The following is a 111054-nucleotide window of genomic DNA, read 5'->3' as shown; positions in this document are numbered from 1 at the left end:
TGGTGCTCGGCACGACGTTGATCGGCACCGGACCGATGGTGGCCGAACGCCTGCGCGTCTGGCGTGACGCCGGGGTCGACACCGTCCGGCTGTACCCGGCGGGTGAGACGGTCGCCGACCGGCTCACCACCCTGGGTCGCGCGCTGGACCTGGTCCGCGCTCTGGGCTGAATGCCCGCGCCGGTTGAGGTGACCGGCCGAGCGTGGCCGCCCGCGCCTGCTCCAAGCGGGTAGAACTTGTTTCACTTTTGCCCTCCGTCCGGAGAACATGACCTCGCTCGATCGCCCACGCGAGGAGGATTCATGGGTCCGGACTTCCGCTTGTCCCGGCGTCAGGTGCTGCGCGGCACCGGGATCGCGCTCGCGTCGGGCCTGCCGTTCGCCGGGACTGCGTCGGCCGACGCCGCGGTGATCGGCGAGTACGACGTCGTCGTGGTCGGCGCGGGCGCGGCGGGGATGACCGCCGCGCTGACGGCGGCAGGCCGCGGGCTCAGCTGCGTCGTGCTGGAGAAGGCCGCGAAATTCGGCGGTTCGGCGGCCCGCTCGGGGGCGGGGATCTGGATTCCGTGCAACCCGGTGCTGGCCGAGGCCGGCGTCCGCGACACCCCGGAACAGGCCGCACGGTACTTGGCCGCCGTGGTCGGCCCGTCGATCCCCGCCTCGCGGCAGCGGTCGTTCCTCGCCAACGGCCCGGCGATGCTGTCGTTCGTGATGGCCAACAGCCCGCTGCGGTTCCGGTGGATGGAGGGCTACAGCGACTACTACCCGGAACTGCCGGGCGGGATGCCGGACGGCCGCTCGATCGAACCCGCCCAGCTCGACGGGAACGTCCTCGGCGCCGAGCTGGCCAACCTGAACCCGCCCTATCTGGCCACGCCCACGGGAATGGTCGTCTTCAGCGCCGACTACAAATGGCTCGCGCTGGCCGCGGTCCACCCGAAGGGCGCGGCGGTGGCCGCCGCCTGCCTCGCCCGCGGCACGGCCGCCGCGCTCGCCGGGCAGAAACCGCTCACCATGGGGCAGTCGCTGGCCGCCGGGCTGCGGGCCGGGCTCCAGCGCGCCGGTGTCCCGGTCTGGCTGAACACACCCTTGACCGATCTCGTCATCGACAACGGGAAGGTCACCGGCGTGACCGTCGCGGCGGGCGTGGTGAAAGCGCGGCGGGGCGTCATCGTCGGCTCCGGCGGGTTCGAGCACAACGCCGCCATGCGGGCGGAGTACCAGCGTCAGCCAATTGGTACACAATGGACGGTCGGGGCCCGGTCGAACACCGGGGACGGGATCCTGGCGGGCAAACGCGCCGGGGCGGCGCTGGACCTGATGGACGACGCCTGGTGGGGTCCGGCGATCCCGCTGCCCGGCGAGCCGTACTTCTGCCTCGCCGAGCGGACCCTGCCCGGCGGGCTGATGGTGGACGGGGCGGGAAAGCGGTTTGTCAACGAGGCGGCGCCCTACAGCGATGTCGTGCACACGATGTACGACCGGAACCCGTCGTCGCCCACCATTCCGGCCTGGCTGGTCGTCGATCAGCACTACCGCAACCGGTACCTCTTCCGCGACGTCGCGCCGCTGCTGCCGCTTCCCGACGAGTGGTACGCGGCGGGCGCGGTCAAGAAGGCGTGGACCGTGGAGGCGCTCGGGACCGCGATCGGCGTTCCGGCACAGGCGTTGCGCGCCACCGTCAACCGGTTCAACGGCCAGGCACTGTCCGGTGTGGACGGTGACTTCCGGCGCGGCGCGAGTGCCTACGACCATTACTACACCGACCCGTACGTCCTGCCGAACTCGTGCCTCGCCCCGCTCTGGGAGCCGCCGTTCTACGCGTTCAAGATCGTCCCCGGCGACCTCGGCACCAAGGGCGGTATGCGCACCGACGCGCGGGCACGGGTCCTGAGGGCCGACGGCTCGGTCATCGACGGCCTGTACGCCGCCGGGAACGCCAGCGCGGCGGTGATGGGCGGGAGCTACGCGGGCGCGGGATCGACCATCGGCCCGGCGATGACCTTCGGGTACGTGGCGGCGAACGACCTCGCGGACCATCCCGTGAGCTGAGGGAAGGCGGCAAGATGTCGTGAGTGGCACGTGGCTGAGTGTGGAGGATTTGGGACGTTGAACGTCCTGAATCCTCCACACTCGACCCCGGCGCCCGCGCGACGTGCTCAGCCGAGTGAAGGGATGAACGTCGGCAGCCGCCGGACCTTCGTGTCCTGTTCGAAGGCGTAGGCGATGGCCAGCAGCGACGGTTCGCTGAACCGCCCGCCCATGATCGACAGTCCCAGCGGCAACGGTCCGGCGTACGCCATCGGCACGGTCATGTTGGCGTAGCCCGACACCGCCGCCGGTCCGGACGAGTCGATGAGCAGCGCGCCGTCGCCGACACCGAGTTGCGTCTTCCACGCGGCGTTGTTGGTCGGCGCCACGATCGCGTCCAGTTTGTTCCCGCGCAGCGTCTCGTCGAGACCCCGCCGGGCGGCGCTCGTCGCCGCTTCCCGCATCGCGCGGTACGCCGGATCGTTCAGATCACCGGTGGTCGCCTGCGACCGGTCCCACAGATTCTGCGTCCAGTAAGGCATTTCGACCGCCGCGTGGTCCAGGTTGTACTGGATCAGCCCGGCCAGATCGGCGGGATGCCTGCCGCCGGTGGACGCGAGGTAGGCGTTCAGATCGTGTTTGAACTCGGTCCTGATCGCGGGGAACTCGTTGGCCGCGATGACGTCCAGGTACGGGATCGTGATCTCCACCGTGGTCGCGCCGAGCCTGCGCAGCTTGCCCAGTGCTTCCTCGAACGCCGCCTTCGTCGTGTCGTCGGGGGTGTAGACCTCACGCCAGACGCCGATCCGCTTGCCGAGCAAGGCGTTGGGGCGCAGGAACTTCGTGTAGTCGTCGAGGGACTGCCGGGCGGCGTCGACGGTGATCGGGTCACGGCGGTCGGCCCCGTTGAGGGCCGCGAGCAGGATCGCGGCGTCGACGACGTTGCGTGCCATCGGGCCGGCGGTGTCCTGCTGTTTCGACACCGGCACGATCCCGCTGCGGCTGACCAGCCCGAGGCTCGGCTTGACGCCCACGATGCCGTTGGCGCCGGACGGGCAGCTGATCGAACCGTCCGTTTCGGTCCCGACGGCGACGGTCGCCAGATGCGCCGCGACGGCGACCCCCGGACCGGACGACGAACCGCACGGGTTGCGGTCGAGGACGTAGGGGTTGGCGGTCTGGCCCGCGAGCGGGCTCCAGCCGTTCGACGAACTGGTGGACCGGTAGCTCGACCACTCCGACAGGTTGGCCTTGCCGAGGATGACCGCCCCGGCCTCCCGCAGGTTTTCGACCACGCCTGCGTCACGGTACGGGCGGGATTGCCGCAGCGCGGTCGAGCCCGCCGTGGTCGGCTGCCGGTCCGCGGTGTCGATGTTGTCCTTGAGCAGCACCGGAATGCCGTCCATCGGTCCCTTCGAGCGGTGCCGGTGCCGCCGCGCGTCGCTGTCCGAGGCCAGCCGCAACGCGTCCGGGTTCGTGGTGAGCACCGCGTGCAGCGTCGGGTTCAGTTTGCGGATCCGCTGCAGGTAAAAGGTGGTCAGTTCGACCGAGGACAGCCTCCCGGAGCGCATCGCCCGTTGCAGATCGGGGATAGTCGCCCGCTCCAGGTCGATCCCGGCCACGACCGGGCGGCCGGAAAGGTCCGCGGCCTGCGCCGGGACGGCCGTGGTGGCGGACGCGACGAAAACCATGACGAGAAACGCGGACACGGTCGCGCCGCGGCTGGTCAAGGAATGTCTTTTCAAGGAATTCCCTCCTTGGTCGAAAGAATTCCTGAACCGTACGGGCGCCGCTTCTTTCCGGAAACGCTGAATGGCATGGAAGAAACGGTGATTGACTTGCCGGGACAGTGGTTGCCCGGTAGGCGACCGGTCACCGGAACGGCATGACAGGGCCGACTTCGGCACGCGGAGCTGTCGGGCACGGACACAGGGTGAGGCAATTCCGGTGATTTCCGTGGGAAATATTCCGTCCGATTTCGCCGGTGTGCCGGTTTTCGGGTTGGTCGGGGATTGTTCGGGTTTCGTCGATCATCCCGCGCGGTTCGGCGGTGAATGCCCGGCGAGCGCGGCGCTGAAGGAACGCGCGGTGCTCGCCAATCCGGTGACCGCCGAAACCGGGTCGCGACGGACGGGCAGGACGGCGGCGAGGGCCGCGCCGACCCGGCCGTCCGGTGTCCTGATGCCGACGGCGGCGCAGCCGAGTCCCGCCGTGATGGTCTCCGACTCGGCCGCGTACCCGGCCGCGCGGATCTCCAGCGCGTCGGTGTCCGGTTCGGCGAGCGCGGGGTGATGGGCGGCGAGCATCCGTCCGGCGGCGGTCCCCGGCGGCAGCGGGCTGCCCGGCCACACGGGGACGTCGTCGGACGGCAGCACGGCCCCCGCCGCGACCAGCGCGCGACCTTCCCTCGGGACCACGAGCACCAGGCTCGCGCGCATCCGCGCCGAAAGCACCGGCAGCCACTCCTTGGCCAGGTCCCGTAGTTCGGGCTGCCAGAACCGGCCGAGCCGGAACACCCGCGAGCCGATCCGGTAGCCGCGGCCCGCCCGCTCGACCGCGCCGAGGTCGGCCAGCTGGTCGAGGAGCCGGTGCACGGTGGTCTTCGGGAGCCCGGTGGCCCGCACGAGCTGGGTCAGCCCGGCCTGCCCGCCGTGCTCGTCGAGTGCGTCGAGCAACATGAACGCGCCGTCGAGCACGCCGCGTCCGCCGAGGGGTTCCCGCATCGCCGCCCTTTCCCGAAGTCAGGCCACACCGGAGAAGTAAAGTGCGCCTCCGGCCGCGCGGGATACGAACTTTCGGGCAGCCGATGGGGCGGGGTTCCGCTGAACGGCCCATCCGCCGACGTGACCGACACCGCGCCGGAAACCACCGTGCCGGGTCCGGTGTCCCGGCGCGTTCCTGGCATGCTGGCAAGGTTCGCGCGAACACCACAGCTCCAGGGGGACGTCGATAATGGAGGAGATCCGCCGCCTCGCCGACCGGTTCGATCTCATCGAGCCCGTCGGCGGTGGCTCCATGGGCACCGTGTGGCGGGCGCGCGACGACAACCTGGAGCGCACGGTCGCGGTCAAGGAACTCCTGCTGCCCCACGGGCAAGGGGAGCAGAAGGCCGACGAGGCCAAGAACCGCGCGCTGCGCGAGGCCAGGATCGCCGCGCGGCTGGTGCATCCGCACGCCATCACCGTCTTCGGCGTGATCGACGAGCAGGACCGCCCGTGGATCATCATGGAGTACCTGCCCTCGACCAGCCTCGCGGACAAGCTGCGTGAAGGGCCGATGGAGGTCGAGGACGTCATCCGCCTCGCCATCCAGCTGTGCTCGGCGCTGGCGGCCGCGCACCGGGCGGGGATCGTCCACCGCGACATCAAGCCGGGCAACGTCCTGCTCGGCGACGACGACACCGTCAAGATCACCGACTTCGGGATCTCACGGGCGATGGGCGACGTCCAGCTCACCGCGACCGGCGAGATCTCCGGGACGCCTGCCTTCCTGGCGCCCGAGGTGGCCCGCGGTGAGGACGCCACCTCCGCTTCCGACGTGTTTTCGCTGGGTGCGACGCTGTACACCGCGCTCGAAGGCGGCACGCCGTATGGCACGGCGGAGAACCCCATCGCGCTGCTGTACCGCGCGTCGAGCGGGGAGATCACCCCGCCGGTCAAGTCGGGGATCCTGACGCCGCTGCTGAACCGTCTCCTCGACGTCCGGCCGGACAGCAGGCCGACGATGACCGAGACCGAGCGGGAGCTGCGCGCGCTGGCGGCCGGGGAGCCGACGACGCTCGTCGCCGAGGAACCGCCGCCGAAGGCGCGCAAGGGGATGCTGATCGGCGTGCTCGTCGTGTTCCTCGTGCTCGCGGCGGCGGCCGCCGCGACCGTGGTCGTGGTGCTCAACCGAGGTGAGGACACCCCGTCCGGCACGGCGCCACCACCGGCTTCGCAGTCGCAGAGCGTCGCCCCGACGTCATCGGAATCGGTCGCTCCGCCGCCTCCGTCCCCTTCGGCGCCGCCATCGTCGTCACCGCCGCCTTCGACCCCGTCGTCCTCGCCGGCGCCGCCTCCGGCACAGACGCCAGGGCAGGCTCTCGCGGCGTACTACACGCTCATCCCCGGCAATCTCCAGGCCGGGTTCGCGGGGCTCAGCGACAACTTCAAGCGCAAAAGGGAACAGAGCTTCGAGCGGTATTCGAGCTATTGGAAGTCGTACCGCTCGGTGACCGTGTCGGACGTGTCCGAATCCGGCAACACCGTGTCGGCGAAGCTCACCTACGTGCTGACGTCCGGTGAGGTCAGGTCGGGGAGGGAGACCTTCGTCCTGGTGCAGCAGGACGGTCGCTACCTCATCGACTCCCAGCGGGCAGGTTGAGCTTTCCGGCGAGGCGCTGAAGCCAGGCCTCGACCTCGTCGGGGGAGCGGTCCGGGAGACCGAAGATCGTTTCGGTGACCCCGGCGGCTTCCAGTTTGGCCAGGTTCTCCGGATCCGGGCGGACGCCGAGCGCCGAGATCTCCGGCTCGCCGGCGCGGCCTTCTTCGTGCCAGATCTCGCGCAGCCGCCGGGCTTTGTCTTCGACGTCCGTGTCGCCTGGCGTGGTGAGCCAGCCGTCGGCCGACTTCGCGATCCAGCGGAAGGTCTTCTCCGTCCCGCCCGCGCCGACGATCACCGGGATGTGCGCTTGAGCCGGTTTCGGCCACGCCCAGCTCGCGCCGAACGAGACGAACTCGCCCGCGTACGAGGCTTCGTCGTCGCTCCAGAGCGCGCGCATCGCTTCCAGGTACTCGCGCAGGACCGTGCGCCGTTTGCCGCCGGGGACGCCGTGATCGGCCAGCTCGTCGACGTTCCAGCCGAAGCCGACGCCGAGGGTGACCCGCCCGGCCGAGAGGTGATCGAGGCTGGCGATCGTCTTCGCCAGCGTGATCGGATCGCTCTCGACCGGGAGGGCCACCGCCGTCGCGAGCCGGATGCGCGTGGTCACCGAGGCCGCCGTGGCGAGCGCGACCCACGGGTCCAGCGTGCGCAGGTAGCGATCGTCGGGCAGTGACGAGTCGCCGGTGCGCGGATGCGGAGCCTCCCGTTTGACCGGGATGTGCGTGTGTTCGGGCACGTGGAAGGCGTCGAAGCCCGCGACCTCCGCCGCGCGTGCGGCGGCCGCCGGAGTGATGCCCCGGTCACTGGTGAACAGTACGATCCCGTGTCTCACAGCCGGTCACATTATTAGAACGTGTTTCAGTTTGCAACCGTGGCGTGCAGCTTGACCGGCAGCGCGTTCAGTCGCCACGTGCCGGGGTCCGGGATCCGCAGCGGACCGTCGGCGAGCGCCAGATCGGGGAATCGGCGCAGCAGGGCAGTGAGCGCGACCTCGGTCTGCACCCTGGCCAGCGAGGCGCCGAGGCAGAAATGCGGCCCGTGGGCGAACGCCAGATGCCAGGCGGGTCCCGCCGCGCGCCGGATGTCGAAGACGTCCGGGTCTCCGAAGGCCTTCGGATCCCGGTTCGCCGCGGCGATCGCGACGGTAACAGGTTCTCCTTCGGGGATCAGGACGTCGCCGATCTTCACGTCGGTCGTGGTGATGCGGGGGACGGTCAGCAGCTGCGGGCTGCACCAGCGCATCAGTTCCTCGACCGCGCCGGGCATGAGGGCCGGGTCTTCGCGGAGCGCGGCCAGCTGATCGGGGTGGGAGAGCAGGACCTCGACGGCGTTGGCGATGAGGTTGCCGGGCACCTGGCCGCCGAGAACGAGCTGCCAGACCAGGGAGACCAGCTCGGTTTCGCTGAGCCTGTCGCCGTCTTCGGCCTGGATCTGCAGCAACTGGGAGACGACGTCTTCGGCGGGATCGAGTTTCCGGGTCGCGATGGCGGCGAGCGAGCCCTCGACGATTTCCGGGACCGCCTTCGCCAGTCCGGGGCCGTCGCCTGCCGAGACCATGATGCCGTACTCGCGCCAGCGCGGGCGGTCGGCTTCGGGGATCCCGACCAGCGCGCAGATCACGTCGATCGGCAGCGGGCGGGCGAAGTCGGTGACCAGGTCGATCTCGCTTCGCCCGGCGAGGCCGTCGAGGAGGCCGTCCGCGAGCCGCTCGATCCCCGGCCGGAGCGCGGCGGCCTTGCGCGGGGTGAACGCGGGGGTCACGAGGCGCCGGAGCCGGTGATGTTCGGCGCCCTCGACCACCTGCATGGACCGCATGTACGGGCGGCAGTGCTCGGGGATGTCCATCGGCGGGTAGCTGGCCGGGCTCAGGGCGAAGCGCGGGTCGCTCAGCATCTTCCGCGCCTCGTCGTGGCGCAGGACCGCCCACAGCGCGAACCCCGGCGCGACGAGCTTGGCGATCGGGGAGCGCTCGCGGGCCGGGCTGTACGCGGTGAACGGGTCGCGCAGGACCTCGGGGTCGGTCAGGTCGATCTCGGGAACGTCGGACAAGGCAGCTCTCCCAGTTCGGATGTTCAAATCAGATGTTCTCATCATCTGAATGCTCAAGGTATCTTGATCCGGGTCCGAGAGCAATCGTGCTGGGTGGTGGGAGGCCGATGGTCCGGCTGAGCAGGGCGGAGACGCAGGAGCGCAATCGTGCGAAGGTGCTGGCCGCCGCGCGCGACGAGTTCGCGGATCAGGGCTTCCGTGACGCCAAGATCGACGTCATCGCCGAGCGGGCGGAGCTCACGCGCGGCGCGGTCTACTCGAACTTCCCCGGAAAACGCGCGCTGTACCTCGCCGTCCTGGCCGAACTGGCGGAACGGTCCGCCGGGGCGCCGCACGCCAGGCCGGGCGAGACGCTCCAGGCCGCGTTGGGCGCGCTGGCCAGGGCGCGAGTGGCGACGCTTCCCTTGGACGAGGGACAGGCGGGTCTCACGCGCGACCTGATGCCGGAAGTGCTCGCGGACGAACGGATCCGGCGCCCGTTCGCTCAGCTGGTGAAACTCAACGGGCTGCTGCTCGGGCTCGCGCTGGAGCGGCTCGACCCGCCGGAACGCCCGGCCGGAGCGCCGGTCCCGCGTCGTGTCCGGCTCGCGGAGACCGTGCTGACCACGTTGCACGGCGCCGGCCAGCTGGCGGCCGCCGCGCCGGGGCTCGTCGAGCCTTTCGACATCGTGAGCGCCTGTGAACGGCTGGCCGGCCTGGACCTCAACGACTGGTGGGCGCCGCCGGTGATCGCGCCCGCCGCGCAGCCCGCCGACCGCTCGTGGTCACCGCCCGAGGTCGTGGATCTCGTGCGCGCCAAGCCGTTCGTGCCCGCCGACGGCGTGGTCGTCGTGCTGGGCACCCATCGGCTGTCCGCCGCGGAGGAGGCCGTCCGGGCGTGGGGCCGCGAGGTCACCGTCGTCGTGGTGACCAGCGAGCCCGACGAGCTGGTCCCGCTGACCCGGCTGATCCTCGCGGAGGTCTGCGGTGGCCTGCGGCAGGCCTTCCCGGAGTCGTCCTGGCCGGGTACGCGTGTGGTGTGCGACGTGACCGGCACCCTGGCGGCGGCCGCGGGGGTGCTCGCGGTCAGCGACGAGACGGAAGCCGCGGTGCGGGTCGAGCGTGGGCGGATCGTCGCCACGGCAGACGGGCGCGGGGCGGGCCACGCCGTCTCGGTGACGAGCGAAGTATCCCGTGTGGACGGTCGTGGCTAGATGACGTCGGTGTGGCGGATCCGGTACACCTGCAGGCGAAGCCCGTAGTACTTCTCGGTTTCCCCGACCCAGACCATCCCGAGCCGTTTCGCGGTCGCGATGGCGCGCACGTTGTTCGGCCGCGCGACGGCGAAGAATTCGTCCGTGTCCTGTGTGAACGCCCAGCCGAGCAGGGCGCGGGCGGCTTCGGAGGCGTACCCCTCGCCCCAGGCGTCCGGATGCAGCTGCCAGCTGATCTCCAGGTCCTCTTCGTACGGTGGCAGCAGGTGGATGCCCAGCCCGCCGACGACCACGCCGTCCTCCTTGCGCTGCACCGCCCATCTTCCGCGCGGTGGCACGAGATTGGGCTGTGCCTGTTGCCAGGCCTGAAGAACCGATCGCATGGCCGCGGCGTCGGTCACCCGGTCCATCGCCGGGGTGAGCCAGCGGGTCACGTCGGCGGTTCCGTAGATCGCCAGCGCTGCTTCGGCGTCGTCCTCGGACCAGTCACGGACGATGAGCCTCTCGGTGGTCAAGTCCATAACAGAACGTTACGCGCATCGATGGGGTGATGGGGCGTCCCGATCATGACAACTCGGCAACCCGCGTACCTTGGCTTTCATGCGCGCCGATGCCCTGACGACCCCTGACCAGGCTTGCCCGATCGCCCCGGTGGTCGACCTCGTCTTCAGCCGCTGGACCACGCCGATCCTGTGGACGCTCAACGAGTTCGGCAGGCAGCGGTTCGTCGAACTCGAGCGGCGCATCGGCTCGATCACACCGAAGGTGCTCACCCAGCGGTTGCGGCAATTGGAACGCGACGGCCTCCTCACCCGGACCTATCACGCCGAGGTGCCGCCTCGGGTCGAATACGAGATCAGCGACCTGGGCCGGAGCCTGGCGCCGCTGTTCGCGACCCTCGCGGACTGGTCGGCGGAGAACCTGCAGAAGGTCGAGGAAGCCCGGTCGGCCTACGACTCCGGCTCTTGAGCGGGTAGGACAAACGCCGCGAGCGCCACGCTCGAGACGTTGAGCGTCTCGAGCGTGGCGCTCGCGACATAATCCGTAGCTCGCCGCTATCTTGACCGATCGGTCTAGATGTGGGTAGGCTCTAGACGTGTCACGGGTGAAGGAATTCGATGTCGACGCGGCCTGCGAGGCCGCGCTGGAACTGTTCTGGCGGCAGGGGTACGAGGCCACGTCGGTCAATGACCTCGTCGCCGGGCTCGGCATCGGCAAGGCGAGCCTCTACGCGACGTTCGGTACCAAGCATGAGCTGTACCTGACCGTCCTGAACCGCTACATCGCCCGCGGCGACGAGCGGTTCCTCGCGGACTTCGCCGCGCCGGGGCCCGCGCTCGCCGGGGTGCGGCGGCTCATCGACCGCTATCTCGCCGAAATACTCGACGAATCGGGACGCAAGGGCTGTTTCGTGGTCAATGCGGCCATGGAGATGATGCCGAGGGATCCCGACGTCGCACGGGTGGTCGAGCGCAGCTGGGACGCGCTCGAGATGGCCTTGCGGATGGCGTTGAGCCGGGCGAAGGCGCAGGGCGAACTCGTCGACGCCGTCGATCCGGAAGAGCTGGCGGGCTTCCTGCTCACCGTCCTGCAGGGGATGCGGGTGCTGGGCAAGGGGCCGGATCCCGCGGCGCGGGCCAAGGCGACGGCGAAGCAGGCCATCGCGGTCGTGGAAGCCGCTCGCAAGCACTGATACTAGAACGATCGGAACAGAAAGTTGGGTACTGTGGGGATTACGGGGAAGCGATTCAGCGGCAAGGTCGTCCTGGTCACCGGGGGAGGTTCCGGAATCGGCCGCGCCACGGCCGTCGCCTTCGCACGCGAGGGCGCGCAGGTCGTCGTTTCGGGCAGGGACGGCGAGAAACTGCGTCAGACGGTGAAGGAGATCGAGGCCGACGGCGGCATGGCGGACGCGGTGACCGCGGACGTGAGTGTCGGCGCCGAAGTCGAACGCCTCGTCACCGAGACCGTGCGGCGGCACGGGAAACTCGACATCGCGTTCAACAACGCCGGTGTCCTCGGCAGCCCCGCGCCGACGGCGGATCTCGCCGAAGACGGCTTCGACGCCGTCGTGCGGACGAACATCACCGGCGTCTGGCTGTCCATGAAGCACGAGATCGCGCAGATGCGGGCGGGCGGCGGGGGAGTCATCGTCAACATGTCGTCCAACATCGGCTCGCACATCCGCCTCCCCGGAATGGCCGCGTACGCCGCGTCGAAGGCCGCCGTGGACGTGCTGACCCGGACCGCGGCCCGCGACCACATCGCCGAGGGGATCCGGATCAACGCGGTCAGCCCCGGCGCCACCGACACCGACATGTCATTCCGGCCCGGCGAGACCGAGGCCGACCGTGCCGAACGGCTCGGCTCGGTCATCCCGCTCGGCCGGATCGGCGCGGTCGAGGAGATCGCCGCGGCGGTGCTGTGGCTCGCCTCCGACGAGTCCGCGTACGTCGTGGGACACGACATCGTCCTGGACGGTGGCGTCAGCGCCTAGCTGTCGCCGAGGATCCTGGTGATCCCGGCGACGACGTCCGGATGACCGAGCGGCAGCGGCGGCGGGATCCGGTTGAAGGGTTCGCCGGTGCTGTGGGGAAGCACGTCCACCGCGGTCCCGGCGGAGCGCACCCGCTCCGCCGGTGCGGAGGACTCGTCCGGTGTCGGGTCGACCAACAGGACGTGTGACGCGGCGCCGGGATGACGTTCGGCCAGCCGCAGCGCGTCTCCGGCCGCTTCTCCGGCGGCCACGACATCGATCGGCGGGCCGCCGGGTTCAGCGGCGCCGAGGACGTACTCGGCCTGACCGAGGGCACCGGTCACGGGCAGCCTGCACCAGATGACCTGACGCCGCGCCGCGAGCGGCCGCCACGTCGCCGGGAGTTCGCCGTGTTTGGCTTCGCCCGCGGGGTCGAGGACCAGAAGTGTCGCCCCGTCGTCACCGCCGTCGATGACGACAGCGGGGCCTTCGGCGCGGACGGGGTCGGGCTCGGCGGGCATGGTCGTCCTCCTCGCCGCTCACGCGTTTCCGGATCTGCTTGAACGTACACCGCTCGCGGCGTTCACGACGAAGACCTCTTTCGCAGGATGAGCCGGATCGTCACCAGCAAGGCGAGAACACCGGCGAAGATCGGAAGGGGATTCGCGCGGACGACTTCGGTGCCTTGACGGAATTTCTCCGCCGCGGGTTCGGAAACCTTGTCGGAGATCTTGGCGCCGACCTGGTCGACTTTGGCATCGAGGTTTTCGCTGACCCTTGTCTTGACGTCCATCTTCTTGCTCAGCGCGTCGAGAGTCTCCGTGAGTTCCTCGCGGGTCGCGTCGCGATCGGCGCGGGCTTCTTCCGCGTTCTTGGGGAAATCGGTCATGAGCGCACTCCTTGTTTGACGGTGTCGACATCCTCACGGACGCCTTCGATGGCCTCCTTCGGCACCGGCGGCGTCGCGCTCGCGACCTCCTTCTTGCCGACGATGGCCGAAAGACCGCCGATCAGCAACAGGGCCGCGCCGGTCACCACGGCCGCCAGCCACGCGGGCATGACCAGGGCCAGTGCCAGGACCACCGCGGCGATCAACGTCGCCAAGCCGAAAACCGCGAAGAGACCGGCCGCGCCGAACAGACCGGCGCCGAGTCCCATCCGTTTCCCTTTGCCCTGCAATTCGAACACGGCCAGCCGCATTTCGTCCCGCACCAGGCGTTTGACTTCGTCGCTCAGGTCGGAAAACAGTTCGCCGACCGACTTCTCCTCGATCACGGAGCACCTCCTCGGAGTGTTCTGCCCGCCGGGTACCCGACGGGCAGGACGATCAATCACGGTGAGTTTCGGGCCGTCCGGGGTCGGGTAGCCGGGGAGTGCCGGCTCGAAAGCACCCAACCGAGGAGGAGGATGCATGAGCACGATCACCGAAATGGTGGACGTCGAAGTCCCGGTGAAAACCGCGTACAACCAGTGGACTCAGTTCGAGACCTTCCCGAATTTCATGGAAGGTGTCGAGGAGATCCGCCAGATCGACGCGACCCACACCCACTGGGTGACCAAATTCGGTGGGGTGAGCCGGGAATTCGACGCGACCATCACCGAACAGCATCCCGACGAGCGCGTGGCGTGGACCTCGGATTCCGGTCCCGACCACGCGGGTGTCATCACCTTCCATCGGCTGGATGACAACAAGACCAGGGTCACGGCGCAGATGGAGATCGACCCGGAGGGTTTCGCCGAAAACGTCGCCGACAAACTCGGCGTGCTCGACCGCCGGATCAAGGGCGACATGAAGCGGTTCAAGGAGTTCATCGAGAGCCGCGGCCACGAGTCCGGCGCGTGGCGTGGTGACGTGGACCGCCCCGGCAGCTGACCCCATAACGAAGGGAGCGTTCCGGCATGACTACCAACGCATACGTGGCCTTCCTCGTCATCGGAGTGGCGCTGGTCATGCTCGACGGTCTGATCATCTACCAAAGTGGTAAGCGCTACCTGCGAGGTTCATACGGCGATCCGGCGGCCGGGGCATCCATGACCTGGCTCGTCACGGTGCTGTTCCACCTCGCGACGCTGGGTGTTTTGGCGTTGCTGTCGACCATCGACATCGGCGGCAGTGATCTGCCGGGTGTGGTGGGCAGGCTGGGTGTGCTGTTGCTGGTCCTGGCCATCGCCCACGCGATCACGCTCAGCGTGCTTTCGCGGATCCGCGGCGAGCAGGAGGCCGAAGCGGTCATCAACCGCCCCAGGCAGCGCGTCGAGCCCGAGCACCAGGGCACGACCGTGACCCCGGTGCCGGGTCAGGAAGGCCGCTACCCGGCCGCGAGCCCGTCGATCGAGCACCAGGCGCCTTACACGACGCCGTAGGACGGCCCGCGAGTGAAGGCCCCCTTTCGACGTTCGAGGGAAGGGGGCCTTCACGCTACTCCGAGAGCTTTCCCCGCAGCTGTTCCAAAGTCTGCGAGAGGAGCCGCGAAACGTGCATCTGCGAGATGCCGACGCGCTCCGCGATCTGGGTCTGGGTGTACCCGCCGAAGAACCGCATCACGAGGATCGTGCGCTCCCGTTTCGGGAGTTCCCGCAGCAGGGGTTGCAGCGCCTCGTGGTTCTCCACCAAAGCCATCTCGTGGTCCTCCGCGCCGATCGTGTCGGCGAGGGAAAGAGCCTCGGTGGCGTCGTCATGGACCGGCTTGTCGACCGACAACGTCTGGTACGCCTGGCCGGCGAGCAGTCCTTCGCGCACCTCGTTGACTTCGAGCCCGAGATACTCGGCGAGCTCGGTCGGGGTCGGTGCGCGGCCGAGCCGCTGGGCCAACGCGGCCGTGCCCTGGCTGAGCGAGACGTGGAGTTCCTTGAGCCGCCTGGGTACGCGGACCGACCAGCCGGTGTCCCGGAAGTGCCGCCGGACCTCGCCCATGATCGTGGGCACGGCGAACGAGAGGAAGTCGTGCCCGCGGCCGGGATCGAAGCGGTCGACCGCGTTGATCAAGCCGATCCGCGCCACCTGCACCAGATCTTCGCGGGGCTCGCCCCGGCCGGAGAACCTGGTGGCGATGTGCTCGGCGAGTGGCAGCAGTTCGGTGACCAGGCGGTCACGCAGCTCTTGGCGGCGCCGGGAGTCCCCCGGCAGGAGGGACATCTCTTCGAACAGGGGTTCACAGTGAGCGTAGCCGTCCGCTTGGCGTGTGAGGGTCTTGCGCTCGCCGCTCACCCGTCGCTCGTTCCCGAAGCCAGGACGAGGTCGATCGTCGTCGTGCTCCCCGGTTCGCCGGGAATCGGCTCGCACCGTGCCGTCACCGAGCCGGTCAAGGTCGTCAAGACGTGCCAGCCGAACGTGGTCTCGCTCGGCAGGAACGGTTTCGCCGTCCGCGTCGAGATCGACACGGCGATTCCCCCCGGTATCTCGTGGAAGACACAACAAAGAACGGCTCCCAGTTCGGCGGGCTGGACAAGTTGGGAGCAGGCTTCGTCGACGGCCATTTTCGCGTCGGAGATGGCGTCCAAGCCGAAATCCGCACGCGCCACCACACCGTGGGTGAGCGTGCGGACGAGAGGAATCTGTTCAGCCTCGGCGGGAAGGCGAAGCTCGACCCGGTCGAACAGATCGTCCGATTGAAGCCGGGTCTGCGGGGTCAGTCCACCCCGTCCATGTGTATCCATTGCGAAACCCATCCGTCCGTGGCCGTGAGGTATCCGCGGCGGGGATCCGCCGCGGGACGCGTGATCAACGGCCGAGGGCGCGCTGAAGCTCCTTTTTCGACATCTTCGACCTGCCCTTGACGTTGCGGTTCTTCGCTTCGCCGTAGAGCTGGTCCTTCGTCGGGCCGTTCGGGCCCTGACGGTTCCCGGACCGCTTGCCGCCCCGCCGCTGCGGCGACATGTCCTGCATGGACGTCCGGCTCGCTTCGCGTGACTCGCCCGCCTGCGCGCGGTTCTTGTTGACGGTGCGCGCGGCGATCTCCTCGGCCCGGTCTGTGCTCGCTCCCCGGTCCTTCGCGGAATCCTTGATGTGTTCGTACTGACGTTCTCGTTTGTCGGTCCAACTCTGCTGGGGCATCGAGGCTCCTCTCTTCCCCGGCCAAGTACCCCGTTCGAATCGCCGGATAAACGTCCGGTTGATCCATGGAGCAGGCGAGATTCGACACTGCCGGGGCCACCCGGCTTCCGGCCTCGCGCGGCTCAATCACTCGGATGGAGTAAGGCGCCTGTGTCTCTGCGCACCCGAACGGGGACACCTGTGTGCGCACCCGCGATCGCGGGTATCAGAGGGACACGCTGTTCTCTACCCAAGGGGGGATCATGAGAAACGAACTCGGATTGCACCCGGTGCCCGAGCTGCTGCCGGAGGGCCAGGACACCCCGGAGCAGGAAGCCCTGCGCCGGAAGGCGGCCCTCGTGGTGGCGTCACGGGCGACGAACGCCGAAGACTGCGCGACCCTGCTGGACATGCTCGGCCTGCACGACGGCGGACGCAGCTCCGAAGTCGCCTGAATCGCGCCCTAGGACCGGGACGGCGGCACGATGCCGTACTCGTGGATCTTCCGGTAGATCGTCGCGCGGGAGATCCCGAGCAGCTGGGCCGCCCGCACCTTGTTGCCGTCGGCGTCCTCGAGGCTCCGCACGATCGCGTCGCGCTCGATCACCGCGAACCGGTTGAGCGGGCGTCGCGCCACGGCACGGAACTCGGCGGGAAGGTCGCCGGGGACGATGGTCCCCACGCGGCGGCGTTGCGCGACCTCCCTCAGCACCCGGTGGAGCTGGCCCGCGTTGCCCGGCCATTCGGCCCGCATGAGCAGGTGCAACGCGGCGGCCGAGCAGGTGAGCCGCCCGCCGTAGCCGAGTTTGCTCAGGAACAGGGGGACGAGTTCGGCGAGGTCTTCGGTGTGCTGGCGCAGCGGCGGGACCCGGACGGTGCGCGGGAAGAACTTCAGCAGTTCCGCCAGTTCGGGCGCGGTCTCGGTGCCGGGTGCGAGGGTCAGCACCACCCACGGCCCGCCCTCGTGCCGCAATTCCCGCAGCAACCGGGCGAACGGCTCCGCGGCGGCGGCCGGAAGGCGGTGCGCGTGCCGGACGACGAGCGTCGCCGAGGGATGGGCGCGGAGTTCGCGCCGCAGTCCCGCCGCCCATTCCGCGTCCGCCGCGCCTGCGGCATCCACTGTGCACAGTCGTGCCGACGGGCTGCGCCGCAGGTGCATCCCCTTGGCCAGGATGTGCTTCCCCGTCCCCGGCGCCCCTTCGAGAACGACCCATTCCTTGCGGCTGAACCCGTTCTCCAGCTCGCGCCCGCATCGTGACCACAACGGCGCGGAGCCGACGACGCCGGGCAGGTACATCGGCAGCATCGGCGCGCTCCCGGAGCCGCTCTCGCCGGTTTCGACGAATTTGACCGACAACACCCCGCCCGCGATGTCGCCGTCCCGCCGTCCGGGGACGCGGCGGCAGAACACCTGGACCCGCTGACCGCTCGACAGCGAGAGCTCCGCCGTCGTCCCGCCCGAGCCCAGCGCTTCGGAGGCGAAGCCGAGCAGCACCGACTGGTCGGCGGGGTCGAGCAACTGCCGCGCCCGGTCGTTCATCATCACGATGTCCTCGTTGACCGCCAGCACGATCCCGGTCCAGCGGCGACAGGTCTGCAGATACGTCTGGAACAGCAGCATCTCGTGCAGGTCACAGTGCCGCAGCAACGCCTGCCGGACCTGCTCGGCCGTCGAGCGCGCCAGCGCCAGCAACAGCCCGCCCGCGTCCTTGTACCAGCAGGTGAGGTCGATCGCGCCGACCTTCTTGCCGGAGATCGGGTGGTGGATCGGGACGCCGGCGCAGGCCAGGTTCTCCAGGTGTTCCGCGTAGTGCTCGTGCCCGTACACCTGCGTCGCGCGGCCTTCCTCGAGCGCGGTGCCGATGCCGTTGGTGCCGACGGAGTGCTCTCCGTAGCTGAACCCCGGCACGAGTTCGACACTCTCGAGATGGCGGCGCAGTTCGCTGTCGCCGGTGCTCTGGGTGAGGACGACCCCGGCCGGGTCGGTGAGGATGAGGCTGATCGGCTGCCCCTCGAACTGCTCGCCGAGCTTGGCCAGCACCGGTCCGGCGCCGCGGATCAGCGGGATGTCGAGATTCTGGTCGCCGAGATACCGCGGGTCGACCCGGTCGGCCCGCACCAGCAGGTCCCGCGACCGGCGCCAGGACGCCAGGATCGGCTGCCGTACGCATCCCGGTCCGATCGGCTCCTCGGTGAGGAACCGGACCCTGGTCAGGGCGAGCTGCTCGTCGGCGGGGACCATGCCGTCCACCTGACCTCCCGCGAGTGCCGCGGCCCGCGCGGACGCGGGCACACCCGAGTGCCGCTTGCCCCCAGGGTAGAGGCGGTCGGCCGCCCGTGGTGTCTCACATTGAGACTCGCGCCGTGCGCGGCCTGCCCTCCAATGGTGGCGGGAGCCTCGGACAAGGAGCGATCCATGAGCCGCCAAAGTGTGGCGAAAGCCCACCAGAAGATCCAGGAGCTGTCCTGGGAACCGGCGTACCACACGCCGGTTTCGCACTACGGCACCGATTACACCTTCCGCAAGGCCAAGAAGAAGGACCCGCTCAAGCAGGTGCTGAGGTCCTACTTCCCGATGCAGGAGGAAAAAGACCACCGGGTGTACGGCGCCGAGGACGGTGCGATCCGCGGCAACATGTTCCGTCAGGTGCAGGAACGCTGGCTGGAGTGGCAGAAGTTGTTCCTGAGCATCATCCCGCTGCCCGAGATCTCCGCCGCGCGGGCGATGCCGCTGCTGTTCCGCACGGTGCCGAACCCGGAACTGCACAACGGCCAGGCGATCCAGATGATCGACGAGGTCCGGCATTCGACGATCCAGCAGAACCTCAAACGCCTGTACATGCAGAACTACATCGATCCGGCGGGCTTCAACTCGAGCCTGCGCAACTTCCAGAACGACTACTGCGGCACGATCGGCCGCCAGTTCGCCGAGGGGTTCATCACCGGGGACGCCATCACCGCGGCGAGCATCTATCTCACCATCGTGGCGGAGACGGCGTTCACCAACACGCTGTTCGTCGCGATGCCCGCCGAGGCCGCCGCCAACGGTGACTACCTGCTGCCGACGGTGTTCCATTCGGTGCAGTCCGACGAATCCCGCCACATCAGCAACGGCTACGCGACCCTGCTGATGGCGTTGTCCGACGAGAGCAACCACCAGCTGCTCGAACGCGACCTGCGGTACGCCTGGTGGAACAACCACGCCGTGGTCGACGCGGCGATCGGCACCTTCATCGAGTACGGCACCAAGGACCGCCGCAAGGACCGCGAGAGCTACGCGGAGATGTGGCGCCGCTGGATCTACGACGACTACTACCGCAGCTACCTCGTCCCGCTGGAGCGCTACGGCCTCGTCATCCCGCACGACCTCGTCGAAGAGGCGTGGAACCGGATCTGGACCAAGGGATACGTGCACGAGGTCGCGCAGTTCTTCGCCACCGGATGGCTCGCCAACTACTGGCGGATCGACCCGATGACGGACAAGGACTTCGAGTGGTTCGAGCACAAGTATCCGGGCTGGTACGACCGGTACGGCAAGTGGTGGGAGAACTACAACCGCCTCGCCACCCCGAACGGGCACCATCCGATCGTCGCCGAAGACGTCGACTACGTGTACCCGCACCGGTGCTGGACCTGCATGGTGCCGTGCCTCATCCGCGAGGACATGGTCACCGACAAGGTCGAGGGGCAATGGCGCACCTACTGCTCGGAAACCTGCCGCTGGACCGACGCCGAGGCGTTCCAGCCCACCTACCAGGGCCGCGGCACGCCGAACATGGGCAAGCTCGTCGGCGCCCGCGAATGGGAGACGCTGTACCACGGCTGGAACTGGGCTGACGTCGTCTCCGACATGGGCTTCGTCCGCGACGACGGCAGGACCATGGTCGCGCAGCCGCATCTGGACCTCGACCCGAAGAAGATGTGGACACTGGACCACCTCCGCCGGATGCCCGAGGTGCAGTCGCCGAACGTGCTGCTGAACCGGATGACCGACGCCGAACGCGCCGCGTTCCAGGCCGACTACAACCGCCAGGGCCCGGCCGGGCGGCCCGCTCCGCGCCCCTGAGACCACGTGGGGAGGGCGCACCCCTCAGCGACACAGCGCCCTCCCCACCTTCTCCCGCGGGACGAGGAGTCATGAGAAAGCACCGGGTGAGGTTCGAACCCGTCGGCATCGAGATCGACGTCAGCGAGGACCAGACGATCCTGCGCGCCGCCGCCGAACAGGGCGTCATGCTCATGCACGGCTGCAAGGAAGGCCAGTGCGCGTCCTGCAAATCCTTCATCCTCGACGGCGACGACGTCGAACACGACCGGTACTCGACCTTCGCCCTGCCCGACTACGAGAAGGAGGAGGGTTTCACCCTGCTGTGCCGGGCGCACGCCTACGAGGACCTCACGATCGAGCTCCTCAACTACGACGAGGAGATGATCCAGGCCGGGTTGCCGATCACCGACGCGGTCGTGGAGGTCGTGTCGAACGAGCACGTCACCCCTGATCTGCGGCAGCTGGTCGTGCGGCTCGTCGAACCGGAGACGCTGAAGTTCTTCCCCGGCCAGTACCTGGACTTCAAGGTCCCCGGCACGGACCAGACGCGGTCGTTCTCGATGGCCAACACCTCCGCGCGGGAAGGCCTGCTGGAGTTCGTCGTCAAGATCCACCCCGGCGGCCTGTTCTCGGAGTTCCTCGACAGCCGGGTGAAGGCGGGCGACCGGCTGGACGTCACCGGGCCGTTCGGGGTGTTCACGCTGCGGGACGCGCCCGGCGCCGAGGTCGTGTTCGTCGGCGGCGGGGCCGGGATGGCGCCCGTCCTGGCGTTGCTGCGGTCGATGGCGGAGCGCGGCATCGACCGCAAGGCCACCTTCTACTACGGCGCCCGGCGGCGGCACGACCTCTGCTTCGAAGCCGAACTGGCGGCGATCGCCGGAATCCTGAAGAACTTCCGTTATCTACCGGCGCTTTCCGAACCCGGCGACGAGGACTGGGACGGCGAGACCGGCTTCGTCACCGACGTCCTCAAGCGGGCCGGGCCCGATCTCCGCGGCGCCGACGCCTACGTCTGCGGTCCACCGCCGATGGTGGAGGCGGCCCTGGAGCTGCTGCCTTCCCTCGGAGTCGCGGAGAAGCGCGTCTTCTATGACAAGTTCACCACTACCGGTGAGGAGTGAACCCCATGACAGGCACTGAAGAACGCAGTGTGCCGAAGCCGGTCTTCACCGACGCCGAGGCCGGAGCCAAGGTGTTCCCGGATTCGGACGCGCGCCGTTTCACCTACTTCAACCCGGCCAGGCGCAAGCAGAGCCATTACGAGGATGTGACCGTCGAGGTCCAGCCGGATCCGCGGCACTACCTCTCCCAGGGCTGGCTGTACGCCTTCGCCGACGGCAAGGCAGGCTATCCGCTCGGCTGGACGGTGCTGAAGGCCTGGGGTTCGGACCGGCCGGAACCGGAACGCGGTCCCGGCTCGGGCGGCAAGGGCTACGACTGGCCGGCGCACGGCTGGCACGAGTTCCGTGATCCCAACGAGGAATGGGAACTGACCCTCTACCGCTACAACGCGAACGTCGTCCGGCAGCTGAACCAGAACGTCGACGCGGCGCGGCAGGCCAAGGCCTTCGAGCAGTGGAACCCCAACTGGGTGGACTTCGTGGCCAAGCACGTCGGCGCGTGGATGCATGTCGACCACGGCCTCGGGCTGTACCTGTTCGCCAACGCCAACCGCCGGGCGCCGACCAACATGCACAACAACGCGATCTCGGTGAACAGCATGCACCGCATCCGCGCCGCGCAGGACCTGGCCCTGTACAACCTCACGCTCACCGAGGAGATCGAGGGTTTCGACGGTTCGGCGCATCTGGAGACGTGGGATGCCGACCCGGCCTGGCAGGGCGTCCGTGAGACGGCCGAACAGCTCACCGGGATCTGGGACTGGTGCGAGGCGATCTTCGCCGCGAACGTGGTCTTCGAGCCGCTGGTCGGCGAACTGTTCCGCAGCAACCTCGTTCAGGAGGCCGCGCCGGCGAACGGCGACTTCGTCACGCCGACCCTCGTCGGCGCCGAAGAGTTCGACTACTCCGAACGCGATCTCCGGTACACGAAGCCGATGTTCGATCTGCTCGTCAACGACCGGCAGTACGCCGGGCACAACAAGGAGATCCTCCAGGGCTGGCTTCAGGACTGGGTTCCCCGGTGCGTCGCCGCCGCTCGCACGCTGCAGCCGTTGTGGTCGCAGCCCGACGCCAAGCCGACCCGGTTCGAAGACGGCCTCGACCGGGCGAAGAGCCGGTTCGCCGGCATCCTGTCCGATCTGGGTCTCAAAGCACCGAAGGAGCTGGGCCGATGACCGTGTTCAAGGCCGACAGCACCGCCTCCGGCATGTGCGGTTTCACGCTGATGAACAACCAGGTCGGCGTGATCATCGCCGGGGTCGCGGGACAGCTGGACAACGTCGCCACCACGCCGTTGCCGTCGATGATCCGCGTCGACGCCGTCGGCCGGATGGATCTCGTCTACGCCGACATCGACGAAGCCGCCGGTGAGGAGGAGGGCTGGTTCACCTCGGCGGAGTTCGAAGAGAGCATGTCCACCCACTACGGCCGGATGGTGCATCTCGACGATCGCACGATCATGTTCGCCAACCCCGAGGACGCGGCCGAGTACCTCGACTTCGACCTCAAGCCCATCCGCTGACGCCCGGCTGGAGGCGCCTCATGTACACAAAGGACGGAGAGCGGTACTTCATCGTCGATGGCCACACCCATTTCTGGGACGCCGGTCCGGAGAACTGGGTGGCGGGACAGGAGGAGTTCGCACGGGGCTGGATCGAATGCTTCCACGCCTACCACGGACTCGGCCCGGAAGAGACCCACTGGCCGATCGGCCGGTTCCGGAAGTATTCCGAAGAGCTGATGATACACGACCTGTTCGAGGCAGGGCACGTCGACAAGGCGATCTTCCAGCCGACGAATCTGCGGCAGTGGTACAAGAACGGGTTCAACACCACCGAGGCCGACGGCGCGATGGCCGAACGGCATCCGGGGCGGTTCCTCGTCAACACCACGTTCGACCCGCGCGAGGGCAGGGAGGGGCTGAAGGCGTTCGAGGAACGGGTCAAACGCTACGGCGCCAAGGGAGTCAAGCTCTACACGGCCGAGTGGCGAGGCGAGTCGCGAGGCTGGAGCCTGAAGGATCCGGAAGCGGCCCGGTACCTGGAGAAATGCGAAGAGCTGGGCGTCAGGAACATCCATGTCCACAAAGGACCGACGATCTGGCCGCTGGACAAGGACGCCTTCGACGTCTCCGACATCGACCACGTGGCGACGGACTTCCAGGGCCTGAACTTCATCGTCGAACACGTCGGCCTGCCGCGGATCGAGGACTTCTGCTTCATGGCGACGCAGGAGCGCAACGTCTACGCGGGGCTCGCGGTCGTCGTCGGCGCGTTGATGCACGCCCGGCCGAAGTTCTTCGCGAAGGTCATGGGCGAGCTGATGTTCTGGATCGGCGAGGACAAACTGATCTTCGGCGCCGACTACGCGATCTGGGAGCCGAAATGGCAGGTCGAGGGCTTCGTCGACTGGAACATGCCCGAGGACGACGAGCTTTCGGACTTCGCCCCGCTGACGGTCACGCAAAAGAAGAAGATCCTCGGCCTCAACGCCGCCCGGCTCTACGACATCGAGGTGCCGCCGGAACTGGGACTGGAGCCGGAGATCGAACCGGTCGGTGTGCGGCAGCCATGACCGTCATGGCGGCGGTCTGGTCCGCCCTGCGCACCGTGCGGGATCCGGAGCTGGACGAGCCGTTGCCGGACCTCGGTTTCGTGGCCCGGTGCGAGGTCGATCCGGCGGGCCGGGTGCGGGTGGAACTGCGGCTGCCCACGTACTTCTGCGCGCCCAACTTCGCGTTCCTCATGGTCGCCGACACCTACGACGCGGTGGCGGGGACGAGGGGAGTGACCGGGGTGGAAGTGGTCCTGCTCGACCATTTCGCCGCCGACGCCATCAATCACGGGGTGGCGGCGCGCGAAGGCTTCGAAGCGTCGTTCGACGGGGAGGCGGCCGGCGAACTGGACGGACTGCGGGCCGATTTCGTCCGCAAGGCCGTGCTCGCCGGAACCGACCGGGTATGCCGGGCGTTGCTCGCCAACGGTGCCGACGCCGCCCGGCTGCCCGGACTCACCCTGGGCGACGTCCCGGCGGGACCCGACCTCGACCGGTTGCGGCGCCGCCGGAGCGAACTGTGCCTGCCCGACGGCGACGAAGACGCCCTGCTGCTCGACCCGGTGACGGCACTGCCGATCACGCCGTCGGAGGCGAAGCGGCATCTCGCCTTCGCCCGGCTCACGAGGACCAGCATGGAGGCCAATTCCGGCGTGTGCCGCGGCATGCTGCGCGTGCGGTACCCGCAGGCCCGAGGTGAGGAGAACACGGGATGAAAGCGGTTCGCCTGCACGCCTATCATCGGCGGCCCGTCGTCGAGGAGGTCCCGGAACCCCGCGCCACCGGCCCGTTCGACGTGGTGGTGAAGATCGGCGGCGCCGGGGTGTGCCGCACCGATCTGCACATCATCGAGGAACAGTGGGCGGAGAAGTCCGGCGTCACCCTGCCTTACACGATCGGGCACGAGAACGCGGGCTGGGTGCACGAAGTCGGCTCCGCCGTGTCCAGTGTGGAGGTCGGCGACACCGTCATCCTGCATCCGACGCCGACCTGCGGGCTGTGCCGCGCCTGCCGCGCCGGTGACGACATGCACTGTTCTGACGGGACATTCCCCGGTATCACCACCGACGGCGGGATGGCGGAGTACCTGCTGACGTCGGCGAGGGCGTGTATCAAACTCGATCCGGAGACGCGGCCCGAGGACGTCGCCGCGCTGGCCGACGCCGGGATCACCGCCTACCACGCGGTCCGCAAGGCGGTCCCCTTGCTGCCGCCGGGCACGGTGTGCGTGGTGAACGGCGCCGGCGGGCTCGGGCACATCGGCATCCAGTCACTGCGCGCGCTGACCGCGACCACCGTCGTGGTGATCGATCGCAACCCCGAAGCCCTGGACCTGGCGGCGATGCTCGGCGCCGATCACACCGTCCTCGCCGACGGGAAGCACGTCGAAGCCGTACTGGACCTCACCGGCGGCGACGGCGCGGAGGTCGTCCTGGACTTCGTGGCCGAACAGGGCGCGCAGCAGGACACGTTCGCGATGACCCGCCGCGCCGGTTCGCAGTTCGTGATCGGCTACGGCGGCAAGCTCGAGATCCCGGCGATCGACCTGATCTCCACCGAACGCAACGTGATCGGCAACCTGGTCGGCACCTACAACGACCTCGCCGAACTGATGGTGCTGGCCCAGACCGGCCGGGTCACCCTGCACACCAGGAAGTACCCGCTGGACGCGGCGCTCGACGCCCTCGCCGATCTCGGCCACGGCCGGGTCCGCGGCCGCGCGATCCTCACCCCCTGAACCCGCCCCGATCGAGGAGCACGCACCATGGCCAAGGAACTGCGGTTCGGCTCGGACGCCCGCGACCTCCTCCTGGCGGGAGTCGACAAACTCGCCGAGGCGGTGAAGTCGACGTTGGGCCCCAAGGGGCGCAACGTGATCATCGAGAAGATCACCGGTTCGCCCGTGGTCACCAACGACGGCGTCACCATCGCGCGGGAGATCCACCTCAAGAACCAGTTCGAGAACATGGGCGCGCAACTGGTCAAGGAGGCGGCGATCAAGACCAACGACATGGTCGGCGACGGCACCACCACGGCGACCGTGCTCGCGCAGGCGATCATCCGCGAGGGGATGGCGGCGATCGGCCGCGGCGGGAATCCCGTCCTGGTCAAACGCGGCGTCGACCACGCCGTCGGCCTGGTCGTGCGGCAGCTGGAGAAACGGGCCCGTCCTGTGGTGTCCGAACAGGACTACGCGCGGGTCGCCGCCATCTCGGCCAATGACGACGACGCTGTCGGCGAGGTCATCGCGAAAGCCCTGCACGCCGTCGGCGCGGGCGGTGTGGTGACGGTCGAGGAGTCGCCGTCGATCGGGATGAACGTCGACTTCGTGGAGGGCTTCGAGTTCGACAACGGCTATCTCTCGCCGTACCTCGTGACCGATCCGGGACGGCTGGAAGCCGTGCTGGAGGATCCGTACCTCCTGATGTGCAGTGAGAAGATCACCCGTGTGCAGCAGCTGATGCCGTTGCTGGACAAGGTGATGCGGGCTCCGCGGCCGCTGGTCGTGATCGGGGAGACGGTCGAGGGGACCGCGCTGTCGATGCTGGTGCACAACCACGTCAACGGCACCTTCCAGGCCGTGGCGGTCCGCGCGCCCGGCTTCGGAGACCGGCGTCTGCACAAGCTGGAGGACCTCGCGGCGGTGGTCGGCGGCGCGGTGCTGTCCCGGCAGTCCGGATTCTCGATGGAGACGATGACGCTCGACCACCTCGGCCGGGCCAAGCAGGTCCGGGTCACGGAGGACAAGACGATCGTCGTGGGCGGCGCCGGTTCCGCGGCGGCGATCGAGTTCCGGGCCGGGCAGTTGCGGTCCGAGCTGGAGCGGGCACGGTTCGGGGTGGACGAGGAAGTGCTGACCGAACGGATCGGCGCGCTGACCGGGAAGGTCGCGGTGGTCCACGTCGGCGCGGCCACCCCGGCCGAACTCAAGGAACTCCAGCACCGGGTGGAGGATGCGCTGTCGGCGACCAGGGCCGCGATGGCCGAAGGCATCGTGGCGGGTGGTGGTGCGGCCCTGCTGCACGCGGAGAAGGCGCTGGAAGACCTCGGGCTGGACGGTGACCACGCGATCGGCGCCGAGATCGTGCGCAAGGCGCTGAGCGAACCGGCGTACCTCATCGCGTTCAACGCGGGCCATCCCGCGCACGAGATCGTCGCCAGGACCAGGGAACTGGGCGACGACGAGGGTTTCGACGCCCTTCACGACCGCTACGGGGACATGATCGAGCTGGGCGTCGTCGACCCGCTGCGGGTCTGCCGGTCGGCGGTCCAGAACGGTGCCTCGGTGGCGGGGCTGCTGCTGACGACGAACTCGCTGATCGCGGAGGAGCAGACGCCGTGGGGCGGGAGTCCCGCGCTGATGACCGAATTCGGGCCGCTGGACGGCGGGCTGCACCAGCCGTCGCCGGATTCCAGCACACCGCAGTCGCTGGGCATGGGGCCGTCGGTGGGTTGACTCACAGGTCGAGGCGCATCAGCCAGCGCGGTCGCCGGTCCGAACGCGCTTTGGTCTCCTCGATGAGCTCGAAACCCGCGGCGGCGAACAGCCCGACCGTCCCGACATGGGTCGCCGTGTGACCGGGCGTAGGAGATCGCCCCGTCCAGCAGCGCGTGCGCGCCACCCTGCCGGCGATGGCCCGCCTGGACGTCGCCGAACCGGTCTGCCGTCGCGGGGTGGATCCGGAATGCGGGCATAGGACGACACTAAAGCGGCATACACGACACGGCTACGTCGGTCATCGGAGCGCATTGGGGAAATCGCTCACCGCATTCGGTGCACGGCGTTGAATTTCGGGATTCACCCGGCCGTGGTCCAGTCGTTGTCGCGCCGGGTGGGGTCTGCCAGGATGCTCGTGACCCGACCAGAAGGAGCGTTTCCAGTGGCTTCCCGACTCAATCCTTACATCAGCTTCGCCGGCGACGCCCGGCAGGCCATGGAGTTCTACAAGTCGGTGTTCGGCGGAGAGCTGACGCTGAATACGTTCGGCGAGTCCGGTATGGCGGGTTCGCCGGTGGAGAACCAGATCATGCACAGTCAGCTCGATTCGCCGAGCGGCTACACGATCATGGCGTCGGACACGCCGCCGGGAATGGAGCACAAGCCGGGCACCAACCTGTCGGTCAGCCTCAGTGGTGACGACGGTGAGGAATTGCGCGGATACTGGGAGAAACTGTCCGCCGAGGGTGCTGTTTCGGTCCCGTTCGAAAAGCAGATGTGGGGCGATGAATTCGGTGCCTGCACGGACAAGTTCGGTATCTCCTGGATGGTGAACGTCGTCCAGTCCTAGGGTCTTCCGGCCCTGCCCGATCCGTGCCGAAGCTCCCGACTTCCGGGGACTTGGGGCTCCGATCGCGCCGAACCTGTGATGCCGCCGGTGAAACCGCCGTTCTCCTCTCGTGAGGATTCGGCGGTTTCACCGGGAGGCGAGAACATGAACAGAATGGTCGCGGTACTGCTGGCATCGGCGGGCGCCGCCGCGGTACTGGGTGGCTGCGGGACGACGACCGCCGGGACACCGGTCACCGTGGTGCGGGAGATCGTGCCGCCGTCGACGACCACCGCGATCGTCGCGCCGCCTGCCACCTCGGTGGTCGTGGCGGAGCCGCCGGTGACGGTCACGCGGGCACCTTCACTCACGTCGTGTCAGCGCCTTCTCGCCGAAGGATTCTCGTACACGTACGCGTACAGCGCCTGGGTGAACGCGGGGCGCCCGCTGAGCTGGGACGCCGACCGCGACGGGTATCCGTGCGAACAGTCCTACGGGAACCGGAACTAGGCCGGCGCGCTCAGTGGCCGATGACAGTAATGCGAGACACGAGTCGCCTTCCTTCGAAATCCGGGACGTTGGGCCTTCGCGGGCTCGAACGGGATGGTCTTGTGCGTGGCACTGGCTGGCCGGAAGTGTCGATCCGGGTCGAGTGCGCGCTCACCGAAGCGGGCGAAACCCTGTGTGAGCCGCTGCGCGCGAGGTGTAGCTCGGGGTGAGGGGTGTGTGGAAACAGGGACGTTCAACGTCCCTGTTTCCACACCTCTTCGTGACCGGACCGGTCACGCGGGGACTTTGCGGATTGTCACCCTGGTTCCGGTGACTTGCCGGTCTGTGGGCATGGTGAGGGGCCCGTCGCCGGTGTGGCCGGCGGGCTCCTCGGGGTCGTGCGGGGTTCAGGTGTGGTGGAGGGTGTTGCGCCGGGTTCTTCGGAGCGGGTCCAAGTATTGGGGCGGGATGAACTCCGGTAACCCATCGGGAGCCATCCGGACTTCCCAATCACCATGATGGATCAGCCGGTGATGGAATCCACACAGCAGCACCAGATTGCGGAGGTCGGTCGGTCCGCCGTCTGCCCAGTGATCAATATGGTGGGCATGGCAGTTCTTGGGTCTTCGATGACAACCGGGGAACGCGCAGCCTCCGTCGCGGATGTTCAGCGCCCGGCGTTGACCTGGTGTGACGAACCGTCTCAGCCGTCCTAGGTCGAGGGGTTCTCCGGCGGCGTTCAGCACGACGGGGAGCATGAGGCAGTCGCAGGCGGCCATGCGGGCGTCGCGGGCGGTCATGGTGCCGACGGAGTCCAGGCAGGCGGTCCCGAGACCGGTTTTGAGTTCGTCGAGTCCGATGGTGACGTGCACGAGGGTGCGGTAGCCGCTGGTGCCGGGCTGGTCCGGGCAGGCGATCGCGAGGTCGAGAAGTTCGGCCCAGGCGTCACCCTGGCGTTCGGGTTTGGTCCGCAGATCCGCCTGGCCGAACTCGTCCACCGGGCGCGGTGTCGCGTACGCCTCCAGCGCGGCCGCCGTCCGGGCCCCGAGCTCGTCATCCAGCAACCCGTTCAGCTTCCAGAAGCCGTCTTTGCGGCGTTCCAGGGTGACCTCGCGGCGAGGCTCGGCAGGTTCGGGATCCTTGGGCTCGTTGCCGTCGGGGTCGAGCCAGCCGAGCAGGTCCTGCTCGGCCTTCGCCAGCTGCCGAGGCCCGGCGTCACGAGCGAGGGTCGCGAGGATCTTCTCCGCACACTCCCGATCCTCGGCAGACGTATCCGCAGGGATTCTCCCCAGGATGTCCAGGATCTGCTGGATCCGCTCGTGCCCGACCAGCCCTTCCGCCGCCACAGCGGCAGTGGCGGGCGCGAACGCCGCAACCTCACTGCCATCCAACGCCCGCGTCGGGTTCAACGCGATCGCCTGATTCACCACCGACCGCGCCTCACCAAACGACAACCCCGCCACATCAGCAAACCACGTAATCGTCGACCCATAGCCGTACAGGTCTTTCGCGCCCCGAGACTCCACCTCCGCCAGATACCGCCCCAGGCCGGCGCAGGCGACCCGCATCACCTGCAAGAACTGCCGCACACCATGCGCAAGCTCCAGCTTGCCGGCACGCCACAACTCCTGCGGCAACTCGGGAAGAAAGGTCTCGGACACACCTTAATGATACCAGATATCTATCGAACAGGTGTTCGTACTTTTAAGTAGTCGTGAGAATGTGTAATTCCCACTTAAGGGTGAACGGTAGATCAATGAATGTCATCCCAGTTCGAGCAGTCGGCGGCCGATGATCGGTCGGGCCGTGACTCAGGAAGGCCACTCCCGGCCGTCGGGACGGCAACGCCATCCGCATACCACCCGTCACCCCGCCACGCATCTCGTTGATTGTTCTGTGTGAATCAAGGGTTCCGGTCAACCAATCCCCGAGATGTAGTAGCCCGCGACGAAGCGACGGGCTGGTGGGGAGAGGGAATGAGCTCAGCGGAGGGTGTTGTCCTGGTGATCGGCTGCGGGATGCGGCCGTACCGGGAGTACCTGTTGGCGTCGGCCGGGCACCGGCATCCCTTGTGGCTGTTCAACGGGGCCGAACCGACCTGGCAGGAGCGCTACATCACCGGCGCCACGGTGCTGGACCTGCAGGATCGTGACGCCGTACTGGCCGCGGCCCGCGCGGTGAACGCGAAGACGCCGGTGCTCGGCGTGGTGTCGTGGGACGAGGCGCTGATCGTCACCGCGGCGCACGTCGCGGACGAGCTCGGCCTGCCGGGTGCGGGGATCTCCGCGATCGAGGGGTGCCGGGACAAGTGGCTCAACCGGCGGACGCTCACCGCGGCCGGGGTCGCGCAGCCGGACTTCGGGTTCGTGCACGACGAGGAGCAGGCGGTCCGGGTGGCCGACCGGATCGGGTATCCGGTCGTGGTCAAGCCGCGCGGGGGCGGGGCCAGCATCGGCGTCAGTTTCGCGGAAGACGGCGAGGCGGTGCGGAAGGCGTTCCGGACCGCGGAGGACGCCAGCTTCGGTGGCTCTCCCGCCTACCAGGGCGGGGCGCTGGTCGAGGAGTACCTGACCGGACCCGAGATCAGTGTGGACGGTGCCGTCGTGGACGGTGAGTACACGCCGATGTTCGTGGCGCACAAGACGGTCGGCATGCACCCGTACTTCGAGGAACTCGGCCATCTGGTGAGCTCCGCGGACGAGCTGCTCGCGGACCCGGCGCTCCGCTCGACGCTGGCCCGCGCGCACAGCGCGATCGACTTCCGGTACGGCATCACCCACACCGAACTCAAGCTCACCGAGCGCGGACCGGTGATCGTGGAGATCAACGGCAGGCTCGGCGGGGATCTGATCCCGTTGCTCGCCCGGTTCGCGACCGGGATCGACCCTGGCGCGGCCGCGGTCGACGTCGCGCTCGGCCTGCATCCGCACATCCCGCACGAGGCCGAGCCGCGGTGGGTCGGGGTGCGGTTCGGTTATCCGAAGCAGGACTGTGTCGTCGAGTCCGTGTCCGTGCCGGGTTCCATGCGGGACAACGGGATTCTCACCGCCGACGCGCTCGTCGAGCCGGGGGCGCGGATGCGGCTGCCGCCGGCGGAGTTCATCTCGCGGCACGCGTACGTGATCTGCGCGGGCCGTGATCCCGACGACTGTGAGGTGGTGCTGGACAAGGCCATGGCCCAGGTCCGGCTGACCGCGCACCCCCTGCTGCCCTCGGTGGCCGCCGGTGGCTGACCGGGCACCGCAGAACACCTTCCAAGCACTCACAACGATGGCGGAGCAAACAAATGGCGAACCGTGATGTCGAGCTTCTCGCAGTCGGAGCAGGACCGTCCAACCTGGCACTCGCCGTGGCGCTCGAGGAGCTCGCGCCCGGCCTGGCCCGCGATTCGGTCCTGCTCGAACGCGACGAGGAGGTCTCCTGGCAGCGGGGCATGCTGCTGCCGGAGGCGCTGTCGCAGGTCTCGTTCCTCAAGGACCTGGTGACCCTGCGCAACCCGCGCAGCCGCTTCTCGTTCCTCAACTACCTGCACGCGACGAACCGGCTCAACGAGTTCGTGAACATGGGCAGCTTCGTCCCGTACCGGGTCGAGCTCGCCGACTATCTCAAGTGGACGGCCGATTCGCTTTCACTGGTGGATCTGCAGCGTGGCCGGGAATGCCTCGACATCACTCCCGTGTGGACGGACGGGACGCTGACCGGCTGGGACACCAGGGTCGCCGACGGCGAGACGATCCGCAGCCGGTACCTGGTGGTCGGCGCCGGCCGGGACGCGCGGATCCCCGACCTGCTCCGGACGGTGGATCAGGACCGCGTCATCCACAGTACTCAGTATCTGCCGAGGATCGCCAAGCTGCGCAAGGACCTTCCGTACCGTGTCGCGGTGATCGGCGCCGGGCAGAGCGCGGCGGAGCTGTTCGGCGCGGTGCAGCGGGACCTGCCCGAATGCAAGCCGACCATGGTGATGCGCTCGATCGGCCTGAACTACTACGAGAGCAGCAAGTTCAACAACGAGCTGTTCTTCCCGTCCCATGTGGACAAATTCTTCGACGCGCGACCGGAAGCGCGTGAGCAGATGCTCAAGGAGATGCACCACACCAACTACTCCGGGCTGGCGCCGGGCACGATGGACGCGCTCTACCGCTCGATCTACCTGGACCGTCTTTCCGGTCGTTCCCGGCTGAACATGGTCACGATGAGCGACATCACGGACGCCCGCGACGAGGGTGACGAGATCGTGCTGGAACTGACCGACCGGCGCACCGGCGAGACCCAGGAACTGCGCACCGATCTCGTCCTGCTCGGCACCGGTTTCTCCCCGGAGATGCCGAGGATGGTCCAGGAGATCGCCAAATCGATCGGACTCTCGGAGATCAAGGTGACCCGCGACTACCGGCTGGAGATCGACCAGCCCGCCACCGCGGCCGTGTACCTCCAGGGCGTCAACGAAGCGACGCACGGGATCGCGGACTCGTTGCTGAGCGTCCTCGCCCCGCGTGCCAACGACATCCTGCAGGACATCCTCGCCCATCGCGGCGAGACCCCCGAGGTGCCGCCGCAGCCGACGTCGGACGCCGACACCGCCGACACCGCCGACCCCGTTGTCGCCACCCGCTGATCCCCGAGCAGAAAGAGAACGTCATGGAGATCCGTCCGCTGGAGCGGGAAAAGATGGTCTTCGAGAACGGCGCCTACGGCCAGCGGCTGCTGCCGTGGGCGGCGCTGAACGCGCCGTTCGAGGGGGCATGGGTCACGGTGCCCGCGCACGGCGCGACGGGTGCGCACTCCCACCACGAGTACGAGCTCTTCATCGCCGTCAACGGTGAGGCGGTCGTGGAGTCCGGGGGAGAGCGCCGCGCCTTCCGGCCGGGTGACATCGAGTTCCACCGGCCCGGCACCGAGCACCGCATCCTCAACGACGGCGCCGAGGACTTCGAGATGTACGCGATCTGGTGGGACTCCGACATGACGGCGAAGTTCGCCGCCCGGCACGAGGAGCTGGCGTGACCATGGCAGACACGAGACCGGTGGTGATCATCGGCGGCCCCCCGACGTCCAACGGGGACCTGCACATCGGGCATATCGCCGGACCGTATCTCGGCGCCGACGTGCACCGGCGCTACCTGCGCGCGGCGGGCCGCGAGGGCGTGTTCGCCTCCTGCACCGACGACAGCCAGACCTATCTCGTCACCAGCGCGGCCAGGGTCGGGTCGACACCACCCGAGCTGGTGAAGCAGTCGACCGAGGACATCCAGCGCACGTTCAAGGCGATGGGTGTCGAGGTCGACGGGTTCTCGCCGACCGACGACGGGTACAGGGCGCTCGTCCATGACTACGTCAAACGCTTGTACGACAAGGGAAAGCTTCGGCTGCGCAAGGTGCGGCTGCCCTACAGCGAGAGCAAGGGCGAGTTCCTGGTCGAGGGGTTCGTCGGCGGCGGCTGCCCGACGTGTCTCGCCGACAGCCGCGGCGGGTTCTGCGAGGGCTGCGGGCATCCGATCGACTTCGACGCGCTCATCGAGCCCTATTCGGTGCTCGACCCGGCCGACGAGGTGACCTACCGCGAGACGGAGATCATGGTCTTCCCCGTCTCGGAGTACCGCGAACAGCTCCTCGCCTACTACGAGGAACGCGGCCCGTCGTGGCGGCCGCACGTGCTCGGCCTGATGCGGGAACTGCTGGCCGGGCCGTTGCCGGACTTCGCGATCACGTACCCGGTGAAATGGGGGCTGCCGGCGCCGTTCCTGCAGACGCCGGGGCAGCGGCTCAACGCGTGGGTCGAGGGGATGCCCGCCTCGATGTACTGCACCGAGTACGCGTTGCGGCGCAACGGAAAACCGAAGGCCGCCGACGACGACGCGTGGCTCGCGGAGAACGACGCGCGGGTCGTGGTGTTCATGGGGTTCGATCCGCTGTTCACCTGGGGCGTCGTCCACGTCGCCGAGCTGATGGCCCTCGAAGGCCGTTACGTCCTCCCGGACACCCTGCTCGTCAACGAGTTCTACGAGCTGGAGAACGAGAAGTTTTCCACCAGCAAGGGACACGTGGTCTGGGCCCGCGAACTCGCGGCCGAAGTGCCTCGCGACATCGCGCGGTTCCACCTCAATCTCACCGCCCCCGAGTTCGCCAGGACCAACTTCTCCCGCGCCGCGCTGGAGAAGGTCGCGGGGGAGCGGCTCGTCGCGCCCTGGAACGAACTCGCCGAGACCCTGGCCAAACTCACCGCCGAGGTCGGCGGGGAGAACGGCTCGCTCCCGGTGTCGGTCGAGGCCACGGAACGCGCGGCGGCGATGGTCTCCCGGTTCGCCCTGAACTACGAACTCGAGGATTTCAGCCTCAGCCGGGCCGCCGATCTGATCGTGCAGCACGTCGGGCGCCTGGGCGCGGCCACCGAACGCACCCTGAAAGGCAATCTCGACCAGGAGGTGCTCCGCGGCGCGCTGGGCGACCTCTTCCTCGAACTGCGGGCCTTGATCGGCTGCGCCTCGCCGATCCTGATCGACCTCGCCGCGCGTGCCGCCGAAGCGGGCGGGTTCGACCTTCGGATCGACGCGGCCGCCTTCGACGTCACGCACACCACGGCGTTCGCCGTGCCATCACTGGAATTCCCCCCGACGAGCGAGGTCTGAGACCCCATGTCACTCGACAGTTCCCTTCCCGCCGACGCGGTCCGGAGTTCCCGGCTCGCCGAACGCCTGCTGGTCCCGGCGGGCTTCGTCACCACGGCGGGCAACGCGTTCCAGATCACCGCCGCCGCGATCCTGGTCTTCCACGCCGAGCAGACCACCCTCGCCGTCGGCTGGCTGTTCATCGCGGTGTCGATCCCGCAGGTCGCGCTCGCGCTGCTGTTCGGCAAGCTGGTCGACAAGGTCGACAGGCGGATGCTGTGCGTCGCCGCGGACCTGGTCAGCGCGCTGACCGCGTTCGCCCTGCCGGTCTGGCTGTGGATCGGCGGCCCGGCGAACCTGGGGTCCTACATAGCGAACTTCATGCTCGCCTGCACCGCGGCGTTGTTCATGCCCGCGAGCAACGGCCTGATCAAGGAACGCATCCGCGACGAGCGGCTCGGGAAGTTCAACTCGCACTTCGAGATGGCGAGCAACGCAGGCATGCTGCTCGCGTCCTCGCTCGCGGGATTCCTGGTGATCTGGTTCGGCGCGACGCCGCTGTTCATCTTCAACTCGCTGACCTTCGTCGTCTCCGCCGTGCTCGTCTACGGGATCGGCCGCAAGCCCGCCAAGGCGCCGGTGGCCGTGGAGACCGCGACCGCCGACGCGTCGGCGCCGGTCGAAGCCCCGGTGCACCAGCCGATCAAACGGCTCGCGCTGCTGTACGCCAACGGGAACATCGGCCTGATGGTCGCCAACGTCATCCTGACCACGCTGATCCTGCAGACCTTCGGCCAGGGCGCGTGGATGATCGGCGTGGTCGACGCGCTGGCCGGGGTCGGCTTCATCGTCGGCGCCGCCGCGTACGGCAAGGTCAGCAAGCGGTTCAAGGGCATCCATCTGGCCGTGCTGGGCACGCTCGGGAACCTGATCTGCCTCGCGATCCAGCCGGTGCACTACATCGCGCTGATGGCGGCGATCCCGTTCGCCGGGTTCTGCTTCGCCCAGGGCCGGATCGCCGCCCGCACCCTGCTGATGCGGGCGAGCCCGGAGGACCGGGTCGGCCGGATCTTCGGCGGCACGCAGGCCGTCGGCCTCGGGCTCGGTGTCGGCGCGACGGTCGGATTGTCCGCGCTGGCCGACGCGACCACCGTGCCCTACGCGTTCTGGGGGCTGGCGATCCTGCAGGGCGCGATCGTGATCGGCACCTACTTCAGTCTGGCGAAACCGCTGTCGGCGCAGGAGAAGAAGCAGCCGGCCGAGGTTCTCGAGGCGACCGCCGCCTGAGCGCGGCCTGATTCGGAGGAAGCGAAAGTCATGACGGACAAGCCGATCAAGGGCGGCGTCGCGACCTGGGCCTGCCTGCCAGGGTTCCCGCCCGCGGTGATCTTCCCCTTCACCCCTGGCGAACGCTTCGGCGTGCGGAGCCTCTACGAGTTCCAGATGCTGATGTACCGGCCGCTGTACTGGCTGGGCCGCGACGGCGCGCCGGAGATCGACTGGGACCTCAGTGTCGGCGAAGAGCCGGTGTGGGACGAGACCGGCCGCACCTGCACGGTCCGGATCAAACCGTGGAAGTGGTCCAACGGCGAGACGCTCTGCGCGGACAACGTCATCTTCTGGATGAACATGCTGAAGGTGAAGGGGCCGAGGTTCGGTGCCTACTCCGAGGGCTACTTCCCGGACAACCTGGTGTCGTTCGCGAAGGTCGACGACGACAAGGTCAGCTTCACCTTCGACAAGGCGTACTCGAAGAACTGGGTACTGCTGAACCAGCTCACCATGATCACGCCGATGCCGAAGGCCTGGGACCGCACCGCGGACGGCCCGGCCGACGCGACACACGACATCGAGCAGGCCGAGGCGGTCTACGAATTCCTGATGGCGGAGAACGGCGACGTCGTCGAGGAGGACAACTCGCACCGCACCCGCTGGGCCGAAAGTCCGGTGTGGAGTGTCGTCAACGGACCGTGGCGGCTCAAGAGCTACACCGAGGAAGGTGTCGTCACCTTCGTCCCGAACGAGCACTACAGCGGACCCAACCCGCCGCATCTCGACGAGTTGCGCCAGGTCTCGACGACGTCGGACGAGCAGCAGTACGAACTGCTGCAATCCGGGGACGTCCAGGTCGGCTTCCTGCCGCCGGGGATGGGTGTCCAGCCGGACGGCGACCCGACCAAGGGCGGGCCGAACCCGCTCGGCGACGGCTTCCAGCTGGAACCGCAGATCCTGTTCAACATCAACTTCATGGCGGTCAACTTCAGCAACCCGACCGTCGCCGGGAACATGATCCGGCAGCCTTACGTCCGGCAGGCCCTCCAGAGCTGCTTCGACCAGGAGTACGGGGCCCGCGAGGTATACCAGGGCTACGGCTGGAGTCAGACCGGGTCGATCCCGGTGCTGCCCAAGAGTGACCTGGTCTCGCCGAAGATCGCCGAACGCGGCGGGTTCTGGCCGTTCGACCTGGAGAAGGCGCGGCAGTTACTCGCCGACAACGGCTGGGATGTCAGCGCTTCCCCCGCGGTGTGCGTGCGGCCCGAGGAAGCAGGCGAAGGCATCCCGGCAGGCACCGAGCTGAGTTTCTCCCTGCGCTATTGGGAAGGGCGGCCCTCGCTGGCGCGGCTCATGGCGCAGTTCCGGGACGACGCGGCCAAGGCCGGGATCGAGATCCGCCTGGAAGAGGTGATGGGATCGGTCCTGGTGGCCGAGGACGGCCCCGGTGAGAAGCGGATGTGGGAGCTGTCCTGCTGGGGCGGCGGCTGGGTCTACAACTACCCGACCGGCGAGAACCTCTTCCAGAGCGGCGCCGCGTGCAACTTCAGCAACTACCGGGACGCCAGGGCGGACGAGCTGATCGCGAAGACGGTCACCACCGACTGCCTCGAAGCGCTGTACGAGTACCAGGAGTACATCGCCGACCAGGCGCCGGTGATCTTCATGCCGACGTTCCCGCGACGGCTGTTCGAGGTCGCGGGCAACCTGCGCGGATTCTCGCCGATCAACCCGTACGGCCTGATCAACCCCGAGAACTGGTACTACATCGACGACACAGCGGAGGGCGAGGCATGACGCGGCCGGTGGTGCTGGTCGGCTTCGTGGCGGCCGCGCTGGGTTCGTCCATCAAGGACTTCCAGCCGGACGGGTCGGTCATCTTCGTCGAAGAGCCCGATGTCGTCCGCAAACGCAACGCACGGGAGACGGTGGCCGGTTCGGCGCTGGTGCGCGAACTGATCGAATGGGAGTTCCACCTCCCCGGCAAGGCGGACGAGTTCTACCACGTCCACCGCGACCTCGATCCGGCCGCGGTGGTGCCGCTGACCGAGTACGCGACCCCGTTCGCGGCCCGGCTCGCGGAACGCTACGGCCTGCCGGGCGCGGGGTTCGGCGCCGCGCAGATCCTGCGGGACAAGGCGGTGCTGCGCCTGGTCAGCCGGGCGGCGGGGATCGCGAACCCGGCGTCGGCGCGGGTCGAAAGCCCCGACGAGGTCCGCGAGTTCATGGCGCGGCATCCGGGGAAGACCGTCCTGAAGCCCGCGAACCGCCAGGCGTCGGTGGGGACGCAGGTGCTCACCGACGCGGCCGAGGCCGACCAGGCGTGGGCGAACTGTGTCGTGCAGGACGAGGGGATCTTCGTCCCGGACCGTGCGATGGAACTGAAAATGCTCGCCGAGAGCTTCGTCGATGGCGACGAGTACAGCGTCGAAATGCTGCTGCGGGACGGCGAGCCGTTGTTCGCCAACGTCACCGGCAAGCGGTTGTTCCCTGGGCCGCGCCCGGTGGAGCTCGCGCATATCGTCCCCGCCGGCATCCCGGACGAGCTCACCACGCTGCTGAACGAGGAGACGCGGCGGCTCACCGGCGCGGCCGGGTTCGGCACCGGGATCGTCCACTGTGAATGGATCGTCTCGGACGGGGTCCCGTACCTGGTCGAATGCGCAGGCCGGTTCGCCGGTGACGGCATCATCGAGCTGATCCAGCGCGCCTATCCGGTGGAGCTGAACCGCGCCTACTTCTCGGTGATGAAGGACGAGCCGGTCGTGGACGTGCTGCCGCGCGAGGCCGCGGGCGGGGCCGCGGTCCGGTTCGTGTCCATCGAGCCGGGTCTCATCGAAGACGTGCGCGGAGTGGAGAAGGCGTCGCAGGCCGAAGGGGTGTTCCTGTGCGACGTCGGCGTTTCGGCCGGTGACCGGTTCGACGGGCTGCGCAGTTCGTGGGACCGCGTCGGCGATCTGATGGTGACCGCGGGCAGCCCGGCGGAGGCGTTGCGCCTGGCCGAAGAGGCGGTCGCGCTGATCGAGATCGACGTGCGGCCGGACGGCGAGGAGAGGGAGAACGCCGCCCCATGAGCATCGAAGCCGTCCAGCCCGCACTCCCGGACGCCGGTCTCGACGTGATCGTCACCGGGCTCTCGTCCGACGCGCACACCTGGAACCTGGTGTACCTGGAGCTGTTGCTGGAGGAACTGGGCTGCCGGGTGAGGAATCTCGGCGCCTGCGTCCCGGACGCGACGATCGTGCGCGAGTGTGTGCTCCAGCGACCGGATCTGGTGGTGATCAGCAGCGTCAACGGGCACGGCTGCCGGGACGGCGTGCGCCTGATGGATGCCTTCCGCGCGCAGCAGGCGCTGGTCACGACACCGGTCGTGATCGGCGGGAAGCTCGACGTGGTGGGCGGCAGCAACGCCGCCCGGCTGATGGCGGCGGGATTCGACGCGGTGTTCGAAGACTCCGGCGGGCTGAGCCCGTTCCGGACGTTCATCCACACCTTGTCGGTCCGCACCGGCGTGCCGCTGGGCACCGGATGAAGGTGCTCGCCCCGCGGCGGGGCCTTTCGTTCGGCGAGGTGGTCGCACGCCACCACGCCAGGGGAGAGCTGGTCGTCCAGCCCCGGATGGGTTTCGCGGATCCGGAACGGATGGGAAGGGGGCTGCTGGCGACCCGCGCGGCCCGTGCCGCGACCGTCGGCACGATCACGATCGACAGCTATACCAGGGTCGGCGACCACGAAGCCGCGCGTGAGGCCTTGGCCGTGGGCGCGGATCTCAACGGCTATCCGCTCGTCGACCACGATCCCGCGACGACATCGGCGTTGCTCGAAGCGGTGGTGAGCAGGGAGTTCCCGGTGCAGATCCGGCACGGCTCGCCGGATCCCCGCCGGATCGTGCGGACCCTGCTCGACCACGGGCTGCACGCGACCGAGGGCGGGCCGGTCTCGTACTGCCTGCCGTATAGCCGCATGCCGCTTTCGGCCGCCGTCGACAACTGGCGGCGGTCCTGCGAGACCCTGGCGATGGCCCGAGGGCCGGAGCTGGAACCGCATCTGGAGACCTTCGGCGGCTGCATGATGGGCCAGCTGTGCCCGCCGGCGCTGCTGGTCGCGCTGAGTGTGCTGGAGGGGATGTTCTTCTGGCGGCACGGGGTCCGGTGCCTGTCCTTCAGCTACGCGCAGCAGACCCACGCCGGGCAGGACGAGGAGGCGATCGCCGCGCTGCACGCCCTGATCAGGGAATACGTGCCGCACGCGCGGGCGCATGTGGTGATCTACGGCTACATGGGTGTCCATCCGAGGACTCCCGGCGGCGCGCTGGCGCTGATCGCGGAGTCCGCGCGGCTGGCCGCCCGGACGGGGGCGGGCAGGCTGATCGTCAAGACCACCGCCGAGGCGCACCGGGTGCCGACGGTGGCGGAGAACGTGACCGCGCTCGAACACGCCGCCGAGGCCGCCGCCGGCGTCTCGCGGATCGGGCAGCTCGGCGACACCGGGATCCACGCGCAGGCGAAAGCGTTGGTGGACAACGTCCTTTCGCTCGACAGCGATCTCGGGAGGGCGCTGGTCACCGCGTTCGCGAGGGGGCAGCTGGACGTCCCGTTCTGCCTGCACCCGGACAACGCCGGCCGAGCGCGCGGACGGCTGGACGTCAACGGACGGCTGGAATGGCAGCGGATCGGCGCGATGCCGCTGGGTGATCTCGTCGACCTGCCCGCAGACCGGGGGATGACGTCGGGCGAGCTGCTGGACGCGCTCCGGTACGTCGAGCGGACGTTCGACGAGAAGTACGGGATGCCGGGAATCGATACTGTGAAATCACTACAGGGGAGTAAAACATGACCGGTACATCGCCAACGGCACTGCCGCCGGGCACCCGCGAGCATCTGACGTCACCGGTGACGCAGGCGGCGTTGCGCATCCAGAACAGCATCACCGCGGGCACCCGCGAGTACCTGGGCATGAACGGGTTCGTGGAGCTCCAGCCGCCGATGATCGGGCCGGTCACCGACCCCGGCTGCCGCGGCGCCAAACAGGTCGACGTCGACTACTACGGGCACAAGTACAAGATGATGACCAGTGTCATCCTGTACAAGCAGGCGTCGCTGCTCGCGTTCGACAAGATCTTCTACGTCGCTCCGAACGTGCGGCTGGAGCCGCTGGAGACCTCGACCACCGGACGGCATCTGGTGGAGTTCACGCAGATCGACGTCGAGGTGGCCCGTGCGAGCCGTGAGGACGTGCTGGACCTGGCGCAGGGCCTGCTCCGGCACGTGGTCACGTACACGCTGCGAGAGTCCAAAGTGGACCTGGCGACGCTCGGCCGCGACCAGGACGCGTTCACGGCGTTGCTGGAGGAGGACTTCGAGCGGATGACGCACCGCGAGGCGGTGTCGCGGTTGCAGGGGCTGAGGCACGGGCAGAGCGCCGACGCGGAGATCGACTGGCAGGGCGAGCGGATCATCTCCGAGCAGACGAACCGGCCGTTCTTCATCGTCGACTACCCGAAGGGCTCGCGCGGGTTCACCGACGGCGAGTCGAGCACCGAGCCGGGGGTGCTGCGGAACTTCGACCTCGTCGCCGCGGAAGGGTTCGGAGAGCTCTGCAGCGGTGGTGAGCGCACGCACGAGTACCGCCGGCTGATCGAACGGATGCGGGAGACGGGGGAGAACCCGGCGAAGTACGCCTGGTACCTCGATCTCGCGCGCGAGGGACTGCCGCCGAGCGCGGGCTTCGGGATGGGGCTGGAGCGGGTGACGCGTTACCTCGCCGGGCTGGACGCGGTCTGGCAGGCGAACGCGTACCCGAAGCTGCCTGGGATCGCGACGCCGTGATCACCGCGCGGCAGCTTCCCGAAGACGCGATCCGCGCACGGGCGCGGGAAGGCAGCGCGGCGATCTTCCCCGACGTCGGGGGATACGGCCGCTCGTTGTTCGGCGCGGACGTCGACTCGGGTGGCGACGAACTCGACCGCGCGCGGATCGTGCCGCCGGTGTTCGTCCCCAGGCGGCTGGAGAAGATGTTCGACCTCGCGCGCGAACCGGTCTACGGCGACGTCGGGCTCTCGACGGTCCTCGGTGGCTTCACCGCTCCGTCGCCGGTGTTCCTGTGCGCGTTCGGGTCCACGCAGGTGGCGGGCAGCGGTCTCGGGATCGCCGCGAGCGAGCAGGCGGGCAGGCTCGGGATGCCGATGGTGATCGGCGAGAACGTCGTGCCCATGCACGGCTACGGCCGGATGGGCGAAAGCGCCGAAGACGGCCTGCTCGGCCGGATCCGGGCGTACGCCGGCGCGGTGCCGGACGGGCTGGGCGGCGTCGTTGTGCAGCAGAGCACCGAAGACGCCGACGCGGAGGTGTGGAACCTCGTCTACAGCGACCCGTCCGCGACGAAACTGCTGGAAACCGGGCGGCTGGCGTTCGAGCTCAAGGTCGGCCAGGGCGCCAAGCCGGGGCTCGGCGGGATGACCGTGCTCTCGCGCACGGCCGCGGGCGAGATCGCCGAACAGTACACAGTGGACGAAACCTTCGGCACGGACACGGCCATGGTGCTGCGCTCCAGTAGTCCCGGCACGTTCACCGGGGAGATCCTGCGCCAGCAGATCCACTTGATGCGCAACAACTACCCGCGCTCCCGCGCCTGGGTGAAGCTGCATCCGGGCCGCGACGTCGGCGAGGCGGCGCAGGTCGCGTGGGCGGCGGGAGCGGACGCCGTCACCGTGGACGGCGCCGAGGGCGGCACCGGCTGGGCACCGTCGGTGTTCCTCGACCAGGTGGGATTGCCGCTGGTGGAATGCCTGCGCCGGGTCGGCAAGCACGACGCGTCGCTGCTGGTGTCGGGGCGGGTCTGGGAAGGCGCCCGCGCGCTGAAGTGCCTGGCCATGGGCGCTTCCGCGGTCGGCCTCGGCCGGGCCGCGCTGCTCGCCGTCGACGAGGACGCGACCGAAGGCCTCGTGCGGCTGGTGCGCTGCCTCGAACTCGAACTGCGGCTGCTCACCAGCGCGCTCGGGAAGTACGACCTCGCGGATCTCACCTCGGACGACCTCTGGTTCCCTGGTTCTTCGGCACGGACGGAGCAGCACGGATGATCAACTACGACGGGAAACGCTTCCGCAAGGTCAGCACCGACCCGGACGCGCCGGTCACCCTGTACCGGCAAAAGGACGACCTGGTGTGGGCCGAGCTGACCGGCGGCGGCGTCCGGCTCGGTTCGCTCACCGGGAAGTGCGGCGAGGACGGGACGATCGACATGGCCTACACGATGGTGCTGGCCAGCGGCCAGGTGATCTCGGGGCACAGCACGAACACCCCGGAGTTCCTGCCGGACGGGCGGATCCGGCTGAACGAGGTGTGGGAGCGGTACGGGACTCCCGGCTCGCGCGGTACCTCGGCGATCGAAGAGGTCGCCGAGTAGCGCCTGGCTTGAAGTACATGAAGGCCCCCTTCACTGCGCCAGGCGCAAGGAAGGGGGCCTTCACGTACCTGGGCCTCGGCACTCGCGTGATCAGAGCCGGAACTCGCGTGTTTGAAGGCGTAACTCGCGTGATCAGAGGCCGCACACCCGAGTGCGGCCTCCAGTCACGCGAGATCCGGCCCCAAGCACGCGAGTTACGTCCTCGATCACGTGGCGGCGGGGTGTGGTTTGTCGTGAACGGGCCGTTTCTATCGCTTGAAAGGCAATTCACGGGACCGAAAAGGGCAGCTGACGGGGCCGAATGGCGCACGCCGAAAGGAGTAACTCAGTGCGGGTTCTTTTCCAGGTATTCCGCCCAGACCTTCTTCGGCACGCACATTCGCCACGAGTCGACGATCAGCTCTCGTAACTCCTCGTAATCGAGCGCGGACAGCCGGGCGCGAGCCCACTGATAGCGCATATCGGACGGAATCGGCATCATGAACTTGTCCGGCTCGCCCGCCACCAGCGCTTCCCGCTCTTCTTTGGGATAGCCGAATCCCATCTCGGTTTCGTCGGGCGAGAGTGAAAGGAACACGATTCGCCCCACGCGGAACTTCGGCCGGTCCCGGACCAGCGCCTCATAGGCGCGGGGCAGCTCCGAAGTGATCCGCCTGACGTCATCCCCGGTTGCCATTTTTCCACCATTCTCCGCTGTCTGTTCCCCAGTCACCCTTGGCGCCCATGGTGAAGGCGACGTAAAGGTATTCGTCGAGGACCTTCGCCAGTGACACGGGCCTGCCCACGAGGGCAGGGATCTTCTCCCCGTCGGCACCCGCCTCCGCGATCACCGCGGCGGCCCACTCGCGGCCGAGCCGCAGATGCTCGCCGAACGCGGCGCCGTCGCGGGCGCCGTGGAGGGTGGCCGCGATGGCGGCATCCCACGGCATGATCGTGTTGGGCCGCAACGCATACAGGGCTTTGGCTGCGGCGGTCGGGCCCAGCGTGCGCCTCGTCCGTCCAGCTGAGACGACGACGGCCGAGAGGTCCGCGTACGCCTTCGCGGTCGCGTCGATGCCCGCGTCCGTCAGGTGGACGAGGTCGACAGTGGGCAGTCCGGCGCCCCAGGTCTCCCACCAGGTCTTGATCCCGTCGTCGAACGGGGCGGGCTCACCCTCGCGCGGGTACCGGATGCGGCAGCCCCACGAGTTCAGCCAGCGCAGAAGAATGGTGCGATGTGCGGCCTGTGACAGGTCGATCGCGGAGAGCCCGTTTTCATCGGACGTGGCCGCCAGAAGGCGGAGCCATGAGGTGTCGGCATTCGCGAAGCCGTTGAACACTTCGGCGGCGCGCCGCAGTTCGGCGAGCGGGGGCAGGGGGCCAGACATGGGCGCACCCTATCCGGTGCCACCAAGGGGGTGAATTTCCGCGTCCAACTATTGGACTTTGTACATTGAGTCACCTATTTGTATCTGCTGCATGGTTCATTGGTCCTTTAGGGTTGTGGCCAGGAAGGCCACGAGGATGGCGGTTACGCAGTGCGATCGCGTTACCCCATCCAGGGGAGGAGAAGGCATGGGCAGACCCGAGCGACCGTTGGACGGCTCCACTGGTCCGATCGCCGCATTCGCTCATGATCTGCGCGTTTTGAGGAACCGGGCGGGAAACCCGAGTTACCGGGAACTCGCGAGGACGGCGCTGTTCGCACCTTCCGTGCTGTCCAGCGCGGCCAGCGGCCACCGGCTGCCCACCCTCGCCGTGACACTGGCGTTCGTCTCCGCGTGCGGGGGAGACCGGGCAGCGTGGGAGCGGCGCTGGCGGAGTGTCGCCGGGCAAACAGGGGGCGGCGTCGAGGTCCGCGAGGAACGCGCGCCCACGCCGGCGCAGGCCGAGATACCGGCGGACGGCGCGCACGCGCTCGCATCCGGCGTCATCCATCTCGCCCGTCCGGCCCAGCTGCCCATGGGATCGAGGACTTTCGTGGGCCGGGAAAAGGATTTGACCGACGCCGCCGAGATGATCGGGGCGACCGGTCAGGTCAAAGCGCCGCTGCTCGTCAGTGGTCCGATCGGTGTGGGTAAAACGGCCTTCGCGCTGAGGCTCGCCGAAGAGGTGGCGGCGGACTTCCCGGACGGGCAGCTCTACGCCGATCTGAGCAACAGCGGCACCGGCGGCCGGTCGGCCAACGGGATCGTGCGTGGCTTCCTGCGCGCGCTCGGCGTGCCGGCGCATCTCGTGCCCGACGATCCGATGCAGCGGATCGGGCTGTACCGGTCCCTGCTGGCGGAACGCCGGTTGTTCGTACTCCTGGCGGGTGTCAACGACGAGGGACAGGTGCGGCCGCTGCTGGGCCAGGCCCCGCACAGCCAGGTCGTGGTGACCAGCCGCGCCCGGCTGCTCGGGCTGGAGGACACGAACCGTATCGAGTTGAACACGTTCTCCCGTAAGGAATCGCTGGCGTTGATCGGCCGGATCGCCGGTCCGGGCCGGGTGCGGGCGGAGCACGACGCCACCGATTCGATCGCCGAACTCTGCGGTGATCTCCCGCTGGCGGTCAACATCGTCGGCCGCAAGATCGCCGCGCGCCCGGAATGGGCGATCGCGTACACGGCGGGGCGGCTCGCCGATCGTGAACGGCTCATGGACAGCCTCAGCGTGGGTGACGTCAACGTCCGTGACCGGTTCACGGCGGCGTACGAACAGCTGTCGCCCGCCGGACGGGAGGCGATCCACCACTTCGGGCAGAGCGGGGCGGGCTGGACGACGTCGATCGGTGTCGCGGCGGCGATGGGCATCATGATCGAGACCGCCGACGAGCTCCTCGAGTCCGTCGTGGACGCGGGACTTCTCCAGCGCGCCAACGTCGCGGGCCGCTATGCGGTGTCCCGTTTGGTCAGCGCGTTCGCCGCCGAGCGGCAACGGGAGCCGAACCCGCTCGCCGCCGCCGTCCCGATGGTCGGCCGCCGGGCACGGAAGAACGCGTTCGAATCGCTGCGCCACGAGGCTGTGCGCACCCTGCCGGGCGGCTCGTCGGAAGGTTGATTGTTCGAGCCGCGCGGCGCTTCCGGTCAACGGGCCGCGCGGCTTGAATGAATCGACGAATGAAGGCGAGCGAAATTCGGTGACACAATGCTGATTCTGTCGATGAAAGAGGGCCACGATGGCGGGATCGTGGCCATCGAGGACGGCAAGCTGCTGTTCGCGCTGGAGTCGGAAAAGGACAACTACCCGCGCTACGACCGGATCACCGGCGAGCTGATGGCGCGCGCTGCGGGCATGCTCGACAAGCAGCCCGACGTGGTCGCGCTCGGTGGCTGGGTCAAGGGCGAGTTCTCGGTGGAACCCCCTTCCCGCACCGGATACTTCGGTGTCGGCGAAGGCGCGATCTCCGACGAAGCGGGCAAGTTCTTCGGCAAGGACGTGCGCTACTTCTCCTCCACCCACGAGCGCTCGCATATCTACACCTCCCTCGGGATGGCCCCGGCCGCCCCCGGCCAGGCGTACTACTCCCTGGTGTGGGAAGGGAACATCGGGGACTTCTACCGGATCGACGAACGCGGTGAGGCCACCCACCTGAAGCATGTGCTGGCCGACCCCGGCGCGAAGTACGCGTATCTTTTCGCGCTGGCGGACCCTGGTTTCCCGCTCGGCAAGGGGAAGTTCCGGTTCAACGACGCCGGCAAGCAGATGGCGCTGACCGGATTCGCCGAACCGGGTCCGCTCACCCCGGACGAGCAGAAGACCATCGACTTCATCCTCGACCGCGACGGCATCATCCTCGGTCTGTCCAAAGAGGAGATGTCCTGGTCCCATCTGTACAACGCGGGCGTCTGGTCACAGGAATACCGCAACGCCGCGGCGAAGCATTCGCAGGCGATCTTCAACCGGTTCCACGACTACGCGGAGAAGAACCTGACCGAAGGCCTGCCGCTGCTGATCTCCGGCGGTTGCGGCCTGAACTGCGACTGGAACCGGTTGTGGCGCGAGAGCGGCCTGTTCTCGTCGGTGTTCGTGCCGCCGTGCCCCAACGACAGCGGTTCCGCGCTGGGCACCGCCATCGACGCGCAATGGTTCTACACCGGACAGGCGACCATCGATTGGGACGTCTACGCGGGAGAGGGCTTCGTCGAAGACGTCATCCCGGACCCGGCCAAGTACGAGACCCGGCCGCTCGTGGCGAGCGAGGTCGCGAAGTACATCAAGGACGGCAACATCATCGGCTGGGCGCGCGGCCGGTACGAGATGGGCCCGCGGGCGCTGGGCAACCGGTCGATCCTGGCCGCGCCGTTCACCGTGGACACCACCGTGCGGCTCAACAAGATCAAGCGCCGTGAGGAATACCGGCCGATCGCCCCGATCGCGCTGGAGTCCGACGCCCCGAAGTGGTTCGTCGGCTCGGTGCAGGACCCGTACATGCTGTACTTCAACCACGTCACTTCCGACGAGCTGAAGGCCATCACGCACGTCGACGGGACAGCGCGCACCCAGACGGTGACGCGGGAACGCAACGCAGGCATCACCGACCTGCTCGAGGCGTTCCGCGAGCAGACCGGGTTCAGCGTGCTGTGCAACACCTCGCTGAACAACAACGGCCGCGGTTTCCTCAACCGCACCAGTGATCTCATCGAGTACGGGGAGACGTACGGCCTCGACGGCTACGTCATCAACGACACGTTCGTGACCCCGCGCTCTTCCTGATTCCTCGCCCGACGGGGGCTGAACCCGGATGTCACGCGACCGGTCGTGGCATCCGGGGACCCCGTGCTGCCCGATCGAAGTTCCGCCGGAGGGGGAAGGCCATGCGAGTCGTGTTCGCGGGCGGCGGTGTCATCTCGCTGCTGACCGCCGTCGAGTGTGTGTCCGCCGGGCACGAAGTGGTGCTCGCCGACCAGTCGGACATCCCGTTCACCGGTGCCACCTCGTTCGATCGTCATCGCGTGCTGCGTGCGCTGCACCCCGGTGACCTCGCCACCACGGCGGCCGCCGTCGGCGCGCATCACGCGTGGATCGAGATCGAGCATCTGCTGTCCACCGCTTTCTACGAACAATCCGGCGCGCTCACCGCGATCCCGGCGGCCGAGGCGACGGCCGCGCGGGACCTGCTGAACGCGGCCGGATCCAAGGCGGAGGTGTTCGGAGCGGGCGAGCTAGCCGCCGAGTTCCCGCACGCCGGATTCGTTCCAGGGACCGGCGCCGTCTTCGAGTCGCACGCCGGGGTCCTGCTCGCCGATCGGGTACTGACGGCTTGCGCCGGGTGGCTGCGGTGGAACGCCGGCGCGGAACTGCGCCCGCACCGCAAGGTGATCGGAGTCGACGCCGACCGGGCCGAGGTCCGGCTGGCCGACGGCGGGATCCTGCGGGGCGACGCGGTCCTGCTGGCGGCGGGCCCGTGGTCGCGTGAACTGCTGGCCCCCGCGCTGGCGCGGGAACTCGTGCTGCACCGGCAGACGATGCTGTACTGCGACGTCCCGCCCGCCGACGCCGGCGCGTGGGCGGCGACACCGGCGATCACCTCGCTCGGCTCCGACGGCGGCGCGTGGCTGGTGCCGCCGGTCGCCGGGACGCCGTTGAAGCTCAGCGCCGCGAGCGCCTGCCGGGTCGTCGACGAGGTCGGCGGCGCCGTCTCGCCCCCGTGGTGGCGTGAGCACCTGATCGACACGTTCAGCGAGCTGATCCCCGGCTTCCGCCGGGACTGGCTGATCGACACCCGTGACTGCCACTATCTCGCCCGGCGCTCCACCCTCGGCCCGCTGCTCGCCGTCCTCGGCGACCGGGTCCTGTCCTACGCGGCGTGCGGCGGCTCGTCCTTCAAGTTCGCCCCGCTGATCGCCCGGTCCCTGGCCGCGCGCCTGACCGGCGCCGACCCGGTCCCGACCGGGCTCGAACCGCTCGACCGGCCGCTCGTGCGCGCGTCCGGTGTCCATCCGCTCCGTCCTGCCCTACGAGGTGTGTCGTGAAACTGCTCGCGCTGGAAGCCAGCCAGAACTCCTACTACTACCTGCCCCGGTACCAGCAGATCGAGGACTTCGGCGGGGTGCTGTACGTGCTCAACGGGATCGGGACCGAGGATCTCTGGCCGTCGGATCGCTACCGGATCGCCGGCAGCAACCACATCGACGACCTGATCCGGCACGCGAAGGCCTGGCACGCGGAGGAGTCCTTCGAAGGCGTGCTCACCTTCTCGGAGTCAGGCGTCGTCCTGGTCGCCGCCGTGGCCGAGGCGCTAGGCCTGCCCGGTATCGGCGTGGACGCGGCGCGGACGAGCCGGAACAAGCTGATCATGCGGCAGGCGCACGAAAAGGGCGGGGCGGCGCATCCGGACTTCCGGTTCGTCGAAGACCTCGACGCGGCGTTGCAGGCGGCCGGGGACTTCGGCTACCCGGTGATCCTGAAGCCGACGCTCGGCGCGGCCAGCAACTTCGTTTTCCGCGTCGACGACGAGGAGAAGATGCGAGAGCGCTACGCACAGGCGCGCGAGGGCATCGACAGGATGACCTGGTACAACATGGAGGCCGAGGGGCTGGACCTCGGTCCGCACGGCCTGCTCGTCGAGTCCTTTCTGGACGGTCACGAACATCTCATCGAGGCACTCGCCTGGGACGACGAGGTCTACCTGGGGTCCATTGTGGACAGGGTCACCTCGGAAGGCGAGACCTTCGACGACGACGTGCACCACGCGCCCACGTCGCTCACCCCCGAGCAGGTGGCCGAGGTGCACGCCGTGGTGACCGCCGGCGTGCGGGCGCAAGGACTCACCCGCGGCGCGTTGCACGCCGAGGTCCGGTTCCACCAGGGCAAACCGTTCCTGCTGGAGATCGCCGTCCGCCCCGGCGGCGGGGGACTCGACCACATGGCACGGCTTTCGGCAGGCTACGACCCGATCCGGGGACTCATGGACGTTTCCCGCGGCGTGCGGCCGGACGTCCGCCACTTCAGCCCGACCGGTCTGCACACCGCCGCGATGTGCCTGATCTGCCCCGGCGGGGTCATCGCCTCGATCGACGTGCCGCCGGCGGTGAACGAGTCGGAAGCCTTGTACTACCTCAAGATCTTCGCGAAGCCGGGCGACTTGATCAAGCGCCCGCCGCTCGGCAACAACATCTTCGGCGGCATCGGCGCGCTCGGCGCGTCCTTCGACGAAGCCATGCGCAACGCGAACGACCTGGCCGGGAAGATCGAGGTCAAACTCAGCGAAACCCAGAAATAGCGTGGAGGAAGCGTGTCACGGACAGCCACTCAACGGCATTACCTGATGGTCAGACCGACGTACTTCGACGTCGAGTACTCGATCAATCCCTGGATGGACCCGAAGAAACCGACGTACACCGAGCTGGCCGTCGCCCAGTGGGAGTGGCTGCACGATCTCTACGTCGATCTCGGACATCGCGTCGACCTCCTCGAACCGGTGCCCGGCCTGCCCGACATGGTGTTCGCGGCCAACGGCGCCACCGTGGTCAACGGGCAGGTCCTCGTCGCGCGGTTCCACCACACGCAGCGCGCCGGTGAATCCGACGCGTATCTGGAGTGGTTCCGGGCCAACGGGTACCGCTACGTCCGGCAGGCGCAGTGGGTCAACGAGGGGGAAGGCGACTACCTCGTCGCCGGGAAGCGGATCCTCGCCGGCACCGGATTCCGCACGAATCCCGAAGCGCACAACGAATCCCGCGAGTTCTTCGGCTGTTCCGTCGTCGGCCTGACGTTGATAAACCCGCGCTACTATCACCTCGACACCGCGCTCGCCGTGCTGGACGACGACACGGTCATGTATTACCCGGAGGCGTTCTCGGAAGACAGCCGCCGGGTGCTCAAGGAGATGTACCCCGACGCGATCTTGGCCTCGGAACGCGACGCCGCTGTCTTCGGGCTCAACGCCGTGTCGGACGGCAAGCACGTCGTGCTCCCGCAGGCGGCCACCGGGCTGACCGCACAGTTGCGGGAACACGGTTTCGAACCCATCGGTGCCGACTTGTCCGAATTACTGAAGGCAGGCGGCAGCGTCAAATGCTGCACGCTGGAATTGCGTGCCGGGTAAGGAGAACTCGATGGAGTCAGCTGTGCGGGAGCGGACCGGGCGCGCCACGGTGCGCCGGGTCCTCGTCGGGGCGGTACTGATCGCGGTACCCGTGGTGGTCGTCGTGGTGGTGCTCGGTCTGGGCTCGGCCTACGAACCGGTCTCGGGCACGGCGGCCAAGGCGGCGAGCAGCGGCCCCGACACTTACGCGCGCCTGCTGGTCGCGCTCCCGGTGGTCCTGGGCGCCTGCTACCTGGCAGGCGTGCTGGCCCGGCGGCTCGGCCAGCCCCCGGTGATCGGCGAGATCGTCGCGGGCATCCTGCTGGGGCCGTCGCTGTTCGGGATCGTCTGGCCCGGCGCGTTCGGCTGGCTGTTCCCCAGCGGGGTGGTCTCGGCGATCAACATCCTGTCGCAGCTGGGCCTGATCTTCTTCATGTACCTGGTCGGTTCCGAGATCGACGTCGACGCGGTGCGGAGGCGCGGATTCACCGCGGTGACGGTCAGCCAGGTCAGCATCGCGCTGCCGATGGTCTCCGGCATCGTGCTCGCCCTCGGCATGTACCCGGCCTTCGGCGGTGACGTCAGCTTCCTCGCGTTCGGGCTGTTCATCGCGGTGTCCATGAGCGTGACGGCGTTCCCGGTACTGGCGAGGATCCTGACCGACCGCGGCATCTCGAAGACCCCGCTGGGCGCGCTCGCGCTCACGTGCGCCGCCGTCGACGACGTCGCCGCGTGGTGCCTGCTGGCCGTCGTGGTCGCCGTGAGTCAGGGCGGTGCGCCGTCGGAGGTGTTCCTGACCGTCGGGCTCACCCTGGCCTTCGTCCTGGTGATGATCTATGTCGTCCGGCCGCTGCTGGCCAAGGTGCTCGCCAGGGCGCCGGAGCCAGCGGTCCTGGCGATCCTGCTCGGCGGGATCATGCTGTCGGCCCTGGCCACCAACGAGATCGGCATCCACGCACTGTTCGGCGCCTTCCTGTTCGGCGTGATCGCGCCGAGGCAGGACCCGGTCGTCGCCCGCGCCGCCGGGAAGCTCGGCAGCGTCACCCTCACCCTGCTGCTGCCGCTGTTCTTCGCCTACACCGGTCTGCACACCGAGTTCAGCCTGCTCGGCTCCGGATCGATGTGGCTGTGGACCCTGGCCGTCACGGCGGTGGCGGTGTTCGGGAAATGGGCGGGCAGTACCACGGCGGCCCGGCTGACCGGCGTCGGCTGGCGCGAATCGCTGTCGCTCGGGGCGCTGATGAACTGCCGCGGGCTGACCGAACTGGTCGTGCTCAACGTCGGTCTCCAGCTGAAGGTGATCAGCCCGGCGGTGTTCGCGATGCTCGTGATCATGACGCTGGTCTCGACGATCGCCACCGCCCCCGCGCTCACCCTGATCGCCAAGTTCGGGAAGAAGTCCGAAAAGGACTCGGAGAAGACCGCCGGTCCAGCGGCGGCGGAAAGTAGATAGGACACCATGACCAGCAAGGAAGAAACCCTAGTCGGCACCTTCGCCGAGGTCGTGCTCACCGACGAGGTCCGGGACGTCATCGGCGGCGAGCTGCGATCCTTCCCGGACCCCGTCGGCGACATCGACCGTTCGCTGGCGATGCTCCGGGTCGCTTTCTCGAGGCTGCCCGTCGACCAGCTGCAGACGATCCTGGACTTCGGCAGGCACGTCGACACCCCCGGCGTCGCGCTCGTGCGCAACCTGCCGGTGGACCCGGAGCTGCCGGAGACCCCGATCGACGGGGAACCCAGCAAGGACAAGAAGACCTTCGTCGCCGAGACCGTCCTTTTGGGACTGAGCCAGCTGCTCGGCGAGCCCGTCGGTTTCACCACCGAGAAGAGCGGGCGGCTGGTGCACGACGTCGTCCCGGTGTCGGCGGGCGCGCGGAGCCAGACCAACCAGAGTTCGCACGTGTTCCTGAACTTCCACAACGACATCGTGCATGACGAACTCGGCCGGTACGACGTGTCCAATCCGGACTTCCTGGTGCTGAACTGTGTCCGCCAGGACGGGAACAAGGAGGCCGTCACCTACTACGCCGACGGCCGCGACATCTCCGCCGCCCTGGACCCGGAGGTGCTCGACGTCCTGCGCCGCCCGCTGTTCCGGCTCAACGCGCCCGGCAGCTACGTGCGTGACGTGGCCAAGGGCGCCGACGTGCTGTCCGACCTCGTACCGGTCATCTCCGGGCCGTCGGACTCGCCGGAGGTGGCGGTCTCGGCCAACGGCGTGGTGGGGGAGACCGTCGAGGCCGAGCAGGCGCTGGAGGAACTGCAGCGGGTCTGCCGCGAGGTCGCGCACCAGGTCAAGCTGGAGCCGGGGACGGCGCTGCTGATCAACAACCGGAAGGGCCTGCACGCGCGGTCGCAGTTCTTCGCGCGGCACAACGGGCGCGACCGGTGGCTGCAGCGTACCTACATCCGGCGCAGCCTGTGGACGATCCGGTACCGGGGCACGGCGGAGGACCGGCGGGTGCACTGAGCCCCAGCGGTCCGTGAAGGCCTCCTTGAGGGACTCTGAATCCCTCAAGGAGGCCTTCACGGACTTGCCACCTGGATCCGGGGTGGCGAAGTTGGTTTCGTGGGTTGCGGTGGGGGTACTTCAGGGCATGATGAGACCCAAGTCGGAGGAGCCGTCGTACCTGCTGGCCGCGCAGGCGGGAAGCGTGGTGCGTCGGCTGTGCCGCCGGATGCGAGCAGGCGAGCAGCCCTCGCCTGCCGACCTCTGCCGGACCATCGGCGCGTTGCAGCAGCTCGCCGACGACCTCGCCCATGTCCTGCCCGGCGTGCAAGGGCAGCTCGAAGAGAGCCTCCTGGCAGGCCGGATCGGCGCGGGTGATTCGGCGGGTGAGGCCTGGAGCAAGGTCGCCGACGTCGGCGAAGCGCTCGCCGCGGCCCGCGCGAGCGCACTGGTGATGGCCACGGAACTGCGCGCTTCGCAGCGGATGCTCGGCGAACTCGCTTCTTCGTGAGGCGCCGACGTCAGCCCGTCGGCTGAGCCCGGACCACCGCCACCGGGCAGTGTGCGTGGTGCAGCGCGTCGTCGCTGATCGAGCCCAGCAGCAGACGCCGGAGATCACCGTGATCGCTCCGGCCGAGCACCAGCAGCGCGGCTTCGCTGGATTCCACGGTCAAGGCCTGCGCGGCGGGCCCGAACCCGTGCACCGTCTCCACGGTGACTTCCGGATAGCGCTCCTGCCACGGCTTGAGCTGCCGGGCGACGAGCTCGTCAGCGACCTCCTGGGGGAGACCGGGCGACGGATCCAGCACCGGCCCGCCGAGCAGAGGTTCGCTCGCGGGACCCCAGATCGGCATCCGCGCCACGTGGACCGCGTGCAGGGTGAGCCCGTGACGCGCCGCGAAATCGAACGCGAAACCTGCCGCCGGCGCGCTCTGCTCCGAGCCGTCGGTACCGAGGATCACCGGTCCGTCCGGAGGCGGCTCTTCCCCGCGGACGACCACGACCGGACATTCGGCGGTCTTGGTCACACCGGATTCCGTCGAGCCGAGGACGGCCCTGGTGAACACGCCGGTATGGGATTCGCCGAGCACGATCATCGCCGCGTCCGTCTCGTCGGCGACCGCGGTCAGGACCTGCTCCGGAGTGCCGTCGCGGACGACCGCGAGGACGTCGAGATCGGGGTCGGAGCGCTTCAGCGCTTCCACCATCGAAGCCAGCTGTGACTCCCTGGCCGCTTCATCGGCGTACGCGAGCACCAGGCCGAGGCCGCGCGTTTTCGCTTCGGCGACCGCCCAGCGGACGGCGCGACCGGCCTCCGGCGATCCGTCGAAACCGGTCACGACCGGCCCAGGACCGGTTCGGGCAGCGGACAAGGGACATCACCTCCGACCCGCCGGTGATACCCGCTTTCCGGGGACTTCAAGCGCCTGCCGGTTTCGCCGGACCCGGTATCGGGGTACTTCCACATATGAGTTCCCTGTCGACGCCCCGCGCGCTTGACAAGAAGCGCGCCTTCTCGATGCTCTCCGGATCGCGGGCAAGCGGAGAACCACGGGGACGTCTTCGACTGCATGTGAGCAGGCCGACCAAGGGGACCACCGTCGTCAAGGCGAACGGTGAGGTCGACCTCGGTACCGGGCCCCGGTTGTGGGACATGCTGAACCAGCGGCTCCAGGGCCACGGCGCCACTTTGATCGTCAACCTGTCCGAGCTCGATTTCTTCGGCACGACGGGAATCCGGGTCCTCGAACGGGCGCAGTTGCTCGCCGACGACACGGGAACGCTCTTGTTCGTCTTCCCCGGCGAGTGCCGTTCCGCGAGGCGGATGCTCGACCTCCATGACGGCGAAGGCCTTCACACGCTGTGACGCGTCACAGGGGGCGGCGGGCCGAGAGAGCCGCGTTCAGCAAGGCGATGTGTTCGAGCCGGGTCGGGTCCAGCTCGGTGAGCTCGGCGATCCGGCGCAGCCGGTAGTCGACGGTGTTGGGATGGACGTGCAGGGCGGCGGCGGTCTGCCGTCGTCCGCCACGGCGGAGAAAGGTCTCCAGGGTCTGCAGGAGTTCTTCGTTGCCTTCCAGCGGTGCCAGCCGGGTGGCCAGCCGGTCGAGGGCGGGGCCGGGGCGCGAAAGCTGGTATTCGAGCAGGACGTCGTCGAGCCGGTACAGCCCTGGTGGCCGTCCGGACCCGGCGGCGACCGCGAGTACGTCCTGCGCGAGCTTCGCCGCGGCGGGCACACCGGACGGTTCGGCCGCCGCGGTCCCGGCGATGACCTCCGCGCCCGCCGTGCGGGCGACGTCGGCGAGCACTCGTTCCAGCCGTGACCAGTCGCGTGTGGACAGTTCCCCGGCCGCGGTTTCGTTCGGCAGCAGGGCGATGCCGCCCTCAGGGGTGAGCGAGGTGAGGACCGTGCCCCGGATCTGCCGTTCCAGTTCGACCCGCAGCCGCCGGAGCTTCCGGCGCCCGGCGATCAGCGGGTCGACCCCGTTGGCCTCCTCGTCCGGATGTGCCCCGACCGACGCCGCGAGGACGATGTAGCACGGTGGCAGGCGCAGGCCTGCCTGTCCCGCGGCGACGTCCGCGGGATCGCCGTCGAGCAGGGCGGAAAGCACCGTGTGCCGCGCCGAACGCTCGTCGTCGAACATCGTCTGGCGTTCGTCGAGGTAGCCCGCGCCGACCGCGGGGGTGACCACCTCGAGGTAGCGCAGGGTCAGCGCGTTGACGGCCAGGACGTCGGTGACCTCCTCCGGCCGCGCGTCCGTCGTCACCGACGCCCAGACCACCTGGATGCCGATGTGGTACGCGGTGAGCACGATGTCGATCGGGATGCCCTCTTCCGCGCGCCGGGCGGCCGATTCGCGGAGGAAGTCGAGCTCCTCCCGCGTCGGCGTCGCCCCGGTGCGCAGGGTGTCGATGAACGACCGGAGGTTCTGCTCGATCACGTCGGTGATGTCGCCGCTGAGCTCCTCGGCGGGTAACAGGCCGTACTCCGGGATCCGGGAGACGATCTCGGCCAGGACCGTATTCGTGAGCGACGGCAGGACTTCGGTCAGCCGTTCCGCCAATGGACGTCCGCCGACGCGGAACCCCGGATCCTCATCACCCGTCACAACCGCCCATCATGACAGCTGATCAGCGGGCGAGCGCGTCCCGCGCCGAGTCGAGGGTCGGGTGCACGGTGAAAACGGCGTCGAGGCCGAGCAGTGACATCGGGCGCAGCAGGGCTCGCTCCCTGGTGACCAGGATGAACGGGACACCGGCCTCCTCTGCCTGCGAGCAGATCTGGACGAGAGCGGTGAAACCGGACGAATCGCAGAAGCTGACCGCGGACAGGTCCGCGATCAGCGCCGCCGGGCTGAACCGGAGTTCCTCTTCCAGCGTCCGTCTCAGGCCCGCCGAGACGGCGAGATCGATTTCGCCGGACACCGTGACCACGGTGTCGCCGGCGGAGGTGGTGACCGAGGTGTCGAGCGAGGACACGAATCTCCGCGCCGGAGGGGGCGGAGAGGAAGCGGGAGCGCGGTAGTCGGTCAAGGTGACTCCTAGCCGGTGCGGGGGACCGGCAGCTGCCCGGTGGACATGCCGGACCCAGGAGAAGGGGATCCAGCGGCTGGTTACTGAACCGCGACCGGGCAACCGTAGCAGCCTGACGGCCCGTCCTGCCGGTTGAGCGTCGTCCGGCTCGTAGGCTGGACGTCACAAGCGGTGGACGGGAGGCCGAGGGTGACCGGAGCGACGACGGCCGGGGTGCTGGCCGAACTGGCCGCGCTCGAGGATCCGCGCGCACGCCAGGTGAACGAGAAACACGGTGACGACCACGGCGTGAATCTCGGCAAGCTGCGCGCGCTCGCGAAGCGGCTGAAAACCCAGCAGGAGCTCGCGCTGGAGCTTTGGGAAACGGGCGACACCGCGGCGAGACTGCTCGCGCTCCTGATCTGCCGTCCGAAGGCGTTCGAGTACGGCGACCTGGACCGCATGATGCGCGAGGCGCGCACCCCGAAGGTGCACGACTGGCTCGTGAACTACGTGGTCAAGAAGAATCCGCACGCCGAGGAGCTGCGCCTGGCCTGGTCCGGCGATCCGGATCCCGTGGTCGCGAGCGCGGGCTGGGCGCTGACCACCGAACGGGTGGCGAAGACGCCCGAGGGCCTGGACCTCGCCGGATTGCTCGACGTCATCGAGGCGGAGATGAAGGCCGCGCCGGATCGGCTGCAGTGGGCGATGAACCATTGCCTGGCGCAGGTCGGCATCGACCACGCGGAGCACCGCGGCCGGGCGATCGGCATCGGGGAGCGCCTGGAGGTGCTCAAGGACTACCCGACGCCGCCGAACTGCACGTCGCCGTTCGCGCCTGTCTGGATCACCGAGATGGTGCGGCGGCACGCGTAGCGTCCGCCTTGATGGCCTCGAACTGGGCGCCCATGCGCCCCGCGAGGGCCTCCGCCGCCCGCAACGGCCGGACCATCACCTTGAAGTCGGTGATCTTGCCGTCGGCGTCGAAGGTCAGGAGGTCGCAGCCGTTGATCTCCAGCCCGTCCACCGTCGCTTCGAACTCGTATCACGTGGTGTGCGCCGTCGTGGATCTCGCGGACGTAGCGGAAGTCCTCGAACACGCGCAGGACCCCGCGCAGGATCGCCGCGGTGATGGCTTTTCCTTGGTAGGGCTTGAAAGCCACCGGGCTGGTGAAGACCACGTCGTCGGCGAGCATCGCCTCGATCGCGGCGGCGTCCTTCGCTTCGACTGCCTGACGGAACGTGGGCATGACGATCTCCTCATAGTCAATTTGTTGAGTAGATGTCGCCGAGCCTAGGTGAACGCCGGACCGCTGTCCATCGAAGTGACTAATCAACTTTGCGACTGATCCGGTCGTTGACTACCATCACGCCATGGCGTTGCGGAACGCGATCCTCGCGATGCTCATGGACGGTGAATCCTCGGGCTACGACCTGGCGAAGAGCTTCAACGCGTCGGTCGCCAACTTCTGGACCGCGACACCCCAGCAGCTCTACCGGGAGCTGGACAAGATGGAGTCGCAGGGTTTGGTGGCGGCCCGTGTCGTCGAACAGGAGCGGCGGCCGAACAAGCGGCTCTTCTCCTTGACCGACGCCGGCGCGACCGAACTCGCTGAGTTCACCACGCGGGCACCGAAGCCGACGGCGATCCGCGACGAACTGCTGGTGCAGGTCCAGGCCGTCGAGGCAGGTGACGACGAGCGGATCCGGCTCGCCGTCGCGGACAGGCTGGCCGTGGCCGAAACGAAGCTCAAACGGTTCGAACGCCTCCGTGACCGTATGCTCGGTGGGTCAGCCGAGGTGGAGTTCCTCGCGACCGCGCCCAGGGTCGGCCCGTATCTGACCCTCGCCCGCGGGATCGCGTTCGAACAGGAGAACATCCGGTGGTGTGAACAGGTTCTCGCGGTGCTCGACCGGCGCGGGACCGCGGGTTCGGGGAGGTGACCGGCTTGGCCGAGCGGCCCAAGGGCCCGGTGTTTCGCCAGGTGGTGCTGGACTGTACCGACGCTCGTGTCCTGGCGGAGTTCTACCGGCGTTTGCTGGTGTGGGACTACCGCCCCGGCGACGAACCGCCTCGGCCCGGTGCCGAGGACAAGGACTGGCTGGTGCTGAGAAACCCGGACGGCGGGGCGCAGCTCGCCTTCCAGCAGGTCGACAGGCTGCCGGAAGCGAGCTGGCCCGACCCTGCGCCGATACCCCAGCAGCTGCACCTGGACCTGACCGTGGACTCGGTCGAAGAGCTCGAAGCGCAGCACGGCCGAGTCCTCGAATTAGGCGGAAGGCTCAGGTACGACCGCAGCGAAGACCCGGACGAACCGCTGCGCGTCTACGCGGATCCGGCAGGGCATCCGTTCTGCGTCTTCGTCGTCTGAAGGTTTCAGGCGCGGCAGAGCAACGCGTCGGGAGTGCGGTTCGAGCCGACGCGGCCGGTGTACGCGACACCGGCGACGTATTCGCCCGGCGCGCATTGGCCCTTGTAGTGGCCCGACGCGAAGTCGCCGCCGGGAGCCCCGGACGGCCGGTTGTCGCCGCGGTCGAACCAGACCGTCCGGCCGGTGCGGCCCAGCGGAGTCGCGGACCGGCCGCACAGCAAGGCGGAGAACGCCGAGCCGGTGACGCTGTAGCCGACCGCCGCGTGATCGGGCGGGCATTGCGCCTTGGTGTAGCCGGACGCCCAGTCGGTGTCCACAAAGGTCTCATCGCGAACGACGGCGTACCCCGCCGGAACGGCGAGCGTGCCGGTGCACAGACCCCGGTTGCCGGTATGGGAAAGGCCGGCGAGCCGCTGACCGTCGGGGCAGGATCCCTTGCGGGCGCCTGGATTCCAGTCCGCCATCGACCGGGCCGCGCGGGAGGCCTGGAAGTCGGCGTAGTCGAGATTGAGCATCGACCAGCGCTCGGTCACCGGGATCCGGCCGGTACGGGACGGCGCGTTCACCAGCCGTCGCCAGGCCGGGCCGCGCCAGTCCGTGCCGTCGAGCACGTCGACGCGACGGCCCGCGGTGTCCCACGACAGCAAGGACCATCCGTTGCCCCCGCCGCCGTCGTGAAAACCGACCGCGGGCCAATAGGCGAAATCGGTGTCGGTCTCGGCGAGATAGCCGACGAAGTTCTCGAACCACGCGCGGCTCGCCGCGTCGGTGGTGTGGCTGCCCTCGCCGAATTCGCTGATCCAGAGCGGCGCGGTGTAGTGCTTTCCGGTCTCCGCCGAAACGAAGAACGCTTGCCGGTAAAGGACGTCGCGGAGTTCCTGCGGTGACAGGTCCCGGTAGCGCGGGTCGTGGGTCTCACCGGTGCCTGTCGCGCCGGAGTGGTTCGGACCGGTGTAGCCGTAGAAATGCGCGGCGTAGACCAGTTTCCCGGAATCCACGAGCGTATGCGACAGCGTACGGGCGGGCTCCAGCGTGGGCCTGCCGTGCGGAAGGCCGTCCACGGGCAGGCCGGTCCAGTTGATGCCCTCGACGATGAGCAGGAGATCGGGGTTGGCCTCGGTCAGGATGCGATCGGCCACCCGCTGGCTCGCGCGCTGCCAGTCCGTGCTGTTTCCCCAGCCCCAGTTGGGATCGTCGAGGACGTTGCGGCGGACCTCGTTGTACAGGTCGGCGCCGACCACCCGCTTGTTCGCGGCGTAGCGGCGGGCCATGAACAGCCAGTCGTCCTGCCAGCGTTGCTCGGTCTGCGCGGTGTTCCAGCGCTCGTTGCCGTCGAGACCGCAGCACCAGCGCGAGGTCGTGGTGTGATTGTTGAGGATCACCGCGAACCCGCGAGCGGTCAGCCGCGTGACGACGCGGTCGTAGACCTGCAGCGGGGTCAGTCCACGCAGATCGGGGTTCGCCGGGAGCGCGGGAACCGGTGCGGTGTGGTGGATCATGGCGTTGGAGAAGGGAAGCCGGACGCTGTTCAGGCCCAGCTGGGCCAGTCCGTCGATGACGGTGTCGATCGACACCCGGTCCAGCCCGAGCGGCGTCTGGTAGGCGATCTCACCGGCGTGGTGAGTGGCGGGATCGTTCACGTCGCCCGACCCGGTCCACGTACCGCTCGCGCCGTGCCAGTTGGCGGCCTTCAGTTTGAACCGGTCGCCCGCCGCGTCGACGATGTAACGCCCGCGTGTGCTGAGCGGCGCCACCCAGCCCGACGGGTCCGCCCCGGCGCGGGCGGCGGACGCCGGGGGAGGGGCGACCACGACGCCGACGGTCACCAGCGCCGCGAGCAGCGCACTCTTGATCCTCACCCGCCGGAGGCTAGCCAGTCGCGCGGCCGGTTGTATACGGACGATCGGGTTCACTGTTGGTAGCTTCGCGTCATGACCACCGCGTTGATCATCGGTGACCTCCAGCGGGGGATCACCGGTAATTATCCGTTCGCCAAGCAAGTCCTGCCGCCGCTCACGGCACTGCTTCCCCGCGCCCGCGCGGCCGGTGCGCTCGTCGTGTTCGTGCACTTCGCGCTGCGGGGCAACGGGGCCGACCTGCCGCGGGGGAACGCCCTGTTCAAGACGTTCCACGAGGCCGGGGACACCTTCCACGAGGGTTCGGCCGGAACCGGGATCGAGCTGCCGGTCGCCGAAGAGGACGTGGTGGTGCTGAAACGCCGTGCGAGCGCGTTCGCGGGCACGGATCTCGACCTGGTGCTCCGCGCGCGGGGCGTCGACACCGTCGCGATCGCCGGGGTCGCGACCAGCGCGATGGTGGCCGCGACGGCCTACGACGCGGCCGACCGCGGCTACCACGTGACCGTGCTGCGCGACGGTTGCGCCGACGGCGATCCGGAGATGCACGACTTCTTCGTGGACAAGGTCTTTCCGAGCCGGGGGTTCGAGGTCGTGACCTGCGAGGAGCCCGCTGCCACCTTCACCACGAGGTGACTCTGGACTCGGGCGCCGTTACTCAGGAGATCTTTCGCGCGACTTGTGGCACCGTGCACAGCGAGCTGATCAAGGGGAGTGGGGAGGCCATGCTGACCACGTTGGTCCGGGAGACCGACGTCGACGTGATCATGCAATCCGGCCGTCACACGTTGCTCGACCACAGCGCGCTCGACGCGTTCCTGCCCGCGTGCCGGGAACGCGGTGTCTCGGTGATCGCGGCGTCGATCTTCAACTCCGGGCTGCTCGCCGTGCCGCGGCCGGTCGCGGGAGCGCATTTCGACTACGAGGCCGCGACACCGGAGGTCGTGGAGCGGGCGAACAAGATCGCCGACGTGTGCGAGGCGCACGGTGTGACGCTTCCTCAGGCGGCCATGGCCTTCCCGCTCCGGTATCCGGCCGTCGCCGGAATCGTGGTGGGGATGCGGTCCGCCGAAGAGGTGCGGCGCAACGTAGAGTCCTTCGCCGCGCAGGTACCCGCACAGGTCTGGAGCGATTTACCCGCCGCAGGCTTGATCCGTTCGACAATGACCAAGGAGGATTGATGGCGTCGGTAAAACAGGTACAGATCACTTTCGATTGCGCGAAACCCGAGCGTGTCGCCCGTTTCTGGTGCGAGGTGCTGGGATACGTCGTGCCGCCGCCACCGGCGGGATTCGCCACTTGGGACGATTACACCCGCACGCTGCCGCCGGAAAAGCAGGACGCGAGTTTCGTCTGCAGCGATCCCGCCGGAGAAGGGCCGCGGCTGTACTTCCAGCGTGTCCCCGAAGGCAAGGTCGCCAAGAACCGGGTGCATCTCGACGTTCGTGTCGGCACCGGGCTCGTGGGAGAGGAGCGTCTCGCCGTGCTCCAGGCCGAGTGCGCCCGGCTGGTCGCGCTCGGCGCGGTCCGCGATCAAGTTCTGCTCGCCGACGAGGAAAACGAGTCGTGCATCAATATGCGGGACATCGAAGGCAACGAATTCTGTCTCGACTGACCACGTCCGGCTGACCGCCATTCGTGGGATTCGATTCGCTACCGTTGCAGTATTCGTGTATCGTCCTGGTTCGCTCACGAAGCGAAAACGACCGCTCGAAAACTTGGGTGACGTGCCGTTTCGTCACCCCGCGGGCCCGGCCACCCTCCCCCTCGCGCCGGGTTCCGTGAGCCCGGCGGCGCCCGGCGGAAGCCGGCCCCCTCCCGGTCGATCCGAGGCGCCGCCGGGTACTCAGCAACCGCTCGTTCCCCGCTGCCCGCCGGGGAAAGACACGCGCGCCGGCCTTGTCGCCGCGGCCGGAACGGGCGTGATCTCGTAAGCTGGCCGCCGCGGTGTGCGCCCGTGCAAAGGGAGGACTACACCTGGACTCGTGAGGTGTTGATGGACGTCGATGAGGTGAGCGCGGGTTCCTGGACCCCCGGCATGGTCGCCGAGGAACTGGGCATCTCGCCGGTGACGCTCCGGACCTGGGCATCGCGCTACGGCGTCGGTCCTTCGCTGCGGCCGGACGGGCGTCACCGCCGATACTCCGACGCCGACGTCCGCAAGCTCCGGTACATGCGGCGGCTGATCGGCCGCGGCATCCGCCCGCGCGAGGCCGCGGCCGCCGTGTTCGACGGCGCGGACGACGTGGTCCCCGAGGTTTCCCCCGATCGCCGGGCCGGTGAACTCGAGCGGGCCTCGGAGGAACTCGAGTTCCCCGTCATCGCGGCCCTCCTCGACGAAACGCTCGACGAGCTGGGCGCGGCGAGGACGTGGACCGACATCCTGTTGCCGATCCTGCGTGATCTCGGCGTCCGCTGGGCACGGGGCGACGTGTGCTTCGAATCCGAGTGGGCGCTCACCTCCGAGGTGTCCTACGCGCTCCAGCGCTATGTCGCCCGGTTCGCCTACACGCCGTCGGATCGCCGTGTGCTCATCGCCTGCTGCCCCGAAGAACGCCACAGCCTGCCTGTCGAAATCCTGCGCGCGTCGATGGCGGAGATCGGCATCCCCGCCGTCTACCTCGGGCACATGGTGCCGGCGGAGACCACGGCCGGCATGGTCGCGAAGCTCGAACCGGTGCTGGTCGTCCTGTGGTCGATGTCCCCGACGACCGTCGACAACCTGCTGCGCCAGCGCCTCCAGCACCGCGGTTTCGCCGTCGCGGTCGCGGGCCCCGGCTGGGAAGGGCTCAATGTCCGCGGCGCCCCCTGGGTGAACGACCTGGCCGGGGCGCTGGACCTCGCCGCCGAGCGGCTGAAGGATTGACCGGCCTACGATTGCATCGATTGCGAATCGAAAGGTGGCCAGGCTATGCGACGCGAGGGCGGCTCCGACCCGCTGTGGCTGTTCGGTGATCAGCTGGGACCGCATTTCCACGCTACGGACGGGAACCAGGACCGCGAGGTCCTGCTGATCCGCTCGGCGGCGGCTTTCGCGCGGCGCCCGTTCCACCGGCAGAAGATCCATCTGGTCGAAGCCGGGATCCGGCGGCTCGCCGCGGATCTCGGTGACCGGGCCCGGATCGTCGACGCGCCGACCTATGCCGACGGGCTGCGCCGGTTCGGGCGGCCGGTCGTGGTGCACGAGCCGGGCTCGCACGCCGCCGACGCATTGGTGCGGCGTTTGGGAGAACAGGGCCTGGTCACGGAAGTACTGCCCACGCCGGGGTTCGTCCGGTCCAAAGAGGACTTCGCGACCTGGGCGCGGGACCGGCAGCGGTTCGTGATGGAGGACTTCTACCGCGATCAGCGCCGCCGGTTCGGTGTCCTGCTCGAACCGGACGGCGATCCGGCAAGCGGGAAATGGAACTTCGACCACGACAACCGGCGCCCGCCGCCTGGCCGGTCGACCTTGCCCGTTCCCGCGCCATGGTTCCCGTCCGAAGACGACGTGGACGACCAGGTGCGCGCGGATCTCGACAAGGCGGAACGGGACGGCGACATCCATCCCGTCGGCGTCGACGGCCCTCGCCGTTTCGCTGTCGGCCAGGCCGAAGCGGAGGAGGCGCTGGACCGGTTCCTCGACCACCGGCTGGCGACTTTCGGCCCGCACCAGGACGCCATGCTCAGCGCCGACTGGGCGATGTCGCACGCGCTGTTGTCGGTGCCGCTGAACCTCGGCCTGCTCGACCCGCTCGACGTCGTCCGCCGCGCCGAGGAACGGTATCTGTCCGGCGCCGCGCCCTTGGCGAGTGTGGAAGGCTTCGTCCGGCAGATCCTCGGCTGGCGGGAATGGATCTGGCATCTCTACTGGCACCTGGGGCCGGATTACCTGAAGAAGAACGAACTCCACGCTCACCGGAAGCTGCCTCGCTGGTGGCGGGAGCTCGACGCCGATTCGGTCGAGGCGGCTTGCCTTCGCACCGCGCTCGCCGGTGTGCGGGACCGCGGCTACGCCCACCACATCGAGCGGCTCATGGTGCTGGGCAACCACGCCCTGCAACGCGGTTACGACCCGGCCGAGCTCACCGGCTGGTTCGCCACCGCGTTCGTCGACGGGTTCCCGTGGGTCATGCCTGCCAACGTCGTCGGGATGAGTCAGTACGCGGACGGGGGCATCGTCGGCACCAAGCCGTACGCGGCGGGCGGGGCCTATCTCAACCGCATGAGTGACCACTGTGGTGGATGTACCTACGACCCGAAGAAACGAGTGGGCGCCGACGCCTGCCCGTTCACCGCCGGTTATTGGGCCTTCCTCGACCGCAACGCGGATCGCCTGCGGGGCAATCCGAGGATGCGTCAACCGTTGAACGGGCTGGGCAGGCTGGCCGACCTTCCCGATGTCGTGGCGCGGGAAAACCGGCGAGATCGATTCTGACGGCTCCTTCACCAGTTTCAGTACTTGTGTGGCCCGCTCCCTTGACCGGGACGAAACGGAATGCTGACAACTTTTCCCGGCGCGTTCGAAATCATCGCGCCGGTTCCTCTCGGTGGTACCTTCGATACAGGGAATCGGCGCGGTTGCAGAGTCGCAAGGTCGCCGTGAGGGGATAGGAAGATGGAGCGCCGGCAGCAGGCGGTACATCGGACGATTGTCATCGTGGATGTGGAGGCGTTCACCGATCAGCGCCGGACGACACCTCATCGGCTTGTCGTCCGCGAAGCGTTGTACAACGCCTTGTCACAAGGTTTCGAGGTCGCCGGGGCGCCCTGGGCGGAATGTCATCACGAAGACCGCGGTGACGGGATTTTCGTGCTCGCGCCCGCGCATATCCCGAAGGCGCCTTTCATCGAAGTGCTCCCGAATGCCCTGGCGGCCAGGCTGACTCAGCACAACATCGCGAATCCGGCCGAACAACGGATACGGCTGCGCATGGCCTTGCACGCCGGGGAAATCGTCTATGACGACCACGGTGCGACAGCGGAATCGGTCAATTTCACCTTCCGGTTGCTGGACGCGGCCCCGCTGAGGACAGCGCTGGCCCGCTCGGAGGGTGTGCTCGCGGTGATCGTGTCGAAATGGTTCTTCGACGAAGTGGTGCGCCATAGTGAAGAGATCGATCCGGCCACGTTCCGGCCTGCCCGCGTCCAGGTCAAGGGCACGTCGGCGATCGGCTGGATCTGGCTGCCGGACCATCAGGATCCGGCGGATCTCACGTATCTCGCGGCGTCCCGTGCCGAGCCGGAACTGCGGCAGCTGCCCGCGGCGCCGCGCTCCTTCACCGGCCGCGCCGACGAACTCGCCGTGCTCACCTCGGTGCTGGAAGAAGCGGCGGACCAGTCCGCGACGATCGTGATCTCCGCGATCTTCGGCACCGGCGGTGTCGGCAAGACCTGGCTCGCGCTGCATTGGGCGTACCAGCATCTCGACCTGTTCCCGGACGGCCAGCTCTTCGTCGACCTCCGCGGCTTCGCGCCGGAGGGGCAGCCGCTGTCACCGAGCGCGGTGGTGCAGGGTTTCCTGGACACTTTCGGCGTCGACCCGGCGCGGGTGCCCGCCGAACTGGAGGCGCAAGCGGCGCTCTACCGCAGCATCCTGGCGGACAAGAGGATGCTGATCGTGCTGGACAACGCCCGTGACACCAAACAGGTGATCCCGCTCCTGCCTGCCAGCCCCGGTTGCGCGGTCGTGATCACCAGCCGTGACCGCCTGGCGGGTCTCGTCGCGGCCCACGGCGCGCGCCCGATTCCCGTGGACGTCTTCTCCGCCGCCGAGGCACGGGACATGCTCGCCACGCGACTCGGCGCGGCCAGGCTGAACGCCGAACCAGAAGCTGTCGAGGAACTCCTGTCGTGTTGCGGCGGGTTCCCGCTGGCGCTGAGCATCGTCGCCGGCCGTGCCGAAGCGCACCGCGACTTCCCGCTCGCCGTCCTCGCCGCCGAGCTGCGTGACGCGACCACCAGGCTGGGCGCGCTCGACGAAGGCGATCCCGCCGCCAGCCTGCCCGCCGTCCTGTCGTGGTCCTACGCGGCGCTGTCCGACGATCAGGCGAAGATCTTCGAGCTGCTGGGAATGGCTCCGGGCGTCGACATCGACCTCACCGCCGCGGCCACCTTGACGAACATGCCCGCCGGGCGCGTTTCCGCGGAACTGCAGGCGCTGGAACGGGCGTCCCTCATCCACCAGCATGTCCCAGGGCGGTGGCGGATGCACGATCTGGTCAAGCTCTACGCCGACGGGCAGCGGCACGACCAGGCCGCGCGGGACGACGCCCTCCGCCGGTTCGTCGACTTCCACGTGCACACCGCCCACGCCGCGGACCTCCTGCTGGACCCGGACAGCCAGACCATCGAGCTGCCCGCCCCGCACGAAGGCTGCTCGCCGCGTGCCCTGCGGAATCCGCCGGACGCGCTTTCGTGGTTCAACGCGGAACACCTCAACCTCATTTCCGTCCAGCAGGCGGCGCTCGAGCGGGGATGGCTTTCCCCGGTCTGGCAGCTGGCCTGGGGATTGCACGCCTATCACTGGTGGCAAGGACATATCCATTCCGACGTCGCCGTCTGGGAGACGGCACTCACCGCGGTCGAACGGCTGGGTGAACCGCTGCCGCTGACCCTGGCGCATCAGATGCTGCTCAACGCCTACTCGCGTCAGGGCGAGCACGGCAAAGCGCTCGAACACGGCAAACAAGCGCTCGCGGGAGTGGACGAGGTGAATGTCGTTTACCGGGCCCCCGTGCACCACGCGGCCGCGCATATGTGGGCCCGTCAAGGAGAACTGGAGAAAGCGCTGGACCACGCCTGCCGGGCGATGACGCTTTACCGCGAAGCGAACCGGCCGATCCGGGAAGCGTGGGCGTTGACCATGATGGCGTCCTTCGCCATCAAACTCGGGCAGAACGCGCGTGGCGAGAGCGCTTGCGAGGCGGCGCTCGCCCTTTTCCGCGAGCATGCCTATCCCGTGGGCGAGGCGGCTGTGCTCAATACCCTCGGCGAACTCGCCTTCGCCAACGGAGACCACGCCGAGGCGCTCGAACGGTTCGAGCGCACACTCACGCTTCGCCGCGAACTCGGCGCGACCTACGCGTCGGCGGACACACTGGACAGTATCGCCCGGACACACGCGGCACTCGGCCACCGGGACGAAGCGCGCGAGACCTGGCTCGAAGCGTTGCGCCTGTACCAATCCCAGCTACGCAACGACGAGTCCGGCCGGGTTCAGAAACAGCTGGACCTGCTGGAGGGATCCTGAGGCCGGACGACTCGACGAGAAGGGTCACCTCCGCGCGCGCAGCCAGTCCGCGATGTCGTCGACCACCGCGGGGTCGACGTGGTTCGGTTCCGTGTAGCTCGCCGGGGTCGAGGGGCCGGTGCCGGGGAAGAACAGGTGATCGGCGGCGTCGTGGACGCGGATCGTGACGTCCGGGCGATGGGTGAGACCTGTTCTCCAGCGCGGCAGATCGTCCTCGACGGTCACCTGGTAGTCGCGGCCGCCCTGGAGGATGAGCATGGGCTTGTCCAGTCCCGCGGCGGCCGCGACCGGATCGTAGCCGCGCTGATCGAGCCAGTACGACGCGGAGAAGCCGAAAGGCAGGTCCGCGGCCGGTGTGGCGGGGGAGAGGTCGGGGCTGTCGACGTTGGCCGCCTGACGGGTGAACAGGTCGACGGCTCCCTGGTCGATCAGCCAGGGGGCCGTGGTCGTCAGGTGGCGGGCGACCCGGACCGCGGCGTGGTGCATCGGCTGGGTGTCGCCCGCCATGATGACCAGTCCCGCGACAGCGGGCTCGGCGAGCGCGACCCGTGGCGCGACCTTGCCGCCCATGCTGTGCCCGAGCACGAAGACCTGGTCCACAGTGGACTCTTGCTGGAGCAGGCGGATGGCGGCCGTGGCGTGCGGCACGTATTCGTCGGACATCGTGAAGCCGGGGGCGTTCGCCGTTTCGGGCAGGCCGTGGGTGATCTTGTCGAAGCGCAGCACCGCCACACCCCGGCAGGCGAGACCCCAGGCGAGATCTTTGAGCGGCTTGTTCGGCCCGCTGGTCTCATCGCGGTCGAACGGTCCACCGCCGGACAGCAGGACGACGCCGGGCCGGGTGCCGGGTCCCTTCGGCATGGTCAGCGTCCCCGCCACGGCGGAGGAACCGGCGCCGAGCGTGATCTCGTGTTCGGTGAACGTCGCCGGGTCCGCATAGGGCGGCGGCGTCCACGCAGGACTCGTCGCGGGCGCGAGCTGAAGACCTTGCAGGAGACCGCCCTCGTCGACCGACATGAGCACCGTGAGGTCACCGCGCTCGCAGCGCACGGGAACGCCCACCCGGACGAGCGCCGCGACGGCGGGTTCGGCGACCGGATCCCCGAAGCCGGTGACGGAGCCGTGTTTGCCGGTTTCGGCCGTCCACGCGGCCCGCAGCGCGCCGGCCGGGACGACCGCGCGCAACGGCGGCGCAAAGAGGGCTTCGACCTCGTCGAAGCGTCCCTCGTGCAGCATCTCGACGACCGCCGTCGCGGCGGCGGCGGGAGTGGGCCCCAGGTTCATCTCAGCTACCTTTCGCATGTTTTGCGAAAGGTAGCACATCATGAGATCGTTCGGTGGTGAACACGTTGGAACTCCTGGCACATCCGGTCCGCTTGCGCATCGTGCACGCCATGCGCGGGGAGCGGGTGCTCACGACGGCCCAGCTCTGCGCACGCGTCCCCGATGCCTCGAAGGCGATGGTGTACCGGCATGTCGAACTCCTCGACGCGGGCGGTGTCCTGGAAGTGGCCGAGGAACGGCGGGTGCGGGGCGCTGTCGAGCGCGGCTACCGTCTCCGCCAGGATCGTGCGGCCATCGATCCCGAAGCCATCGCGTCGGCGTCCACCGAAGACTTCAGGCGGAGCTTCGCCGTCGCGCTGGCCGCGCTGGTCGCCGAGTTCGACGCCTACCTGGACCGGGACGGGGCCGATCCGGTCGCGGACCTGGTGGGGTACCGCCAGCACGCCGTCTGGCTCTCCCGAGAGGAACTTCTCGAGGTGATCGGCGCGATGCAGAAGGCCATCGTTCCCGTGCTGTCCAACGAGCCCGGCCCTGGCCGCACCCAGTACCTGCTCAGCCCGATCCAATTCCCGATCGAAGACTCCGGGCAAGCGTGACCGTCAGGCGTCGCGAATGCTGAAGGTCGTGACACAGAAGCCCCCGTCATCCTTGCGATCCGCGATGACGGTGCCTTTGGCGGAGCGGTTCTCGACGGTTCCGGCGACATCGGCCAGGACGAACTTGGACGTTCCGCTGGTCCGGGTGATCCCGACGCGGGAACCCGGCGGGAGGAGGGAGTCGATCTTGTCGTCCATGAACCTCTTCTGCTCTTCGCAGGCCAGCGCGATCGCCCCCGCCTTGTCGTTCCCGGCGATCTTGGCGAGGAAGTCCGTGATCACCTGAACCCCCTTCTCGGGCGTTTGAGGGGACGGCCGCCGGGTCACGGTGATCCTCGGCCGGGTCGCCCGGCTGATCGTCGTGCCGTCCGGGCTGCTCGTGAGGCCGGAAGTCGGTGCCGGACTGGACGACGGGGCAGGAAGAGGGATGCTTTCGCCCTTGCCGAGCAGGAAACCGGGAGCGGCGAAACCGGTGATGTAGAAAGCGACGAAGACGATCACGGCGATCAAGATCCCGACGGCCGTGCCGGGCTTGACGGTCGACGGCCGTGCGGGAGTGTGCTGCTGGTCGGGGTAGTCCATCGGAGTCACCTTCCACGCGGGAGCTGAATTGGCGATCCGACGGCGCTTTCCCGGTGTGGGTTCCGACCTTTCGGTGATCTTACGGCGTCCCGGATTCCGTTTCCTGGAAGGGAAAAGTGTGCATCGCCGAAAACTGTCGGTGGCCGCTGCCACACTGGGCACGACGAACGAGGTGGCGATGACGAACGAGATGGACATGACGAACGAGGTATGGCTCAGGGCCGTCGAGCAAGCCGATCTCGACGTGTTCTTCGAGCAGGAGCAGGACCCGGAGGCCACGAGCCGCGCCGCGTTCCCGCCGCGTGACCGTGAGCGGTTCATGAAGCATTGGAACACCAAAGTGCTCGGCGATCCGGCGGTGACCGTGCGCACCGTTCTGGTCGGCGGCCGGGTCGCGGGCAACGTGGTGGCCTGGCCGCAGGACGGCAGGCAATGGGTGGGTTATTGGTACGGAAGGGATTTCTGGGGAGGAGGTGTCGGATCGCGAGGGCTCACGCTGTTCCTCGACGAGATGCCGGTACGGCCGCTGTACGCCGATCCGGTGGAGACCAACGTGGGGTCGGTCCGCGTGCTGGAGAAGTGCGGTTTCCGGCTGCTGCCCGAAAAGGACGGTGATCACGTGCTGCTCGTGCTCGACGGGTGACCACCGTCGCCCCGGCCGCGAGGGCGCGGCCGGGACCACGGACGGTGACGGCTCAGCAGGGGCGCAGCAGCCAGCAGAGCCGGTAGTTCGCCCGGTAGGTCGTGGACGTGCCCGGTGCGACGATGTTCTGCGTCCGCGCGCCGCCGTGCGACCAGTCGGTGAAGGCGTACTTCAGGTTGAGCGGTGGCAGGTTCTGCGGGCTGTCCGCGCTGATCGAGTTGGTGGATCCGGCGATCACCGTCCGGGAGAACGGTGTGCGTTCCTGGGCGCCGCCGACGGTGAGCAGCGCCTGGCTCGGGTCGGAGACGAAGTTCAGCGACACCGTCTTCGGCTGGAGGTCGACCGTCTTGGTGCCGGTGCGCCCGCTCGAGTCGGTCGCCGTGAGGGTCAGCTGCAGATACGACGGGTAATCGTGGTCCGGTGCGACGAACGAGCCTGCCGCGACACCGGGAAAGTCCTGGACGTTGTGCGTGTGGCAGGTGCCGTTGGTCGCGCAGTGCCGGATCGCGAGCCGCCACGACAGCGCCGACGCCGGGAGTTCGCCGTCCTGCGCGTCGACAGCGCGGCCGGAGAACGCCACGGTCTGGCCGACCGACCAGGTCAGCGTGCCCGCCGGGCTGTCGATGACCGGCACCGGGTCGAGACCCTCCGGGTTCCCGACGGTCACCCGCACCGTCCTGGTCCCGCTCGCGCCGTGGGAGTCCGTCACCCGCAGCCCGGCGTCGACGGCGGCGGCCGCGGTGTAGGTCCAGGTGGGGCGCGAGGCCGACGAGTCGTCGTAGGCGCCGTCACCGTCGAGGTCCCAGGCATAGGACAGGGTGTCCCCGGCGTCGGGATCGGTGGAACCGGTGCCGTCGAACGTGACCGTCAGCGGCGCGGGGCCGCTCGCCGGGCTCGCCGTGGCCACCGCGGTCGGGGGTCGGTTGGTGCCGCCTGGATGGCTCACGCGACGGACTTCGCCGCTGCCCAGCGCGACGTAGAACAGGTCGCCGCCAGGGCCGGTGAGCACCTGCACCGGTGTGTTGACGCCAGTCACGAAAGGCACCAGACGGCTCGCGTCCGGCTGGCCGTCGACGGTCTGCATCGCCCAGATGCAACCACGGGAGGAATCGGAGAAGAACAGCGCGCCGGAGTACTCGGCCGGGTAGTTGCTCCCGGATTCGAAGGCGATGCCGCTGACCGAAGAGCCGCCGGTGGGGCACGGGTCGGTCGCGACCACCTTGGCGCGGTGGTTGTAGGTGTAGTAGGGCGCCGTCTGCCCGCCGGAGGTGTACAGGGACTCGCACAGGTCGAGGTTCGCGCCGTCGTACCCGGCCTGCCGGGCGTTGCCCTCGTAACAAGGCCAGCCGAAGTTCTCCGCCACGCTGTCGCCGACGTCGGCGACGCGGTTGATCTCCTCCCAGGTGTCCCAGCCGACGTCGCCCGCCCAAAGCTCACTGGTGCCCGGCCGGAAGCCGAACCGGAACTGGTTCCGCCCGCCGTAGGCGATCACGCGCCGGGCGTTGGCGTCGGTACTGCCCGCGAAGGGGTTACCGGGCAGACCTTCGCCGGTGTCGGGATCGACGCGCAGCAACGTGCCGTTGAGCAGGACCGGCTCCCCGGCAGGCCGTCGCGGTGACTGCGAGCGCAGCGCGCCGCCCTCGGCCGTCGGCGGCGTGAGGTTCGTCCCGGCGGGCTCGGGTGGATCGGCGCAGGGGTTCTCGACCTGGCCGTAGTCGGCGAAGGTGAAGCTGGCGCCGTCGCCGCCGCCCGCGTACAGGGCGCCGTCCGGCCCGAAGGCGAGCGCGCCGATCGAGTGGCTGGGGAACTGCTGGCACCAGCCCGTGACCAGCGGCTTCTCGCTGACGGCCGTACCGGACGGGCCCATGGTCAGCCGGGAGACGCGGCCGGTGACGACACAGCCCTTGGCGGTGGCGCCGGGCGGGGTCGGGCAGGTGTCACCCCACTGCGGCGGCGTGCCGCCGGGCAGCGCGTCGAGGGTGTAGGACACGTAGACGTAAGGCCTGGCAGGGAAAGCCGGGTCGACAGCCAGTCCCAGCAGGCCGCGGTCCCAGAAGTCCTGAGTCTGCGGACGCAGGTCGGCGAAGACCGTCGCCGTCGGGTCGGCGAGTGAGTCGAAGACCTTGAGCAGACCGCTCTTCTCCGCGACGAACACCCGGCCGTCCGGCGCGAACGCGGTGGCGGTCGGCGAACTGAGCCCGCCGATCGCCACCGTGTCGGTGAAACCGGCGGGCACCGCGGCTTCGGCGGGCGCCGCGGCGACGAGCGCGACCGCGAGGGCGCCTACGAGCGGACCGACCACACCCATCGCCAGTGCACGCCGTGATCTTCGTGAGAACAGTGGACGACGAGACCTCATGACACGAACTCCTCCTGCGCGGGGACCGGAAAGAACGCGACAGCTGTCCGGTATGGCGTAAGAAGACCGAAAGTTGTTACGGTTCTGCGGGAAATGCGCACGACTCGACAAAAACACGCTGACACGGGCGCGCGTCACCTCCTCCCGTGCGGCCGCCTGGACCAGCGCCACCGAATCCCGTTGACACTTTCTTGGAAACCGGAAAAAGAATCACGGATTTCGACAAAAACTTTGCCATTCAGATGTCATTTTGGAGACATATCCCTTCGCTTGTCCCGATTTCCCCGGAGTGAGTACGCTGAACGGCGCACGGGATATGCCAGAGGGGTTCCAGGAGGGTGGCATGGATGCGGTTTCCGCGGCGGCGATCACGTCGTTCTTGATCAGTTATGGCAGGCATCTGGCCGGTGTCGCGAGTGAGGTCGTCGACGAAGGTGTCACGCAAGGACTTCGCGCCCTATGGGAAAAAGTGCGCGGCAGGCTCTCGTCCGACCCGCAGGCTTCGGGAGCGATGGAGCGCCTCGCGGAGCAGCCGGACAATCAGCGCAGGCAAGCCGCCGTCGAAGATCACCTCGACGAGATCATGGGTTCCGACGCCGATTTCGCGGCCTCGCTTTCGGAGCTGGCCGAGCGGATAAAAGCGACCGGCCACCCCGCCATTCGAGTGCGGGACGCCGGAGCGCTGGCCATCGGCGGGAATGTGTCCATCAAAGGCACCCGCCAGGTCGCCGGACGGGACATCACCATCTCCGCTCCAGGGGAATGACATGGCGAACACGAGCAGAGCCGGGAGTCTCGCGGCCGGGCTCCTCCTGGTCATCGCGCTGACGTCCTGCGGCCGCGAACCGGCGGCCAAGAACCCCGATTTGCCGCAGGGGCCGGAAACCTCCGCCGACTCCACGTCGATCCCGCCGTCGTCGGGAACGGACCCGGTGCCCGGCGCGTCGGCCTCGGCAGGCCCTGGCAAGCCCGGCGGGACGGGGGCACCACCGTCGAACCAGCCGCCCCGGCCCGGAACAGGTCCTGGGCAGGCCCCTGGCCCCGCGGGGAAGCCCCAGCCGGCGCCCGGAGCCCCTGGCAACCCGTGCGGGAAGCCACCTCCCGGACCGGCGGGGGACGGGAGAGCCCAGCAGCGGATCTACTTCACCCCGCCCGGCACACACCAGTGGCCGGACGTCGAAGTGACCCTGCGCGCCTGCGCCACCTCGGGCCTTCCCGTCACCTACCAGCTCCAGAACGGTGGCCGCGGTGGCAGCTGCTGGGCGGCCGACTTCGCAGGCACCACCACCCGTGCCCAGTCGGTGCCGTTGAGCTGCGAGGTCACCGCGACGCAAGCCGGGAACGCCGCCTTCGCGCCTGCTCAGCCCGTCGTTTTGACCTGGATGGTGAACAAGCTGGCGGTCAAGATCGGCTGGCTGGGTTCGGCGGACACACTGTTCTACTCGGCGCCGGGCCACGTCGCGACGCTTCAGGTGCGAGTGACGGCCATGCACGCGATACCGCCGTTGATGATCTATACGCAGGCGAACGGGGCCTGTGGCGAGCCGGAGGCCCCGAGAAGCGTCGGCGGAACCAACAGCGCGGCCATCACCTTCACCGTGCGGGTCCCTCTCACGGACCCAGGCGCGCAGCCCGGTTCCTGTGACCTCCGCGTATCCGTGGATTCGAACCAGATCGCCAACGGCAGCTACGACAACCGTCACTACGTCGTCAGGAGATGAACCGGAAAGACGACGAGGCCGAGGCGGCGGGGACGCTGTCGGTCGAGAACGCCGGGCCGGTCGTCCAGCACGGCGATCTGGAGCTGCGCGGCGGGCTCGTCGCGGGCCGGGATCTCACCGTTCACGGCCCCGTCAACGTCCTCGCCGACGACGGTGCCCCGTTCGGTGACCACGTCACGCGGCCGGGCCGGGCCTCGGATCTCTGCCCGTATCCCGGTCTGGACGCGTTCGGTGAACGGCTGGCGGCGTATTTCCACGGCAGGGAAAGAGATGTCGAGGCCGTACTCGCCCTGCTCCGCCGGGCGCGGCTGGTGACCGTGGTCGGGTCGTCCGGCAGCGGCAAGTCGTCGCTGCTGTCGGCCGGGGTGCTTCCCGCCCTCGCCGACGGCGCGGTCGCCGGTTCGGCCGGGTGGACCGTGGTGCCGATCCGGCCCGGTGGTCAGCCGGTCGAGCAGCTGGCGGCCGTTCTGGCGAAGCTCACCGGAACTCACGCGGACGAGATCGCGATGGCGCTCAAGGAGAATCCGGCCGGGTTCGGCGAATTCGACGCGGCGGTCCGGAGCGTCGTCGGCGGGCCGACGATCTGGGTGATCGACCAGCTGGAGGAGGTGTTCGACCCGGCGGTGGATCCCGGCTCACGTGCCGCGTTCCTCGCCGCGATCGCCGGTCCGGATCCGTCCGCCGAGACCAGGGTGCTCGTCGCGTTGCGGTCGGACTTCTACCCGCATCTCGATCAAGAACCCGCGCTGGCGCGGGCGGTCTCGGAAGCCCAGCATCGGGTGCTGCCGCTGGGGCCGCGGGCCGTCCGCGAGGTGATCGAGAAACCGGCGGACCAGGTCGGCTTGCGCGTGGAGCCGGAACTGATCGACCGGATGCTGGCCGACACCAGCGCCGCCGAGAACGCGCTGCCGCTGCTGTCGTTCGCGTTGGCGCAAACGTGGCGACGGCGGCGCAACGGCTGGCTGACCCTCGCCGAGTACGCGAAGGCAGGCGCGCTCGACGGCGCGATCGACCACGCCGCCGAACTCGTCTGGGAATCCTTGAGCGACCGGCAGCGGGCGACGGCGCGCCGGATGATGCTGCGGCTGTCGCATCTCGGCGAGAACGCCGTCGCGGTGCGCCGCCGGGCCCGCCTCGAGGATCTGGTGACCGACGCCGACGACGAAACCGCCGTTCGCGAGGTCGCCGATCGGCTCGCCGCCGCCCGGATCCTCACGACCGATCTGGACACCACGACCGAGGCCCCGATCGTCGACATCACCCACGAGACGGTGCTGCGCGCCTGGACCCGGCTGCGGACCTGGCTGACCGAAGACCGGGAAGCGAAGCGCGCGCAGGACGACCTCAGCGGCGGCGCGGCGGCGTGGGACCGGCACAGCGGCGACCCGAGCTATCTGCTGCGGGGCGCGCGGCTCACCGCCATCGAGGTCGCGCGCCGGGCGGGCGGGCTGACGGTGAACGACGTCGAACTGCGGTTCCTCTCGCTGAGCAGCCGCCTCGAGCATCGGCAACGGTGGCGGTCGCGGCTGCTCGGCCTCCTGGCGGCGGCACTGGCCGCCGCGGTGGCGATCACGTTCGTCGTCGTGAGTCAGCAACGGCGCATCAGCCGGGAAAAGACCGTCGCGGACGCCGTTTCGCTCGCGGCCCGGTCGCGTTCGGTGAGTGGCCAGGAGCGGGACCTCGGCGCGCTGCTGGCCGTCGCGGGGGCGGAGACCGACGACAACGCCGTCACCCGTGCGGCCGTCATGGACGTGGTCTCCGCGCGCAGTGGTCCCCTCGCGTATCTCCTCCCGGCAGGGCGGCACGCGACGGCCGTCGCCTCCAGGTTCACCCGCGACGGGTCCGCGATCGTCGGCACCGCCGACGGTGAGGTCTGCGCGCTGTCCCCGGCGGACGGTCACCGGACCGGTCTCTGCTTCACCGGTCATCACGCGAACATCAGCGCGGTCACGACCGCCGGTGATCTCATCGCGGCCGCGGACGCCACCGGGCTGACGACACTGCACCGGGCGGGAGCCGCGGCCCCGGTCCGCGACCCGGTCCGGGCGGCCTCCGCCGTGGTCGGCGTCGCCCTCGACCCGGCACACGACCAGGTGTTCGCCGCGACCCGGTTCGGCGAGATCGAACGCTGGCGGCTGACCGGCGATGCGGCACCTTTGCCGTCTCTGGCCCGGAGCGGCGATGTCGTGGCACTCGCCGTCGCCGACGAGATCGACCAGGTCGTCGCCCTCACGACGGCGGGGGAGCTCAAACGCTGGCGGCTCGGCGACGGGGCCGAACTGCCCGCCCTCGCCGAGCCGGGGAGCGTGGCGACCGGCACGACGATGCGGCTCGACGTCGTCGGCGGTGCACGCGTGGTGACGGCGGACGAGAACCGCATCGGCGTATGGGATCTCCGCACCGGGCAACCTCCCTTGTGGACGGACGCACCGGGCGGGACCGCGGTCGTGTCGTCCGGTGACGGCGGCACGGTGTTCGTCGGATCGGATACCGGCACGATCACGTCATGGCGCCTCGCTCCGGGACCGCTGGCCGTCGAGCCCACCCGTCCCGGCCTCGTCAAGCCTGTCGTCGCGCTCGGCAGCGGAGGCGATTTCCTGGTGGGAGCGGATCAGGACGGCCGGGTGATCTCGTGGGACCTCAGCGGCAGGCGATCCCCGGCCGGTACCCCGCTCGCCGAGGCGGCCGGGCCGATCCAGGCCGTCGCCAGGAATTCCGACGGCGCCATCGTGTCGGGAGGCGCGGACGGCGTCGTCCGGCTGACCCGCGACGGGTCCACAAGGGACACTCGTAACTTCGAGGGCTCCGTTGCCGGGCTCGCCTGGCGGCCGTCAGGGGCGATCGCCGTCGGCACCGACCGCGGAACCCTCCACGAACTCGACCCGGTCACCGGGGTGACCCGGACGCTGGCCGACCGGCCGGGTACCGCGGTCACCGCTCTCGTCGCCGACGGCCGGGGGAATCTGGCCGCCGGCTTCAGCGACGGTCAAGTGCTGTTCACCGACCTGCCCGGCACGTCCTTCACCGCGGTCAAAGGCGCCGTGACGGCGATCGCCCTGAGCGCGGACGGCGACAGGGTCGCCGTCGCGTCCGGCGACGGTGCCTCCGCCCCGCCGCAGATCTCCTTCGCAGGCAAGAGTGAACGGTTCCGGGACGTCGTGACCGTCACCGGGCATGCCCTGCCGGTCACGAGCCTCGCGTTCAGCCCCGATGGGCGATTCCTCGCCAGCGGCAGCGACGACCGGAGCATCCGCATCTGGACACTGGCCGACGGCACGACGAAAAGCACCCTTCAAGGGCACACCGACATGGTGCTGGCCCTGGCGTACTCGCCCGACGGCGCGACTTTGGCCTCCGGGAGCCAGGACGGGACCCTCCGGCTGTGGGACGTCGCCGGCGGCCTTCAGATCGGGCGCCAGCTGGAGTCCGGCATCGGCTACGTCTGGTCGCTCGCGCCCTCGCCGGACGGCGCGAATCTCGTCGCCGCCAACGGTTCGGTGGTCGTCGAATGGCCGTTCGTCAAGGGCGCGTGGCTGGACCGCGCCTGCCGGCTGGCCGGGCGTTCCCTGACCGAGGACGAGCGGAAGCGATACTTACCCGACGGGACGGCGCTGCGCCCCTGCGCGTAGCCGATCGCCGCCCGCCCGGTACGCGGCGACCCTGATCCGCAGCCCGCGCAGGTGGACCAGATCGATGTCGAAGGCGGGGACCGGCCGGTAGCCCAGAGCGTGCCCGGCGGACCGGCAAGGGCCGCTGATGTAGACGAAGTCGTCGTCCGGCTCGTACCAGGGCTCCGACCAGACCTCGCGATCTCCGGCGCTGCTGTCGCCACGGCCGGCGCGGGCCCGCCAGTAGAGGGGGAGCCTCAAGGTCTCGCCGAGCGCCCTGTCGAAGGTGGCGAGGTCGGCGGCGGCGATCCCGAGGCCACGTCCGTTCCAGACGCGAGGCGCCCAGTAGCCATCGCCGAGGTGATAGGTGAATCGGGCGAAGTCCTCGGACGCGGTGATCGTCCAGTCGGCCACGGTGGTGAGTGTCGGCATGAGGATTCCCGGTGGTCGCGCCCCTCGCCTCGCAACCGTAAGTGATCACCTGTGCACGGTGGTACCACCGGCGGCACGCGGGGGTTGCGCCGACCGCCGGAAGAACCAGGTCCGGCGGCCGGTCGTGACGGCAGGGGTCAATTCTGTTCATCTTCGGTTCATCCATGGATCGCCGGTTCGAGCGAACTGTGCGAGCCGGTTCGCACGGGGCGGCACCGCGCCGACCTGGTCTTACGGGCCGGATGGCAAATCCGCGCTAGGCTGAATGATCGACAGGGCGAGGAGAGCGGATGGAAAACGGCGGAGTCCGGGTCCACGGCGATTCCGGGCAGCCGGTACTGCTGTTGCCCGGCGGTGCCGAGTCCTGCGACGGCTTCTTTCCCGGTCTGGTCGAAGGTCTCGTCGCCGATCCGGGCTGCCGGGTGATCGTGCACGACCGGCCGGGGACCGGCACCTCGACGGACGACGGTGCGCTGGCGGACGCCGCGGCCCATCTGAGCGCGCTCGTCGACAGCCTGGACCGCGGCCCGGTCGTGGTCGTCGGGCAGAGTCTCGGCGGTGCCGTGGCGGTGCTGTTCGCCCGCGCGTACCCGGAAAAGGTCGCCGGCCTGGTCCTGCTCGATCCGACGCCCATCGACGACCCCCGGACGTGCGCCGCTCTGGAGCGCACGGTGGGTGCGCTCGGCAAGCTCTCGACCGTTCCCGTGCTGCGCCAGGTCTTTCCGCGCGTCGCCCACGCCGCCGTCGTCCGGGCAGCGCGACGCCAGAAACTCCGGCCGGACTGCGAGGCCGCGTTCGTGCGGACGGCGAACCTCGACGCCCCGATGCTGGCGCGCGCGGTCCGCGGCATCACGGCGTTGGCGAAAGAGGTGCAGGGCGCCGTTTTGCCCCGGCTGCCCGCCGTGGTGGTGACCGCCGATCGCAAGCCGGACAGCGCGATGCGGCGGTCTCACGAGCGTTTCGCCGCCGCGTTCGGCGGGCGGGTCGAGTGCTGGCCGGGGGCGACGCACAGCGTGCACCTGGACCATCCCGAGGAGACCCTGGCGACGGTGCGTGACGTGGTCGCCCAGGCCGGTTCCTCGACCTGAGACAGGTCTGTCGTCTCAGCCGGCGATCGTCCCGTCGGTGTCGAGACCATGCTGCTTGATCCGCAGTGCGGTGTCGTCCAGATCTTGAGCACCGTCGAGATGAAGGCGCAGGCTTGTGCTGGCCGCGTTGTCGCCTTCGGCGATCAGTCTGCCCAGGTCCCGCCATCGGGCCAGGCGGATGAGAAACGCGACGTAGGCACGACTGGCGCCGCCGGACCTTTCGGCCAGGTCCCGCGCTTCGTCCTCCAGGTCGGCTGCCAGGAGCAGCTCGGTCAGGTGCCGTCGCACGATCTTGTCCGGGTACTTCTCGCTGTGCTCGCGCAACTTCGGCAGGTCGCCGTCCTCGTGCAGGCGGGCGGCGACCGATCTGATGTCGTTGCCCCGTGGTGCGGCAGGCGTTCCGGTCAGCCGCCGGACGATCGGGTTGTACTTCTTCTCTTTCAGCTCGTGGAATCCTTCGAGCAGGCGAAGATTGGCCTCGTCGTCACCGGCCTTGTCCTGGAGGGTGAGGAGAAGAAGAGGCATGTCGGCGTCCCGGCGGAGAAGTGACCGGCACTCGGCGATCGCTTCGGGCAGGAGCCCGAGTTCGTAGAGTTTCGTGATCAACCGGTATGGGCGAATCGAACCGGCTGCCGCCAGCTCGCGCCACTGCCGGGCTGCCCACAGTGGATCTCGTGCCCCGATGTCCGCGAGCACCCGGTCGGCTTGGTCGAGGCGATCGGCCGCTTCTGCCTGGTGCCACGCTTGTTTCGCGGGCGCGAGCATGCCTTGGCGCGCCCGCAGGCGCGCGAGTTCCAGGAACACACAGCTTTCCGGACGGTCCGTCGACAGCGCGGTGAGTCCGTCGAGATCGTCTCGCAGGCGCAGGATCGCCGCCCATTCCGCCAAGGCACGCAGGTCACCGGCCTCCGCCGCTCGGCGATGGAGGCCGATCGCGTGATCGTAGAGAAGACGCTGGCAGGCCCGCTGGCCGAGATGGTGGACCTGCGACTGCGGCGCGTGAGCGAGGCAGGCGTCCCAGAACGAGGCAGGGGGCGGGATCTTGCGCCGGACGCGTTGCAGATGCTGATCGAGATAGTCGGCCAGGTCGTAGCCCGCGGTGCCGTGCTCGGCGGCGGAATCGTCGAGGGGAATGAGGGCCCGGACGCCCTGGGCGGAGCGGAGCGGTTTCGTGGTGTAGGCCAAGGCGCCGTCGAACCAGCCCTCGGGCGGGCTGGTCCGGCCGCGTTCTTCCCGCCACAACCCGAGGGTGATGTCACGCAGCAAGGCAGGGGGCAGCGCGTGAGTGTGCCCGAGGCGTCGCGAGTCGGCCGCGGCGTCGAGCAATAGCCGGTTCAGCCGGTGGGGTGCGTTCGTGTAGCGCTGCAGCAGTTCGAAGGCGCCGGCGAGCGTCTGCGCGAATCCCACACGGTCGCGGTCGATGAGCGCTTCGTCGAGCCGGGCATCTCCGCTCCTGAGTGCCAGTTCCCGTGCACTGACGCGTTCGGAGGCGACCAGATCGGGCTTGACGTCGTGCCAGCGCACCCATTCGTTGTCGGTGACGAGAAGGTCGATGGTGTCGCTGTGCCGGTCTTCCTCCGTGGTGGCGTCGCTCAGTGCCTCCGCCCACAGGGAACCGACGGCCACCACCGGATGCTTCCGCTGGACGGCGAGCAGGTCCCGCAGTACGTCGAGGGAAAGCCCGGTCCCGTCGGCGCCGAGGAACTTGTGGAGATCGTTGAGCCACAGCACACAGGGCCGGCGGCTCAGCACGTCGGAGGCCGCGAGGCCGCGCAGCGCCGCCGCCGAGCGAGGCCGCACGACCGCCCAGCCGGGGCACAGGGCCCGCAGGGCCTCGTGCAGCGATCGGGTCTTCCCGGTCGAGGAGTCGCCTCGCAGCATGATCAACGCCGAGAGATCGCCGCCCGCGGCAGCGGTGATGTCCGAGCGCAAAGCCGCGTCGTGTACTCGCGGCACGTAGGGCGGCGGCGCCATGAGACGGTGCTCGCCAGGAGCCTGAGCGCCGCGGTCGATCGCGGCGTGCACGGACGCTTCGGCGGGCGTGAACCGCTCCATTTCCCATACCGTGCAGTCGGCCATCGCCGCGGCCGCGGCGAAACCGACCTCGTCCGGCGCGACGTCGCCAGGACGCGTGAGCTTCAGCAGGCGGAGTGCCTCGGCACTTTCGACGGCGTCGGCCCCCATCGCGGCGAGCAGTGCCTTGAGTCCGCTCTCGCCCCGCCCATGACCTGGTTTGGTCACGTAGTTCAGTGCGGCTCCGCGACTGCAGGACGCCCGCTCGGCCAGTTTCTCGTAGCTGAGGCCGCTGCGGGTCTTCAGCGCGCCCAGCAGGGCTCGCAGCTGTTCGTCCGCGACCGGATCCACCATCGGCTCAGCTTGCCTCATCCATCCATCGTGCAGGCCGTGGTCGTAGGCGATGGATGCGCTGACCGGAGCAGGGCAGGCGGGGATCGTGGAGTTCATGCCGGACGGCCCGGCGGTGAACGAACCGAAAGGTGGTGGTCATGGGCCTCGCACCACTCGCCTCCGCCGCTGAAAACGCGGGCCTGTCCGGCGTGCTGCCGCCCTGGTGCGCGATCACGATCGTGATCACCGGGCTGCTCCTCGTCTCGATGAAAGTCGTCGTCACTCAGATCATCCGTCTCCGCGCGAGCCGCAGGATCACCACGAGCGCGCACGCGCTCCGCGTTCTCGAGATCGAAGGTACCCGCCGGTCCCGATCCCAGCGTACCCAGTGAGGCCCGCCTGCCATGCTCCTGCGGCCTGACCTCGCCGCCCGGCGTCAGCGCAGCTTGTCGACCGACGCGATCCGTTCCCAGTGGGCGCCGAGCGCGTTGAGCAGCGCCGCCGTGTCGACATCGCTTTCCCCGCCCAGGAGCGCCTTGTCCAGCCTGCGGGCGCGGCGGTTCACCTGGCTCAGCACCGTCTTGCCTTCGTCGGTGAGCGACAGGAGTTTGCGCCGGGCGTCGTGAGGGGACTCGACGCGCTGGATGAGTCCTCGCCGTTCGAGACGGCGGCACAGGTCCGCCATCGTCGAGGTGTCGAGCGCGACGGCGCCCGCCAGCGAACTCTGGTCGCTGCCGGGGTAGGCGCGGACCGCGGACAGGACCGCGAACTGCGGACCGGTCAGGACCGGGTCCACGTGACGGTTCCAGGCGGCGAGGTACGCCTGGTACAGCCGCCGGGCTCCGTAGCCGGGGGCAGCGAGCAGATCCGAGGGCGTCGCGGGGGTGACCGCCGCGTCCTCCCTGCGCCGGCCCGTGCGCGCCGGTTCACCCATCGCCTTCTCCTTGTCGGCTCCACCCGCTGTCCGGGCCCGCGGGAGTGATCCTACGTGTCCGGACGGTCGCTCACGGGCAGGCCGCCGGATCTGTCTTCCGCGACCTCTTGCGTATCCGGATAGTACGTGTTCGGATGAATGCTCAGATAGTACGTGCTCGGATTAGTGTGGAGGTGTTCGACGATGGACCAGAACCTGTTCAACGACATCTGCTTGCGCCAGCTGACGTTTTCGGGGGTGCACGAGGGCGAGACCGTGGTGGTGCTGACCCGCGGCGGCGAGCGGGCGGAGTACGCCGACGCCTTCCTGTGGGCCGCCCAGCAGCTGGGCGCTTCGGCCTACCACATGCGGCTGCCTTCGCCGTCCAGCGCGGCGGGTGCGTGGGCGGTGGGCGACTCGGGGCTCGGGAACATCCCCTTGGCGGTCGAGGCGCTCAAGAGCGTGGACATGGTGGTCGACTGCACGTTCCTGTTGTTCAGCAAGGAACAGTTCGCCATCCAGGACGCCGGCACGCGGATCCTCACCGCCGTCGAGCCGCCCGAGCTGCTGGCCCGGCTCATGCCGACGAAAGAACTGCGCGAGCGGGTGGAGATCGGCGCCGAGCTCCTGGCCAAGGCGGGCACGATGCGGATCACCAGTCCGGCGGGCACCGACGTCACCTATCAGCTGGGCGTGTATCCGACGCTGTCCGAATACGGCTACACCGACACCCCCGGCCGCTGGGACCACTGGCCTGCCGCGTTCGTGTTCACCGGCGGCGCCGACGACGGTGTCGACGGGAAGATCGTGCTTTCGCCGGGGGATGTGCTGCTGCCGTTCAACACCTACGTCCAGACCCCGGTGGAGATCACCATCGAGCAGGGCTTCATCCGCGATATCCGCGGCGGCGCCGGATCGTCCGGTTTGGACGCCGACCTGCTGCGCTCCTACATCGAAAGCTTCGAGGACCCCCGCGGTTACGGCATGAGCCACGTGGGCTGGGGACTCGACGAGCGCGCGCACTGGCACGGCCTGACCCAGTTCCCCGGCGGGATGGGCATGGAACTGCGGAGTTTCTACGGCAACGTCATGTTCTCCATCGGTCCCAACAACGAACTGGGCGGCCCGAACGACACGCCCTGCCACTTCGACATCCCGATGCGCGGCAATTCCCTGTACCTGGACGACGAACTGATCGTCGACAACGGTGAGCTGACCGTGGCCGAGATGCGCCCGGCGGGTCGTCGATGAGCGACCACCACATCGGGATGATCGTCCCCAGCTCCAATCTCACGATGGAGACCGAGCTGCCGCGGATGCTGCGGGCCAGGGAGGAGATCGAGCCGGGGGACCGGTTCGTCTTCCATTCCGCGCGGGCCCGGATGCGGCACGTCGAACCCGAACAGCTGCGGGCGATGAACGCCCAGGCGGGCCGGGCGGCGGCCGAACTCGCCGACGCGCGGCCGGACGTGGTCGCCACCGCGTGCCTGGTGGCGATCATGGCCCAGGGGCCGGGCTACCACTGCACCGCCGAGGACGACATCACCCGCGTGCTGCGCGACGAGGGCTGCGAGTCGCCGGTCGTCTCCAGTGCCGGTGCGCTGCTGTCCGGGCTGGAGGCGCTGAAAGCCCGCAAGGTCGCGATCATCACGCCGTACCTGAAGCCGCTGACCAAAGCGGTGGCGGACTACATCGAAGACGCCGGATTCGAGGTCGCGGACGCGCTTTCCCTTGAGGTGCCGGACAATCTGGCCGTCGCCCGGCTGGATCCCGCCGGGTTGCGGGAGCATCACCGAAAGCTGAATCTGTCCGATGTGGACGTTCTGGTGCTCTCCGCCTGCGTCCAGATGCCGTCGCTGCCCGCGATCCAGGCGGTGGAGGACGAGGTCGGGATCCCGGTTCTGTCGGCGGCGACCGCCACGACGTTCCGGATCCTGTCGGAACTCGGTGTCGAGCCGACGGTGCCCGGCGCAGGGAGCCTGCTCGGTGGCGCGAAAGCTGTGACGAAGACGGGAGGCGGGCATGGCCGCGAGTCAGTCGTTTGAGGTCGTTGTCGTCGGTGGCGGGCTCGGTGGGCTCTGCGCGGCGTTGTCGCTGCGGCAGCGTGGCCTGCGGGTCACCGTGGTCGAGGCCGCCCCGGAACTGGGCGAGATCGGCGCGGGGATCCAGACCGCGCCGAACGCCAGCCGGATCCTCATCGGACTCGGCCTGCGCGCCGAGCTGGAGCGGGTGCGGACGGAGCCGCAGGACCAGGTCCGCCGCCGCTGGGCCGACGGGAGCATCATCGCCCAGCTGGGGCTGGGCGGGCGGGTGACCGACCAGTACGGCGCGCCCTACTGGCATTACCACCGCGCCGACCTGCACCGGGTCCTGCTCGACGCCTGCGTCGACCCGGACGGCGCCGGTCCCGTGGTGCGGGTGGCCACCGGCGCGCGGGTGGCCGAACTCGACCGGACGGTGCCGGACCGGCCGGCCGTGGTCACCGCCGACGGGCGCCGGTTCACCGGCGACGTCGTGGTCGGCGCGGACGGCATCCGGTCGGCGGTGCGTGACCTCGCCGGATTCGACGACACGCTCGCGTTCTCCGGTGAGATGGCGTACCGGGCCCTGATCTCCGGCGACCTGATCGCGCAGGACCCCGCCACCCGTTTCCTGGCCGACCGGTACCACTCCACGATCTGGTACGGCCCCAACAAACACCTGGTGCACTACATGATCCGCGGCGGGGAGTACCTCAACGTGGTCGCGATCGTGCCGTGCACCGAAGCGGTCGCCAGGGACTGGAGCGGGCCCGCCACCGCCGCCGAACTCGCCGCGGAGTACCACGACTGGGACGATCGGGTCCCGACCATGCTGGCCAAGGCGAAGGACGAGGACGTCTCGGTGTGGGCGATGTACCGTCGGCGGCGTGATCCGGTCTGGGTCGACGGCAGGGTCGCCCTGCTCGGCGACGCGTGTCACGCGATGCTGCCCTACCAGGCCCAAGGCGCGTCCCAGGCGATGGAAGACGCCGCTGTGCTGGCCGAGGAGCTGGGCCGCGTCCCCCGCGACGGGATCGACGGGGCCCTGGTCCGCTACGTGGACCGGCGTGCCAAGCACGCGGGCATGGTCCAGGACGCTTCGTTGCAGAACATGGACTTCTACCACCTGCCCGACGGTCCCGGCCAGCGCGAGCGGGACGAGAAGCTACGGCGCTTCGACGGCGAATCCGACGTGTCCTACGACTGGCTGTGGAACGGCAGCCCGCTCACCGACCCCGACACCGAGTCCATCCACTACCAGTTCGCCCGCTGAGGCGCGCTGGTCGGCAAATCGCAACGGAGCGGTTCATGCGTACTGGTGATCAGATCGTCCAGGACCTGCCCTGGCGTTGGAGCGTGCAGGGAAAGATCTTCCTCATCGGCGGGCTCGGCTACATGTTCGACGCCTGGGACGTCGCGCTGAACGGGTTCCTCACCCCGCTGGTCGGGACGGAATTCGGGTTGTCAGCAGGGACCAAGGGACTGGTGGCGACCGCGAACCTGATCGGCATGGCCGTGGGCGCGGTCGTCTGGGGCACGGTCGCGGACCGGATCGGCCGGAAGCGGGCGTTCAGTGTCACGCTCCTGCTGTTCGCGTTGTTCTCCGTGCTCGGGGCGCTCGCGCCGAACGTGGAGACCTTCCTGGCCCTGCGGTTCCTGGCCGGTATCGGGCTCGGCGGCTGCATCCCGGTCGACTACGCGATCGTCAGCGAGTTCTCCCCGCGCCGCCATCGCGGCCGGGTCCTGTCGGCGATGGACGGCTGGTGGCCCGTCGGGACGACGCTGGCCGCGGTCACCGCGACCCTGCTGCTCCCGGTCCAAGGGAACTGGCGCTGGATGCTGGTGCTGATGATCCTGCCCGCGCTGCTGCTGTTCTGGGTGCGGCGCGGTGTGCCGGAGTCACCGCTGTACCTGGTGCGCAAGGGCCGCGAGGCCGAGGCCCGCGAGGTCATCGACGATCTCGTCCGCCGTACGGGGACGACGCCGGAGCCTTATTCGATCCCGCCCGCGGTGGTCGAGGACACCCGCGGCGGCGCGATCGCGGCCGCGTTCGACCAGCTGCGCCGGGTGTGGGCGTACAACCCGCGGATCACGGCGGTCGCGTGGTCGCTGTTCATCAGCGTCATGCTGGTCTACTACGCCGCGCTCAGCTGGATGCCGTCCATCCTGAAGGCGCAGGGGCTGAGCGAGATCGCCGCCTTCGCCTCGACAGCGTTGATGAACGCGCTCGGCATCGTCGGGGTCGCGGTGGCCGTGCTGCTGGTCGACAAGGTCGGCCGCAAGCGGATCATCGCCGTCGCCGGGCCGCTCACCGCGCTGTCGCTGGTCGTGTTCTCGTTGCTTCTGGACTCGCCCACGGCGGCGGTCGTGGCGATCGGCGCGTTCGGCCTGTTCGCGCTGTGCGTCATCCCGGTGATGTACGCCTACGTCTCCGAGCTCTACCCGACCGAACTCCGCGCCTCGGGCTTCGGCTGGGCGTCGTCGTCGAGCCGGGCGATCACCGGTTTCGCGCCGCTGCTGTTCGGCAGCGTCCTGTGGCCGGTGCTCGGGCTGCCGCTGACCTTCACCGTGCTGGGTGTCCTCGTGGTGGCCGCGGTCGTGTTCATGATGCTGGGCGCGCCAGAGACCCGCGGCCGCGAGCTCGACCGGATCGTCGACGCCGAACCGGTCACCGAAGCGTCCCCTGCCACGAGGTCCGCCCTGTGAAGCCCGCCGCGTTCCGTTACCACCGGGCCCACGACGTCACCGACGCCGTCGGCCTGCTCGGCGAGCTCGCCGCGGCGGGCGAGGAGCCGAAACTCATCGCCGGCGGCCAGAGCCTGATGCCGATGATGAACTTCCGGCTCGCCAGGCCGACGGCGCTGGTCGATCTGGGACCGCTGCGCCGGGAACCGGCGCTGAACTCCTTGCGGCGCAACGGTTCCGGTCTCACGATCGGCGCGATGGTCACCCACCGGAGCGTGGAGCTCGCCGAGCTGGGACCGGATTTCTCCGTGCTCTCCCGCGCGATGCGCTGGGTGGGGCATCTGCCGATCCGGTCGCGCGGCACGGTGGCGGGCAGCATCGTGCACGGCGACGCGACCGCGGAATGGTGCCTGCTCGCGTTGCTGCTCGACGCGGTGATCGTCGCGGAAGGCCCTGGCGGACCACGGGAGATCCCGGCCGAGGAGATGTTCCGCGGCTTCTACACCACGGCCGTCGAACCGGACGAGGTCGTGACGGCGGTGCGCTTCACCCGCCCGGCTCCACGGGCCGCGCTGACCGAATTCGCCCGCCGCCACGGCGACTTCGCGATCGTCGACGCCGCGGTCAGCCTCGACGCCGAGGGCGGGGGACGGATCGTGCTCGGCGGCGTGGCACCCGCGCCCGTCCGCGTACCCGAGGCCGAGGCGCTGCTCGCCGTCGGTGACCCCGGACCGGGGCTGTTCGCCGAATGCGGGGAGGCCGCGGCGGCGGCCATCGAGCCACCCGACGACGCCGCGGGCAGCGCCGCGTACCGCCGTCGGCTGGCGCGAACCCTCGTCACCAGGGCACTGCACGAAGCCTGGGAGAAAGGAGAAACGCGATGACCGCGCGGTTCGACGGGCGGAACGGCCGCTGGGTCGGGGCGTCGGTGCCCCGGCGCGAAGACCCCCGCTTCCTCACCGGCCGGGGCCGGTTCGTCGACGACATCCAGCTGCCCGGCATGCTGCACGCGGCGTTCGTCCGCTCGACGGTCGCGCACGGCACGATCGCCGGGATCGACCTGTCGGCCACTTTGGCGGTCGAAGGGGTCGCCGCCGCCTACACGGCGGCCGACCTGGAGCTCGGTGACATCGTCGCCCTGCTCGACCGGCCGCCCGAGGAGTTCTCGCCGACCGCGATGCCGATCCTCGCCAAGGAGAAGGTGCGGTTCACCGGGGAACCGGTGGCGCTGGTCGTCGCGCGCGATCCGTACAGCGCCGAGGACGGCGTCGAGGCCGCGATGGTGGGCTACGAGCCGCTCGGGGCGATCGTGTCGGAGGAGACGGCGTTCGCCGAGGGCGCGCCGCTCGTGCACGAGGAAGCGCCGGGCAACGTGCTGGTCGATGTTTCGATGTTCGACACACCCGGTGTCGACGCGGCGTTCGAAGCCGCCCGCACCGTGGTCGAGGTCGTCACGAACAGCGGACGGCAGAACGCGCTCCCGCTCGAAACGCGGGGCGTAGTCGCGTCCTGGGACGATCGCGACGACCAATTGCTGGTGCAGATGTGCACCCAGGTCCCGCATCAGGTGCGCACGGCGATGGCCCGTTCGCTGCGGGTCCCCGAACGCACCGTGCGGGTCACCGTCCCGGACATGGGCGGCGGGTTCGGCCAGAAATGCGTCGTCGGCCGCGAGGAGATCGCGGTCGCGGCGGCGGCCAGGCGGCTGGACCGGCCGGTGAAATGGATCGAAGACCGCCGCGAGGCGCTCACGGCCGGATTCCTTGCCAGGGAACAGCGTTACCGCACGCGGGCGGCGTTCGACGAGGACGGGCGGATCACCGCGCTGGACGTCGACGTCGTCTGCGACATGGGTGCCTACTCCTGCTACCCGTTCACGGCGGGGATCGAGCCGCTGATGGCGTCGGCCGAGATGCCGAGCGTGTACCAGGTGCCCGAGTACCGGGTCCGTGCCCGCGCCATCGCCAGCAACAAGGCGCCGACGGCGCCGTATCGCGGGGTCAGCCGTCCCCAGTACGTGATGGCGATGGAGCGGGTCATGGAACGCGCCGCCCGCGAACTCGGCCTGGATCCGGTCGAGATCCGGCGGCGCAACGTGATCACCCAGTTCCCGTACACCGGCGTCAACGCCATCACCTACGATCCCGGCACCTACCTCGAATCGCTGGAGCTGGCCGAAGCCGCGATCCGCGACGAGGGGTGGTACGGGATCCGGGACCGCGCCGCCGCCGAGGGCAGGCACGTCGGGATCGGCTACTGCTGCTTCTCGGAGCGGACCGGATACGGCTCGGGCGCCTTCGCCAAGCGGAAGATGGCCGTGGTCCCCGGTTTCGACATCTCCGAGATCCGGATGGACACCACCGGCTCCGTCGTGGTCACCAGCGGCACCATGAACCACGGCCAGTCCCACGAGACGACGCTGGCGCAGATCGTGGCCGACCGGCTGGGACTGCATATCGACAAAGTGAAGCTCCGCCAGGGCGACACCGAACGCATCGCCTACGGATGGGGGACCTTCGCCTCCCGCTCGGTGACGATCGGCGGTTCGGCGGTGTCCCTCGCGGCCGGGAAGCTCGGCGAACTCCTGTGCACGATCGCCGCGCACCTGCTCGAAACAAGCCCCGACAACGTCCGTCTCGACGGTGACGGAGGCGTCGTCCAGATCGACGAGCCGCAGCGGCGCGCGTCGTTCGAGGAGATCGCCGACGTGGCCTACCTGCGCAGTCACCTGCTGCCCAAGGACGTCGAACCGACGCTGACGGCCACGGCGAGCTTCGACGTGCCTGGTGACGGCACCTTCTCCAACGCGACACACGCCGTGGTCGTCGAGGCCGATCCCGGCACCGGTCAGCTCAAGATCCTGCGCTACGCGTGCGTGGAGGACTGCGGCGTGGTGATCCATCCGCAGGTCGTCGACGGACAGTGCCGCGGCGGGATCGCGCAGGGCATCGCGGGCGCGCTGTTCGAGGAAGTCACCTACGCGGCCAACGGGGAACCGTCGGCCGCCAGCTTCATCGACTACCTCGTCCCGACCGCGACCGAGATCCCCGACATCACCGTCACCCACCTCGAAACGCCTTGCGCCTTCACCGAAAACGGCGCGAAGGGCGCGGGGGAGGGCGGCACCATCGGCGCGCCTGCCGCCGTGCTGAACGCGGTCAACGACGCCCTGCGCCACACGGGTGTCGAACTCGACGCGACACCGATCCACCCGCAGACCGTGCTCGCCGCGCTCGACGCGGTGAGCATCCGCCGGAAAGCGAGCACTCCCGTATGAGCGATCGGCAGCTGATCGTCCTGAACGTCAACGACACCGAATACGAAGCCCTCGTCGAGCCGCGCAAGACCCTGCTCGACGTCCTGCGGCACGACCTCGGCCTCACCGGCACCCACGTCGGCTGCGAACACGGGGTGTGCGGCGCCTGCACGGTCCTCGTCGACGGCGAACCGGTGCGAGCGTGCCTGATGTTCGCCGTCCAGGCGGAGACCGCCGACATCCGCACGGTCGAATCACTGAGCCGTGACGGCGAGCTTTCCGATCTGCAGCAGGCTTTCAGCGCGCACCACGGTCTTCAGTGCGGCTTCTGCACACCCGGATTCCTGATGCTGGCCGAAGGTTTCCTCGCCCAGCGGCCGGACGCCGGACGCGAGGAGATCCGCGAGGCCGTCTCGGCGAACCTGTGCCGCTGCACCGGATATCAGACGATCGTGGACGCGGTCGAGGCGACCGCGGTCCGCCGATGCCACGCCCAGGAGAAGGAGGCGACAGCGTGATCCTGGAGAACGAGCTTTCCGTCCCGGCCGACCCCGGCGCGGTCTTCGCCCTGATCAACGACGTCGAACGGGTGGCGGGCTGCCTGCCCGGCGCGACCCTCGACGGCAAGGAAGACGACGCGTATCTGGGCCGCGTCAAGGTGAAGGTCGGCCCGATCACCGCCGCCTATGCCGGCACGGTGCGTTTCACCGAGGTCACCGCGGCCGAGCGACGGCTGCGGCTGCTGGCCAGGGGAGCGGACAGCCACGGCAACGGCGACGCCGAAGCCGAGGTCACGCTGACCGTGCGCGAGGCGCCCGGCGGCGCGACGATCGAGCTCCGCACCGACCTGTCGATCCGCGGCAAGCTCGCGCAGTTCGGCAAGGGCGCGATCGGCGCCGTCTCCACCCGCCTGCTCGACCAGTTCGCCCGCAACCTCGCGGATCAGCTGTCGGCCAAGCCGGCCCCGGCCACGAGCGGTGCTCCCGCGGCGGCTCCGGAAGCCGTCGACGGGCTGGCGATGCTGCTTCCCGCGGGCGCCAAGCGCTACGGCGTCATCGCGGCCGCCGCGGCACTCGGCCTGTTCCAGGGCTGGCTGCTGGGCCGGATCCGCACCCAGGACAAACTGATCAAGGAGTTGCAGCGTGCCCGTCGATGAGCACCCCGGCCTCCACGGGGCCGAGACCGACAGCGTCTACGACCGGGCGGGCTTCGGAGCCGCGGTGCCGCGCGGGTCCCGCCCGGCACTGGTCGTGGTCGACCTGACCCGTGGCTTCACCGAACCGGGTTTCCCCACCGGAGCCGACCTCACCGCCGAAGTGACCGCGACCGCCGCGCTCGTGGCCGAGGCCCGGCGGCACGGCGTCCCGGTGATCTACACCGCGATCGGCTACACCCCCGCCGAGGCGGACGGGGACGCCGTCGCCTGGCTCCGGAAAGCTCCGGGAATGCGGGCGCTGCGCGAGGGAAGCGAGGCCGTCGACCTCGACCCGCGCCTCGACCGGCGGGACGGCGACCACCTCATCGTGAAGAAGGGCGCGTCGGCGTTCCACGGAACCGCGCTGGCTGCCCTCCTCTCGGGCCTGGCCGTGGACACCGTTCTCGTCTGCGGCGCCACCACTTCGGGCTGCGTCCGGGCGACCGCCGTCGATGCCGTCCAGTCCGGTTTCGACACGCTCGTCGTGCGGGAGGCCTGCGGTGACCGCGCGCGGGGGCCGCACGACGCCGCGCTGTTCGACCTGCAGGCGAAGTACGCCGATGTCGTCGCCCTCGACGACGCCCTGGCGTATCTCTCGGAAGCCTCGGCTCGCCGCACCCTCACCCAGTCCGCGCTGGCCGATCTCGGCGACGTGCCCGCGACCAGCCGCTGGGTGACGTCCGGACCGGTGCGGCTGCATGTGCTCGACTACGGGCCCGCCGACGGTGTCCCGCTGCTCGTGCTGCCGGGGATCACCAGTCCCGCCGTCACGATGGACTTCGTGGCGCGGAAGCTCACCGATCTCGTGCGCCCGCTCGTCCTCGACGTCCGCGGCCGTGGATTGTCCGATGACGCACCGGATGCGCCGCACGGTTACGACCTGGCGAGCTACGTCGCCGATGTCGCCGCGGTCGTGGACGGGCTAGAGCTGCGTGATCCGATCCTGCTCGGACACTCCATGGGTGCGCGGATCGCCGCACGGGCCGCCGTCACCGGCCGCCTGTCCCTTCGTGGCACTGTGCTGGTCGACCCTCCGCTGAGCGGCCCCGGACGAGGGCCGTATCCCACCACCCTCGACGCCTTCCTCGGGCAGCTCGACCAGGCCCGCCGGGGGACCGACGCCGACGAGGTGGCCCGCTCGTGGCCGCGATGGCCGCGCCGGGAACAGGAGTTGCGCGCACGCTGGCTGTCTTCGTGTTCCCGCGCCGCGATCGCCGCCACCCACGCCGGTTTCGAGGCCGAGGACTTCTTCGACGACTGGCCGAGAGTGCCCGCGCCGACGGTCTTCCTGTACGGCGGCGCGAGCCCGGTCGTCACCGCCGCCGGGGCGGCCGAAGCCGCGGAACGCAACCCGTCTGCCGAGTTCGCCGAGATCCCGGACGCCGGGCACATGGTCTTCTGGGACCGGCCGGACGAGGGTCTCGCGGCCCTGCGTGAGGCGGTGCGGAAACTGCGGTGAGCCGCTGACACGATCGCTGGAACCCTTCTGCGCCCCTCCGCGTCGTAGTGCATAGTGACAGTCAACATGAGAGTGTCACATTTCTCCGATGGAGGAGCGCCTATGTCAACTCGGCTCCTGTCCGCGCTGGTCGCGGGCACCGCCTTGCTGGTCACCGCCTGTTCCGGTGGTGGTGGCGCCGCACCGGCGCCGGACTCCGGCGGCGCGAAGTCGGATGCCCCGGTCACGAAGTACACGCGGTTCGCGGACTTCCCCGGCCAGGTTCTCGCCACCACGGAGTCGGGGATGGACCTGGGGATCCAGGTGAAGGCCGTCGACGCGGTCTGGACCCCGTCGCTGGCCGGGGTGCCTGCCAAGGCCGGAAGTCACTATGTCGCGGTCTACGTGGCTGTGACCGGTGAACTCGCGGATCGCGGCGTGCAGAAGGCCAAGATCAAGTACCTGCAGCTCCGGTACGACAACCCCGGCGGGAAGAAGTGCGACCCGTACTCGCCGGACGACGTCCCCCGGCAGTGCTTCAAGGAGGCCTATCCGGCCAGCGACCTCAGGGACGACATCGCCGACAACACCTGGCGGGACGAGAAATGGCAGGCGGATTCCCTGATGGGCAGGGACATCGACCGGGGCAAGACCGCGATCGGCGTCGTCGGGTTCAGCATGCCCGACGGTGAAGGCGCCGAGGGGCTCCAGTTGTGCGGGCCGACCAAGGAGGACTCGGTCGACACCGGCAAGTTCCCCTGTGTCCCGATCCCGAAACCCGAAGGCTCGCGAAGCTGACCGGCGAACGTTCCGACGGAGGAAGACCGATGTCACAACGTGTTCTGCCCGCGCTCTTCGTGAGTCTCACGGTACTGGTCGGCGCGTGTTCCGGGGGTGGCGGCGACAACGCGACGTCCGAAGCCCCGGCCACGAGCGAACCTGGTCCGAAGTACACCCGGTTCGCCGATTTTCCGGGAAAGGCACTGTCCACAGTGGAACCCGGCGCGCCGGTGGGGATCCAGGTGAAACCCGTCGACGTCGTGTGGACCCCGGAACTGGCCGGGAAATCGGCGAAACCGGGCGAGCACTATCTCGCCGTCTACCTGGCCGTGACCGGTGAACTGCCCGACCGCGGGGTGAAGGGGGCCAGGCTCGACTTCCTCGAAGCCAAGGTCAAGATCGGGCCGGGCACCTGCAACGAAGACAAGAACGAAAGTCCCGAGCTCTGCTATCTCAAGGCAAGTCCGGCCACCGGACTGGAAAAAGAGGTCGCCGACAGCACGTGGCGCTCCCGGACCTGGCTCGCGGGGAGTATCACCCGGACCGACATCGAGGCGGGTGACACCGTCATCGGCGTCGTCGGATTCCACATCGCGGACGACGCGACCATCGAGGGTGACATGGAATTGTGCGGTCCCGCCAAGGGTGAGTTCTACGATGACCGCAAATTCCCCTGCGTCACGATCCCGAAGCCCGAAGGGACACGCAACTGAGGGTCACCAGTCGACCGGCACCGTGACCGGACCTCGCAGCGTCAGGAACATCTGCCGCCAGGCGATTTCCTCGGAAGGCACCGCGAGGCGCAGCCCCGGAGCGGCAGTCAGCAGCGTGGCGACGCCTACCTGTAGTTGCAGCCGCGCCAGTGCCGCTCCGAGGCAATGGTGCGGCCCGTGGCCGAAGGTGAGATGTCCTTGTGTGCGAAGGGGATCGGTCAGTGCCGGTGCCGGGAACCGCCGTGTGTCGTGGTTGCCCGCGCGCAGGGAAGCGAGAACGAACTCGCCCGCGCGGATCGGCACCCCGCCGATGTCGGCGTCCTCGATCGCGACCCGGCCCTGGTCGGCGGCCGAACCTTGGTCCTGGCGCAGGAATTCCTCGATCGGCGCGGGATTGCGGGGGAGCTCGGGATCGGCCGCCAGCCGTAGCACGATCTGGGCCAGCGCGTTCGCGGGCGGGACGTATCCGCCGAGAAGGACCGCGAAGGCGAGCTGAGTGACCTCGTCCGGGCTCAAGGCGTCGCCGTCTTCGTCCCGCGCCTGGAGCAGGCCGGTAAGGAGGTCGTCGCCGGGCGCGTCGCGCTTCGACTCGACCAGTTCCGCGAGGTAGTCACCCAGCTTCCGGGCCGCCTCGGTCATTTCCTGATAGCTCGGCGCGGTGAACACCGCGAGCATGCCGTCCGCCCAGGTCCGCAGATCGTCGCGAGCCGAGGGCGGGACGCCGAGGAGTTCGTTGAGCACCGAGAAGGCGAACGGGATCGCATATCCCTCCAGGACGTCCGCCGGCGGTCCCTGTGCGATCAGCTTCGCGGCCAGTCCTTCCGCGAGCGCCTCCACCTGAGGCCGCAGGGACTCCACCCGCCGCGGGGTGAGTGCCTTGCCGGCGATCCGCCTGAGCCGCGCGTGTCCGGGGCCGTTCATGGTGAAGAGCAGTTCGTCGGCGCCGGTCTCGGGAACACCGGGAAGCCACACGCGGAATCGCGGATCGGCGAGCAGGGCGCGGATGTCGTCGTAGCGGGTGACGAGCCAGGCGTCCTCACCGGTCGGGAGACGCACGCGGCCGACGGGTTCCTCGTCCTGTCTCCGGACGAGTTCGGGCGTGGTGAACGGGTAGTTCATCTTGTTTCTTCCCCTCAGTTCTTCGGCTTTCCGGCCGCCTCTTCGGCCAGCGAGTGCAGCGGCATCAACGCGGAGTCCCCGCCGACCTTGAGCGCGTGTGCGGTGAGCAGGCGGTACAGCTCGTCCGCGGCCCTGGCCAATCGCGCGGCACGCTCCGCGACCGAATCCGCGTCCGGGTCGAGCTCGACGAGCGCCGCGGCGAGGACCTGCTCGGCGTCGCGCTGCTGGCGTTGCGCGACCGCGTCGACCAGCCCGTCGACCGGGGTGACCAGGGTGCGGCGGCGGTCGGCCGGATCCGGGTGCGTGCGCAGGGCGCCTCGCTCCCGCAGCTTGGCGACGGCGGCGGAGACATGGCTCTGCGCGAAACCGGTGCGCGCGGTCAGCTCGCTGATCGACAGGCCCGGCGCCTCGACGACCACCGAGATGACCACGAGGTAGATCTCCGGGACCTCGGGATCGGCGTCGTCACGCATGCCCTGGGACGCGAGCTCCATCAGGTGCTTGCCGAGCAGGTACAGCTCACCGGCTTTCATATCGAAAACGATACATCAGAAACGATGCAATGTGCCAGGGAGGGGTTCTCGGTGGTGACGGTGGCGGGTCCGCCCGTGAGTGGTCAGGCGCGTTCTATTGGGGGCAGGGCGCCAGGACACGTTTGACTTACCCTCGATAGCTGTCCTTACCACTCACGAGATCCGGCCCATCATCAGATGCCGAACAGGGCCGAAGCGTTGCCCAAGGCCGGCTGTCGACGGTCCACATCGGACGGAGTGTGGCCGAAGAAGGAGTCGATCTCCTTCCGCGCCGGCTGCTGGAGGGTAGCCGGTCGATCGAGGTCCGGGCCCTTGTGTGCCGAAGCTCTACCTTCACCTCGCCGCGTCTGAAGTACGTGAAGGCCGAGTCTCTCGGCTGAGCCGGGGGCGCGGGGGCCTTCGTGGACACGTCGGCTTGGTGCGGTCTGGTGGACGGTGTGGTTGCGAAAGCCACGTTCGCAACGTTGAAGGTTGTGAACGTGGCTTTCGCGGTGTCCGGGGCCGGTGTGCGAGTGTTTTGGCTTTTCGATCGGTTGTTCATGTGCCTGGTGAGGTCGCTGGGCGGTCCGGGGGTTGCTATCCGCCCCCGCGTCGCGGGGTTCGATGTTCGGGATCTGGTTCGTCTGGGTGCGGGCGTGCCGAGGGGCCCGTCGCCGGTGGTGGTGGCGGGCTCCCTCGGGGGTTCAGCGATGGTTACGTCGTGGCTTCTGTAGCGGGTCCAGATATTGCGGCGGAACGAACTCTGGCCTGCCGTCTGAGGTCATGCGGACCTGCCAGCCGGATTGTCCGTGGATGACCATGTGGTGATAGCGGCACAGCAGGCACAGATTGTTGAGGTCGGTGTCGCCGAGGTGCCCCCACGGAAGTATGTGATGGGCTTCGCAGTGCTTGGGTTTGCGGTGACAGCCCGGAAAAGCACAGCCATGATCACGGAGGTTCAGGGCCCGGCGTTGTGCGGGGGTGACGGTGCGGGCGGCGCGGCCGATGTCGAGTGGTTCGCTCTCTGACCCGAGCACGGCGGGAATGATTTTGGCGTCGCAGGCGAGTAGGCGGGCGTGGCGTGCGGTGATTTGGGTGACCTCGTCCACACACGCCCATCCCAGTCCCGAGGTGAGGGTGTCGAGGGGAATGGTGACCACCACGGTGGTGCGGTCCCCGGACAACGTCGGTGCCTTCTCCTTGGTCATCGCATAGTGGATCGCATCAAACAACGCGTCACCGTGGCGTTCACCGGGGGTGCGGGGATCGCGGTTGCCGTCCTCGTCGACGGGTCTTCGCTGCCCCCAGGTCTCGAACAGGGCGTTCGCTCTTGCACCGAATTCGGGGTCGAGAAGGCCGTTGAGCCGCCACCAGCCATCGTCACGCTTCCGCAGATGCACCTCGCGGGAGGGCGGTTTCAGGTCCTCGTCCTTGGGTTCGTTGCCGTCGGGATCGAGGTGGGCCAAGAGGTCCGCGCCGCCGTTGACGATCTGCTGCGGACCGGCGTTGCGGGCCAGATTCACCAGAATCCGCTCCGCGCCCGACCGGTCTTCCGCCGACACCTCAGGCGGGATTTTCTTCAGCACCGCCAGCAGCGGGTCCAGCTGCTGAGGGCCGAGATCCCCCTCGGCCGCAGCCGCACCCGCGAGCGGAGCGAAAGCCGGAGCGGGGGTCCCGTCCAGATTCCGCCCCTCGTTCAAGGCGATCGCCCGCGCCACAGTGGCACCCGCTTCTTTGGGGCTGATCCTGGCGGTTTCGGCGAACCAGCCCGCCGTCGAACCATGCCCGAACAACTCCATCGGGCCACGGGACTCGATCTCCACCAGGAACTGCCCGACCTCCGCCAAGGCCTGGCGTGCCAACGACATGCGCTCGACCACACCGTGCGCGAGTTCGCGCGCACCGGCACACCACAGCTCGTGTGGTGGTTCGAGGATTCGTTGGCTGGACACCCCACGATAATACCAGCTATCGAACAAGTGTGCGAATATGAAACGCTTTATCGAAAATGGTCTGAAGGTATTTCGCATTCGATGATCAAGGGCGTGTCTTATGTGGTGACCGGTGGCTGATGCGCCATGGTCTTGCTCGTGTGATCGGTTGTCTTCGCGCCTTGTGCCGGATGAGCTGTGGGAACTGGTGGAGTCGTTGATCCCCACGTTCACGCAACCGTGTACGTGCTGACCAGTGGGTGTGCTCGGCGTGCCCCTGCCAGGCCGCTCACGGTCGCGATCTCCGCCGCGAACACCCACGACTCCGCAAGCCTGCCAAGCCACACGCCGACAAGGCCTACGACCGACTCGCGCGCCGACGCTGGGTCTGTGACCGCGGCGTCAAAGTCCACATCGCCCGCAAAGGGGTCGAAGCAGGCGACAAACTTGGCGGACACCGGTGGGTGATCGAACGAACCATCGCCTGGCACACCGGATACCGCCGCCTCGCCCTGCGCTACGAACGCAAAGCCGAATACTTCCTCGCCCTCGGAGCCGACCTCATCTGCCACAAGAAACTCCGAAAACTCACGCTCTAAGTATCGGTGGCGTTTCGGACCGGGTGAAGGGACTGTTCCCCTCGCATCACGCCCGATGGGTTCCGGTGCTACGGGCCCGCGCGGGAGAACGTCCTGAAGGGGGCCTTCAAGACAAGACATCGAGTCAACGAAACGACACCTTTGTCTTACCCCTCAACAGAACCGTCCTCACCACTCACGAGACCCGGCTCATCGTCAGATGCCGAAAAGGGCCGAAGCGTTGTCCGAGGCCAGCTTCCGGCGGTCCACATCGGACGGAAGGTGACCGAAGAAGGAGTCGATCTCCTCCCGCGTCGGCTGCTGGAAGGGATAGTCGGTCGAGAAGAGCAGCCGGTCGATCGAGGTCACCGAAAGGGCGTGCCGCAGCAGCGCCGGGTTGAACATGCCGGAGGTGGTGATGAAGAAGTTCGACCGCAGGTAGTCCGACACCGGTCGCGCCAAGCCGGTGGCGCGGGACAGGCTGTCCGCCCTGTCCAGCCAGAAAAGCAGCATCTCGCCCCAGTGGCCGAGGACGACCTGAAGGTCCGGATGCCGGTCGAAGGTGCCCCGCAGGATCAGCCGCAGCGCCGCGGTCGCGGCGTCGAGATGCCAGCCCCAGCCGAACGTGGCGAGGGCGAGGTCGGTCATGGCGTCGAAGCCGCGATACGACGCGTCGCGGACGGCTGCCGAGGGCAACTGAGGGTGCAGGAAGACCGGCTGGCGCAGGTCCGCCGCCGCGGCGAAGAAGTCGTCATAGGCGGGGTCGTCGAGGTAGCGGTCCCCTGACCGGCCGTAGACCATGGTGCCCACGTGTCCGATGCGGGCGGCCCGCTCGAGTTCGGGGGCGACGTCCCGCGGGGCCGACATCGGCAGCGTGGACAGGGAGCGGAACCGGGCCGGGTGGGCGGCGACGGCCGCCGCGGCGACGTCGTTCGCGGTACGGCTCAGCCGCAGCGCTTCTTCGGCGGGCAGCGGGTGGGTTCCCGGTGGGGTCAGCGCCAGGATCGACACGTCGATACCCTGCGCGTCCATGGTCGCGATCCGGCCCGCGCCCAGGTCTTGCAGCCGCTCTTGGTGGTCTCCGAGATCGTTGAAAGCGAGGCTTTCGTCGCGGGTCTCCTCGGGAAGGGCGCCGAGGGCGGCTGTCAGCTCCGGCAGGATCCAGTGTTCTTCGATCGCGATGAGCGTCATTTCGTCACCTTTTCCGTCGTGTACAGGCAGGGGAGTACCGCGATGGCGGCGAGTACGGCGATGGTGATCGCCATGGGTACCGCGGAATGACCGTCGCCCACGCTGACGAGCGGTGAGACGACGGCCGCGAGCCCGAACTGCGTCGCGCCAAGGACTGCCGACCCGGTTCCCGCGGCTCCGGGTACCGCGTCGAGGGCGATCGCCGTGGCGGGTCCGAGGATGAACCCCAGCGCCGAGACCGCGAAAAAGATCGGCACCGGCAGCAGGGCGACGCCGATCGGCAGCAATGACATGGCGAGCAGCACGGCCGAGGCGACGGCGAGCCAGAGGACGCCGCCGGTGAGCACGCGGCGCGGTTCGGCGCGGTGCAGTAACCGCGATGCCGCCGCGCTGCTCAACACCAGGCCGAGGGCGTTGAGCGCGAACATCAGGCCATAGCCGACGGCGCTCATGCCGATGACCGTCTGGTACAGGAAGGGCGACGCGGAGATGTAAGCCATCAGCACGCCGAAGGAGAAGACGAGCGTGACCGTGGCGGACAGGTACGCGCGGCTGCGGAGCGCCCGGAACCCGCCACCGCCGGAAGTGCCTCGCCTTTCCTTCGGCAGGCTTTCCCGCACCATCGTCGCGGACCCGGCGAGCATCGCGACGGCCAGTGCCGCCAGGACGCCGAGGATTCCGCGCCAGTGGATCGACTCGACCAGCAGGCTGCCCAGCAGTGGCGCGACCACCGGCGCCACCCCGCCGACGATCATCATCAGGCTGAACGCGCGGGCGGCGGCCCGGCCGGTGGCCAGATCGGCGATGACCGCGCGGCCGATGACCATGCCCGCCGCGGCGCTCAGTCCTTGCAGGAGCCGTGCGGCCAGCAGGACGGCGATGGTGGGCGCGAGCGCGGCGAGGACGCTCGCGGCGACGAACACCGCCGAGCCGGCGAGCAGCGGTCCTCGCCTGCCCCGCCGGTCGGAGACGGGGCCGAAGATCAGCTGTCCCGCCGCGAGCCCGAGCAGGAACGTCGTGAGGGTCAGCTGGATCGCCGTGTCGCTGGTTTCCAGGTCGGCGGCCATCTGCGGGAACGCCGCGAGGTAGAGGTCGATGCCGAACGGGGCGACGCTGGCCAGCAGGGCGAGCACGAGCAGCAGGGGGACCGGGATGGTGTCGCGGGACGGAGCGTCCACCTAATCTCCTATCAGATGATAGCTATCAACTGACAGCAAATGTACCATTGCGGGGTGGATGAGGAGCAAACGTCACGGCTGTTCGAGCTCGCCGACCTGATCCTGGCGGTGGGCCGCCAGATCCACGCGTCCAAGGAGTTCGCGAGCAGAGACTTCGCGTCCGAGTCGTGGACGCCGCTGGAAAGCGCCGTGATGCGGTTCATCGACCGGAATCCGGGCACGTCGGCCCGCGCCGCGGCGGAGGCCACCCAGCTGATCTCCAGCAACTTCAGCAGGGCGGTGCGAGGACTGGAGAAGAAAGGCCTCGTGCACCGCGAACCCGACCAGGACGACGCCCGGCGGATCCGGCTCTACCCCACCACCCGCGCGCACGAGAACCTGCGGCAGCTCCGCGAGATCTGGAGCGGGCTGCTCGACGGGATCGTGTCCGATCCGGACGAGATCGAGGCCGTGACCTCGGTCCTCCGGCGGATCGAAACGCAGCTCACCGCGAAAGCGTCCACCGCACCGGAGCCGGGTGAAGGAGAGCGCGGCGACGGCGGGCATGGACTGCCGCGGTGATCGGATCAGGGGGACTCGACGCGGCGATCGAGATCGGTGTCGTCGCGTTCTGCGCCGGCGAGGAACCGCCGGGCGACGACCAGGTGTGGGAAGCGCTGACCGGCGCGGGAGTCGAGCCGTGGCTGGCCGAACGGCTGCTGGTCTTCCTGCCGATGGCCTACGTCCGGCGTTTGCTGCCGGACGTCTCGTACCCGGACGCGGTGCTGGACTCCCGCGGGAAAGTCAGCCTCTCGAAGGAACCGGTCTTCGTGGCCGCGTTCGAGCGCGCCCAGTACGCGGGCCGTGCGGAGTTCGAGCGGATCGCGTTGCGCAGCAGCACGTTCGCCGTGATCAACGAAGCGCTGAAAGCCGGGTCGCAGCTCGCGGACCTGGAGCCCACCGAGCCGGTGCTGGTCAAGGATCTGGAACCCGCCGTCGAAGGCGACGGCGGCGTGCCGTCACCGCGGGCGGCGTTCGAGGGTTTCCTGCGGGAGCACGGAATCCGGCTCGACGACGACACGAAGGTCGACGCGACTCTCGTCGTGCATCCGGCCCCCGCGGGCATGGTGATGGCCCAGGTCGACTTCGCCGTGTCGCATCCCGCGCTGGCCAAGCCGTGGCTGGTCGAGAGCTTCGCCGGGCACGGCACCACGTGGCGTGAGGCGATCGGCCGAGCCGTGACCATGTTCAGTCTCGGGGCCCTGCATCCGATCATCGACGGCCTGCTGCTTCCCGGCGCCGCGTCCGATCAGGTCGAGCGCGAGCGGTACGAACATCCGGACGGCGTGTTCGAACTGGTGCTCGGCGCGCAGATCAACCTTTTCGCCGAGACCGTGCCGACCGTCGAACCGCTGCTGGACCGGTTGCTGGAAGCGCTGCGGGCGGAAAAGCTCAGCCGGAAGGCGCACGGGCTCCGGCTGTTCGCCGCGCATCACGACGGGGCGCTGCTGAACAACGAGGTCCTGCTGGACAGCGAGCCGTGGTCCGGTGGCGAGGCGGTGGTGGCGGAAAGCCCGGCGACGCTGCCCGATGGACGGGTCGCGGTGCGGGTGTTCGGAGTGCTCGTGCCCGTCGAGGCGTAGCCCCGGATCAGGTGCCACGCCGGAAGGGCTCCACGCCGACGACATGGCGCGCGCGAGTCGGCTCGACCAGGATCTTGACCCGGCGCTCTCCGGGGATACGCCATTCGAACCGTTCGGTTCCGACGTATTTCCTGGCCAGCCGGTCCATGCACCGCTCCGCTTCCTCGCCTTCGACGAACTCGACGGCGCGGCCGTGGATGACCACCCGGTCATAGGGGTTGTCCGTGTCCATGCACGACAGCGAAACGCGAGGTTCGCGGCGCAGGTTCTCCTCCTTCACCCGGCCGACGGCGGTGTTGAACACGATGTGGTCGCCTTCGACGTCGATCCACATGGGCGACACGTGGGGTGAACCGTCGAGGTTCACCGTGGCCAGATGCCAGAATTTCGGCGCCGCGACCCAGCCGCGGACCTGGTCGTTCAATGCGGTCACAGGATCCTCCGGAGACGTTCCGATCACGCTGATTGTCGCGTGACCTCCTTGCCCGCCGCCAGGTGAGCCGTCAGCGGTAGGCGCGCAGGAACACGTCCACCCCGTCGGTGAGGGTCGCGAGGATCTCCGCCTCGCCCACCGTTCCCGTTTGGTCCTCGTCGGTCACGTCGAGGACCAAACGCATCGTCAGGGCGACGAAGTGCTGCATGGCGCGCCGCGGGTCGGTCACCCGGAGCCTGCCGTCCGCCGCGAATTTCGCGAATCGTGCCTCCATCATCCGTTCGGGCTGGTCTTGCGCCGCTTCCGGTAGCCGCGGCGCCAGGGGAGCCTGCGAGCTCAGCCGTCTGAACGTCGCGTAGTCCGAAGTGGGGAACATCCCCGTCGTCACCCGCCGGGCGAAGCCGAGCAGGGCGTCGCGGATGTCCCGGTCGTCGGCCAGTTCTTCGTCGATCGCCTTGCGCACGGTCGCGACCACGGCGTCGTTGGCGCGCCCGAGAACGCCGCGGAAGAGGGACTGCTTGTCGCCGAAGTGGTCGTAGACGGTGCGTTTGGACACCCCGGCCCGCGCCGAGATCGCGTCGACGCTGGTGAGTTCGTAGCCGTCCGACACGAACAACGCTTCGGCCGCGTCGAGGATGGCGGCTCGCTTGGTCTCGGCCTGAAGCCGCCTGCCCGGTGTCCGCGCGGTCGCTTTCGGGGTCGCCATTTTCTCATCGTATTCTCAGCGCCAGAAAACTACACTGTGCAGTGTAGTTTTCCGGCGGACAAGGAGTCCTTCATGCAGGAGAGCAAGATCGGCACAAGACCGCACACGAGGTGGACCGGACGGCTCATCGGCCTGGTGACCGTCCTGGTGCTGGTCAACTTCATGGTCGACACGGCCATCACCGCGCCGCTGCTGGTCCTTCCGGAAATGCTCGACCACTTCGGCACCGATCAGACGGCGTTGATCAACGCGAGCGCGATGCTGGCAGGCGTGATGTGGGCGCCGCTGCTCGGCAAGAGCGCCGACGTCCACGGCAAACGCAAGGTGCTCGTGCTGACCCTGCTGCTCAGTTGCGCGGGCGCGCTCGTCTGCGCGGTGGCCCCCAGCCTCTGGGTTTTCGTGCCCGGCCGCCTCTTGCAGGGAGCGGCCGTGGCCGCGCTGTTCCTTTCCGTCGCGATCGTCCGCGAGATGTGCGCGCCCCGGATCGCGATGATCGTGGTGGGCATCGTGACCTCCGGATCCGCGGTGCTCAACATCGGTTCCCGTTTCCTCACCGAGAAGCTGGCCGCGGAGTTCGGTTTCCGGATCTTGTTCCTGATCTCGGCCGTCGTCGCGATCGCGATGGCGATCTGCGTGCACCGCGTCGTTCCCGAATCCGCGCACCGGACGCCGGGCCGGATCGACGTCGGCGGGGCGCTGCTGCTCGGCGGCGGCCTGGCCGGGGTGCTCGGCTATGTCAGCGTCGGCTCGGAGTTCGGCTGGTTCGCCCTCGGTCCGATGGCGCTGCTGGTCGGTGGTGCCGCGGCCTTCGCCAGATGGTTCCTGGTCGCGAGCCGGAAGCCCGATGCCCTGATCGACGTCCGCGACCTCGGCGCGCCCTTGGCGCTCACGCTGCTGGTGCTCGTGCTCGGCACCGGTTCCTATCAGAGCATGCTCCAGCTCATTCCCCTGGTCAGCGAGGTATCGGCGGAGCAGGGTCTCGGGTACGGACTGGCGGGCCAGGGGACGCTGGCCCTGCTGCTCGCCGCGCCGGGCGTCGGCGTCATGATCGGCGGGCCGGTGGCCGGGGTGATCGCCACCCGTGTCGGGCCAGCCGTGACCCTGGCCGGGGGAATCGCGCTCGGAACCGTGGGGACCGTCGGGATGTTCTTCGGTGTCTCCCAGTTTCCCGTCGCGATCTTTTTCGCTTTCCTGCTGGGTTTCACGGTCGGCGTGCTCGGTACCTCCGGCTTCAATCTGGCGGGCGGGCTGGCTTCGGCCGACCGGCAGGGCATCGTCTCCAGCCTGGTCATGGTCGTCGTCGCGATCGGCTCGGTGGTGCTGGACTTCGTCGGCTCGGCGGTGCTCAAGTCGACCGCCGTTCCCGTCGGCGGCGAAACGGTGAACTCGGGGACCGGTGTCTTCACCTGTATCACGATCGCCACCGCCGCGTTCGCGATCGCCGCGGTGCTCGCCGTCGTGCTGGTGCGAAAACCGGGACTTGACTTTGCTAGTGATTTCAGTCAAGACTGAAATCACTAGCAAAGTCTCGGAGAGGATGTGCGATGGATATGTCTCCCCAGAAGGTGACGTTCACCAGTCTCGGTACCGCGTGTGCCGGCGACCTGTACGTGCCGGAGGTGGCCCTCCCGGTACCCGGCCTGGTGCTGGGGCACAGCGGGGTGATGGTCAAAGAGGCGCTGGCCGTGTTCGCGGAGTACTTCGTGCGTGCCGGGTTCGCGGTGCTGGCGATCGACTACCGCACGGTCGGCGCCAGTGAGGGGGAACCTCGGGGCCAGGACCATCCGCTACGGCAGGTGGAGGACTTCCGCAGCGCGATCTCCTACCTGCAGAGCCGCCCGGAGGTGGACGCGGCGCGGATCGGGTTGTGGGGTGTCAGCGTCGGGGGATCGGTCGCGGTGCAGGCCGCGGTGCTCGACAGGCGCGTGAAGTGTGTCGTGGTGCAGAGCCCCAGCGTGTGGAACGGGTGGCGGTACCTGGAGCGGTTGGTCGGACACGCCGGTGTGCACGCGCTGCGACAGAAACTGGACGAAGACTGGCAGCGCCGCTACGAGGGCGGCGACGGCGCCCGTGTCCCGCACCTGAGCCTGGACGCGGAGTCCGTGCAGGACGCGCCGGACGTGGCCGCGCAGATGTTTCCCTCCTACCGCAACGAAAAGACGCTTGAATCCACCGAGCAGCTGCTCACCTTCGCCCCGGAAGACCTCATCCACCGGCTGGCGCCTACGCCGCTGTTGATGATCGCCAACGGCGGCTGGGACCCGTATCACCTGATCGAGGAGGCGCAAAGCGCGTACGCCAAGGCCGGCGAACCGAAGCGGCTGGAGGTACTGCCCTACGACGTCCTCGGGCTCTACACCGGTCCTGGTCTCGACGAGGCGATGGCGCTGGCCGTGGACTGGTTCGACCGCTACCTGCGCGAACTCCGGGCCGTCACCGCCACCCCGGTGCCCGCCACCGGGCCGGGGGCCGCCATGACACAGTGACAGCCCCGAGAAGTCAGCCGAGGAGGACGGGCGATGTCCGAACAGGACAAGCAGGACGAGATGCTGCGGTGGGTCGAGCGGGTGGCGACGTTCTGCGTCGAGGAATGGGCGCTCCCGCCGATCACCGGGCGCATCCTCGGCCTGCTGATGATCTGCGACCCGCCCGAGCGCTCCGCCGGTCAGATCGCCGAGACGATCCAGGCCAGTCGCGCCTCGCTGACCTCGAACATGCGCTTCCTCACCACCATCGGCCTCGTCCGCAAGGTTCGTGTGCCGGGTGACCGCACCACCTACTACCGCGTCGAGGACGACGCCTGGCACAAGGTGATCCAGCGCAAACTCGACAGCCTCGGCGCCTTCGGCGACATCGCCGACGAGGGGATGAAACTCGTCGGCGGCCGGGGGCCGCACACCGAACGCATCCATGCCGCCCAGGAGGCCTTGACCTGGCTTCGCGACATCGCTGCCCGCAATCCTCCGAAAACTTAAGGACTTTCTCGTGCAACGCCTGCGACTCGACCTGGACCCGCTCCGGGAAACCCTGCTGCTCACCCTTCACGCGAGGGCTTCGGACGCCAAGCTGCCCCGCTCGATCCTCGGCGACACCCACTCCGTCGCCATCGCCGAGGAGATCGACTACGACTTCGCCAAGCTCAACCTCAAGCCCAGCCTCATCTGCGGCACCGCCTCCCGTGCCAAGAAACTCGACGAGGCGGTCCGGTCCTTCGTCGCCGTCCATCCCGACGCCGTCGTGCTCGATCTCGGCTGCGGACTCGACACGCGAGTGCTCCGCTGCGACCCGCCCGCCGGTGTCGACTGGTACGACGTCGATTTCCCCGACATCGTCGACCTGCGGCCCCGGTTCCTGCCCGATCGGTCCGTGCGTATCGGCGTGGACCTGACCGAACAGGGCTGGCTCGACCCGCTGCCGCGAGACCGGCCTGCCATGATCGTCGCGGAGGGCCTGCTGCCGTTCTTGCCCGGCGACTCCTTCCGGCGCATGGTCCGGGAACTGACCGCGCATTTCGACACCGGCGAACTCGCCATCAACGGCTATACGCGCTTCGCCGCTTGGTCGATGAAGTATCACCCGACGATCAAAACGATCGGCATCACCGCCGCCCAGGGCTTCGACGACCCACGCGACCCCGAGACCTGGGGCGCCGGCCTGGTCCTGGCGGAGGAGCAAGTGATCGCCCGCGCCCCGGAAGTCGCTTGTTTCCCGCAGCCGCTGCGTGCGGTGACCCGGCTCATGAGCCACAGCGACGCCTTGTCCCGGCAAGGAACCCGCGTACTCCGCTACCGGTTTTCCTGACCCGGCCGCCCCCGGATCGCGGCCACGACCCGCTGGTACTCGGCCTGGTCGGTCAGCGCGACGATCGTCTCCTTCCCGTCTTCGACCGTCAGATACCGTCTGCCGACCAGCGCCCGGTGGCCGTTCTCGTCCGCCCGGCAGAGCATGGTGGTGTTCGCTATCACCGCTTCGTCCAGATAGCGCTCGAACTGTTCGGTGAAACCGTCCCACTCGGAGAGCTCGCGAGCCTGGAGCGCGAAGCGGTAGACCGGCTGCCAGTCCGTGGAGTGGCTTCGCCGGAGAACGGTGTGCAGGCCGTCTTGTCCGTCCACCCGGAACTGGCAGCCGTACTGGGTCTGCACGGCGGGGGAGAGTTCCAGGGGGAGCAGGTAGGAAGGCCCGGCGAAACCCACGTCCGCCAGCCACCGGACGCCGTCCAGCGTCACGACGGTGAACTTGTGCGACAGTTCCGGGCTGAACCTGCCCCGCGCCTGGGGCACCCCGGCCGAAACCGGCATGGTGTCGAACCCCAGGTCGTCCAGCAGCCGCTCGAACAGCAGGTTCAGCTCGAAACAGATGCCGCCGTCGCCGCGGACCACGATCTTGTCGAAGGTGCGGTCGTGGTCGAGATCGGCGAGGTTGTCCGGCAGCCCGCCGCCGTCGTCGGGAAACTTGCTGTTGTCGTAGGGGATGGCGAGCAGATGGGCGCGGTGCAGCGTGCGCAGCGTGGAGAGGGTCGGTTCACGGGGGCCGCTGTGACCGAGCCGTCGCAGGTAGATCTCGACGTCGAACATGCCGTTCCCTTCACGCGGTGGCGAATTCGGGACTCAACGTCTCGAGCAGGTGGTTCGTGAGCATCCGAGGGGTCGGCTGCTCGTAGACGACGGCCGCGTTGAGCCGCAGGCCCGTCGTGCCGGTGATCCGGTTACGGAACTCGACGGCGGTGAGCGACGTGAAACCGTTGTCCCAGAACGGGATGTCCGGGTCGATCGTGGTCGCCGAACGGTGTCCGAGCACGGTCGCGGCG

General features: G+C 68.8%; 109 protein-coding genes and 2 pseudogenes (2 of these 111 running past the window's edge). 75 read left to right on the top strand and 36 right to left on the bottom strand.

All coding sequences use genetic code 11. The features are described 5' to 3' along the window. Together AMYAL_RS0140145 and kstD are read left to right on the top strand one after the other, a co-directional pair. Nucleotides 1-170: the end of an LLM class flavin-dependent oxidoreductase gene (locus AMYAL_RS0140145; RefSeq protein WP_020636955.1), read on the top strand. It extends 868 nt beyond the left edge of the window; the window shows 170 of its 1038 coding nt (coding positions 869-1038); its start codon lies beyond the left edge, outside the window; it ends in the stop codon at nt 168-170. Between the two features lie 132 nt (nt 171-302). Continuing rightward, the gene (gene kstD / locus AMYAL_RS0140140) at nt 303-2051 is read left to right on the top strand and encodes a 3-oxosteroid 1-dehydrogenase (RefSeq protein WP_020636954.1); all 1749 of its coding nucleotides are present in this window, start codon (nt 303-305) and stop codon (nt 2049-2051) included. 107 nt (nt 2052-2158) lie between these two features. Here kstD and AMYAL_RS0140135 read toward each other — a convergent pair whose 3' ends face one another. Next, complete coding sequence (locus AMYAL_RS0140135; RefSeq protein WP_051137740.1) at nt 2159-3721, bottom strand: amidase; 1563 nt, start codon at nt 3719-3721, stop codon at nt 2159-2161. 339 nt (nt 3722-4060) lie between these two features. Next, complete coding sequence (locus AMYAL_RS0140130; RefSeq protein ID WP_020636952.1) at nt 4061-4753, bottom strand: IclR family transcriptional regulator; 693 nt, start codon at nt 4751-4753, stop codon at nt 4061-4063. Between the two features lie 229 nt (nt 4754-4982). Between AMYAL_RS0140130 and AMYAL_RS0140125 the strand changes: the two genes are divergently transcribed. Then, the gene (locus AMYAL_RS0140125) at nt 4983-6392 is read left to right on the top strand and encodes a serine/threonine-protein kinase (RefSeq protein WP_020636951.1); all 1410 of its coding nucleotides are present in this window, start codon (nt 4983-4985) and stop codon (nt 6390-6392) included. Here the strand turns inward: AMYAL_RS0140125 and AMYAL_RS0140120 are convergent. Both AMYAL_RS0140120 and AMYAL_RS0140115 read right to left on the bottom strand, forming a co-directional pair. Then, complete coding sequence (locus tag AMYAL_RS0140120; protein ID WP_020636950.1) at nt 6367-7224, bottom strand: LLM class F420-dependent oxidoreductase; 858 nt, start codon at nt 7222-7224, stop codon at nt 6367-6369. The genes AMYAL_RS0140125 and AMYAL_RS0140120 overlap by 26 nt on opposite strands. Nucleotides 7225-7250: 26 nt before the next feature. Continuing rightward, complete coding sequence (locus AMYAL_RS0140115) at nt 7251-8441, bottom strand: cytochrome P450 family protein (RefSeq protein WP_020636949.1); 1191 nt, start codon at nt 8439-8441, stop codon at nt 7251-7253. 107 nt (nt 8442-8548) lie between these two features. Between AMYAL_RS0140115 and AMYAL_RS0140110 the strand changes: the two genes are divergently transcribed. Then, nucleotides 8549-9634 (top strand): TetR/AcrR family transcriptional regulator, encoded by a 1086-nt coding sequence (locus tag AMYAL_RS0140110; protein WP_020636948.1) that lies wholly within the window; start codon nt 8549-8551, stop codon nt 9632-9634. Here the strand turns inward: AMYAL_RS0140110 and AMYAL_RS0140105 are convergent. Then, nucleotides 9631-10155 (bottom strand): GNAT family N-acetyltransferase, encoded by a 525-nt coding sequence (locus AMYAL_RS0140105; protein ID WP_020636947.1) that lies wholly within the window; start codon nt 10153-10155, stop codon nt 9631-9633. The genes AMYAL_RS0140110 and AMYAL_RS0140105 overlap by 4 nt on opposite strands. Nucleotides 10156-10234: 79 nt before the next feature. On the opposite strand from AMYAL_RS0140105, the gene AMYAL_RS0140100 reads away from it, so the two are divergent. From AMYAL_RS0140100 to AMYAL_RS0140090, 3 genes are all read left to right on the top strand, one after another. Further along, nucleotides 10235-10603: a winged helix-turn-helix transcriptional regulator gene (locus AMYAL_RS0140100; protein WP_020636946.1), complete on the top strand. Its 369-nt coding sequence runs from the start codon at nt 10235-10237 to the stop codon at nt 10601-10603. A 127-nt stretch (nt 10604-10730) separates the two neighbouring features. Continuing rightward, complete coding sequence (locus AMYAL_RS0140095) at nt 10731-11327, top strand: TetR/AcrR family transcriptional regulator (RefSeq protein ID WP_020636945.1); 597 nt, start codon at nt 10731-10733, stop codon at nt 11325-11327. A gap of 33 nt (nt 11328-11360) precedes the next feature. Beyond that, nucleotides 11361-12131: a glucose 1-dehydrogenase gene (locus AMYAL_RS0140090; RefSeq protein WP_020636944.1), complete on the top strand. Its 771-nt coding sequence runs from the start codon at nt 11361-11363 to the stop codon at nt 12129-12131. On the opposite strand, the gene AMYAL_RS0140085 is transcribed toward AMYAL_RS0140090, so the two are convergent. From AMYAL_RS0140085 to AMYAL_RS0140075, 3 genes are all read right to left on the bottom strand, one after another. After that, a complete protein-coding gene (locus AMYAL_RS0140085; protein ID WP_020636943.1) occupies nt 12128-12631 on the bottom strand; it encodes a hypothetical protein in 504 nt (167 codons plus the stop codon). The two genes, AMYAL_RS0140090 and AMYAL_RS0140085, sit on opposite strands and share 4 nt — an antisense overlap. A 62-nt stretch (nt 12632-12693) precedes the next feature. After that, entirely contained in the window at nt 12694-12999 is a 306-nt protein-coding gene (locus tag AMYAL_RS0140080) for a DUF3618 domain-containing protein (protein WP_020636942.1), read from the bottom strand. After that, a complete protein-coding gene (locus tag AMYAL_RS0140075; RefSeq protein ID WP_020636941.1) occupies nt 12996-13385 on the bottom strand; it encodes a phage holin family protein in 390 nt (129 codons plus the stop codon). The genes AMYAL_RS0140080 and AMYAL_RS0140075 overlap by 4 nt, the downstream gene beginning before the upstream one ends. A gap of 136 nt (nt 13386-13521) precedes the next feature. Between AMYAL_RS0140075 and AMYAL_RS0140070 the strand changes: the two genes are divergently transcribed. Then, on the top strand, nt 13522-13983 hold the full coding sequence (locus AMYAL_RS0140070) for an SRPBCC family protein (RefSeq protein WP_020636940.1): 462 nt from the start codon (nt 13522-13524) through the stop codon (nt 13981-13983). A gap of 26 nt (nt 13984-14009) precedes the next feature. Continuing rightward, nucleotides 14010-14474, top strand: coding sequence for a hypothetical protein (locus AMYAL_RS0140065; protein ID WP_026467834.1), 465 nt, complete (start codon nt 14010-14012; stop codon nt 14472-14474). Between the two features lie 55 nt (nt 14475-14529). Here the strand turns inward: AMYAL_RS0140065 and AMYAL_RS0140060 are convergent, their stop codons facing one another. The 3 genes from AMYAL_RS0140060 to AMYAL_RS0140050 all read right to left on the bottom strand — a co-directional run bounded on the left by AMYAL_RS0140060 (nt 14530) and on the right by AMYAL_RS0140050 (nt 16164). Beyond that, nucleotides 14530-15318 carry a SigB/SigF/SigG family RNA polymerase sigma factor gene (locus AMYAL_RS0140060; protein WP_020636938.1) on the bottom strand — a complete coding sequence of 263 codons (789 nt, stop codon included), beginning with the start codon at nt 15316-15318 and terminating at the stop codon, nt 14530-14532. Beyond that, on the bottom strand, nt 15315-15767 hold the full coding sequence (locus AMYAL_RS0140055) for an ATP-binding protein (RefSeq protein WP_020636937.1): 453 nt from the start codon (nt 15765-15767) through the stop codon (nt 15315-15317). The genes AMYAL_RS0140060 and AMYAL_RS0140055 overlap by 4 nt, the downstream gene beginning before the upstream one ends. A 64-nt stretch (nt 15768-15831) precedes the next feature. After that, nucleotides 15832-16164, bottom strand: coding sequence for a hypothetical protein (locus AMYAL_RS0140050; protein WP_020636936.1), 333 nt, complete (start codon nt 16162-16164; stop codon nt 15832-15834). A gap of 242 nt (nt 16165-16406) precedes the next feature. Between AMYAL_RS0140050 and AMYAL_RS0140045 the strand changes: the two genes are divergently transcribed. Further along, a complete protein-coding gene (locus AMYAL_RS0140045; RefSeq protein ID WP_020636935.1) occupies nt 16407-16598 on the top strand; it encodes a hypothetical protein in 192 nt (63 codons plus the stop codon). Nucleotides 16599-16606: 8 nt separating this feature from the next. Here the strand turns inward: AMYAL_RS0140045 and AMYAL_RS0140040 are convergent, their stop codons facing one another. Continuing rightward, nucleotides 16607-18394 carry a sigma-54-dependent Fis family transcriptional regulator gene (locus AMYAL_RS0140040; RefSeq protein WP_020636934.1) on the bottom strand — a complete coding sequence of 596 codons (1788 nt, stop codon included), beginning with the start codon at nt 18392-18394 and terminating at the stop codon, nt 16607-16609. A gap of 165 nt (nt 18395-18559) precedes the next feature. Between AMYAL_RS0140040 and AMYAL_RS0140035 the strand changes: the two genes are divergently transcribed. The 8 genes from AMYAL_RS0140035 (at nt 18560) to groL (ending at nt 27322) form a co-directional block, all read left to right on the top strand. Continuing rightward, entirely contained in the window at nt 18560-20209 is a 1650-nt protein-coding gene (locus AMYAL_RS0140035) for a ferritin family protein (protein WP_093976606.1), read from the top strand. Between the two features lie 71 nt (nt 20210-20280). Continuing rightward, complete coding sequence (locus AMYAL_RS0140030) at nt 20281-21312, top strand: NADH:ubiquinone reductase (Na(+)-transporting) subunit F (RefSeq protein ID WP_039794852.1); 1032 nt, start codon at nt 20281-20283, stop codon at nt 21310-21312. Between the two features lie 5 nt (nt 21313-21317). Beyond that, nucleotides 21318-22487, top strand: a complete 1170-nt coding sequence (locus AMYAL_RS0140025; protein WP_020636931.1) for a ferritin family protein — start codon at nt 21318-21320, stop codon at nt 22485-22487. Beyond that, nucleotides 22484-22834 (top strand): propane 2-monooxygenase effector subunit MimD, encoded by a 351-nt coding sequence (mimD, locus tag AMYAL_RS0140020; RefSeq protein WP_020636930.1) that lies wholly within the window; start codon nt 22484-22486, stop codon nt 22832-22834. The genes AMYAL_RS0140025 and mimD overlap by 4 nt, the downstream gene beginning before the upstream one ends. Before the next feature lie 20 nt (nt 22835-22854). Next, entirely contained in the window at nt 22855-23886 is a 1032-nt protein-coding gene (locus AMYAL_RS0140015; RefSeq protein ID WP_020636929.1) for an amidohydrolase family protein, read from the top strand. Continuing rightward, a complete protein-coding gene (locus tag AMYAL_RS0140010; protein ID WP_020636928.1) occupies nt 23883-24581 on the top strand; it encodes an iron-sulfur cluster assembly protein in 699 nt (232 codons plus the stop codon). Before AMYAL_RS0140015 ends, AMYAL_RS0140010 begins: the two co-directional genes overlap by 4 nt. Then, nucleotides 24578-25603, top strand: a complete 1026-nt coding sequence (locus tag AMYAL_RS0140005) for an NAD(P)-dependent alcohol dehydrogenase (RefSeq protein WP_020636927.1) — start codon at nt 24578-24580, stop codon at nt 25601-25603. Before AMYAL_RS0140010 ends, AMYAL_RS0140005 begins: the two co-directional genes overlap by 4 nt. Before the next feature lie 27 nt (nt 25604-25630). Beyond that, nucleotides 25631-27322 carry a chaperonin GroEL gene (gene groL, locus AMYAL_RS0140000; RefSeq protein ID WP_020636926.1) on the top strand — a complete coding sequence of 564 codons (1692 nt, stop codon included), beginning with the start codon at nt 25631-25633 and terminating at the stop codon, nt 27320-27322. A gap of 1 nt (nt 27323) precedes the next feature. Here the strand turns inward: groL and AMYAL_RS49695 are convergent, their stop codons facing one another. Continuing rightward, the gene (locus AMYAL_RS49695; protein WP_157358235.1) at nt 27324-27488 is read right to left on the bottom strand and encodes a hypothetical protein; all 165 of its coding nucleotides are present in this window, start codon (nt 27486-27488) and stop codon (nt 27324-27326) included. Between the two features lie 258 nt (nt 27489-27746). Here AMYAL_RS49695 and AMYAL_RS0139995 point away from each other — a divergent pair, with 258 nt between their 5' ends. Together AMYAL_RS0139995 and AMYAL_RS0139990 are read left to right on the top strand one after the other, a co-directional pair. Next, complete coding sequence (locus tag AMYAL_RS0139995; protein WP_020636925.1) at nt 27747-28154, top strand: VOC family protein; 408 nt, start codon at nt 27747-27749, stop codon at nt 28152-28154. 144 nt (nt 28155-28298) lie between these two features. Further along, complete coding sequence (locus AMYAL_RS0139990; protein WP_245193318.1) at nt 28299-28643, top strand: hypothetical protein; 345 nt, start codon at nt 28299-28301, stop codon at nt 28641-28643. 386 nt (nt 28644-29029) lie between these two features. Here the strand turns inward: AMYAL_RS0139990 and AMYAL_RS0139985 are convergent, their stop codons facing one another. Continuing rightward, nucleotides 29030-30283 (bottom strand): HNH endonuclease signature motif containing protein, encoded by a 1254-nt coding sequence (locus AMYAL_RS0139985; protein ID WP_020636923.1) that lies wholly within the window; start codon nt 30281-30283, stop codon nt 29030-29032. A gap of 315 nt (nt 30284-30598) precedes the next feature. On the opposite strand from AMYAL_RS0139985, the gene AMYAL_RS0139980 reads away from it, so the two are divergent. Genes AMYAL_RS0139980 through AMYAL_RS0139925 form a run of 12 tightly spaced genes read left to right on the top strand, consistent with a single transcriptional unit; the run spans nt 30599 to nt 43906 of the window. Then, nucleotides 30599-31855, top strand: coding sequence for an ATP-grasp domain-containing protein (locus AMYAL_RS0139980; RefSeq protein ID WP_020636922.1), 1257 nt, complete (start codon nt 30599-30601; stop codon nt 31853-31855). Between the two features lie 53 nt (nt 31856-31908). Beyond that, complete coding sequence (locus tag AMYAL_RS0139975) at nt 31909-33240, top strand: lysine N(6)-hydroxylase/L-ornithine N(5)-oxygenase family protein (RefSeq protein ID WP_020636921.1); 1332 nt, start codon at nt 31909-31911, stop codon at nt 33238-33240. 23 nt (nt 33241-33263) lie between these two features. Continuing rightward, on the top strand, nt 33264-33629 hold the full coding sequence (locus AMYAL_RS0139970) for a cupin domain-containing protein (RefSeq protein ID WP_020636920.1): 366 nt from the start codon (nt 33264-33266) through the stop codon (nt 33627-33629). Nucleotides 33630-33631: 2 nt separating this feature from the next. Continuing rightward, nucleotides 33632-35251: a class I tRNA ligase family protein gene (locus AMYAL_RS0139965; protein ID WP_026467832.1), complete on the top strand. Its 1620-nt coding sequence runs from the start codon at nt 33632-33634 to the stop codon at nt 35249-35251. A gap of 6 nt (nt 35252-35257) precedes the next feature. Next, the gene (locus AMYAL_RS0139960) at nt 35258-36517 is read left to right on the top strand and encodes an MFS transporter (protein ID WP_020636918.1); all 1260 of its coding nucleotides are present in this window, start codon (nt 35258-35260) and stop codon (nt 36515-36517) included. 30 nt (nt 36518-36547) lie between these two features. Further along, a complete protein-coding gene (locus tag AMYAL_RS0139955) occupies nt 36548-38299 on the top strand; it encodes an ABC transporter substrate-binding protein (protein WP_020636917.1) in 1752 nt (583 codons plus the stop codon). Then, nucleotides 38296-39576, top strand: coding sequence for an ATP-grasp domain-containing protein (locus tag AMYAL_RS0139950; RefSeq protein ID WP_020636916.1), 1281 nt, complete (start codon nt 38296-38298; stop codon nt 39574-39576). Before AMYAL_RS0139955 ends, AMYAL_RS0139950 begins: the two co-directional genes overlap by 4 nt. Next, nucleotides 39573-40034 (top strand): cobalamin B12-binding domain-containing protein, encoded by a 462-nt coding sequence (locus tag AMYAL_RS0139945; RefSeq protein WP_020636915.1) that lies wholly within the window; start codon nt 39573-39575, stop codon nt 40032-40034. Before AMYAL_RS0139950 ends, AMYAL_RS0139945 begins: the two co-directional genes overlap by 4 nt. Further along, nucleotides 40031-41338 carry a hypothetical protein gene (locus AMYAL_RS0139940; RefSeq protein WP_020636914.1) on the top strand — a complete coding sequence of 436 codons (1308 nt, stop codon included), beginning with the start codon at nt 40031-40033 and terminating at the stop codon, nt 41336-41338. The genes AMYAL_RS0139945 and AMYAL_RS0139940 overlap by 4 nt, the downstream gene beginning before the upstream one ends. Continuing rightward, nucleotides 41335-42330: an asparagine synthetase A gene (locus AMYAL_RS0139935; RefSeq protein ID WP_026467831.1), complete on the top strand. Its 996-nt coding sequence runs from the start codon at nt 41335-41337 to the stop codon at nt 42328-42330. Before AMYAL_RS0139940 ends, AMYAL_RS0139935 begins: the two co-directional genes overlap by 4 nt. Next, entirely contained in the window at nt 42327-43580 is a 1254-nt protein-coding gene (locus tag AMYAL_RS0139930) for a glutamate synthase-related protein (protein WP_020636912.1), read from the top strand. The genes AMYAL_RS0139935 and AMYAL_RS0139930 overlap by 4 nt, the downstream gene beginning before the upstream one ends. Beyond that, nucleotides 43577-43906 (top strand): avidin-fold protein, encoded by a 330-nt coding sequence (locus tag AMYAL_RS0139925; protein ID WP_020636911.1) that lies wholly within the window; start codon nt 43577-43579, stop codon nt 43904-43906. The genes AMYAL_RS0139930 and AMYAL_RS0139925 overlap by 4 nt, the downstream gene beginning before the upstream one ends. 325 nt (nt 43907-44231) lie before the next feature. On the opposite strand, the gene AMYAL_RS0139920 is transcribed toward AMYAL_RS0139925, so the two are convergent. Both AMYAL_RS0139920 and AMYAL_RS0139915 read right to left on the bottom strand, forming a co-directional pair. Further along, nucleotides 44232-44582: an MmcQ/YjbR family DNA-binding protein gene (locus AMYAL_RS0139920; RefSeq protein ID WP_020636910.1), complete on the bottom strand. Its 351-nt coding sequence runs from the start codon at nt 44580-44582 to the stop codon at nt 44232-44234. Further along, on the bottom strand, nt 44566-45273 hold the full coding sequence (locus AMYAL_RS0139915; protein ID WP_020636909.1) for a hypothetical protein: 708 nt from the start codon (nt 45271-45273) through the stop codon (nt 44566-44568). The genes AMYAL_RS0139920 and AMYAL_RS0139915 overlap by 17 nt, the downstream gene beginning before the upstream one ends. Before the next feature lie 187 nt (nt 45274-45460). Between AMYAL_RS0139915 and AMYAL_RS0139910 the strand changes: the two genes are divergently transcribed. The 8 genes from AMYAL_RS0139910 to AMYAL_RS0139875 all read left to right on the top strand — a co-directional run bounded on the left by AMYAL_RS0139910 (nt 45461) and on the right by AMYAL_RS0139875 (nt 54859). Beyond that, entirely contained in the window at nt 45461-46927 is a 1467-nt protein-coding gene (locus tag AMYAL_RS0139910) for an NB-ARC domain-containing protein (protein ID WP_026467830.1), read from the top strand. Nucleotides 46928-47014: 87 nt separating this feature from the next. Beyond that, entirely contained in the window at nt 47015-48583 is a 1569-nt protein-coding gene (locus tag AMYAL_RS0139905; protein ID WP_020636907.1) for a carbamoyltransferase C-terminal domain-containing protein, read from the top strand. 101 nt (nt 48584-48684) lie between these two features. Then, nucleotides 48685-49842, top strand: a complete 1158-nt coding sequence (locus AMYAL_RS0139900) for an NAD(P)/FAD-dependent oxidoreductase (protein ID WP_020636906.1) — start codon at nt 48685-48687, stop codon at nt 49840-49842. Then, on the top strand, nt 49839-51092 hold the full coding sequence (locus AMYAL_RS0139895; protein WP_020636905.1) for an ATP-grasp domain-containing protein: 1254 nt from the start codon (nt 49839-49841) through the stop codon (nt 51090-51092). The genes AMYAL_RS0139900 and AMYAL_RS0139895 overlap by 4 nt, the downstream gene beginning before the upstream one ends. A 12-nt stretch (nt 51093-51104) precedes the next feature. Next, nucleotides 51105-51917 carry a dimethylargininase gene (gene ddaH / locus AMYAL_RS0139890; protein ID WP_026467829.1) on the top strand — a complete coding sequence of 271 codons (813 nt, stop codon included), beginning with the start codon at nt 51105-51107 and terminating at the stop codon, nt 51915-51917. A gap of 10 nt (nt 51918-51927) precedes the next feature. Continuing rightward, nucleotides 51928-53349, top strand: coding sequence for a cation:proton antiporter domain-containing protein (locus AMYAL_RS0139885; protein WP_020636903.1), 1422 nt, complete (start codon nt 51928-51930; stop codon nt 53347-53349). 6 nt (nt 53350-53355) lie between these two features. Next, a complete protein-coding gene (locus tag AMYAL_RS0139880) occupies nt 53356-54369 on the top strand; it encodes a TauD/TfdA family dioxygenase (protein WP_020636902.1) in 1014 nt (337 codons plus the stop codon). Between the two features lie 127 nt (nt 54370-54496). Continuing rightward, a complete protein-coding gene (locus AMYAL_RS0139875; protein ID WP_020636901.1) occupies nt 54497-54859 on the top strand; it encodes a hypothetical protein in 363 nt (120 codons plus the stop codon). 10 nt (nt 54860-54869) lie between these two features. Here AMYAL_RS0139875 and AMYAL_RS0139870 read toward each other — a convergent pair whose 3' ends face one another. Next, nucleotides 54870-55721 (bottom strand): universal stress protein, encoded by an 852-nt coding sequence (locus AMYAL_RS0139870; protein ID WP_026467827.1) that lies wholly within the window; start codon nt 55719-55721, stop codon nt 54870-54872. Between the two features lie 200 nt (nt 55722-55921). Here AMYAL_RS0139870 and AMYAL_RS0139865 point away from each other — a divergent pair, with 200 nt between their 5' ends. Continuing rightward, nucleotides 55922-56215, top strand: a complete 294-nt coding sequence (locus tag AMYAL_RS0139865; protein WP_020636899.1) for an STAS domain-containing protein — start codon at nt 55922-55924, stop codon at nt 56213-56215. A gap of 4 nt (nt 56216-56219) precedes the next feature. Here the strand turns inward: AMYAL_RS0139865 and AMYAL_RS0139860 are convergent, their stop codons facing one another. Together AMYAL_RS0139860 and AMYAL_RS0139855 are read right to left on the bottom strand one after the other, a co-directional pair. Continuing rightward, nucleotides 56220-57455 carry a PucR family transcriptional regulator gene (locus AMYAL_RS0139860; RefSeq protein WP_026467826.1) on the bottom strand — a complete coding sequence of 412 codons (1236 nt, stop codon included), beginning with the start codon at nt 57453-57455 and terminating at the stop codon, nt 56220-56222. Between the two features lie 22 nt (nt 57456-57477). Further along, complete coding sequence (locus AMYAL_RS0139855; protein WP_020636897.1) at nt 57478-57825, bottom strand: STAS domain-containing protein; 348 nt, start codon at nt 57823-57825, stop codon at nt 57478-57480. Between the two features lie 243 nt (nt 57826-58068). On the opposite strand from AMYAL_RS0139855, the gene AMYAL_RS0139850 reads away from it, so the two are divergent. Further along, a complete protein-coding gene (locus AMYAL_RS0139850) occupies nt 58069-58734 on the top strand; it encodes a DNA alkylation repair protein (RefSeq protein ID WP_020636896.1) in 666 nt (221 codons plus the stop codon). Here the strand turns inward: AMYAL_RS0139850 and AMYAL_RS47410 are convergent. Further along, a pseudogene (locus AMYAL_RS47410) lies at nt 58706-59108 on the bottom strand (nuclear transport factor 2 family protein). The gene AMYAL_RS0139850 and the pseudogene AMYAL_RS47410 overlap by 29 nt on opposite strands. Nucleotides 59109-59232: 124 nt before the next feature. Between AMYAL_RS47410 and AMYAL_RS0139840 the strand changes: the two are divergent. After that, entirely contained in the window at nt 59233-59802 is a 570-nt protein-coding gene (locus AMYAL_RS0139840; RefSeq protein ID WP_020636894.1) for a PadR family transcriptional regulator, read from the top strand. Nucleotides 59803-59807: 5 nt separating this feature from the next. Further along, on the top strand, nt 59808-60230 hold the full coding sequence (locus AMYAL_RS0139835; protein WP_020636893.1) for a VOC family protein: 423 nt from the start codon (nt 59808-59810) through the stop codon (nt 60228-60230). Between the two features lie 5 nt (nt 60231-60235). Here AMYAL_RS0139835 and AMYAL_RS0139830 read toward each other — a convergent pair whose 3' ends face one another. Beyond that, the gene (locus tag AMYAL_RS0139830; protein ID WP_020636892.1) at nt 60236-62089 is read right to left on the bottom strand and encodes a glycoside hydrolase family 5 protein; all 1854 of its coding nucleotides are present in this window, start codon (nt 62087-62089) and stop codon (nt 60236-60238) included. Between the two features lie 72 nt (nt 62090-62161). Here AMYAL_RS0139830 and AMYAL_RS0139825 point away from each other — a divergent pair, with 72 nt between their 5' ends. The 6 genes from AMYAL_RS0139825 to AMYAL_RS0139800 all read left to right on the top strand — a co-directional run bounded on the left by AMYAL_RS0139825 (nt 62162) and on the right by AMYAL_RS0139800 (nt 69317). Continuing rightward, on the top strand, nt 62162-62722 hold the full coding sequence (locus AMYAL_RS0139825) for a cysteine hydrolase family protein (protein ID WP_020636891.1): 561 nt from the start codon (nt 62162-62164) through the stop codon (nt 62720-62722). 89 nt (nt 62723-62811) lie between these two features. After that, nucleotides 62812-63267 (top strand): aldo/keto reductase, encoded by a 456-nt coding sequence (locus tag AMYAL_RS47405; RefSeq protein WP_039796089.1) that lies wholly within the window; start codon nt 62812-62814, stop codon nt 63265-63267. After that, nucleotides 63267-63701 carry a VOC family protein gene (locus AMYAL_RS0139815; protein ID WP_020636889.1) on the top strand — a complete coding sequence of 145 codons (435 nt, stop codon included), beginning with the start codon at nt 63267-63269 and terminating at the stop codon, nt 63699-63701. The genes AMYAL_RS47405 and AMYAL_RS0139815 overlap by 1 nt, the downstream gene beginning before the upstream one ends. A gap of 381 nt (nt 63702-64082) precedes the next feature. Further along, nucleotides 64083-64952: a MerR family transcriptional regulator gene (locus AMYAL_RS0139810; protein WP_020636888.1), complete on the top strand. Its 870-nt coding sequence runs from the start codon at nt 64083-64085 to the stop codon at nt 64950-64952. Nucleotides 64953-64997: 45 nt separating this feature from the next. After that, nucleotides 64998-66503: a cryptochrome/photolyase family protein gene (locus AMYAL_RS0139805; RefSeq protein ID WP_020636887.1), complete on the top strand. Its 1506-nt coding sequence runs from the start codon at nt 64998-65000 to the stop codon at nt 66501-66503. A 222-nt stretch (nt 66504-66725) separates the two neighbouring features. Further along, a complete protein-coding gene (locus AMYAL_RS0139800; protein ID WP_167336197.1) occupies nt 66726-69317 on the top strand; it encodes an ATP-binding protein in 2592 nt (863 codons plus the stop codon). Nucleotides 69318-69341: 24 nt separating this feature from the next. Here the strand turns inward: AMYAL_RS0139800 and AMYAL_RS0139795 are convergent, their stop codons facing one another. Then, nucleotides 69342-70601, bottom strand: a complete 1260-nt coding sequence (locus AMYAL_RS0139795; protein WP_020636885.1) for an alpha/beta hydrolase — start codon at nt 70599-70601, stop codon at nt 69342-69344. A gap of 56 nt (nt 70602-70657) precedes the next feature. Between AMYAL_RS0139795 and AMYAL_RS0139790 the strand changes: the two genes are divergently transcribed. Then, a complete protein-coding gene (locus tag AMYAL_RS0139790) occupies nt 70658-71197 on the top strand; it encodes a helix-turn-helix domain-containing protein (protein WP_026467824.1) in 540 nt (179 codons plus the stop codon). Between the two features lie 3 nt (nt 71198-71200). Here AMYAL_RS0139790 and AMYAL_RS0139785 read toward each other — a convergent pair whose 3' ends face one another. Further along, nucleotides 71201-71779 carry a hypothetical protein gene (locus tag AMYAL_RS0139785; protein WP_020636883.1) on the bottom strand — a complete coding sequence of 193 codons (579 nt, stop codon included), beginning with the start codon at nt 71777-71779 and terminating at the stop codon, nt 71201-71203. A gap of 178 nt (nt 71780-71957) precedes the next feature. On the opposite strand from AMYAL_RS0139785, the gene AMYAL_RS0139780 reads away from it, so the two are divergent. Beyond that, nucleotides 71958-72422, top strand: coding sequence for a GNAT family N-acetyltransferase (locus AMYAL_RS0139780; RefSeq protein ID WP_245193316.1), 465 nt, complete (start codon nt 71958-71960; stop codon nt 72420-72422). A gap of 52 nt (nt 72423-72474) precedes the next feature. Here the strand turns inward: AMYAL_RS0139780 and AMYAL_RS0139775 are convergent, their stop codons facing one another. Next, nucleotides 72475-74730, bottom strand: coding sequence for a PQQ-dependent sugar dehydrogenase (locus AMYAL_RS0139775; protein WP_020636881.1), 2256 nt, complete (start codon nt 74728-74730; stop codon nt 72475-72477). Between the two features lie 394 nt (nt 74731-75124). Between AMYAL_RS0139775 and AMYAL_RS0139770 the strand changes: the two genes are divergently transcribed. The 3 genes from AMYAL_RS0139770 to AMYAL_RS0139760 are packed head-to-tail and all read left to right on the top strand — an operon-like array spanning nt 75125 to nt 80131. After that, the gene (locus tag AMYAL_RS0139770; RefSeq protein WP_020636880.1) at nt 75125-75547 is read left to right on the top strand and encodes a hypothetical protein; all 423 of its coding nucleotides are present in this window, start codon (nt 75125-75127) and stop codon (nt 75545-75547) included. Between the two features lies 1 nt (nt 75548). Then, the gene (locus tag AMYAL_RS49690) at nt 75549-76502 is read left to right on the top strand and encodes a hypothetical protein (protein WP_143267884.1); all 954 of its coding nucleotides are present in this window, start codon (nt 75549-75551) and stop codon (nt 76500-76502) included. Beyond that, on the top strand, nt 76499-80131 hold the full coding sequence (locus AMYAL_RS0139760; protein ID WP_020636878.1) for a WD40 repeat domain-containing protein: 3633 nt from the start codon (nt 76499-76501) through the stop codon (nt 80129-80131). Before AMYAL_RS49690 ends, AMYAL_RS0139760 begins: the two co-directional genes overlap by 4 nt. On the opposite strand, the gene AMYAL_RS47400 is transcribed toward AMYAL_RS0139760, so the two are convergent. Continuing rightward, complete coding sequence (locus AMYAL_RS47400) at nt 80096-80542, bottom strand: hypothetical protein (RefSeq protein WP_020636877.1); 447 nt, start codon at nt 80540-80542, stop codon at nt 80096-80098. The genes AMYAL_RS0139760 and AMYAL_RS47400 overlap by 36 nt on opposite strands. A 290-nt stretch (nt 80543-80832) precedes the next feature. Here AMYAL_RS47400 and AMYAL_RS0139750 point away from each other — a divergent pair, with 290 nt between their 5' ends. Continuing rightward, a complete protein-coding gene (locus AMYAL_RS0139750; RefSeq protein ID WP_020636876.1) occupies nt 80833-81630 on the top strand; it encodes an alpha/beta fold hydrolase in 798 nt (265 codons plus the stop codon). A 15-nt stretch (nt 81631-81645) separates the two neighbouring features. On the opposite strand, the gene AMYAL_RS0139745 is transcribed toward AMYAL_RS0139750, so the two are convergent. After that, a complete protein-coding gene (locus AMYAL_RS0139745) occupies nt 81646-84015 on the bottom strand; it encodes a hypothetical protein (RefSeq protein ID WP_143267885.1) in 2370 nt (789 codons plus the stop codon). 119 nt (nt 84016-84134) lie between these two features. Here AMYAL_RS0139745 and AMYAL_RS0139740 point away from each other — a divergent pair, with 119 nt between their 5' ends. Continuing rightward, nucleotides 84135-84368 carry a hypothetical protein gene (locus AMYAL_RS0139740; protein WP_020636874.1) on the top strand — a complete coding sequence of 78 codons (234 nt, stop codon included), beginning with the start codon at nt 84135-84137 and terminating at the stop codon, nt 84366-84368. A 44-nt stretch (nt 84369-84412) separates the two neighbouring features. Here the strand turns inward: AMYAL_RS0139740 and AMYAL_RS0139735 are convergent, their stop codons facing one another. After that, entirely contained in the window at nt 84413-84910 is a 498-nt protein-coding gene (locus AMYAL_RS0139735; RefSeq protein ID WP_020636873.1) for a MarR family winged helix-turn-helix transcriptional regulator, read from the bottom strand. 183 nt (nt 84911-85093) lie between these two features. Here AMYAL_RS0139735 and AMYAL_RS0139730 point away from each other — a divergent pair, with 183 nt between their 5' ends. From AMYAL_RS0139730 to AMYAL_RS0139680, 11 genes are all read left to right on the top strand, one after another. Continuing rightward, the gene (locus AMYAL_RS0139730) at nt 85094-86140 is read left to right on the top strand and encodes a 2,5-dihydroxypyridine 5,6-dioxygenase NicX family protein (protein WP_020636872.1); all 1047 of its coding nucleotides are present in this window, start codon (nt 85094-85096) and stop codon (nt 86138-86140) included. After that, nucleotides 86137-86934: a maleate cis-trans isomerase family protein gene (locus AMYAL_RS0139725; RefSeq protein ID WP_020636871.1), complete on the top strand. Its 798-nt coding sequence runs from the start codon at nt 86137-86139 to the stop codon at nt 86932-86934. Before AMYAL_RS0139730 ends, AMYAL_RS0139725 begins: the two co-directional genes overlap by 4 nt. Then, nucleotides 86912-88183, top strand: coding sequence for an FAD-dependent monooxygenase (locus AMYAL_RS0139720; protein WP_020636870.1), 1272 nt, complete (start codon nt 86912-86914; stop codon nt 88181-88183). The genes AMYAL_RS0139725 and AMYAL_RS0139720 overlap by 23 nt, the downstream gene beginning before the upstream one ends. A gap of 35 nt (nt 88184-88218) precedes the next feature. After that, nucleotides 88219-89616: an MFS transporter gene (locus tag AMYAL_RS0139715; RefSeq protein ID WP_020636869.1), complete on the top strand. Its 1398-nt coding sequence runs from the start codon at nt 88219-88221 to the stop codon at nt 89614-89616. Then, entirely contained in the window at nt 89613-90479 is an 867-nt protein-coding gene (locus AMYAL_RS0139710; RefSeq protein WP_020636868.1) for an FAD binding domain-containing protein, read from the top strand. The genes AMYAL_RS0139715 and AMYAL_RS0139710 overlap by 4 nt, the downstream gene beginning before the upstream one ends. Next, entirely contained in the window at nt 90476-92872 is a 2397-nt protein-coding gene (locus AMYAL_RS0139705) for a xanthine dehydrogenase family protein molybdopterin-binding subunit (RefSeq protein WP_020636867.1), read from the top strand. Before AMYAL_RS0139710 ends, AMYAL_RS0139705 begins: the two co-directional genes overlap by 4 nt. Then, complete coding sequence (locus AMYAL_RS0139700; protein WP_020636866.1) at nt 92869-93369, top strand: (2Fe-2S)-binding protein; 501 nt, start codon at nt 92869-92871, stop codon at nt 93367-93369. Before AMYAL_RS0139705 ends, AMYAL_RS0139700 begins: the two co-directional genes overlap by 4 nt. Then, on the top strand, nt 93366-94007 hold the full coding sequence (locus tag AMYAL_RS0139695) for an SRPBCC family protein (RefSeq protein WP_020636865.1): 642 nt from the start codon (nt 93366-93368) through the stop codon (nt 94005-94007). The genes AMYAL_RS0139700 and AMYAL_RS0139695 overlap by 4 nt, the downstream gene beginning before the upstream one ends. Next, nucleotides 93994-95505: an isochorismatase family protein gene (locus AMYAL_RS50915; protein ID WP_020636864.1), complete on the top strand. Its 1512-nt coding sequence runs from the start codon at nt 93994-93996 to the stop codon at nt 95503-95505. The genes AMYAL_RS0139695 and AMYAL_RS50915 overlap by 14 nt, the downstream gene beginning before the upstream one ends. Before the next feature lie 102 nt (nt 95506-95607). Further along, a complete protein-coding gene (locus AMYAL_RS0139685) occupies nt 95608-96282 on the top strand; it encodes a hypothetical protein (RefSeq protein ID WP_020636863.1) in 675 nt (224 codons plus the stop codon). Between the two features lie 29 nt (nt 96283-96311). Next, nucleotides 96312-96977: a hypothetical protein gene (locus tag AMYAL_RS0139680; protein WP_020636862.1), complete on the top strand. Its 666-nt coding sequence runs from the start codon at nt 96312-96314 to the stop codon at nt 96975-96977. A gap of 3 nt (nt 96978-96980) precedes the next feature. Here AMYAL_RS0139680 and AMYAL_RS0139675 read toward each other — a convergent pair whose 3' ends face one another. The 3 genes from AMYAL_RS0139675 to AMYAL_RS0139665 all read right to left on the bottom strand — a co-directional run bounded on the left by AMYAL_RS0139675 (nt 96981) and on the right by AMYAL_RS0139665 (nt 100560). Beyond that, a complete protein-coding gene (locus AMYAL_RS0139675; RefSeq protein ID WP_020636861.1) occupies nt 96981-98096 on the bottom strand; it encodes a cytochrome P450 in 1116 nt (371 codons plus the stop codon). A 14-nt stretch (nt 98097-98110) separates the two neighbouring features. Further along, entirely contained in the window at nt 98111-98629 is a 519-nt protein-coding gene (locus tag AMYAL_RS0139670; protein ID WP_020636860.1) for a MarR family winged helix-turn-helix transcriptional regulator, read from the bottom strand. Between the two features lie 683 nt (nt 98630-99312). Then, nucleotides 99313-100560 carry an HNH endonuclease signature motif containing protein gene (locus AMYAL_RS0139665; protein WP_020636859.1) on the bottom strand — a complete coding sequence of 416 codons (1248 nt, stop codon included), beginning with the start codon at nt 100558-100560 and terminating at the stop codon, nt 99313-99315. A 287-nt stretch (nt 100561-100847) separates the two neighbouring features. On the opposite strand from AMYAL_RS0139665, the pseudogene AMYAL_RS51180 reads away from it, so the two are divergent. Then, nucleotides 100848-101138: pseudogene (locus AMYAL_RS51180) on the top strand (transposase); the annotation flags it as partial. Nucleotides 101139-101333: 195 nt separating this feature from the next. Here AMYAL_RS51180 and AMYAL_RS0139655 read toward each other — a convergent pair. Both AMYAL_RS0139655 and AMYAL_RS0139650 read right to left on the bottom strand, forming a co-directional pair. Next, the gene (locus tag AMYAL_RS0139655; protein WP_020636856.1) at nt 101334-102308 is read right to left on the bottom strand and encodes an amidohydrolase family protein; all 975 of its coding nucleotides are present in this window, start codon (nt 102306-102308) and stop codon (nt 101334-101336) included. Continuing rightward, the gene (locus AMYAL_RS0139650; RefSeq protein WP_020636855.1) at nt 102305-103486 is read right to left on the bottom strand and encodes a multidrug effflux MFS transporter; all 1182 of its coding nucleotides are present in this window, start codon (nt 103484-103486) and stop codon (nt 102305-102307) included. The genes AMYAL_RS0139655 and AMYAL_RS0139650 overlap by 4 nt, the downstream gene beginning before the upstream one ends. A gap of 54 nt (nt 103487-103540) precedes the next feature. On the opposite strand from AMYAL_RS0139650, the gene AMYAL_RS0139645 reads away from it, so the two are divergent. Next, nucleotides 103541-104047 (top strand): MarR family winged helix-turn-helix transcriptional regulator, encoded by a 507-nt coding sequence (locus tag AMYAL_RS0139645; protein WP_020636854.1) that lies wholly within the window; start codon nt 103541-103543, stop codon nt 104045-104047. Then, nucleotides 104044-105108, top strand: coding sequence for a DUF6348 family protein (locus tag AMYAL_RS0139640; RefSeq protein WP_020636853.1), 1065 nt, complete (start codon nt 104044-104046; stop codon nt 105106-105108). The genes AMYAL_RS0139645 and AMYAL_RS0139640 overlap by 4 nt, the downstream gene beginning before the upstream one ends. 7 nt (nt 105109-105115) lie before the next feature. Here AMYAL_RS0139640 and AMYAL_RS0139635 read toward each other — a convergent pair whose 3' ends face one another. Next, complete coding sequence (locus tag AMYAL_RS0139635) at nt 105116-105541, bottom strand: PPOX class F420-dependent oxidoreductase (protein WP_020636852.1); 426 nt, start codon at nt 105539-105541, stop codon at nt 105116-105118. A gap of 70 nt (nt 105542-105611) precedes the next feature. Next, on the bottom strand, nt 105612-106247 hold the full coding sequence (locus AMYAL_RS0139630) for a TetR/AcrR family transcriptional regulator (protein WP_020636851.1): 636 nt from the start codon (nt 106245-106247) through the stop codon (nt 105612-105614). Between the two features lie 72 nt (nt 106248-106319). Between AMYAL_RS0139630 and AMYAL_RS0139625 the strand changes: the two genes are divergently transcribed. The 4 genes from AMYAL_RS0139625 to AMYAL_RS0139610 are packed head-to-tail and all read left to right on the top strand — an operon-like array spanning nt 106320 to nt 110048. After that, the gene (locus AMYAL_RS0139625; RefSeq protein ID WP_020636850.1) at nt 106320-107759 is read left to right on the top strand and encodes an MFS transporter; all 1440 of its coding nucleotides are present in this window, start codon (nt 106320-106322) and stop codon (nt 107757-107759) included. 32 nt (nt 107760-107791) lie between these two features. Continuing rightward, the gene (locus AMYAL_RS0139620; RefSeq protein WP_143267886.1) at nt 107792-108733 is read left to right on the top strand and encodes an alpha/beta hydrolase; all 942 of its coding nucleotides are present in this window, start codon (nt 107792-107794) and stop codon (nt 108731-108733) included. Between the two features lie 33 nt (nt 108734-108766). After that, nucleotides 108767-109222: a GbsR/MarR family transcriptional regulator gene (locus AMYAL_RS0139615; RefSeq protein WP_020636848.1), complete on the top strand. Its 456-nt coding sequence runs from the start codon at nt 108767-108769 to the stop codon at nt 109220-109222. Between the two features lie 10 nt (nt 109223-109232). Next, on the top strand, nt 109233-110048 hold the full coding sequence (locus AMYAL_RS0139610; RefSeq protein ID WP_020636847.1) for a class I SAM-dependent methyltransferase: 816 nt from the start codon (nt 109233-109235) through the stop codon (nt 110046-110048). Here AMYAL_RS0139610 and AMYAL_RS0139605 read toward each other — a convergent pair. Continuing rightward, entirely contained in the window at nt 110033-110821 is a 789-nt protein-coding gene (locus tag AMYAL_RS0139605) for an arylamine N-acetyltransferase family protein (protein ID WP_020636846.1), read from the bottom strand. The two genes, AMYAL_RS0139610 and AMYAL_RS0139605, sit on opposite strands and share 16 nt — an antisense overlap. Nucleotides 110822-110831: 10 nt before the next feature. Then, nucleotides 110832-111054 carry the end of a type I polyketide synthase gene (locus AMYAL_RS50235; protein ID WP_157358234.1) on the bottom strand. The gene runs 12770 nt beyond the window's last position, so the window shows 223 of its 12993 coding nt (coding positions 12771-12993); its start codon lies beyond the right edge, outside the window; it ends in the stop codon at nt 110832-110834.

It is taken from the genome of Amycolatopsis alba DSM 44262 (assembly GCF_000384215.1).
In the GTDB taxonomy this organism is placed as follows: domain Bacteria; phylum Actinomycetota; class Actinomycetes; order Mycobacteriales; family Pseudonocardiaceae; genus Amycolatopsis; species Amycolatopsis alba.
The sequence above is the reverse complement of the archived record's forward strand: the minus strand, read 5'-3'. Positions and strand labels throughout refer to the sequence as shown.

Coding starts and splice junctions, on each gene's coding strand:
- kstD (WP_020636954.1), top strand. CDS start 303: ATGGGTCCGGACTTCCGCTTGTCCCGGCGTCAGGTGCTGCGCGGCACC.
- AMYAL_RS0140135 (WP_051137740.1), bottom strand. CDS start 3,721: ATGGTTTTCGTCGCGTCCGCCACCACGGCCGTCCCGGCGCAGGCCGCG.
- AMYAL_RS0140130 (WP_020636952.1), bottom strand. CDS start 4,753: ATGCGGGAACCCCTCGGCGGACGCGGCGTGCTCGACGGCGCGTTCATG.
- AMYAL_RS0140125 (WP_020636951.1), top strand. CDS start 4,983: ATGGAGGAGATCCGCCGCCTCGCCGACCGGTTCGATCTCATCGAGCCC.
- AMYAL_RS0140110 (WP_020636948.1), top strand. CDS start 8,549: ATGGTCCGGCTGAGCAGGGCGGAGACGCAGGAGCGCAATCGTGCGAAG.
- AMYAL_RS0140105 (WP_020636947.1), bottom strand. CDS start 10,155: ATGGACTTGACCACCGAGAGGCTCATCGTCCGTGACTGGTCCGAGGAC.
- AMYAL_RS0140100 (WP_020636946.1), top strand. CDS start 10,235: ATGCGCGCCGATGCCCTGACGACCCCTGACCAGGCTTGCCCGATCGCC.
- AMYAL_RS0140085 (WP_020636943.1), bottom strand. CDS start 12,631: ATGCCCGCCGAGCCCGACCCCGTCCGCGCCGAAGGCCCCGCTGTCGTC.
- AMYAL_RS0140080 (WP_020636942.1), bottom strand. CDS start 12,999: ATGACCGATTTCCCCAAGAACGCGGAAGAAGCCCGCGCCGATCGCGAC.
- AMYAL_RS0140070 (WP_020636940.1), top strand. CDS start 13,522: ATGAGCACGATCACCGAAATGGTGGACGTCGAAGTCCCGGTGAAAACC.
- AMYAL_RS0140065 (WP_026467834.1), top strand. CDS start 14,010: ATGACTACCAACGCATACGTGGCCTTCCTCGTCATCGGAGTGGCGCTG.
- AMYAL_RS0140055 (WP_020636937.1), bottom strand. CDS start 15,767: ATGGATACACATGGACGGGGTGGACTGACCCCGCAGACCCGGCTTCAA.
- AMYAL_RS0140050 (WP_020636936.1), bottom strand. CDS start 16,164: ATGCCCCAGCAGAGTTGGACCGACAAACGAGAACGTCAGTACGAACAC.
- AMYAL_RS0140045 (WP_020636935.1), top strand. CDS start 16,407: ATGAGAAACGAACTCGGATTGCACCCGGTGCCCGAGCTGCTGCCGGAG.
- AMYAL_RS0140035 (WP_093976606.1), top strand. CDS start 18,560: ATGAGCCGCCAAAGTGTGGCGAAAGCCCACCAGAAGATCCAGGAGCTG.
- AMYAL_RS0140030 (WP_039794852.1), top strand. CDS start 20,281: ATGAGAAAGCACCGGGTGAGGTTCGAACCCGTCGGCATCGAGATCGAC.
- AMYAL_RS0140025 (WP_020636931.1), top strand. CDS start 21,318: ATGACAGGCACTGAAGAACGCAGTGTGCCGAAGCCGGTCTTCACCGAC.
- mimD (WP_020636930.1), top strand. CDS start 22,484: ATGACCGTGTTCAAGGCCGACAGCACCGCCTCCGGCATGTGCGGTTTC.
- AMYAL_RS0140015 (WP_020636929.1), top strand. CDS start 22,855: ATGTACACAAAGGACGGAGAGCGGTACTTCATCGTCGATGGCCACACC.
- AMYAL_RS0140010 (WP_020636928.1), top strand. CDS start 23,883: ATGACCGTCATGGCGGCGGTCTGGTCCGCCCTGCGCACCGTGCGGGAT.
- AMYAL_RS0140005 (WP_020636927.1), top strand. CDS start 24,578: ATGAAAGCGGTTCGCCTGCACGCCTATCATCGGCGGCCCGTCGTCGAG.
- groL (WP_020636926.1), top strand. CDS start 25,631: ATGGCCAAGGAACTGCGGTTCGGCTCGGACGCCCGCGACCTCCTCCTG.
- AMYAL_RS0139990 (WP_245193318.1), top strand. CDS start 28,299: ATGAACAGAATGGTCGCGGTACTGCTGGCATCGGCGGGCGCCGCCGCG.
- AMYAL_RS0139980 (WP_020636922.1), top strand. CDS start 30,599: ATGAGCTCAGCGGAGGGTGTTGTCCTGGTGATCGGCTGCGGGATGCGG.
- AMYAL_RS0139975 (WP_020636921.1), top strand. CDS start 31,909: ATGGCGAACCGTGATGTCGAGCTTCTCGCAGTCGGAGCAGGACCGTCC.
- AMYAL_RS0139970 (WP_020636920.1), top strand. CDS start 33,264: ATGGAGATCCGTCCGCTGGAGCGGGAAAAGATGGTCTTCGAGAACGGC.
- AMYAL_RS0139965 (WP_026467832.1), top strand. CDS start 33,632: ATGGCAGACACGAGACCGGTGGTGATCATCGGCGGCCCCCCGACGTCC.
- AMYAL_RS0139960 (WP_020636918.1), top strand. CDS start 35,258: ATGTCACTCGACAGTTCCCTTCCCGCCGACGCGGTCCGGAGTTCCCGG.
- AMYAL_RS0139955 (WP_020636917.1), top strand. CDS start 36,548: ATGACGGACAAGCCGATCAAGGGCGGCGTCGCGACCTGGGCCTGCCTG.
- AMYAL_RS0139950 (WP_020636916.1), top strand. CDS start 38,296: ATGACGCGGCCGGTGGTGCTGGTCGGCTTCGTGGCGGCCGCGCTGGGT.
- AMYAL_RS0139945 (WP_020636915.1), top strand. CDS start 39,573: ATGAGCATCGAAGCCGTCCAGCCCGCACTCCCGGACGCCGGTCTCGAC.
- AMYAL_RS0139940 (WP_020636914.1), top strand. CDS start 40,031: ATGAAGGTGCTCGCCCCGCGGCGGGGCCTTTCGTTCGGCGAGGTGGTC.
- AMYAL_RS0139935 (WP_026467831.1), top strand. CDS start 41,335: ATGACCGGTACATCGCCAACGGCACTGCCGCCGGGCACCCGCGAGCAT.
- AMYAL_RS0139925 (WP_020636911.1), top strand. CDS start 43,577: ATGATCAACTACGACGGGAAACGCTTCCGCAAGGTCAGCACCGACCCG.
- AMYAL_RS0139920 (WP_020636910.1), bottom strand. CDS start 44,582: ATGGCAACCGGGGATGACGTCAGGCGGATCACTTCGGAGCTGCCCCGC.
- AMYAL_RS0139915 (WP_020636909.1), bottom strand. CDS start 45,273: ATGTCTGGCCCCCTGCCCCCGCTCGCCGAACTGCGGCGCGCCGCCGAA.
- AMYAL_RS0139910 (WP_026467830.1), top strand. CDS start 45,461: ATGGGCAGACCCGAGCGACCGTTGGACGGCTCCACTGGTCCGATCGCC.
- AMYAL_RS0139905 (WP_020636907.1), top strand. CDS start 47,015: ATGCTGATTCTGTCGATGAAAGAGGGCCACGATGGCGGGATCGTGGCC.
- AMYAL_RS0139900 (WP_020636906.1), top strand. CDS start 48,685: ATGCGAGTCGTGTTCGCGGGCGGCGGTGTCATCTCGCTGCTGACCGCC.
- AMYAL_RS0139885 (WP_020636903.1), top strand. CDS start 51,928: ATGGAGTCAGCTGTGCGGGAGCGGACCGGGCGCGCCACGGTGCGCCGG.
- AMYAL_RS0139880 (WP_020636902.1), top strand. CDS start 53,356: ATGACCAGCAAGGAAGAAACCCTAGTCGGCACCTTCGCCGAGGTCGTG.
- AMYAL_RS0139875 (WP_020636901.1), top strand. CDS start 54,497: ATGATGAGACCCAAGTCGGAGGAGCCGTCGTACCTGCTGGCCGCGCAG.
- AMYAL_RS0139840 (WP_020636894.1), top strand. CDS start 59,233: ATGGCGTTGCGGAACGCGATCCTCGCGATGCTCATGGACGGTGAATCC.
- AMYAL_RS0139825 (WP_020636891.1), top strand. CDS start 62,162: ATGACCACCGCGTTGATCATCGGTGACCTCCAGCGGGGGATCACCGGT.
- AMYAL_RS47405 (WP_039796089.1), top strand. CDS start 62,812: ATGCTGACCACGTTGGTCCGGGAGACCGACGTCGACGTGATCATGCAA.
- AMYAL_RS0139815 (WP_020636889.1), top strand. CDS start 63,267: ATGGCGTCGGTAAAACAGGTACAGATCACTTTCGATTGCGCGAAACCC.
- AMYAL_RS0139810 (WP_020636888.1), top strand. CDS start 64,083: ATGGACGTCGATGAGGTGAGCGCGGGTTCCTGGACCCCCGGCATGGTC.
- AMYAL_RS0139805 (WP_020636887.1), top strand. CDS start 64,998: ATGCGACGCGAGGGCGGCTCCGACCCGCTGTGGCTGTTCGGTGATCAG.
- AMYAL_RS0139795 (WP_020636885.1), bottom strand. CDS start 70,601: ATGAACCTGGGGCCCACTCCCGCCGCCGCCGCGACGGCGGTCGTCGAG.
- AMYAL_RS0139785 (WP_020636883.1), bottom strand. CDS start 71,779: ATGGACTACCCCGACCAGCAGCACACTCCCGCACGGCCGTCGACCGTC.
- AMYAL_RS0139780 (WP_245193316.1), top strand. CDS start 71,958: ATGACGAACGAGATGGACATGACGAACGAGGTATGGCTCAGGGCCGTC.
- AMYAL_RS0139775 (WP_020636881.1), bottom strand. CDS start 74,730: ATGGGTGTGGTCGGTCCGCTCGTAGGCGCCCTCGCGGTCGCGCTCGTC.
- AMYAL_RS0139770 (WP_020636880.1), top strand. CDS start 75,125: ATGGATGCGGTTTCCGCGGCGGCGATCACGTCGTTCTTGATCAGTTAT.
- AMYAL_RS49690 (WP_143267884.1), top strand. CDS start 75,549: ATGGCGAACACGAGCAGAGCCGGGAGTCTCGCGGCCGGGCTCCTCCTG.
- AMYAL_RS0139760 (WP_020636878.1), top strand. CDS start 76,499: ATGAACCGGAAAGACGACGAGGCCGAGGCGGCGGGGACGCTGTCGGTC.
- AMYAL_RS47400 (WP_020636877.1), bottom strand. CDS start 80,542: ATGCCGACACTCACCACCGTGGCCGACTGGACGATCACCGCGTCCGAG.
- AMYAL_RS0139750 (WP_020636876.1), top strand. CDS start 80,833: ATGGAAAACGGCGGAGTCCGGGTCCACGGCGATTCCGGGCAGCCGGTA.
- AMYAL_RS0139745 (WP_143267885.1), bottom strand. CDS start 84,015: ATGAGGCAAGCTGAGCCGATGGTGGATCCGGTCGCGGACGAACAGCTG.
- AMYAL_RS0139740 (WP_020636874.1), top strand. CDS start 84,135: ATGGGCCTCGCACCACTCGCCTCCGCCGCTGAAAACGCGGGCCTGTCC.
- AMYAL_RS0139735 (WP_020636873.1), bottom strand. CDS start 84,910: ATGGGTGAACCGGCGCGCACGGGCCGGCGCAGGGAGGACGCGGCGGTC.
- AMYAL_RS0139730 (WP_020636872.1), top strand. CDS start 85,094: ATGGACCAGAACCTGTTCAACGACATCTGCTTGCGCCAGCTGACGTTT.
- AMYAL_RS0139725 (WP_020636871.1), top strand. CDS start 86,137: ATGAGCGACCACCACATCGGGATGATCGTCCCCAGCTCCAATCTCACG.
- AMYAL_RS0139720 (WP_020636870.1), top strand. CDS start 86,912: ATGGCCGCGAGTCAGTCGTTTGAGGTCGTTGTCGTCGGTGGCGGGCTC.
- AMYAL_RS0139715 (WP_020636869.1), top strand. CDS start 88,219: ATGCGTACTGGTGATCAGATCGTCCAGGACCTGCCCTGGCGTTGGAGC.
- AMYAL_RS0139705 (WP_020636867.1), top strand. CDS start 90,476: ATGACCGCGCGGTTCGACGGGCGGAACGGCCGCTGGGTCGGGGCGTCG.
- AMYAL_RS0139700 (WP_020636866.1), top strand. CDS start 92,869: ATGAGCGATCGGCAGCTGATCGTCCTGAACGTCAACGACACCGAATAC.
- AMYAL_RS0139685 (WP_020636863.1), top strand. CDS start 95,608: ATGTCAACTCGGCTCCTGTCCGCGCTGGTCGCGGGCACCGCCTTGCTG.
- AMYAL_RS0139680 (WP_020636862.1), top strand. CDS start 96,312: ATGTCACAACGTGTTCTGCCCGCGCTCTTCGTGAGTCTCACGGTACTG.
- AMYAL_RS0139675 (WP_020636861.1), bottom strand. CDS start 98,096: ATGAACTACCCGTTCACCACGCCCGAACTCGTCCGGAGACAGGACGAG.
- AMYAL_RS0139670 (WP_020636860.1), bottom strand. CDS start 98,629: ATGAAAGCCGGTGAGCTGTACCTGCTCGGCAAGCACCTGATGGAGCTC.
- AMYAL_RS0139655 (WP_020636856.1), bottom strand. CDS start 102,308: ATGACGCTCATCGCGATCGAAGAACACTGGATCCTGCCGGAGCTGACA.
- AMYAL_RS0139630 (WP_020636851.1), bottom strand. CDS start 106,247: ATGGCGACCCCGAAAGCGACCGCGCGGACACCGGGCAGGCGGCTTCAG.
- AMYAL_RS0139625 (WP_020636850.1), top strand. CDS start 106,320: ATGCAGGAGAGCAAGATCGGCACAAGACCGCACACGAGGTGGACCGGA.
- AMYAL_RS0139620 (WP_143267886.1), top strand. CDS start 107,792: ATGGATATGTCTCCCCAGAAGGTGACGTTCACCAGTCTCGGTACCGCG.
- AMYAL_RS0139615 (WP_020636848.1), top strand. CDS start 108,767: ATGTCCGAACAGGACAAGCAGGACGAGATGCTGCGGTGGGTCGAGCGG.
- AMYAL_RS0139605 (WP_020636846.1), bottom strand. CDS start 110,821: ATGTTCGACGTCGAGATCTACCTGCGACGGCTCGGTCACAGCGGCCCC.